The 113,507-nt window shown below is 68.9% G+C and carries 109 protein-coding genes, 2 tRNA genes and 3 pseudogenes (1 of these 114 running past the window's edge); 44 read left to right on the top strand and 70 right to left on the bottom strand.

Features of this window, described 5'->3' with window-relative positions; translation table 11 throughout:
• The 5 genes from FXF51_RS05675 to FXF51_RS05660 form a co-directional block, all read right to left on the bottom strand.
• On the bottom strand, positions 1-176 hold the 5' portion of the coding sequence (locus tag FXF51_RS05675; RefSeq protein WP_148433183.1) for a hypothetical protein. The gene continues 235 nt to the left of window position 1, outside the view; only the first 176 of its 411 coding nucleotides appear in the window; it begins with the start codon at positions 174-176; its stop codon lies off the left edge, out of view.
• A complete protein-coding gene (locus FXF51_RS60540) occupies positions 173-310 on the bottom strand; it encodes a hypothetical protein (RefSeq protein ID WP_187414200.1) in 138 nt (45 codons plus the stop codon). Before FXF51_RS60540 ends, FXF51_RS05675 begins: the two co-directional genes overlap by 4 nt.
• Positions 307-834, bottom strand: coding sequence for a hypothetical protein (locus FXF51_RS05670; protein WP_148433182.1), 528 nt, complete (start codon positions 832-834; stop codon positions 307-309). Before FXF51_RS05670 ends, FXF51_RS60540 begins: the two co-directional genes overlap by 4 nt.
• 203 nt (positions 835-1,037) lie before the next feature.
• The gene (locus FXF51_RS05665; protein WP_148433181.1) at positions 1,038-1,385 is read right to left on the bottom strand and encodes a hypothetical protein; all 348 of its coding nucleotides are present in this window, start codon (positions 1,383-1,385) and stop codon (positions 1,038-1,040) included.
• Positions 1,382-1,636, bottom strand: coding sequence for a helix-turn-helix domain-containing protein (locus FXF51_RS05660; RefSeq protein WP_148433180.1), 255 nt, complete (start codon positions 1,634-1,636; stop codon positions 1,382-1,384). The genes FXF51_RS05665 and FXF51_RS05660 overlap by 4 nt, the downstream gene beginning before the upstream one ends.
• 119 nt (positions 1,637-1,755) lie before the next feature.
• Here FXF51_RS05660 and FXF51_RS05655 point away from each other — a divergent pair, with 119 nt between their 5' ends.
• Together FXF51_RS05655 and FXF51_RS05650 are read left to right on the top strand one after the other, a co-directional pair.
• The gene (locus tag FXF51_RS05655) at positions 1,756-2,304 is read left to right on the top strand and encodes a helix-turn-helix domain-containing protein (RefSeq protein ID WP_148433179.1); all 549 of its coding nucleotides are present in this window, start codon (positions 1,756-1,758) and stop codon (positions 2,302-2,304) included.
• 1,393 nt (positions 2,305-3,697) lie between these two features.
• Positions 3,698-5,449, top strand: coding sequence for a tyrosine-type recombinase/integrase (locus FXF51_RS05650; protein ID WP_148433178.1), 1,752 nt, complete (start codon positions 3,698-3,700; stop codon positions 5,447-5,449).
• Between the two features lie 99 nt (positions 5,450-5,548).
• Here the strand turns inward: FXF51_RS05650 and FXF51_RS05645 are convergent.
• The 5 genes from FXF51_RS05645 to FXF51_RS05625 form a co-directional block, all read right to left on the bottom strand.
• Positions 5,549-5,621 (bottom strand) — tRNA-Thr (locus FXF51_RS05645).
• A 39-nt stretch (positions 5,622-5,660) separates the two neighbouring features.
• Positions 5,661-5,891 (bottom strand): transposase, encoded by a 231-nt coding sequence (locus FXF51_RS05640; protein WP_148433177.1) that lies wholly within the window; start codon positions 5,889-5,891, stop codon positions 5,661-5,663.
• 84 nt (positions 5,892-5,975) lie between these two features.
• On the bottom strand, positions 5,976-6,497 hold the full coding sequence (locus FXF51_RS05635; RefSeq protein WP_148433176.1) for a C40 family peptidase: 522 nt from the start codon (positions 6,495-6,497) through the stop codon (positions 5,976-5,978).
• 43 nt (positions 6,498-6,540) lie between these two features.
• Complete coding sequence (locus FXF51_RS05630) at positions 6,541-7,503, bottom strand: lysozyme (RefSeq protein ID WP_262379307.1); 963 nt, start codon at positions 7,501-7,503, stop codon at positions 6,541-6,543.
• 50 nt (positions 7,504-7,553) lie between these two features.
• Positions 7,554-8,096, bottom strand: coding sequence for an AAA family ATPase (locus tag FXF51_RS05625; protein ID WP_148433174.1), 543 nt, complete (start codon positions 8,094-8,096; stop codon positions 7,554-7,556).
• Between the two features lie 218 nt (positions 8,097-8,314).
• Here FXF51_RS05625 and FXF51_RS05620 point away from each other — a divergent pair, with 218 nt between their 5' ends.
• From FXF51_RS05620 to FXF51_RS05595, 6 genes are all read left to right on the top strand, one after another.
• A complete protein-coding gene (locus FXF51_RS05620) occupies positions 8,315-9,256 on the top strand; it encodes an ATP-binding cassette domain-containing protein (RefSeq protein WP_148433173.1) in 942 nt (313 codons plus the stop codon).
• Positions 9,237-9,980, top strand: a complete 744-nt coding sequence (locus tag FXF51_RS05615; protein ID WP_148433172.1) for an ABC transporter permease — start codon at positions 9,237-9,239, stop codon at positions 9,978-9,980. Before FXF51_RS05620 ends, FXF51_RS05615 begins: the two co-directional genes overlap by 20 nt.
• 42 nt (positions 9,981-10,022) lie before the next feature.
• On the top strand, positions 10,023-10,526 hold the full coding sequence (locus FXF51_RS05610; protein ID WP_222871137.1) for an NUDIX domain-containing protein: 504 nt from the start codon (positions 10,023-10,025) through the stop codon (positions 10,524-10,526).
• On the top strand, positions 10,523-10,765 hold the full coding sequence (locus FXF51_RS60535) for a hypothetical protein (RefSeq protein WP_187414198.1): 243 nt from the start codon (positions 10,523-10,525) through the stop codon (positions 10,763-10,765). The genes FXF51_RS05610 and FXF51_RS60535 overlap by 4 nt, the downstream gene beginning before the upstream one ends.
• A 93-nt stretch (positions 10,766-10,858) precedes the next feature.
• Entirely contained in the window at positions 10,859-13,003 is a 2,145-nt protein-coding gene (gene helR, locus FXF51_RS05600) for an RNA polymerase recycling motor ATPase HelR (RefSeq protein ID WP_148433171.1), read from the top strand.
• Between the two features lie 3 nt (positions 13,004-13,006).
• The gene (locus FXF51_RS05595; RefSeq protein WP_148433170.1) at positions 13,007-13,300 is read left to right on the top strand and encodes an SCO4225 family membrane protein; all 294 of its coding nucleotides are present in this window, start codon (positions 13,007-13,009) and stop codon (positions 13,298-13,300) included.
• Here the strand turns inward: FXF51_RS05595 and FXF51_RS05590 are convergent.
• The 3 genes from FXF51_RS05590 to FXF51_RS05575 all read right to left on the bottom strand — a co-directional run bounded on the left by FXF51_RS05590 (position 13,239) and on the right by FXF51_RS05575 (position 18,151).
• Entirely contained in the window at positions 13,239-14,300 is a 1,062-nt protein-coding gene (locus FXF51_RS05590; RefSeq protein ID WP_148433169.1) for a methyltransferase, read from the bottom strand. The genes FXF51_RS05595 and FXF51_RS05590 overlap by 62 nt on opposite strands.
• A 512-nt stretch (positions 14,301-14,812) precedes the next feature.
• Positions 14,813-15,241 (bottom strand): HIT family protein, encoded by a 429-nt coding sequence (locus FXF51_RS05585; RefSeq protein ID WP_148433168.1) that lies wholly within the window; start codon positions 15,239-15,241, stop codon positions 14,813-14,815.
• A 393-nt stretch (positions 15,242-15,634) separates the two neighbouring features.
• On the bottom strand, positions 15,635-18,151 hold the full coding sequence (locus FXF51_RS05575; RefSeq protein WP_148433167.1) for an FG-GAP-like repeat-containing protein: 2,517 nt from the start codon (positions 18,149-18,151) through the stop codon (positions 15,635-15,637).
• An 896-nt stretch (positions 18,152-19,047) separates the two neighbouring features.
• Here FXF51_RS05575 and FXF51_RS63660 point away from each other — a divergent pair.
• Together FXF51_RS63660 and FXF51_RS05565 are read left to right on the top strand one after the other, a co-directional pair.
• Positions 19,048-19,326, top strand: a complete 279-nt coding sequence (locus FXF51_RS63660) for a WD40 repeat domain-containing protein (RefSeq protein ID WP_148433517.1) — start codon at positions 19,048-19,050, stop codon at positions 19,324-19,326.
• A 663-nt stretch (positions 19,327-19,989) separates the two neighbouring features.
• The gene (locus FXF51_RS05565; protein ID WP_148433166.1) at positions 19,990-21,282 is read left to right on the top strand and encodes a 5'-nucleotidase; all 1,293 of its coding nucleotides are present in this window, start codon (positions 19,990-19,992) and stop codon (positions 21,280-21,282) included.
• 106 nt (positions 21,283-21,388) lie between these two features.
• Here FXF51_RS05565 and FXF51_RS62405 read toward each other — a convergent pair.
• Positions 21,389-21,529, bottom strand: a pseudogene (locus tag FXF51_RS62405) (IS481 family transposase); the annotation flags it as partial.
• A gap of 158 nt (positions 21,530-21,687) precedes the next feature.
• Here FXF51_RS62405 and FXF51_RS05560 point away from each other — a divergent pair.
• From FXF51_RS05560 to FXF51_RS05530, 6 genes are all read left to right on the top strand, one after another.
• A complete protein-coding gene (locus FXF51_RS05560) occupies positions 21,688-22,266 on the top strand; it encodes a hypothetical protein (RefSeq protein ID WP_148433165.1) in 579 nt (192 codons plus the stop codon).
• 547 nt (positions 22,267-22,813) lie between these two features.
• Positions 22,814-23,032, top strand: coding sequence for a hypothetical protein (locus FXF51_RS05550; protein ID WP_148433164.1), 219 nt, complete (start codon positions 22,814-22,816; stop codon positions 23,030-23,032).
• Between the two features lie 44 nt (positions 23,033-23,076).
• Complete coding sequence (locus tag FXF51_RS05545; protein ID WP_148433163.1) at positions 23,077-23,973, top strand: bifunctional DNA primase/polymerase; 897 nt, start codon at positions 23,077-23,079, stop codon at positions 23,971-23,973.
• On the top strand, positions 23,970-25,532 hold the full coding sequence (locus FXF51_RS05540; protein WP_148433162.1) for a YfjI family protein: 1,563 nt from the start codon (positions 23,970-23,972) through the stop codon (positions 25,530-25,532). The genes FXF51_RS05545 and FXF51_RS05540 overlap by 4 nt, the downstream gene beginning before the upstream one ends.
• Before the next feature lie 12 nt (positions 25,533-25,544).
• Positions 25,545-25,742: a helix-turn-helix transcriptional regulator gene (locus FXF51_RS05535; RefSeq protein ID WP_148433161.1), complete on the top strand. Its 198-nt coding sequence runs from the start codon at positions 25,545-25,547 to the stop codon at positions 25,740-25,742.
• On the top strand, positions 25,742-27,133 hold the full coding sequence (locus FXF51_RS05530) for a tyrosine-type recombinase/integrase (protein ID WP_148433160.1): 1,392 nt from the start codon (positions 25,742-25,744) through the stop codon (positions 27,131-27,133). The genes FXF51_RS05535 and FXF51_RS05530 overlap by 1 nt, the downstream gene beginning before the upstream one ends.
• Positions 27,134-27,274: 141 nt before the next feature.
• On the opposite strand, the gene FXF51_RS60530 is transcribed toward FXF51_RS05530, so the two are convergent.
• From FXF51_RS60530 to FXF51_RS05515, 3 genes are all read right to left on the bottom strand, one after another.
• Entirely contained in the window at positions 27,275-28,690 is a 1,416-nt protein-coding gene (locus FXF51_RS60530) for a S8 family peptidase (RefSeq protein ID WP_187414196.1), read from the bottom strand.
• 839 nt (positions 28,691-29,529) lie between these two features.
• The gene (locus FXF51_RS05520; protein ID WP_222871136.1) at positions 29,530-30,645 is read right to left on the bottom strand and encodes an AAA family ATPase; all 1,116 of its coding nucleotides are present in this window, start codon (positions 30,643-30,645) and stop codon (positions 29,530-29,532) included.
• A 755-nt stretch (positions 30,646-31,400) separates the two neighbouring features.
• A tRNA-Tyr gene (locus FXF51_RS05515) sits at positions 31,401-31,482 on the bottom strand.
• Positions 31,483-31,765: 283 nt separating this feature from the next.
• Between FXF51_RS05515 and FXF51_RS05510 the strand changes: the two genes are divergently transcribed.
• Both FXF51_RS05510 and FXF51_RS05505 read left to right on the top strand, forming a co-directional pair.
• Positions 31,766-32,266 (top strand): YajQ family cyclic di-GMP-binding protein, encoded by a 501-nt coding sequence (locus FXF51_RS05510; RefSeq protein ID WP_148433516.1) that lies wholly within the window; start codon positions 31,766-31,768, stop codon positions 32,264-32,266.
• A 142-nt stretch (positions 32,267-32,408) separates the two neighbouring features.
• Positions 32,409-32,873 (top strand): NUDIX hydrolase, encoded by a 465-nt coding sequence (locus FXF51_RS05505; protein WP_187414194.1) that lies wholly within the window; start codon positions 32,409-32,411, stop codon positions 32,871-32,873.
• Here the strand turns inward: FXF51_RS05505 and htpX are convergent.
• From htpX to FXF51_RS62400, 7 genes and pseudogenes are all read right to left on the bottom strand, one after another.
• Entirely contained in the window at positions 32,870-33,721 is an 852-nt protein-coding gene (gene htpX / locus FXF51_RS05500; protein ID WP_148433156.1) for a zinc metalloprotease HtpX, read from the bottom strand. The two genes, FXF51_RS05505 and htpX, sit on opposite strands and share 4 nt — an antisense overlap.
• Positions 33,722-33,846: 125 nt before the next feature.
• Positions 33,847-35,352 carry an NADH-quinone oxidoreductase subunit N gene (locus FXF51_RS05495; protein WP_148433155.1) on the bottom strand — a complete coding sequence of 502 codons (1,506 nt, stop codon included), beginning with the start codon at positions 35,350-35,352 and terminating at the stop codon, positions 33,847-33,849.
• Positions 35,349-36,935 (bottom strand): NuoM family protein, encoded by a 1,587-nt coding sequence (locus tag FXF51_RS05490; protein WP_148433515.1) that lies wholly within the window; start codon positions 36,933-36,935, stop codon positions 35,349-35,351. The genes FXF51_RS05495 and FXF51_RS05490 overlap by 4 nt, the downstream gene beginning before the upstream one ends.
• A gap of 37 nt (positions 36,936-36,972) precedes the next feature.
• The gene (locus FXF51_RS05485) at positions 36,973-38,862 is read right to left on the bottom strand and encodes an NADH-quinone oxidoreductase subunit L (protein ID WP_148433154.1); all 1,890 of its coding nucleotides are present in this window, start codon (positions 38,860-38,862) and stop codon (positions 36,973-36,975) included.
• A 176-nt stretch (positions 38,863-39,038) separates the two neighbouring features.
• Positions 39,039-39,320, bottom strand: a pseudogene (gene nuoK / locus FXF51_RS63655) (NADH-quinone oxidoreductase subunit NuoK); the annotation flags it as partial.
• The gene (locus FXF51_RS05475; RefSeq protein WP_262379306.1) at positions 39,320-40,060 is read right to left on the bottom strand and encodes an NADH-quinone oxidoreductase subunit J; all 741 of its coding nucleotides are present in this window, start codon (positions 40,058-40,060) and stop codon (positions 39,320-39,322) included. The gene FXF51_RS05475 and the pseudogene nuoK (FXF51_RS63655), both read right to left, overlap by 1 nt.
• The gene (locus FXF51_RS62400) at positions 40,057-41,319 is read right to left on the bottom strand and encodes a 4Fe-4S binding protein (protein ID WP_262379338.1); all 1,263 of its coding nucleotides are present in this window, start codon (positions 41,317-41,319) and stop codon (positions 40,057-40,059) included. Before FXF51_RS62400 ends, FXF51_RS05475 begins: the two co-directional genes overlap by 4 nt.
• A 182-nt stretch (positions 41,320-41,501) precedes the next feature.
• Here FXF51_RS62400 and FXF51_RS05465 point away from each other — a divergent pair, with 182 nt between their 5' ends.
• Positions 41,502-42,803 carry a serine/threonine-protein kinase gene (locus FXF51_RS05465; protein WP_187414193.1) on the top strand — a complete coding sequence of 434 codons (1,302 nt, stop codon included), beginning with the start codon at positions 41,502-41,504 and terminating at the stop codon, positions 42,801-42,803.
• Positions 42,804-42,857: 54 nt separating this feature from the next.
• On the opposite strand, the gene FXF51_RS05460 is transcribed toward FXF51_RS05465, so the two are convergent.
• From FXF51_RS05460 to FXF51_RS05435, 6 genes are all read right to left on the bottom strand, one after another.
• Complete coding sequence (locus FXF51_RS05460; protein WP_148433152.1) at positions 42,858-43,814, bottom strand: hypothetical protein; 957 nt, start codon at positions 43,812-43,814, stop codon at positions 42,858-42,860.
• Positions 43,815-44,016: 202 nt separating this feature from the next.
• A complete protein-coding gene (gene nuoH, locus FXF51_RS05455; protein ID WP_148433151.1) occupies positions 44,017-44,958 on the bottom strand; it encodes an NADH-quinone oxidoreductase subunit NuoH in 942 nt (313 codons plus the stop codon).
• Positions 44,951-45,547 (bottom strand): NADH-quinone oxidoreductase subunit C, encoded by a 597-nt coding sequence (locus FXF51_RS61770; RefSeq protein WP_262379304.1) that lies wholly within the window; start codon positions 45,545-45,547, stop codon positions 44,951-44,953. The genes nuoH and FXF51_RS61770 overlap by 8 nt, the downstream gene beginning before the upstream one ends.
• A 329-nt stretch (positions 45,548-45,876) precedes the next feature.
• A complete protein-coding gene (locus tag FXF51_RS05445; protein ID WP_316247604.1) occupies positions 45,877-46,425 on the bottom strand; it encodes an NADH-quinone oxidoreductase subunit B family protein in 549 nt (182 codons plus the stop codon).
• 296 nt (positions 46,426-46,721) lie between these two features.
• On the bottom strand, positions 46,722-47,477 hold the full coding sequence (locus tag FXF51_RS05440; RefSeq protein ID WP_222871135.1) for a M48 family metalloprotease: 756 nt from the start codon (positions 47,475-47,477) through the stop codon (positions 46,722-46,724).
• A gap of 815 nt (positions 47,478-48,292) precedes the next feature.
• Positions 48,293-48,664 carry an NADH-quinone oxidoreductase subunit A gene (locus FXF51_RS05435; protein WP_148433149.1) on the bottom strand — a complete coding sequence of 124 codons (372 nt, stop codon included), beginning with the start codon at positions 48,662-48,664 and terminating at the stop codon, positions 48,293-48,295.
• Between the two features lie 576 nt (positions 48,665-49,240).
• Here FXF51_RS05435 and FXF51_RS05430 point away from each other — a divergent pair.
• From FXF51_RS05430 to FXF51_RS05385, 11 genes are all read left to right on the top strand, one after another.
• Positions 49,241-50,740 carry a polysaccharide deacetylase family protein gene (locus FXF51_RS05430; RefSeq protein ID WP_148433148.1) on the top strand — a complete coding sequence of 500 codons (1,500 nt, stop codon included), beginning with the start codon at positions 49,241-49,243 and terminating at the stop codon, positions 50,738-50,740.
• Positions 50,741-50,773: 33 nt separating this feature from the next.
• Entirely contained in the window at positions 50,774-50,863 is a 90-nt protein-coding gene (locus tag FXF51_RS63650) for a putative leader peptide (protein ID WP_311132193.1), read from the top strand.
• A gap of 126 nt (positions 50,864-50,989) precedes the next feature.
• Positions 50,990-52,834, top strand: coding sequence for a 2-oxoacid:acceptor oxidoreductase subunit alpha (locus tag FXF51_RS05425; protein WP_148433147.1), 1,845 nt, complete (start codon positions 50,990-50,992; stop codon positions 52,832-52,834).
• The gene (locus FXF51_RS05420; protein ID WP_148433146.1) at positions 52,827-53,873 is read left to right on the top strand and encodes a 2-oxoacid:ferredoxin oxidoreductase subunit beta; all 1,047 of its coding nucleotides are present in this window, start codon (positions 52,827-52,829) and stop codon (positions 53,871-53,873) included. The genes FXF51_RS05425 and FXF51_RS05420 overlap by 8 nt, the downstream gene beginning before the upstream one ends.
• Positions 53,874-53,893: 20 nt before the next feature.
• Positions 53,894-54,835, top strand: coding sequence for a hypothetical protein (locus tag FXF51_RS05415; RefSeq protein WP_148433145.1), 942 nt, complete (start codon positions 53,894-53,896; stop codon positions 54,833-54,835).
• 12 nt (positions 54,836-54,847) lie between these two features.
• Positions 54,848-55,729 carry an NAD-dependent epimerase/dehydratase family protein gene (locus FXF51_RS05410; RefSeq protein WP_148433144.1) on the top strand — a complete coding sequence of 294 codons (882 nt, stop codon included), beginning with the start codon at positions 54,848-54,850 and terminating at the stop codon, positions 55,727-55,729.
• A 55-nt stretch (positions 55,730-55,784) separates the two neighbouring features.
• On the top strand, positions 55,785-56,444 hold the full coding sequence (locus tag FXF51_RS05405) for a polysaccharide deacetylase family protein (protein WP_148433143.1): 660 nt from the start codon (positions 55,785-55,787) through the stop codon (positions 56,442-56,444).
• Positions 56,444-57,346 carry a glycosyltransferase family 2 protein gene (locus tag FXF51_RS05400; protein ID WP_148433142.1) on the top strand — a complete coding sequence of 301 codons (903 nt, stop codon included), beginning with the start codon at positions 56,444-56,446 and terminating at the stop codon, positions 57,344-57,346. The genes FXF51_RS05405 and FXF51_RS05400 overlap by 1 nt, the downstream gene beginning before the upstream one ends.
• Positions 57,343-58,338, top strand: coding sequence for a GNAT family N-acetyltransferase (locus FXF51_RS05395; RefSeq protein ID WP_148433141.1), 996 nt, complete (start codon positions 57,343-57,345; stop codon positions 58,336-58,338). Before FXF51_RS05400 ends, FXF51_RS05395 begins: the two co-directional genes overlap by 4 nt.
• A 104-nt stretch (positions 58,339-58,442) precedes the next feature.
• Entirely contained in the window at positions 58,443-59,750 is a 1,308-nt protein-coding gene (locus FXF51_RS05390; RefSeq protein ID WP_148433140.1) for a nucleotide sugar dehydrogenase, read from the top strand.
• Positions 59,740-60,924: a glycosyltransferase family 4 protein gene (locus FXF51_RS05385; protein ID WP_148433139.1), complete on the top strand. Its 1,185-nt coding sequence runs from the start codon at positions 59,740-59,742 to the stop codon at positions 60,922-60,924. Before FXF51_RS05390 ends, FXF51_RS05385 begins: the two co-directional genes overlap by 11 nt.
• Before the next feature lie 16 nt (positions 60,925-60,940).
• Here the strand turns inward: FXF51_RS05385 and FXF51_RS05380 are convergent, their stop codons facing one another.
• Positions 60,941-61,786, bottom strand: a complete 846-nt coding sequence (locus tag FXF51_RS05380) for a glycosyltransferase (RefSeq protein ID WP_148433138.1) — start codon at positions 61,784-61,786, stop codon at positions 60,941-60,943.
• A gap of 26 nt (positions 61,787-61,812) precedes the next feature.
• On the opposite strand from FXF51_RS05380, the gene FXF51_RS05375 reads away from it, so the two are divergent.
• Positions 61,813-62,361, top strand: a complete 549-nt coding sequence (locus FXF51_RS05375) for a dTDP-4-dehydrorhamnose 3,5-epimerase family protein (RefSeq protein WP_148433137.1) — start codon at positions 61,813-61,815, stop codon at positions 62,359-62,361.
• Positions 62,362-62,373: 12 nt separating this feature from the next.
• Positions 62,374-63,273, top strand: coding sequence for a hypothetical protein (locus FXF51_RS05370; RefSeq protein WP_148433136.1), 900 nt, complete (start codon positions 62,374-62,376; stop codon positions 63,271-63,273).
• Here FXF51_RS05370 and FXF51_RS05365 read toward each other — a convergent pair.
• Together FXF51_RS05365 and FXF51_RS05360 are read right to left on the bottom strand one after the other, a co-directional pair.
• Positions 63,222-64,580, bottom strand: coding sequence for an O-antigen ligase family protein (locus FXF51_RS05365; protein WP_148433135.1), 1,359 nt, complete (start codon positions 64,578-64,580; stop codon positions 63,222-63,224). The genes FXF51_RS05370 and FXF51_RS05365 overlap by 52 nt on opposite strands.
• Positions 64,581-64,584: 4 nt before the next feature.
• On the bottom strand, positions 64,585-65,301 hold the full coding sequence (locus tag FXF51_RS05360; protein ID WP_148433134.1) for a hypothetical protein: 717 nt from the start codon (positions 65,299-65,301) through the stop codon (positions 64,585-64,587).
• A gap of 144 nt (positions 65,302-65,445) precedes the next feature.
• Here FXF51_RS05360 and FXF51_RS05355 point away from each other — a divergent pair, with 144 nt between their 5' ends.
• Both FXF51_RS05355 and FXF51_RS05350 read left to right on the top strand, forming a co-directional pair.
• Positions 65,446-66,330 (top strand): DUF6492 family protein, encoded by an 885-nt coding sequence (locus tag FXF51_RS05355; RefSeq protein ID WP_148433133.1) that lies wholly within the window; start codon positions 65,446-65,448, stop codon positions 66,328-66,330.
• Positions 66,327-67,199, top strand: a complete 873-nt coding sequence (locus FXF51_RS05350; protein ID WP_148433132.1) for a DUF6492 family protein — start codon at positions 66,327-66,329, stop codon at positions 67,197-67,199. Before FXF51_RS05355 ends, FXF51_RS05350 begins: the two co-directional genes overlap by 4 nt.
• On the opposite strand, the gene FXF51_RS05345 is transcribed toward FXF51_RS05350, so the two are convergent.
• The 9 genes from FXF51_RS05345 to FXF51_RS05305 form a co-directional block, all read right to left on the bottom strand.
• A complete protein-coding gene (locus FXF51_RS05345; protein ID WP_148433131.1) occupies positions 67,178-68,104 on the bottom strand; it encodes a hypothetical protein in 927 nt (308 codons plus the stop codon). The two genes, FXF51_RS05350 and FXF51_RS05345, sit on opposite strands and share 22 nt — an antisense overlap.
• 64 nt (positions 68,105-68,168) lie before the next feature.
• Positions 68,169-69,044 carry a glycosyltransferase family 2 protein gene (locus tag FXF51_RS05340; RefSeq protein ID WP_148433130.1) on the bottom strand — a complete coding sequence of 292 codons (876 nt, stop codon included), beginning with the start codon at positions 69,042-69,044 and terminating at the stop codon, positions 68,169-68,171.
• Positions 69,031-70,479 carry an oligosaccharide flippase family protein gene (locus FXF51_RS05335; protein ID WP_262379303.1) on the bottom strand — a complete coding sequence of 483 codons (1,449 nt, stop codon included), beginning with the start codon at positions 70,477-70,479 and terminating at the stop codon, positions 69,031-69,033. The genes FXF51_RS05340 and FXF51_RS05335 overlap by 14 nt, the downstream gene beginning before the upstream one ends.
• A complete protein-coding gene (locus FXF51_RS05330) occupies positions 70,476-71,429 on the bottom strand; it encodes a hypothetical protein (RefSeq protein WP_148433129.1) in 954 nt (317 codons plus the stop codon). Before FXF51_RS05330 ends, FXF51_RS05335 begins: the two co-directional genes overlap by 4 nt.
• Complete coding sequence (locus FXF51_RS05325; RefSeq protein ID WP_262379302.1) at positions 71,426-72,697, bottom strand: DUF4910 domain-containing protein; 1,272 nt, start codon at positions 72,695-72,697, stop codon at positions 71,426-71,428. Before FXF51_RS05325 ends, FXF51_RS05330 begins: the two co-directional genes overlap by 4 nt.
• Positions 72,694-73,713, bottom strand: a complete 1,020-nt coding sequence (locus tag FXF51_RS05320; protein ID WP_148433128.1) for an NAD-dependent epimerase/dehydratase family protein — start codon at positions 73,711-73,713, stop codon at positions 72,694-72,696. The genes FXF51_RS05325 and FXF51_RS05320 overlap by 4 nt, the downstream gene beginning before the upstream one ends.
• A 5-nt stretch (positions 73,714-73,718) precedes the next feature.
• Positions 73,719-74,369 carry a PIG-L deacetylase family protein gene (locus tag FXF51_RS05315; RefSeq protein ID WP_262379301.1) on the bottom strand — a complete coding sequence of 217 codons (651 nt, stop codon included), beginning with the start codon at positions 74,367-74,369 and terminating at the stop codon, positions 73,719-73,721.
• Entirely contained in the window at positions 74,366-75,142 is a 777-nt protein-coding gene (locus tag FXF51_RS05310; RefSeq protein WP_148433126.1) for a sugar phosphate nucleotidyltransferase, read from the bottom strand. Before FXF51_RS05310 ends, FXF51_RS05315 begins: the two co-directional genes overlap by 4 nt.
• Entirely contained in the window at positions 75,139-76,341 is a 1,203-nt protein-coding gene (locus FXF51_RS05305; RefSeq protein WP_148433511.1) for a class I SAM-dependent methyltransferase, read from the bottom strand. The genes FXF51_RS05310 and FXF51_RS05305 overlap by 4 nt, the downstream gene beginning before the upstream one ends.
• Before the next feature lie 59 nt (positions 76,342-76,400).
• On the opposite strand from FXF51_RS05305, the gene FXF51_RS05300 reads away from it, so the two are divergent.
• Positions 76,401-76,982: a dTDP-4-dehydrorhamnose 3,5-epimerase family protein gene (locus tag FXF51_RS05300; protein ID WP_148433125.1), complete on the top strand. Its 582-nt coding sequence runs from the start codon at positions 76,401-76,403 to the stop codon at positions 76,980-76,982.
• A 23-nt stretch (positions 76,983-77,005) separates the two neighbouring features.
• On the opposite strand, the gene rfbD is transcribed toward FXF51_RS05300, so the two are convergent.
• The 10 genes from rfbD to FXF51_RS05250 form a co-directional block, all read right to left on the bottom strand.
• Positions 77,006-77,857 (bottom strand): dTDP-4-dehydrorhamnose reductase, encoded by an 852-nt coding sequence (gene rfbD / locus FXF51_RS05295; RefSeq protein WP_148433124.1) that lies wholly within the window; start codon positions 77,855-77,857, stop codon positions 77,006-77,008.
• 25 nt (positions 77,858-77,882) lie between these two features.
• Positions 77,883-78,809 carry a dTDP-glucose 4,6-dehydratase gene (gene rfbB, locus FXF51_RS05290; protein WP_148433123.1) on the bottom strand — a complete coding sequence of 309 codons (927 nt, stop codon included), beginning with the start codon at positions 78,807-78,809 and terminating at the stop codon, positions 77,883-77,885.
• Positions 78,806-79,873: a glucose-1-phosphate thymidylyltransferase gene (locus tag FXF51_RS05285; RefSeq protein ID WP_148433122.1), complete on the bottom strand. Its 1,068-nt coding sequence runs from the start codon at positions 79,871-79,873 to the stop codon at positions 78,806-78,808. Before FXF51_RS05285 ends, rfbB begins: the two co-directional genes overlap by 4 nt.
• Positions 79,874-79,875: 2 nt before the next feature.
• Entirely contained in the window at positions 79,876-81,330 is a 1,455-nt protein-coding gene (locus FXF51_RS05280; protein ID WP_148433121.1) for a sugar transferase, read from the bottom strand.
• Positions 81,331-81,599: 269 nt separating this feature from the next.
• A complete protein-coding gene (locus FXF51_RS05275) occupies positions 81,600-81,950 on the bottom strand; it encodes a hypothetical protein (protein ID WP_148433120.1) in 351 nt (116 codons plus the stop codon).
• 232 nt (positions 81,951-82,182) lie between these two features.
• On the bottom strand, positions 82,183-82,827 hold the full coding sequence (locus FXF51_RS05270) for a GntR family transcriptional regulator (RefSeq protein ID WP_148433119.1): 645 nt from the start codon (positions 82,825-82,827) through the stop codon (positions 82,183-82,185).
• Positions 82,824-83,798, bottom strand: coding sequence for a DMT family transporter (locus FXF51_RS05265; RefSeq protein ID WP_148433118.1), 975 nt, complete (start codon positions 83,796-83,798; stop codon positions 82,824-82,826). Before FXF51_RS05265 ends, FXF51_RS05270 begins: the two co-directional genes overlap by 4 nt.
• Positions 83,799-83,838: 40 nt before the next feature.
• The gene (locus FXF51_RS05260) at positions 83,839-84,216 is read right to left on the bottom strand and encodes a hypothetical protein (RefSeq protein ID WP_148433117.1); all 378 of its coding nucleotides are present in this window, start codon (positions 84,214-84,216) and stop codon (positions 83,839-83,841) included.
• A gap of 107 nt (positions 84,217-84,323) precedes the next feature.
• Positions 84,324-84,815, bottom strand: a complete 492-nt coding sequence (locus tag FXF51_RS05255) for a GNAT family N-acetyltransferase (RefSeq protein ID WP_262379300.1) — start codon at positions 84,813-84,815, stop codon at positions 84,324-84,326.
• 11 nt (positions 84,816-84,826) lie between these two features.
• Positions 84,827-85,141 carry an MmcQ/YjbR family DNA-binding protein gene (locus tag FXF51_RS05250; RefSeq protein WP_411268348.1) on the bottom strand — a complete coding sequence of 105 codons (315 nt, stop codon included), beginning with the start codon at positions 85,139-85,141 and terminating at the stop codon, positions 84,827-84,829.
• A 163-nt stretch (positions 85,142-85,304) separates the two neighbouring features.
• Between FXF51_RS05250 and FXF51_RS05245 the strand changes: the two genes are divergently transcribed.
• The 3 genes from FXF51_RS05245 to FXF51_RS05235 all read left to right on the top strand — a co-directional run bounded on the left by FXF51_RS05245 (position 85,305) and on the right by FXF51_RS05235 (position 87,366).
• Positions 85,305-85,928, top strand: coding sequence for a hypothetical protein (locus tag FXF51_RS05245; protein ID WP_148433115.1), 624 nt, complete (start codon positions 85,305-85,307; stop codon positions 85,926-85,928).
• 90 nt (positions 85,929-86,018) lie between these two features.
• Positions 86,019-86,687, top strand: a complete 669-nt coding sequence (locus FXF51_RS05240; protein ID WP_148433114.1) for a DUF4166 domain-containing protein — start codon at positions 86,019-86,021, stop codon at positions 86,685-86,687.
• Between the two features lie 16 nt (positions 86,688-86,703).
• Positions 86,704-87,366, top strand: coding sequence for a TetR/AcrR family transcriptional regulator (locus tag FXF51_RS05235; RefSeq protein ID WP_148433113.1), 663 nt, complete (start codon positions 86,704-86,706; stop codon positions 87,364-87,366).
• Here the strand turns inward: FXF51_RS05235 and FXF51_RS05230 are convergent.
• The 3 genes from FXF51_RS05230 to FXF51_RS05215 form a co-directional block, all read right to left on the bottom strand.
• Positions 87,311-87,730 carry a VOC family protein gene (locus FXF51_RS05230; protein WP_148433112.1) on the bottom strand — a complete coding sequence of 140 codons (420 nt, stop codon included), beginning with the start codon at positions 87,728-87,730 and terminating at the stop codon, positions 87,311-87,313. The two genes, FXF51_RS05235 and FXF51_RS05230, sit on opposite strands and share 56 nt — an antisense overlap.
• Positions 87,731-87,848: 118 nt before the next feature.
• Positions 87,849-90,746, bottom strand: a complete 2,898-nt coding sequence (locus tag FXF51_RS60525) for a WD40 repeat domain-containing protein (protein WP_187414192.1) — start codon at positions 90,744-90,746, stop codon at positions 87,849-87,851.
• A 100-nt stretch (positions 90,747-90,846) separates the two neighbouring features.
• Positions 90,847-91,422 (bottom strand): TetR/AcrR family transcriptional regulator, encoded by a 576-nt coding sequence (locus FXF51_RS05215; protein WP_148433111.1) that lies wholly within the window; start codon positions 91,420-91,422, stop codon positions 90,847-90,849.
• Positions 91,423-91,545: 123 nt separating this feature from the next.
• Here FXF51_RS05215 and FXF51_RS05210 point away from each other — a divergent pair, with 123 nt between their 5' ends.
• Positions 91,546-93,093 carry a carboxylesterase/lipase family protein gene (locus tag FXF51_RS05210; RefSeq protein WP_148433110.1) on the top strand — a complete coding sequence of 516 codons (1,548 nt, stop codon included), beginning with the start codon at positions 91,546-91,548 and terminating at the stop codon, positions 93,091-93,093.
• A gap of 209 nt (positions 93,094-93,302) precedes the next feature.
• Here FXF51_RS05210 and FXF51_RS63645 read toward each other — a convergent pair whose 3' ends face one another.
• Positions 93,303-93,737, bottom strand: coding sequence for a DUF6980 family protein (locus tag FXF51_RS63645; protein WP_411268345.1), 435 nt, complete (start codon positions 93,735-93,737; stop codon positions 93,303-93,305).
• Between FXF51_RS63645 and FXF51_RS05195 the strand changes: the two genes are divergently transcribed.
• Positions 93,715-94,314, top strand: coding sequence for a dihydrofolate reductase family protein (locus FXF51_RS05195; protein ID WP_148433108.1), 600 nt, complete (start codon positions 93,715-93,717; stop codon positions 94,312-94,314). The genes FXF51_RS63645 and FXF51_RS05195 overlap by 23 nt on opposite strands.
• A 164-nt stretch (positions 94,315-94,478) precedes the next feature.
• Here the strand turns inward: FXF51_RS05195 and FXF51_RS05190 are convergent, their stop codons facing one another.
• Positions 94,479-95,156, bottom strand: coding sequence for a response regulator (locus tag FXF51_RS05190; protein ID WP_262379336.1), 678 nt, complete (start codon positions 95,154-95,156; stop codon positions 94,479-94,481).
• Positions 95,157-95,455: 299 nt separating this feature from the next.
• On the bottom strand, positions 95,456-96,661 hold the full coding sequence (locus FXF51_RS05185) for a sensor histidine kinase (RefSeq protein ID WP_222871134.1): 1,206 nt from the start codon (positions 96,659-96,661) through the stop codon (positions 95,456-95,458).
• A gap of 648 nt (positions 96,662-97,309) precedes the next feature.
• On the opposite strand from FXF51_RS05185, the gene FXF51_RS05175 reads away from it, so the two are divergent.
• Positions 97,310-98,107 carry a hypothetical protein gene (locus tag FXF51_RS05175; protein WP_148433107.1) on the top strand — a complete coding sequence of 266 codons (798 nt, stop codon included), beginning with the start codon at positions 97,310-97,312 and terminating at the stop codon, positions 98,105-98,107.
• Between the two features lie 56 nt (positions 98,108-98,163).
• On the opposite strand, the gene FXF51_RS05170 is transcribed toward FXF51_RS05175, so the two are convergent.
• Complete coding sequence (locus FXF51_RS05170) at positions 98,164-99,594, bottom strand: MFS transporter (protein WP_148433106.1); 1,431 nt, start codon at positions 99,592-99,594, stop codon at positions 98,164-98,166.
• Between the two features lie 79 nt (positions 99,595-99,673).
• Between FXF51_RS05170 and FXF51_RS05165 the strand changes: the two genes are divergently transcribed.
• Entirely contained in the window at positions 99,674-100,570 is an 897-nt protein-coding gene (locus FXF51_RS05165; RefSeq protein ID WP_148433105.1) for a helix-turn-helix domain-containing protein, read from the top strand.
• The gene (locus FXF51_RS05160) at positions 100,567-101,247 is read left to right on the top strand and encodes an NADPH-dependent F420 reductase (RefSeq protein ID WP_148433104.1); all 681 of its coding nucleotides are present in this window, start codon (positions 100,567-100,569) and stop codon (positions 101,245-101,247) included. Before FXF51_RS05165 ends, FXF51_RS05160 begins: the two co-directional genes overlap by 4 nt.
• A 50-nt stretch (positions 101,248-101,297) precedes the next feature.
• Here the strand turns inward: FXF51_RS05160 and FXF51_RS05155 are convergent, their stop codons facing one another.
• The 4 genes and pseudogenes from FXF51_RS05155 to FXF51_RS05140 all read right to left on the bottom strand — a co-directional run.
• Positions 101,298-102,233 carry a GNAT family N-acetyltransferase gene (locus FXF51_RS05155; RefSeq protein ID WP_148433103.1) on the bottom strand — a complete coding sequence of 312 codons (936 nt, stop codon included), beginning with the start codon at positions 102,231-102,233 and terminating at the stop codon, positions 101,298-101,300.
• A gap of 467 nt (positions 102,234-102,700) precedes the next feature.
• The gene (locus tag FXF51_RS05150) at positions 102,701-103,057 is read right to left on the bottom strand and encodes a hypothetical protein (RefSeq protein WP_148433102.1); all 357 of its coding nucleotides are present in this window, start codon (positions 103,055-103,057) and stop codon (positions 102,701-102,703) included.
• A complete protein-coding gene (locus tag FXF51_RS05145; RefSeq protein WP_148433101.1) occupies positions 103,054-104,145 on the bottom strand; it encodes a helix-turn-helix domain-containing protein in 1,092 nt (363 codons plus the stop codon). The genes FXF51_RS05150 and FXF51_RS05145 overlap by 4 nt, the downstream gene beginning before the upstream one ends.
• 377 nt (positions 104,146-104,522) lie before the next feature.
• A pseudogene (locus FXF51_RS05140) lies at positions 104,523-104,693 on the bottom strand (peptide-methionine (S)-S-oxide reductase); the annotation flags it as partial.
• A gap of 100 nt (positions 104,694-104,793) precedes the next feature.
• Here FXF51_RS05140 and rarD point away from each other — a divergent pair.
• Entirely contained in the window at positions 104,794-105,726 is a 933-nt protein-coding gene (gene rarD / locus FXF51_RS05135) for an EamA family transporter RarD (RefSeq protein ID WP_148433100.1), read from the top strand.
• Here rarD and FXF51_RS05130 read toward each other — a convergent pair.
• The 7 genes from FXF51_RS05130 to nuoI all read right to left on the bottom strand — a co-directional run bounded on the left by FXF51_RS05130 (position 105,702) and on the right by nuoI (position 113,365).
• Positions 105,702-106,691 (bottom strand): polyprenyl synthetase family protein, encoded by a 990-nt coding sequence (locus FXF51_RS05130; protein ID WP_148433099.1) that lies wholly within the window; start codon positions 106,689-106,691, stop codon positions 105,702-105,704. The two genes, rarD and FXF51_RS05130, sit on opposite strands and share 25 nt — an antisense overlap.
• Positions 106,692-106,702: 11 nt before the next feature.
• The gene (nuoN, locus tag FXF51_RS05125) at positions 106,703-108,295 is read right to left on the bottom strand and encodes an NADH-quinone oxidoreductase subunit NuoN (RefSeq protein WP_148433098.1); all 1,593 of its coding nucleotides are present in this window, start codon (positions 108,293-108,295) and stop codon (positions 106,703-106,705) included.
• Positions 108,292-109,851 (bottom strand): NADH-quinone oxidoreductase subunit M, encoded by a 1,560-nt coding sequence (locus FXF51_RS05120; protein ID WP_148433097.1) that lies wholly within the window; start codon positions 109,849-109,851, stop codon positions 108,292-108,294. Before FXF51_RS05120 ends, nuoN begins: the two co-directional genes overlap by 4 nt.
• Positions 109,851-111,689 (bottom strand): NADH-quinone oxidoreductase subunit L, encoded by a 1,839-nt coding sequence (gene nuoL, locus FXF51_RS05115; protein ID WP_262379335.1) that lies wholly within the window; start codon positions 111,687-111,689, stop codon positions 109,851-109,853. The genes FXF51_RS05120 and nuoL overlap by 1 nt, the downstream gene beginning before the upstream one ends.
• A gap of 71 nt (positions 111,690-111,760) precedes the next feature.
• Positions 111,761-112,057: an NADH-quinone oxidoreductase subunit NuoK gene (nuoK, locus tag FXF51_RS05110; RefSeq protein WP_148433096.1), complete on the bottom strand. Its 297-nt coding sequence runs from the start codon at positions 112,055-112,057 to the stop codon at positions 111,761-111,763.
• Positions 112,054-112,857, bottom strand: coding sequence for an NADH-quinone oxidoreductase subunit J (locus FXF51_RS05105; RefSeq protein WP_148433095.1), 804 nt, complete (start codon positions 112,855-112,857; stop codon positions 112,054-112,056). The genes nuoK (FXF51_RS05110) and FXF51_RS05105 overlap by 4 nt, the downstream gene beginning before the upstream one ends.
• Complete coding sequence (nuoI, locus tag FXF51_RS05100; protein ID WP_148433094.1) at positions 112,850-113,365, bottom strand: NADH-quinone oxidoreductase subunit NuoI; 516 nt, start codon at positions 113,363-113,365, stop codon at positions 112,850-112,852. The genes FXF51_RS05105 and nuoI overlap by 8 nt, the downstream gene beginning before the upstream one ends.
• Positions 113,366-113,507 lie beyond the last annotated feature (142 nt).

Raw genomic sequence — 113,507 nt, 5'->3', positions numbered from 1 at the left:
AGCACGTCTCGGCTGCCGGGGATCGCCGCGTACTGCTCAACGTCCAGTTGCGGCTCGTAGTCGCGCACCTGGCCGGAGGGGTGCTCCACCACCGCGACCGCGCCGGCGGGCACGCGCAGGACGGCCACCTCCACCACGGACGGGCGGGCGCCGACCAGAAGTCTCGGGGCGCTCACGCGGGCACCTCCCCGCGCTGCTCAGCAACCTTCACTTCCTCCGCGTACAACCACCGCAGCTTCCGCTTGGAGTACTCGTAGTGGTCGATCTGCCGGGCCACGTCCTCGGGCTCAGGGGGCAGCACGTGCGTCACGACGCCACCTCGGCAGGCTCGTCGCCGCTCTCGTCCGCAACGGGATCGACCAGGTCCCACACCTTGACGGTCAAGCCGCAGTAGGTGCCCTCGACCGCGATCTGCACCTTGCCGTGCAGGTGCGGCCTCTCGGTCACCTCGCACCCCAGCAGGACCGCGTACCGCTTGAGCGCCTCACGGGGGTCGTCCTCGCGGACCAGGTGGCCATCGACCTGGTTGGGGTGGGTGGCGCTGAGCGACCAATTAACGTTCGCCAGCCCCTCCCCGATAAGGGACATCAGGATGGTCGCGGTCCGCTGGTAGGCGATGCGGTTGATCGCGTCGTCGGTGATGGCGTCCCACTCGTCGAGGGGGTCGCGGCGCCACACGATGCGTGAGTCCGGGTAGGAGAAGTTCAGTTTGCGGAACGCCTGCTTGGCGTCGTCGGCGTTCCGGCTGGGCTCGGTGCGGCCGATCAGCGTCTCTCCGTCGCGGATCTCGACGGCGAACTCGGCGAGGCCGAACGGGTCGTATACCGTGGTCATCAGTTCTCGCTCTCTTCGATCAGTCAGTGCTCGTGAGCGGGGATCAGCGGGTCCGGCAGGGTGAGATTTGCCGGGCCCGCAGCCTTGTCAGGGCTTGCGGTGGTGCTTGCCGACGTACTCGCAGTCGTCGATGGCGGTGAGTTCCGAGACGCGCACGGACAAGCCGAGCGTCATCAGGAAGGCACCCCAGCACTCGACGGCGGTCATGCCGCGCCCTCGTTCCTGTACAGGCGGCTCACGCTGCGGTCTGCGACCGGGATGTTGGAGTTCGTGGGCGGCGCGGCGGGTCGCTTCTGCGGCGTCTTCCGCCCAGGCCGCTGCGGTTCACGCCGCTGAGTGCGCGTGGGCACCTCGGCCGGCTTGGGCTGCTGCTTCGGCTGCTGAGCGCCGTTGCGGATGATCTCGGCGATCTGTTCGTCGGTCCACCAGACCTGGCCGCCGATCTTCGTACGCGGGATCAGACCCGCAGCCCCCGCCTTGTACATCCAGCTCGCGCTCTTGCCGACCTTCTTGCCGGCCGCTTCGGCGTTGTGCAGGACGGGCGGAGTCATGCCGACTTCCGTTCCTCCAGCTCGACAACCTCGAAGAGGTCGTCGAACGTGAGTCCGTGATCACGTGCGGCGAGAAGCAGATTGCCCTGGAAATAGGGGCCAGGGTCTGCCCTTCCGTTGAGGACTCGGCTGTAGTGCCCCTGGTCCACTCCGATGGACTCGGCGACCTGTGTGTTGGTGGTGCAGTCGAACACACGCTTGAGGCGTTCACCAGCTCCTTGGCGTAGCCGGATAGTGGCTCCTTGGCTCATGTACATAGACGCTACTCATGTACATGGCGCAACGCAAGACATGACCTGGGATTGACCTGGAACGGTCTAGGCCGTAAGAACTGGTGTTATGAGTGTGGCGCAAGAGATATAGCGCTGACATGGGATTATGCACATATGCAAGGTGGACGGAGCATGCGCATGGCCCTATGCTCTTGTACATGGTCAAGTCGCCAAGTTGGCCCGTTGACCGCTTCCGCGAACTGATCGACCAAATCTTGCGGGACACCGGGCTACCTCAAGTCCAACTCGCCGCACTCGTCCCCATGGACCAGTCCCAGCTCAGTCGCTGGAAGTCCGGATCGAGCAAACCCAAGCCCGAGAGCTTGAAGGCTCTCGGGGAGGCGCTCGCCGAGCACTACGCCCACTTGGGCATAGGACCCGACGAACTGATCGACACCGTGTACCCCCGAGATGCGACCGAGGGTGCCGATCGCGACAACATCCAAGAGGTGCACTCACCCGAGGCTCCGATAGACATCGCCAACATCACGGACCCCTCGCCGCGAGAGTCGATGATCCTTGCGGCGATGGCTGCCGTACATCGCGATCTCCGCCTCCTGCATGAGAAGGTCGACGCCCTCGCGGCCGAACGTCGCGCCGACCGGGAGGAAATCGACCGCGACACGGAAGATCGAAAGGGCGCTTAGGGGCTCCTAAGTTATAACAAAGTCGGACATCTCTGCAGCGGATTGTCACAGAATGAATACGATCCGCCAGGGGATATGGACCCCATAACGTGAATAGGCGTCATATAAGGGTCCCGACAGCTCATAACGGCGAGGGATAAAAACACCAGCACATCTTGGGGAGGTGCGGGCGTTTTGGCGTCCCCACGGAAGAACGAAGTGTCATCGAACGGAGAATCGTCGTACGACAGTTTGATCAGAAGGGCGTTGCGGCTACTTCGCCGGCAGTCCACAGCACGCGAGGAAGTACTCGCTGCGGAATTGGCGCGAGCGTTCCTTGAACGCGACCGCCTCGAACAGCAAGTCATCGCCGCCGAGAACGACGCCCACGCCCAGGCCGAGATCAGCAGAGTGATGCGATCTGGCGAAGGGGAACGACTCCTGGTCGTCCAGTATGACGGCATGACCCTGCGGGCCATCTTGCACGCGTCAGGCAGGCGGGCACCTGCAAGGGAAGCCGCCGTCTGGAGGTGCCTACGCGATACCGCAATCAGGGCGCGGGAGTCCCGTCGTGAACGATGATCCCGAAAACGTTCAGGAGTACCGACGGCAGCGATTAGAGCCTGAGATCGCCGCCATGTCGGTCGAACTCGACGAAGATCAGCTCATTCTGATCGTTAACCTCGATGACCCAACCGCCAGAAAGTCGATCAAAAGGCTCATCGTGTGGCTCGGTACCATCACCCTTGGCTCACTTCTCGAATGGGTGCGGCGATCCTCAAAACGAAATGTGGTCCTGCTCGTAGCAGGATCCGCGACAGTCGCTTCCGCTGCCACCGCCGCAGTAACGGACATGACAAAAGACAGGTCTCCGCACCCGCCGATAGTCGCCCAGCGCACCGTCACCCTCCCTCCCCGACCTGCAGTCACCGTGACAGCGGCGCCCAAGGAACCCCCGGCCAAGCAGACGCCGGCGGCACGCTCCACGAGGTCGCCCGACAGCCTGCCGCCCCGGGGTGCCCTCTCCTCGTCTGCCCTGCCGCCCTCAACGGCCCCTTCGTCCAGCGGACAACCACCTCCGCCACGGTCATCCCCAGCCAGCGCACCGCCGTCCTCCTCTCCCGCCCCGACACGAACCACCGAATCTCCACGGCCAGCCGCGTCGAGCGAGCCGAGCGAGAGGGAGCAAGCGCGCCCGAACCGCACGTCTTCCTCTCCCATGCCTGAGCCGACAACGCCACCCCCCTCACGGCCGACAAAAGAAGCGACCTCGCAAGCGCCAGAGCCCCCGCCTACGCAACCCTCTCCGGGCAGGGACTGCCTCGTCCGCGTGGATCTCGACCCTCTCGTGGACGTCTGTGTGCTGGGCTAGACCCTGCACCCCCGGACAACCCCTCACCTCGCAAGGAACATCATGGCGTTCCACCAAGTACGCAAGGACGGCGTGATCGTCGCACGCTGGAAGCGGGCGGACGGGACGATCGGCACCAAGTCCCGCCACCCAGACACAAACGAGTACTGGAAAGACGGCGACGAGGCCGACGCCTGGGGCGAATGGATGGAAGACCTCGAACAACGAGGCCTCGCCCCCGACTACCGGCGCAAGCCTAAGAAGCAACCCGAGCCTCCCCCCGAACCGGAAGAGGCGGACGAAGCCGGCGTCACCGTCAACGAGTGGTTCGCCCGCTGGTGGACCGGGCTCGATGTCGGTCTACGGTCCCGGGGCAACTACGCCTACCTGTTCCGAGCCCACGTACTGCCCGAGTGGGGCGAGACGGCACTCAGCGACATCAAGGCCAGTGACGTCAACACCTGGGAACAGCGCATGATCCGAGCTGGGTACGCGCGTGACGGAGTCGCCTCCGGCGCCCGCACCCGGCTCGCGACGCTGCTGGGCGACGCCGTCACTGAAGGACTCATTGGCAGCAACCCCGCGCTGCGGCAGCGCCACCGAGGCCGCCGCTCCGGTGTCGGTACAGCCGGCCGCGGCAGGGAGAAGACCGCCATCACGCCGTTCGAGGCCATGTGCCTGTGCGAGCGGATGGGTGTCCTGTCCGGGCGGGACGACGAGTTCATCTTCGGCGTCACCCTCGCCTTCGGCGCGCTGCGGTACGGCGAGGGGATCGGCTTGCAGCGCGAGTACGTGAAGCTCGGCAGGCTTCGCGTCGACTGGCAGCTCATCGAGGACGGCGGCAAGTTCTACCTCGGTCCACCGAAGGACGACTCCAACCGGGACGTGGATCTGCCTCCGTTTCTACAGGAATTGCTGAACCGGCAGATCGCCGCCCATCCGGATCAGCGGTGCCGCTGCAAGCCGGTCACGATCGAGGGCCAGGACGAGCAGCCGTGCCAGGGCGGTGGCGCGTTCGTCTTCCTGGGTGAGCGTGCCGGTCATCACCGCAACAGCAACTTCGCCCGCCGCGTGTTCGACCCAGCGGCCGACGGCTGGTACCCGACGTCGAAGGGCAGACGTGGTACGAAGAAGCACCGCGAGGAGGACCGGAAGATCGGCGTGGCCTACAAGCCGGTCCTGGTCGAACTGGACACGCCGTGGCCGGGATCCCCGCTTCCGGCGTGGCCGGCCGCCGTACCTGGACATCCGTACGATGCTCCGCGGGTACTTGGCTACCAGCGTCGCCCGCTCGGGCTCGGCGTGAACGCGGCATCGTCGAAGGCGGACCTGGTGGCGTTCGCCATCCGGCAGGGCATTCCCGTGGAGCAGGCGCGGGACCTGACGCGGGAGGCCATCCTGGATCTGTTCGTCCGTTCGCAGTACGTCTCCGAGAAGGCTCCAGTGGCGTCGTGGGCGCCCATCACGGAAGGGTTGAGGCCTCACGATCTCCGGCATGCGCACAGCACGTGGCTGATGGATCTAGGGACGCCTCTGCAGCTTCGCGACGACCGGATGGGGCACGCCTCGCCGGAGATGCGAGGAATGCGCGGAACCTACACGCACGTGTCGCGGGAGTCGCGGGCGTGGCTGCGGGAGCAACTGGAGCGGCTGTGGCAGGACGCGCTTGCGCGGCGAGCGTGGTTCGGTCTCCACTCGCCCGTCAAGATCTTGGATGAGTTGCTGGCTCCGTTCCGTGACGGGAAGCGGGAGCCGATCGCTCCGTACGAGGCTCGCGGAGAGGTGCTCCAATTCCCTACCTCGCGTGCGGGTTAATGGCCTCTTTTCGCGAATCCATCGCGAAAACGTCCTAACGATCAGAAACGCCCGGCTCCGAGTGATCTCGGACCGGGCGTTTTGCCTGTTCAGACTGCGAGCCCCCAAACGGAATCGAACCGTTGACCTTCTCCTTACCATGGAGACGCTCTGCCGACTGAGCTATAGGGGCCTGTCCGGCGCTGCGGACAGGTGTAACCATACACGGCACTCAGCGATGATGCGAACTCGTTCGGGCCGCCGGCGATCTCTCCGCACGCCGCCGCGCGGGCATCTCGATGACCTCGCACAGGTCGGCCAGATCAACGTGCCTGGCCACCTCGGCCACGGAGGTGCAGTCGGCGACCAGCCACCCGTTCCTGCGCACCCGGAGCACCTGCCGCCCCGCCCGTACCGCGCCGACGACCTCGTACCCGTCGAGCCCGACCCATCGCCTGTCCATAGCGGCACACACTAGCCGTGGGGTCTCTCATTTTTTGCCGTGCCACAGGCGTTACAGGCATACCGATTCGGCACAGGTCCCCGTTCAGTACCGGAAGAACCCGGCGAAGTCCTTCTTGCGGCCGATCTCGTCGACGCGCACCACGGCTCCGGTCTCGGGCGCGTTCATCATCTTCCCGCCGCCCAGGTAGATGCCGACGTGATGGGTCTTCACCGACCGTTTGGTGATCTTGCCGAAGAAGACGAGATCCCCGGGCTTGGGCGAGGAGACGCGGCGCATCCTGCGTACGTGGTCGTCGGTGTTCCCCGGCCCGAGCACGTCCTCTCCGTGCGCCAGCGCGTACACCCACCGCGCGAACCCCGAGCAGTCGAGCCCGCGCGTCCTGGCCGCCGGGCAGGGCTTGATCCGCCCCTTGTATCCCCTGCACGTGCCCTTGGACGGCCCTGGGGACGCGGCGTGGCCGCCGCCCCACGAGTAGGCGATCCCGCGCTGTTCGATCTCGTACGAGAGCCGCACGATCAGCGGCGGCATGGACAGCCCGAGGGGCACGGAGGCCGTCGCGGTCAGCAGGAGCAGCGTCGCTGCCAGCGCTGACCGCCGCCTCATCCTCTGCCCTCCCAAAAGCCCTGCTCTTGGGATTTATCCTGCCCTATCGAGACTTAAGAGTGAGTTTCACCGAACCAACCGTCACGTACATGCCAACGGTGCCCTTCGACTTCCTCGGCTTGGTGGTGAACGTGAAGGTCTTGTTCTGCCCGCGCGGCAACTCGCCGACCGTGCAGCGCACCGCCGTGCCGCTGAAGTCGCAGCCCGGCGCCCGGACCACGGTCTGCCCGCCGAACGCCCTGCCCGACAGCTTGATGTCCTTGACCGGGTGCGGCCCCGTGTTCTTGATGGTGACCGTGTAGGTCTTCCTGCTCCTGGCCTGGCCCGACACGCTCACCGACGCGGGCGGGTTGGCCAGCGTGGCGAGCTGCGACTCCGTGCCGTTGAACGTGTTCCCGCCGCCGACCAGCGGCCCCTTGTCGGCCGACTGCCAGAACGTCCACCTCTTCCAGCTCTTCGGCAGCTCACCGGGGTCGCTGCCCCAGCGGGCCAGCCAGAGGGGGTTGGACTTGAACTTGGTCGAGTTCCCCGTGCACGTCTGCCACCAGCTCGTGGTGGTGTAGATGATCGCGTGCCGGCCGGTGGCGTCGTGGTACTTCTTCGTGAAGTCCTTGAGCCAGGTGACCATGTCCTCGACGGACAGCCCGTAACAGTTGTTCTTGCCGTTCGTGTCCTTGTACGGATTGTCCTCGATATCGAGCACTCCCGGCAGGGTCCGGCCGTCGCTGACCCAGTTGCCGCCGTGCTGCAGGAAATAGTCGGCCTGCGTTGTCCCATCGGTTTCGTGCGGTTGCGCGAAGTGATAGGCGCCCCTGATGAGCCCGGCCGCGGCGGCCCCGTCGTACTGGGCGCCGAAACGCGGGTTGGTGTAGTCGGCTCCCTCGCTGGCCTGCACGAACGCGAACTTTCCGCCTCCGGCGGCAACGCTCGCCCAGTCGATGTCGCCCGTCCAGTTGCTGACGTCCACACCGGGCACTCCGTCGGCCGCGTGCGCGACGCCGGTCATGCCGACCGTAGCAATTGCCGCTAATAACAAGAGACGTTTCACGCGGGAGATCATTGCGGAGCCACGCACAATTCCGCAAGTCCGGGAATATCAATTACCTCCGAGGTGCGGACCCGATAGACGGGGCCGAGCCCCAGGGGCCGCGCCCCGGCCGTCCATTCCCGCCACCGTTCGTCCCCGGCCTCGGCGTCGAAGTGGATGGCGTGCCGTACGCGCCGCTCGTACCGGAGCCTGGCCAGCTCGGGCGGCACGTCGCACCAGACCTCGCGCACGCGCGGGCCCGGCTCCAGGCCCGCCCGTTCCAGCCCGGCGAGCACCACCGGCCGCAGCGGCGCCAGCCAGGGGCTCTCCAGTACGGCGCCGCGCCCGGCCGCGGCCAGCAGCGTCCACATGCTCTCCCCCGCGGCCATTCCCAACCGTCTGCTCCACACGCGCGGCGGCACGGACTCGGGCCGTTCCAGCACGTCGGCCAGCGTCTCCTTGAGGTCGTCCTTGCTGATGACCTGCCAGCCGAGCGCCCGCCCGAGCGCTCTGGCCACCGTGGTCTTGCCGGAGCCCGGCAGTCCGTTGACGAGCACGACACATTCGCACATGTGCGAAATATTTGCAGAATGCGATGAAACCGCACTTCGGGGCCTCGAAATCGGCCACGTCAGAGACACCGCTCCCGACGGTGTTCGTGCAGGTCAGAGCCGTTTATGAATGTCACATTCGCGTTTGCCAAATCAGCTTAAGGCTGCACAAACTGGGTTCGATCCTTGAAGCACGCCCCGACCAGGGGTTTCTTCGCCATGCCCGGAGGAAGGCGACCATGATCCATACCCGGGGGCTCACCCGAGTGTTCACCGTCAAGAAGGAGAGCGTGGCGGCCGTCCGCGGCATCGACCTCGACGTGGAGGCCGGCCAGCTCGTCGCGTTCCTGGGGCCGAACGGCGCCGGCAAGTCCACCACGCTGCGCATGCTCACCACCCTCCTGCCGCCCACCTCCGGCACCGCCACCGTCGCCGGCCACGACGTGGCCGGGGACCCGGCGGGGGTGCGGGCCCGCATCGGGTACGTGGGGCAGCGCAACAGCGCGGGCGAGGATTACCTCGTCCGTGACGAGCTCGTCTCCCAGGGCCGCTGCTACGGCCTGCGCCCGAGGGAGGCCGCCGCCCGCGCCGGCGAGCTGCTCGACCTGCTGGACCTGACGCCGCTGGCCAAGCGCCTGCCCGGCACCCTGTCGGGCGGCCAGCGCCGCCGTCTCGACATCGCCCTCGGCCTGATCCACCGCCCCGACCTGCTGTTCCTCGACGAGCCCTCGACGGGCCTCGATCCCAAGAGCCGCGCGGAGATCTGGGAGCACATCCTGCGCCTGCGCGAGACGTACGGAACCACCCTGTTCCTGACCACCCACTACCTGGAGGAGGCCGACAGCATGGCCGAGCGGGTGGTGATCATCGACGGCGGCCGGATCATCGCGGACGGCACCGCGGAGCAGCTCAAGAACGACCTGGCCGGCGACCACATCGTGATCACCACCGGCACCGGGCACGAGGCGGAGACGGCCGCGCAGATCGGCGGCGGCGCCGCCGACGGCCTCACCGTGCGGCTGCGGGTGGCCCAGGCCACCGCCGCGCTGCCCGGCTACCTGCGGACCCTGGACGCCGCCGGCATCAAGGTCGTCACCGCCGAGACCATCCGCCCGACCCTCGACGACGTGTTCCTCACCCTGACCGGGAGAAGCCTCACCGATGACGACGTTCCTGCGTGACACCACCACCGTTTTCTCCCGCGAGATCAAGCCAAGCCTGCGCAACCCGGCCGGCCTGCTGTTCGACATGGGGCAGCCGCTGCTGTTCCTGTTCCTGTTCGGGTCGCTGCTGGACGGGGCCGTCGGCGCGTCGTGGCAGTGGTTCGTGCCGGGGATCCTGGTCATGATGTGCCTGACCGGCCCGATGAGCGCCGGCTACACGCTGCTGGTCGAGCTGATCGGCGGCGCGATGGAGCGCCTGATGGTCACGCCGCTGAACCGGACGGCGATGCTGGTCGGCAAGAGCGTGAAGGCCGTGCTCACCCTGCTCGTGCAGGCGGTGCTGATCATCGCGCTGGCGATTCCGCTGGGCTTCGAGCTGCACCTGACGGGCGTCCTGGCGGCGCTGCTGCAACTCGTGATCTTCAGCGTGGGGCTGGGGGCGCTGTCGTTCGTGCTGGCCATCAAGTCGGCCCCGGGCGGCACCCTGTTCTACGTGGTCAGTCAGTCGATCATGTTCCCGCTGCTGCTGCTCTCGGGGGTGCTGCTCCCGCTGGAGACCGCGCCTGCCTGGCTGCGGACGCTCGGTCAGCTCAACCCGGTCACCTACCTCGTGGACGCCCAGCGCGCCCTGTTCGCGGGCGACCTGGCCGACCCCGCCGTCCTGTACGGCACCGCCGCCGCCTGCGCCATCGCCGCGATCGGCCTCTACCTGGGCAACCGGGCGCTGCGCCGAGGTCTTTGAACCGTTTTGACATCCGTTTCCCGTCGCCACCAGAGTGAGCTGGTGACTTCTGTGGTGGCGACGCGGACGGTGCCCTGGATCCCGGTGGCGCACCGCCTCGACGTGATCCTTACCGAGACCCTTCCCCCGGCCGAGCGGACCACGTCGGCGTTCGCGTTCGTGTCGGACTCCGGCGGCCGGACGCTGATGACGTACGTGGACAGGGCGGGCCGCGGCTGGGACATCCCGGGCGGCCACCTGGAACCGGGCGAGAGCCTGGCGCAGGCGGCGGCCAGAGAGCTGTACGAGGAGACCGGCCTGCGCCTGCCGCCGTCCGACCTGTCGATCTTCGCCTGGCAGCGCATCGAGCTGCTGGAACCGCCGCCGGCCGGCTACCGGTACCCGTCGCTGGCGTACATGGCGATGTTCCGCGCGGTGCTGCCGGAGCCGGGCGCGCCGACGCGGCCCCCGGCGGGCTCGGAGAGCACCCGCGCCGACTGGCTGCCGCGCGGGGAGATCGAGCGCGTCTGCCCCGAACGCACCTGGCTGCCCCTCCTGAGGGGGTGACCCGCACGATCCGCAACACCGGCGACACCGCGCTCACCGCCCGCCAGACGGTCACCGTCTCCGGCGTCCGCGCCGATCGCATCGACGACTCGCCCCAGCTCGTCGAGGCCACCGCCACCGCCTGGGCCGTGCCGTGGTGGCCCATCGTCGCCGTAGTCTGCGGGTGCGTGGCCGTGCTACTGCTCAGAAACAAAAAACGGCAAGCGGAACGTACGCCGCTTGCCACTCTTAACGTATAGCGCACCGGGGGGCTTGCGGCAAGACCCCGGTCATGGCGCAGAATCAACGGCCGTGGCCACCGCCACGTACCACCGAGATCGGAGCCGCCAACCGTGCCACCGCTGCCCACCAGCGCGTTCAACCTGCCCGGACACCTCGCCCCCAAGGCCGACCCCGCCCTGATCGCCCGCGACGAGCGGCACTTCGCGGCCATCGCGGAGAGCCTCGACCAGGCCATCGCCGAGCTGTCGCAGCGACTCGACGCCGAGCGGAAGGCCCCTGGCGGCGCGGGCCGCCAGGCGCTCGACCGGGACCTGGAGATCCACCGGCTGACCTCCCGGCTGCGCGCGCTGCGCCGCTTCGGGCTGGACCTGTGCCTCGGGCACATGGTGGGCGAGGACGACCCAGAGCCCGTCTACGTCGGGCGCCTCGGCCTCACCGACAGCGAGGGCCGCCGCCTGCTGCTCGACTGGCGCTCCCCCGCCGCCGAGCCGTTCTTCGGCGCCACCCACGGCAACCCCATGGGCCTGGCCAGCCGCCGCCGCTACCGCTGGACCCGCGGGCTGATCAGCGACTACTGGGACGAGGTGTTCACCGCGGACGGCGTCGAGGGGCACGCCGCGCTCGACGACCAGTCCGCGTTCATCGCCAGCCTGGGCAGCAGCCGCTCGCCGCGGATGCGCGACGTGCTCGCCACCATCCAGGCCGACCAGGACGCCATCATCCGCGCCGGATCGCGCGGCGCCCTCGTCGTGGACGGCGGCCCCGGCACCGGCAAGACCGTCGTCGCCCTGCACCGCTCCGCCTACCTCCTCTACTCCGACCCTCGCCTCGGTCACCGCCGCGGCGGCGTGCTGTTCGTCGGCCCGCACCAGCCGTACCTGGCCTACGTCGCCGACGTCCTGCCCAGCCTGGGCGAGGAGGGCGTGCAGACGTGCACCCTGCGCGACCTCGTCACCGAGGGAGCCGCGGCCACGCCCGAGACCGACCCGGAGGTGGCGCGTCTGAAGGCCTCCGCGGACCTGGTCAAGGCGATCGAACCGGCCGTGAGGTTCTACGAGAACCCGCCGGCCAAGGGCATGACCGTCACCACTCACTTCTCCGACATCTGGCTGAGCGCCGAAGACTGGGCCGAGGCGTTCGCCGCGCCCGACCCCGGCACCCCGCACAACGAGGCACGCGACCAGATCTGGGAGGAACTGATCACGATCCTCACCGACAAGCACGACGACGAGGACATCTCCCCCGACCTGCTCCGCAAGTCCCTCCTGCGGAACAGGGAGCTGCTGACCACGTTCAACCGCGCCTGGCCGATCATCGAGGCCGCCGACCTCGTCGGAGACCTCTGGTCCGTGCCCGCCTACCTGCGCATGTGCGCCCCCTGGCTCGCCCCCGACGAGATCCGGCGCCTCCAGCGCGCGGACCCCGCCGCCTGGACCGTCTCCGACCTGCCCCTCCTGGACGCCGCCCGCCAGCGGCTCGGCGACCCGGAGACGTCCCGGCGCAGGCGCCGTCAGGAGGCCTCCGTCGCCGCCGAACGCGAACGCATGTCACACGTCGTCGACAACCTCCTCGAAGCCGACGACGACGGCGAGGGCCTGGTGACCATGCTGCGCGGCGAGGACCTGCGCGACAGCCTGGTGGACGAGAACGCCCTGCCCGCCGCCGACCCGGACCTGCTCGCCGGTCCGTTCGCGCACGTCGTCGTGGACGAGGCGCAGGAGCTCACCGACGCGGAATGGCAGATGCTGCTGCAACGCTGCCCGTCCAGGAGCTTCACCATCGTCGGGGACCGCGCGCAGGCCAGGCACGGCTTCACCGAGTCGTGGGAGGACCGCCTCAAGCGGATCGGCCTCGACCAGGTCACCCTCGCCTCGCTCACCGTCAACTACCGCACCCCCGAGGAGATCATGGCGGAGGCCGAGCCCGTCATCAGGGCCGCACTCCCGGACGCCAACGTCCCGACCTCCATCCGCGGCACCGGCGTCCCCGTCACCCGCGGCTCCGCCTCGGACCTGACCTCGATCCTCGACACCTGGCTCGCCGCCCACACCGACGGGACCGCCTGCGTCATCGGCGATCCCACGTTCGAGGAGACGGCGCGCGTACGCTCGCTGACGCCGGCCCTGTCGAAGGGGCTCGAGTTCGACCTGGTCGTGCTCGTCGATCCGGAGTCCTTCGGCGAGGGCATCGAAGGCGCCGTCGACCGGTACGTCGCGATGACGCGCGCCACCCAGCGACTCGTCATCCTCACCTGAGCCATGGCCGGCCACCGGAACGGGCGGGTCGCGGCGGCCCTCGCCGGCGCGTACGCCGCCCTGGTGCTGCTCCTCGGCGCCGTCTCAGCGATCACCCTGCTCACCGTGCAGGACCCGATCCTGCTGTCCGGCGTCGCCCTCATGGTGGTCACCTTCCCCCTCGGGACGCTCATCTGGTGGGGGTGGGACGTGGTCCCGCCCCCGCTCGACGATCCCGTCCTGCTCGTCGGGCTGCTCACGGGGGCGGGGCTGCTGCAGTCGTACGTGCTGTGGCGCGTCCTGCGCGGGCCTCGATGATCACGTGCCCGAGCGGGGTACGGCGAACCCCGGCCACCCCCAGCCCCGCCTCCTCGACCAGCGCCCGATAGCCGTCCACGCTCCGCTCCCGCCCGCCGCTCAGCACCAGCATCCGCAAGCTCATCTCGGCGACCATCGCCGGATCGTCGCCCGTCTCGATCACGACCACCCGCCCGTCCGGCCCGGCCGCCTCACCACATCGACGCAGGATCCTGCGTGCCTCGTCATCTCCCCAGTCGTGCACGACCCGCTTGAGCACGTACACGTCGCCGCCGGCGGGCAGCGGCTCGAAGAAGCTCTGCCCGGCGAACGAGCACCGACCCTCCAGCCCCAGCCCGGCCAGATACCGCCGCCCCCGCTCCACCGTCCCGGGCAGATCCACCAGCGTGGCCCTGACCTCCGGATGGGCACGCAGCACCTCGGCCACAAAGACGCCGCTGCCGCCGCCGACGTCCACCACGTGCCGCGCCCGCGACCAGTCGTACCCCTCGACCAGGTCGGCGACGTAGTCCGCGCCGGTGGCCATCATCGCGTCGAACGACGCGCTCAGCTCCGGGTTCGCGGCCAGATGATCCCAGTACGGCGCACCGAACACCGTCTCCCACGCCGGCCCACCGGTGCGCACGGTGTGCAGCAGCCCGGTGAACGCCAGATCCATCTGCCCGCCGAACCCGTCCAGGTCCAGCCGCGCCCGCATCCCGGACGGATGGTCGGACGCGAGCAGCGCGGCGGCCTCGTTGACGGCGAACCTCCCTGGCTCCTTTTCTGCGTACACCCCGCGGCAGACCAGCAAACTCAGCAACCGCCCCAGCGCGTCCGCATCCGCCCCTGCCCGCCGCGCCAGTTCCTCCACGGACACCGCGTCAGCGGCCATCAGATCGGTCAGCCGCAACGTGGCCGCCACCCGTACCGCCATGGGCGTGACCAGGTCCGTCACCGGCTCCAGCACCTTCCAGGCCTTGACCCATGCGGAGGCCTGGCTCTGCTCGTCGTGGGTCATGGCTCCGGCCCTCCCTGGCTCGTCTGGCCGGAAGCTACCACGCGCCCTGTCCGCGGGGTCTTGGACAAATCTGACCCCTGGCTGTCACCATCGTCCCCATGTCTTCGATCAGAAAGGGCCATGCCGCGTAGGCGCCCTTCCGAGGTCCGTACGCGCGGCTCGGCGTGCGGGGCCCACAGAGCCGTGATCCATCAGGTGCCGGGGCTCGGCCGCCGGCCCATGACGGCGGTGATCAGGCTCGAACACACCCGCATGTGGCCGGGCGCGGTGGCCTCGGCCCTGGTGGCCTGGCAGGAGGCAGCCCTCGTCGGGACGGCCGAGCGGCTGCTTCGCCGGTGTGAGTGCGATGAGTGCAGCGGTGGTGCCCCGCGCCGGCGACTCCAGCAGGCTCTCACCGGCCTGGCGCCCTGGGCCCGGCCGCACCTGTACGCCCTGATCCGGCCCATCGACCTGTACTACCTCCAGCGGAGCTCACCATCGGCGCCCATGTCTCCCGGACAAGGCCCACCCCCTCAAAGATGAGGGCTGAGGCGCTTGGCGATTCCATCGGTCTCCGCAACGTCGAGACAAGGAACCTCACCCGACCGCGTGCCACCGCCGGGCAGAGTACCGGCGACATGAAAGTGCACATGAGGCACGGTCTGATGCGCGGCCACCCCGTTGTTCTGCCAGACGGCGATGCCCCCGGGGTCATAGGCGGCCTCGATGGCCCGCGCCGCCCGCCGCACCGCGTTCATCAACCGCTGCTCCTCCTCCGCCACCACGTCCATGACCGTCGGACGGTGCGCGACCGGGATCACCAGCACGTGCCCCTGCCCGCGCTGCCATCGCGTGACCAGGATGGCGACGTGCTCCCCCTGCTCCAGGATGGTGACGGGGTGCAGGCCGGCGAGGTAGTCGCAGAAGGGGCACTGGTCCGTGGACGGCATCGATATCGGCATGTTCCCGATCTTCCCGCACCTCTCACGGACGCACGCCACATGGCCACCCGGCGCCGCATACCCGACTCGTGGAGCTTCCCACCGGCACACCGTCCACGAAAAGGACCCGGCCGGGTTCTCCACGGTTGTCCGGAGCTTCCTGCGTGCGCTGATCGAAGTCACCTTCGAGGAGCCCGAACCCGTGGACCCATCCGTTCGGCGTCCGCATCGAGGCGGTGGACCCGGACGGCAACCGGATCTCGCCCCGCCGGCAGCGCACGCCGCGCAAGCCCTGACCACCCAGCCGATCCGGCCCTCTCGCCTCGGCCTGAGCCGGTGTCGTCCGGGTCGGCCCGCGGATGACACGCCATCCCGGGCCGACCAGGCGTCATCGCCCCGTGCCACCTCTCCGGGTCAGCCGATGGCGTTGACCGTCCACCCGGCCCCGATCTGGAACCGGCTGCCGAAGCGACCGCTGCCGTTGCCGGGATAGACCCACAGATCGCCACTCCCGTCGAGAGCGACCAGGTCGGTCCTGCCATCACCGCTCAGATCCATGGCCGCGACCTTGTAACTGCTCCAGCCGGTGCCGGACTGCGTACGAGCGGCGAGAGCGACCCCGTTCTGGCTGGTGTTGGCGTAGAACCAGAGCTGACCGGAGGTGTCGATCGCCATGACGTCCGCGCGGTCGTCACCGCTGAAATCGGCGGGGAAGACGCGGAAGCCGGTCCAGCCGCTGTTGCCGATCGTCGTCTTGCCGCCCCCGTCGGGGTAGTAGTACAGCGCGCCGTTGGCGTTGTTGACGCCGAACAGATCAGCGGCCGCCTTGTCGTTGGCGTTCCCGGCGGCGTGGACGTAGTTGCCCCATCCGGTGCCGACCCGCTCCCTGGCCCCGGAGACGAGTTGCCCGTTCCGGTTGGGATACGTCCACAGCTCGCCTTCGGAGTCCTTCATGACGACGTCGGCCAGGCCGTCGGCGTCCCAGTCGGTGACGATCCACTTCAGCGACCCCCACCCGCTGCCGATTTTCACCCGGTTGGCGCCGCTGACGGTGGACAGGCCCGTGCCGCCCTGGCTCGGATACATCCACAGGTCACCGGCCGCGTCGGTGATGACGACGTCGTTACGCCCGTCCCCGTCGAAGTCGTGATCGTTCGGCGCGGGCGTGACCGACAGCCGGTTCCAGGTCTGGAGAGTGGACAGGACACCCTTGAAGTGGCCGCCGAGGCCGGCGGCGCCGGTCTTGTGCGCGCCCGCGCGCAGCGCGCCTGCGGCCTTCCACTTCACTGTGTGGCGGACGCTGGCGACGTTGCGCCCGTTGACCCAGAGGATCGCGACGCCGGTGGCGGCCTTGTAGGTCACGCCGACCTGCGACCAGGCGCCTGCCGGAGCGCTGCCCGCGGGTGCGGTGGCGGTGTCCCAGACGGGGCTGGCGACGTCGGATCGGCTCATGGCGAAGCGCCAGACTCCGTTCTCGGCCCAGAGTTTGAACCCGGCGGTGTTGACGCCGTCCTGCGACAGGACGGTGCCGCCGGCGGCGGGTTTGGCCCAGGCGCTGAGGCTGAAGTCGGCGTCGGTGACGACGGCGGGGCCGCCGGCGGAGAGGGTCGCGGTGGTGCCGTTGAGCTCGACGGCCGGGCTGCGGGTGTCGCCGGTCTTCCAGGTCGCGCCGGCGGTGGCGGTCAGCGGGAGGCCGGTCCCGGTGAAGGCGCTGTCGGCAGTGGTGCCGACGGCTGCTCCCAGGGCGGCGTCGGCCAGGGTCCAGGTGTGGTCCGCAGTGCTGCTGGTGATGGCATTGACCCAGATCGCGAGGTCGTCGGCGCGGGCGGCGGTGACGGCGCCGCCGTTCCCGGTGGTGCCGGGGCAGCCGGCCTGGCCTGCCTGGCTGAGTACGGCGGCGAGCTTGCCGCCGTTGAGCACGGGCGCGCCGGCCATCCCGCTGCACACCAGCGGGCCGGCCTCGGCGGTCAGCGTCGTGGCGGTGGCTGCCGTGAACGTGATCCGCGCGCTCTGCTGCAGGTCGGTGGTCCAGTCGGTGTCCGTCACGGCGGTGCGGCTGTGGCCGACGGCGACCAGCTCGACCCCGGTGGGAGCGGTGGCGGCCGGTGTGAGCGGGGTGATCCCGTCGATCGGGGCGGCCAGCCGGGCGAGGACGACGTCGCGGCCGGGACGCGGGCTCAGCCAGTCGACCTTGACGGCGGACTTGCCGGGGAACGCGACATGGGTCGCGGCGGACGGCGGGCCCTCGGCCAGCAGGGGCTGGTTCGGGTCGGCGGCCAGGCAGCTCGCGGCGCTGAGCGCCCAGCGTGGGGCGACGAGCGTCGCGGTGCATTCACGGCCGGCGGTGCCGAGCTTGCCGACCGCCGCGTGCTCGCCGGTGCCCGGCGCGAGGCCGGTGCCGGCGCGTAGCCGCAGCAGCATGGTCGGGGACGCTTCCGGGTCCGCGCCGAGGCCCACTTGCGTGCTGCCGTCCGGGTCCACCTCGACGGTGTGCTGCTCGCCGTCGTCGTCGCGCAGCTTGGCGGTCACCTGGTGACCGGTGCCCTCACGCTGGCCGTCGCCGCGGATCTCGAACACGCCGGGGACTTCGAGGTTCAGTACGCCGCCGGACGCGGTGACCTTGAAGCAGACCCGGCCGATCCCGTCAGCGCCGATGGCCTCGTCCGTCGTCCAGATCTTCAGCAGTCCGATGTCGCCCTGCGCCGGCGTGGCGCAGTCGGCCAGCAAGATGTGGCCGTCGCCGGAGATCAGCCTGACGTTCTGCGCCGCCAGGATCTCCGCCGCGCCGGGGTAGGGATGGACGCCGTCGTCCACCAGCGACGGCGGCGAGATCGCGGACGCGCCGGCCGGCGTCGTCCCGGCGGCTACGGATAAGGACGCTGCCAGCGCCGCGACGACGCCGAGCGTCATCCGGCGTGGTGCGGAAATCATGATCACAAACCTCCGGTGACTCCCCAGGCCCGTGCGATCCGCGGGTACGAGGCGAGGCTAGAGAGACGCGGTATGCGGGCGGTATATCTGCCTGTTTCTGGGATTGCCCGGTATTTGAGCGTCGTGTGACCCTCCGCCCGTGCTGAATGGATGGCGATCTTCAGCGCTCCCCGAGATGCTCGAAGGGTGACGGAGGCTGAACGTGCGTGCACGGACACCGGTCACGAAGGGACGAACGCGCCCAGGTGCGATGCGCCGCCAGGCGGTGATCGCGGCACTCGTGGCCCTGACGCTGGTGGCAGGTCGGCTGCGAATGGGGTCCGAACAGCTCGGTGATGACGTCGCGAAGCCGGCGCCATGGGACGATGACAACAGTCTCGTGAAAAGGGCATGAAATCAGGTGTCCCATGCCTATGCCAGTGCAGCCTCCGGCGAGGTCAGAGTGGTGCGTCAAAACGGATGGCGTGTCGGCGACCACGGAACGCGACGCCCATTTCGCCAATTCGAACGTCACCCGGGTGGTCGCGCTCATGGTGACCTCGGCGACAGAATGGGTGCATAGAGTGCTCCCGGCAGCGGACTGCAGTAAATTCCGCGCAGGGAGCTGGTCGGCTGGATTGTCGGTTCGGCTCGCGTGAGAAGCGTTGATTCCCGGCGGGCACATCACCGGGATCCGCTGTCTTGAGTCGCACGGAACGAGTGAGTACGAGACGACCGTGCTGGCGCCCGATCCCGTTCGCGGGATCGGGCCCGAACTGTGCACCTGCGCGGCCTCGGAAGGCTGTGGTGGTCCGGTACCGGCTCCGCCGCGGCCGACGTTGACCGGCGCTGGCAGACCTTGACGTGTATGCGCGACCTGCGACGAATGGCCACGCAGGGCGGCCCCCTGAAACGTAATGGAGGCCCGGAAGGGCCTCTACGATAGGCCGCCCTTGCGAGGCCAAACTGCCGAGGTGCTCGCCGTTCGCATCGGAAGGCAGAGCGATGGAACGCGAGTGGTCATGTCGGGAAGCAGCGACGGGACCGTCCGTGTATGGGATCTCGACTCCGGCACGCTGATCGGAAAGCCACTGAGGGGTCACAAGGATCTCGTCATGTCGGTAGCGGTTGGACGCAGTTGTGACGGGACACGCGTGATCGTGTCGTCGAGCGGGGACAAGACCATACGCGTGTGAAATCTGGACGCCGGCAGGCTGCTCCGCGTCCTGCGTGGTCACACCGATTCAGTGTGGACGGTGGCCGTCGGCCGGCGCCGCGACGACGCCGAAGCCGTTCTTTCCAGTGGCTTCGACGCTTCCGTGAGGTCGTGGGGGCTCGGCCCGTACTGGATGACCCGCGAACGCGGCCCTTCCCACGGACGCGGCATCCCATCGGCGTACGCCTGCGACATGCGTACGTCACCGCGACAAGACCCTGACGATCAGTCCGCTGGAGTCTGGGGCCTCAGTCATCCCTGACGAGGGCGCCATGCGTGTGCGCGACTTGTGATGCCGAGGCGTCGTATCGGGTCCAGACGGAGGGGACGGGACTGCCGAAGCGAGTTCTCCGACACCCGTGACACGCCGCCACGGGTCCCATTACGGAAGCGCCCATTTCCCATTCACGGCGCACCCCATTGTTATTTTGCGGTGATAAAGCTCTGCCAGGATTCTTCAGCCATGATCATTGAGAGGAATCCTGTGAGACTGTTAACTAGGGCCGGGCACCGGATCGGTGCACTGGTAACCGTTGTGGCCTTGGCTTCCGGTGCGTTCACCTCGGGTGCACAGGCCGCCCCGAAATCGATAGTTTTCGGGGCCGCTGCCGCGTCGCCGAAAACACATACGGGCACCTGCCCGGTGACCGTGACGCTGTCCACCACGGTGAAGGTGGAGGCGCCGGTCGCGCTGAAGTACCAGTGGACCTTCAGCGACGGCGACAAGAGCAAGATCAGGACGTACCGGATCGGCGGCAAGGGCGTCAAGACCATCCGGCTGTCCACGTCACTCAAGGTCAGTGGCGACGCCAAGGGCTGGGGTGCCGTCCGGGTGGTCGGCCCGGCGCAGAAGACCTCCAAGAAGGCCTCGTTCACCGTCACCTGCGACAGCGGCGACGAGAACAGCGGCGACGTCTGGGACAGCGTGAACACCTCCCTCGACTACGTCGACGCCGACTCCACGCCGACGCCGACGCCCACCTCGAGCCCGAGCCCGACCTCGAGCCCGTCGCCGACTCCGACCGGGACCGAGACCCCGCTTCCGAACCTGGTACAGAAGGCCCGTATCGCCTTCGAGCGCACCACCACGTCGAAGTGCCCGCTGACCTTCAAGCTCCATGGCCGCCTGGAAGGGATCCCCGCGGGTGCGCAGTCGATCCAGTACCGCCTCGTCGGCGCCCAGGACTGGAAGACGCTCAACGTCCCGGCCGACCACGGCCCCGTCCACAACGCCGTGCTGGAAACGCTGAGCTGGGACCAGGAGTCGACCACGTATTCGGTGCAAATCGAGTTCAACCAGGCGAGCAAGCTCAAGACGAACATCATCTACTACTTCGAGTGCGCGGGCCCGAAGGGCAGCACGCAGATCGGCGTCGCCGCTGACGACATCAAGCGCGACGCCGGGGGCAGCGGCCCCATCGCCGAACTGGTGGCCGACGCCATGCTGGAATCGGTCCAGCCCGTGTCCGGCGCGCAGATCGCGCTGGTCAGCAAGTACGCGGTCCGCGCGCCAAAGGCCGAGATCAAGAAGGGCCCCGTCAGGTACGAGCAGCTGTATCTCACGCAGCCGGCCGGGCTCCACGTCGACACCTGGTCCATGAACGGCTCCCAGCTCAAGTGGCTGCTGGGGCACGCCACCAAGGAGAAGGGCGTGCTGACGCCGTCCGCCGGGCTGCGCTACACGCTGACGGACGGCAAGGTCACGGAGATCACGCTGAACGGCGCGCCGGTGGCCGACACGCAGGTCATCAAGGTCGCCGCGAACTACATCCTGGCCGGCGGCTGGGAGGGATTCCCGCAGTGGAAGTGGCCCAACAACAGCGTGGCCCACAACGGGCCCGATGACCGGGGTGCGCTGGCGTCGTACTTCGGCGACCACTCGCCGGTCAGCGCTCCCAAGGGAGACCGCGTCACGGTCCGGAGTTGGGCTCCTTAGCGAGCGCGCCGCTTCCGGGCGAAGGGCGTTCAGTCCGGTGAGACGGCGAGTGCACTGCTCCTGACCCCGTCGCCTCACTGGCACCTGGTTTTCTGTCCCGTGAAGTTGGGACGCGGCTGGCGGGTGGCTGGCTGCCCGGGGTGGTGTGTCCGCAGTGACGGTGGTGCAGCTGCAGCCAGGCCTGCAGGACGGCGCGGCGTTCGGCTTCTGAGGCATACAGCCGGGCGTAGGCCCACTCATCGGTCAGGGCGCCGCGCCCCAGGCGGGGGGGCGGTAGCAGCAACTACCGTCGAAAGCCGACCCAGCGGATCACCCCCACCTGCGTGGGGGTGATCCTGCAACGCGGACATCACCGGCACGCCCTCCCACCCGGTCCTCACCCCGTCCTGGCGTTAAAGTGACCCCGTGATGATCGACAGACCGCCCGGCTGGAGGTTCCTCACTACGGTCTCGGTCGTGGCATTGATCAGCTTCTACGGCGCCAGCGTGTCCAAGTGGTACTCCGAGGCCATCATGTTCATGTTTCTCGCCTGGAGTGTGCTGATCCTGATCTGGCTCACCCGCCTGGGGACGGCGGGGTGGCAGGCCAGGCATGTGCTGACGACAGCGCGATTACGCCGATGGCTGCCGGCGCCGCTGATCTTCTTCGCCGTCGTGGCCGCGCTTGCCATGGACGGCCCCCTGTGGGTGCGATTCTCACTCTCCCAACCCAGTCTCGAGAGATACGCGAAGGAGATCGCCGCTGGCGTCGATCCCAGCCCGGGATGCCGATGGGTGGGGCTGTATCGCATCTGCGGTGACTACACGAGCGGGGGTGAAGCCATCCCTGGTGGCTCCCGGTTCCTCGTATCAGACTGGCCGCTCATGGCGTCGAGGGGATTCGTCTGGTTGCCCAGCGGTCAGCTCCCGACCGACAACATGGATGACCAGTACAGACACCTCACTGGCCCTTGGTACGGATGGAAGGGATGGGATGGCGTATGAACGGCGCTGCCTATCGCTTCATGGCTCGGTAGCGCTTGAGGAGGGCCGTGACTCTGTCGTAGTCACGCGCACCGTTCAGCTCGTCGAGCAAATCGTCGGGACACAATTCGTAGGGGTCGCCCCACCAGCGACGCGTCTTGTTGTCCCAGATCCGGTAGCCACCGGAACGCCTCTGGCTACGTAACGCCTCCTGCCCATTCTTCGTCACCCTGCAATCCGCTGGTTCAGAGGTCGACTCGGCTCAGTGAGCCAGGGTGAGGAACGAACCCTGGATTGTCGATCGCCCCCATGCACGTACGGTGGCCGGCCACGCTAGACGATCGTAAGGGCTGTATTTGTGCGGCGGCGTGGCACGGGACGATATCACCACCGCAGTCACTCACCGCGACATGGGCAAGGCCTCCTAGCTCCGCCGATTGCCTCTAGGTCTAGAGGCTTGCCCCTCTAGACCTAGAGGCCCTCCTAGACCCCAAAACCGTGCCCTAGCAGTGATCTAGCGCCTAGAGCTCGACCTGCGGAAACGTCGAAACCGGCCTCGGAGGCCCTCATGGCTGACGCCATCACCCTTCTCGTCTTCTGCCTACCGATCGTCACTCTCTGTTACAGCATGTTCTGCCTGGCCTCGCCCTGGGGAACCTGCGTCCGCTGCCGCCCCGCAGGCAAGAACCGCACCTGCCGCGCCTGCAACGGCACCGGCAAGCGACCCCGCCTCGGCTGGCAGCTCTACGTCTACGCCCGCCGCCTCTACCGCGACGGCGACCACTGATGCCACCCAGCGCCCGCACGGCATCACCTGCTGAGGAGATCCACATGCACGACCTCACCCGCTACGCCCTGGCCGCCGCCGCCCGCGGCTGGCACGTCCCCCCGCTCGCACCGCACGACAAGCGCCCGCTGCCCGGCTTCACCGCCTGGGAGCAGCACGCCACCACCGACACCACACTCATCCGCCACATGTGGGCACGCGCCCCGTTCAACATCGGCATCGCCTGCGGCCCATCCGGCCTCCTCGTGCTCGACCTGGACGTGCCCAAGCCCGACGAGCACCCGCCGACCGACTGGGCGCTGCCCGGCATCAACGACGGCGCAGACGTCCTGGCCTCGCTCTGCGAACAGGCCGGCCAGCCGGTACCGCTGGAGACCTTCATGGTCCGCACCCGGCGCCGCGGCACTCACCTCTACTTCACCGCCCCGGCCGACATCGACCTGCGCAACAGCGCGGGCAAGCTCGGCTGGAAGATCGATACCCGAGCGCACGGCGGCTACGTCGTCGCCCCGGGCAGCCACGTCGCCCTTCCGGACGGCAGCGGCTCCTACGACGTCCTGCACGACCCGACACCGGCCACGCTCCCGGCCTGGCTGACCGAGCAGCTCAACTCTCCCCCACCGTCCACGTCCAGCACGTCTGCGGGGGCAGTGCTGGCCGCCTGCGGTGGGGACCGAGCAGCCGGATACGCGCTGGCCGCGCTGCGCGGGGAGGTCGAACGGGTCCTGGACGCCGTGCCCGGCACCCGCAACGACACGCTCAACCTCGCCGCGTTCGCCCTCGGCCAGCTCATCGCGACCAGCCTGCTCCCGCGCAACCTCGCCGAGGCGTGTCTCCACAACGCCGCAGAAGGGATCGGGCTCGACTTCCGCGAGGCGTTCAACACCATCCGCTCGGGACTCGACAGCGGCCTACGACGTCCCCGGAGGGCAGTTGCATGACTACCCTCGGACGCCCTACCGCCGAGACCATCCTGAGCAACCTCGGGGCCGAACAGCAGCTCACGGACCTGCACAACGCGCCACCTGCCTGGGACGTGCCCGCGCCGCTCGGCCAGCGCGGAGAACTGCCGCCCTTCCCCGTGCACGTGCTCCCGGCCTGGGTCGCCGACCACGTCAGCGCCGTGGCCGAGGAGACACAGACGCCGCTCGATCTGGCGGGCTGCGTCGCCCTGGCCGCGTTGTCCACCGCCGCCGGCGGGCGCGCGGTGGTCAACGTCCGCGGTTCCTGGGTCGAGCCGGTGAACCTGTTCGTCCTGGTCGCCATGCCGCCCGGTTCACGCAAGTCCGCCGTCTTCCGCGCCATGACCACACCGCTGCTCCATGCCGAAAGCGCCCTGCTCAGCCGGATCGGACCGCAGATCACCGAGGCCGAAGTCTCCCGACGGCTGGCCGAGGACCTTGCTGAGAAGGCTGCCCGCGCGGCCAGCTCGGCACGCGGCGAAGCCGCCCCGGACGCCATCGCCGAGGCTCAGAGCGCGGCCCTGGCCGTCGAAGACATCAAGGTCCCGGTCAAGCCCCGGCTCATGGCCGACGACGTCACACCCGAAACCGCCTCCACCATCCTGGTTGAGCAGGGTGGCCGCCTGGCCGTGCTGTCCGCCGAGGGCGGCATCTTCGCCACCCTCGCCGGCCGCTACTCCGGCACTCCGAATCTGGACCTGTTCCTGAAGGGCCATGCCGGAGACCCGCTCATCATCGACCGCCGAGGCCGCAGCGAACGCGTCGATCAGGCCATCTTGACCATGGGCCTGGCCGTCCAGCCCGAGATCGTTTCTGACATCGCCACCATGCCCGGCTTCCGCGGCAAGGGCCTGCTCGGCCGCATCCTCTACAGCCTGCCGAAAAGCAACGTCGGCTACCGCAACGTGGACGCCCCCACCGTCCCGGACCACATCGCCGCCCGCTACGACGCCAACCTGCAACGCCTCACCATCGACATGCACGACTGGGACGACCCCGCCCGCCTGGTCCTATCGCCTGAAGCCGCCGCCATCTTCACCGAACACCGCCGCACCACCGAACGCCGCCTACGCCCGGACTCCGGCGACCTCGGCCACATCACCGACTGGGCAGGCAAGTTCGACGGCGCCGTCATGCGCATCGCCGGCCTCATCCACCTCGCCGCCCGCGTCGAAGACGGCTGGCGCCACCCCATCACCGCCGACACCGTCAACGCCGCCATCACCCTCGGCCAATACTTCATCGCCCACGCGCTGGCCACCTTCGACGCCATGGGCGCCGACCCCGACCTCGAAGCCGCCCGCACTGTCCACGCCTGGCTGCACCGCACCGCCACCACCCGCTTCACCGTCCGCGAAGCCTTCACCGCCCTCCCGCGCAACCGCTTCCGCAAGGTCGCCGAGCTGGAGACACCGCTCGACCTCCTGGAGCAGCTCGGCTGGATCCGCCGTGAACCCGAGCCACCTCGCACCGGCCCCGGCCGCCGCCCGTCGCCGGCCTACGCCGTCCACCCGAGCCTCCACCAACACACCGCCTGAGAAGGACCGCGCATGAAGACAGCAACCCGCACCGACGAAAAGCTCACAGTCGCCGAAGTCTGCGCCGAACTCAAGATCGCCCGCTCCACCTTCTACGACTGGCGCGCCAAGAAGCAGGGGCCACGCTGCATCACCCTGGCCAACCGCGAACTCCGCATCCGCCGCTCCGAACTCGACCGGTGGCTCGACGCGCGAGAGGACGCCGCCTGATGGGAAAGATCACATACAGCGTCCGCTTCTGGGCGATCAAGACGTACAAGGGCAGCAGGGTCACCACCTACACCGTGCGCTGGATCGTGGAAGGCCGCGAATGGAAGGAGCCGTTCCGCACGCTGGCTCACGCCGAAAGCTTCCGCGCCCAGCTCATGACGGCCGCCCGGCAAGGTGAGGCGTTCAGCGTTGCCACGGGCCGCCCGATCTCCTGGCAGCGCGAGGAGACCGTCCTCACATGGTTCACCTTCACGCTGTCCTACGTCGAAGCCAAGTGGCGATACGCCGCGCCCAACCACCGGCGCGGTATCGCAGAGGCCCTCACCGATGCCGCAGAAGCCCTGCTGGCCAAGGAGAACGGCGGACCAGACGCTGACACCCAACGCGCTGCCCTCCGCTGGGCATACAGCGAGCGTGTACGGAACCCAGCAGAACCGCCGGCCGAACTCGCGACGGCCCTGCGGTGGCTGGAAACGAACACCGTCGCCATGACGGCTTTCGAAGAACCCGGCAAGGGAGCCCTCCTCACACGCGGCATGCTCGACCGCATCAGCCGCACCAAGGACGGCAGGACTGCCGCCGCGAACACGGCGAACCGCAAGCGCATGAGCCTCAACAACGCCATGGAATACGCCGTAGAGATCGGCGCCCTGGCCTCCAACCCCCTCAAGGCAGTGAAGTGGACCAAGCCACGCACGCTCACCAGCGTTGACCCACGTGTCGTGATCAACGTCGATCAGGCACGACGTTTCCTCGCTGCCGTGCAACGACAGGGCACCCGAGGTCCGCGTATGAAGGCGTTCTTCGGCTGCATGTACTTCGCCGCCCTTCGGCCGGAGGAGGTAGTCGACCTACGGCAGGAGCACCTTGTCAGCCTTCCAGAGAACGGTTGGGGCGAGCTGCGGCTCACCCATGCCGAACCTCGCGCCGGCAGCCGATGGACCAACAGCGGAAAGGTACGTGAGCGACGCGCGCTCAAACATCGGGCCGACGGCGAGACCCGCGACGTACCCATTCACCCAGAACTCGGCGCGATGCTCCGAGAACATATCCAAGAGTTTGGCACGGGCCCCGACAAACGTATCTTCATCGGCCCGCGGGGCGGCCTCATGACAGATCGCGCCTACCTGAAGGTATTTCACGAAGCCCGCACAGAGGCGTTCACCTCAACAGAGGCCCGATCACCCTTGATGCTCGTCCCCTACGACCTACGTCATGCATGCGTGTCCACATGGCTCAACGCCGGTGTTTCCGCACCCCAGGTGGCCGAGTGGGCAGGTCACAGTGTCAACGTTCTGCTACGTGTCTACGCCAAGTGCATACATGGCCAGCACGACGAGGCCATGCGGCGAATTTGGGAAGCCACTAAAAAAGGATCTCCTAGGATATAATTGTCACCGGTACACCTCTCCTACCAATGCCCGGGCCAGGAGTGCTCACGGTTAGGCGACGGGCAGCCCGACACGACCCGAGCTATATACGCGCCGCTGCGCAAGAACGGCCAGTTCCTTGACATGCGCAGCATGCCCGACCTAGGTGCCAACCTGAACAGGAATTTCGACGATAGGCCGTAAGGCTTCGAGTCTCCCTGCATACTTCGTAAGGACACGATCATACAGGTCTGCGGTGCGAAGAGACGTTACCGTAACCACTAGGGCGTATCGGATCTTATCCGCTTCTTTCGCTGGCCCGCCGGAAGTCCTAGCCGTGTAGTGAATATCAAACATCGGCGACTGCAACGACGAACCACGGAAACTATGTTGTTCGTTAAGCGTGGTTTCCCATTTCTGCGCTCCCTCACGGAGGACACGTTCGTTATCTCGAAGGGTCTTCCGAAAGAAACTCTTCGGTGCGGGGTCTGCGGCGCTTGAATCCTTGAACTTAGCCGAGTGAGGCCTGAATGTAATGTCTAGTCCACTACGCGTATAGCTAACAGGGTCTTCAGGGTCAGTCTGGCACGCGTAGCAGAAGGTAGCAGCGATGGCGACGTTTCCACGCAATTGCTCGTCCGGGAGGGGGATAAGCGCCCGAATACGCGTACTTGGAGTCAGATCCCCCTGATACACTATTCGAACCTTCCCTTCCGGACACACAACAAGCGGCTCGATATCCTGTGGAAGTCTACCCCAGCCAACTTCGGCACGATCGTACCCGCCGGGGTCCGCGCAGTGAATGAGGAGCGCCTTCAACCCGAGAGGGCTAATTCGTTCGCCGAAGTGCGCTCGGACTCCTAAAGCCAGACGAAGCGCAGCGGGCGAAGCGAATGATGTACCAGCCGTCGCAGCGACAGCTGGAGCAGCATTCTGATCGTAGACCATGAAGGGCTCCCGCTGATCACCTCCGAAATGCAATACGTCAGGCTTTATCCTTCCCGGTGTCCTCCCCGGCCCTATCGCACTGTATCGTGCGCGGTTCCATCCCGCACGTGCACTATCGGCTGCACCAACACCTAGTGCGTTAACGCAGTCGGAAGGGACCTGCACACGCGCTTCTCCTAACGCATGATTCTCTAGACCGTTGTTGCCAACCGCGATGGCCGCCAGAGCGTGACCGTCAGAGAGATGAGAGTCGAGCAGCGCAGTCCAGGAGTGAACTTCATCATCTTCGATGGGCAGATCGGGCCCCATGCTCAAGTTGAAGAAGTTGTATTGCCTCTGGCGCAGCACCTCATCAACTCTGCGCAGTACATCGAATAGCTCGAAGGGGTCGCTCTTACACTTATCGTCTAAGACGCGGTAATGATCCACTGTGGCGTAGGGCTGAGGGGCAGCTTCCCCGGGGTGCAGCGTCCCGAAGAGAACCGCAGATGTGACGGAATAGCCGTGCTCAAGCAGGGCCGGCACTTCACTTCCCACTCCCTGCCCGTCAAAGGATGACGCCCATCGCGCCAGATCCGTTCCTTGCTGTAACCCTCCGTCGAATACCGCTACACGCAGGTCGGGATTCACCGGAGGATTATTCGGGAAAGGGGAAGGCTGCACTGTGCTGACTGGAGTTACACGTTCTATCTGGTACACATCTCGGAGACCTGGCATCGGTCGAGCCACACGCAGGTAGGAGAAGTGAGCCAACTGTCTAATGACCCCCAAGGGTGCCTCGACCGGCAAGAAGCATAAGCCTCCTGCATAGAGACGTCGGTCTAGGTCAGGAACCGCGCCTAGGGATCGGGCGTATGCCTCGAAACCGGATACGATGTACGCCGCAGTAGGATCAGCACTTGCGTGTAGGGCAACCTCTAGAAGAATCTCATCCCCCGCATTCTCGAGGACATCGTCAGGAAAAGACCCACGGAGACGTTCGTGCACACTGGGCGCTCTCACTGTTTCTATGCGTCGGATGTCATCGGGGACGTCAGGCGACCGATCACGAAAAAGCGTCGCCCATCTGTCGAACGCCGCGCGCTTACCGGCAACGAGTATCTCCGTACTGCGACTCCGCACGGGCTCTTCTTGCCGCGTCCACTTTTCCGGCCTGACTTCTGCCGGCCTGCTTCCGACATGCCTTAGAGATAGTTCAGTTAGTAATCGGCTAGGGTAATAAGATTTCGCTATCCCTTGCGGATGCATGGTGATTACGGCTACCGCTTCGTCCCGAGGGCATGCGTCTCGAGAAAGGCTGTTCAAACTCGTGGCTGTAGACGCCGCCATCGGAGTAAGCCGCAAAAATGCCTCGTCCTTGGTGTAGGGCGGTTCTGGCCCTGGTGAACCAGTGGGAGAAGGCAGTGCGCCAGTCAGGCGCTCTCCATAACCTAGAAGGAAACGGATGTTCTCCGGCATGTTCTACATCCTTATTGCCCGGTTGACTTACCTTCTACTTTCGCATACTTCCTGAGAGTGTCACGGCTTACACCGGTGATTTCATGTGTGCGGCGCTGAGAAATGCCTATTTCCTGCATCAACGCAGTGGCGAGCTTGCCGCGCTCCTGCGGAGCGAGACTTCGGATCTTGTCTCGGACACGAAGTAGAAACGCATCTTGCAGGTCGAGCTTCCGAAGTGCAGCCATCCTGCGCGCACGCATCACCTCTCGCTCCACGTCGCTGAACGATGACCCCCGGTATATGCGAGCGAAGGCTCTGATCAGCTCCCAGCTAAGGCTCTCACCCTCCAGATACTGCTCAATAGCACGCGCGAGCCCATCATCGTCAGGAAGAGGGAATTCAACCGTCACTTCAAAGCGGCGCCACACCGCAGGGTCAAGCAGTTCAGCGTGGTTGGTTGCCGCGAGGAGCAGCGACCCTTCTGGCCAATTATCAACTTCCTGCAGAAGGACAGTAACGAGGCGTTTAAGCTCACCAATTTCTGTCGAATCATCCCGCCGCTTTGCGACCGCGTCCAGCTCATCGAGAAGAAGCAGACACCGCTTGGTCTTGGCATACTCTAGGACGCGCTTCACGTTTGAGCCGGTCCGGCCTAGGAAGCTACTCATCACGGTCGCCAGATCGAGGATTATTAGAGGCACGTCCAGGGATCGAGCGAGCCAGCGCGCGGCAAGTGTTTTACCAACCCCGGGCGGCCCAATGAAGAGAGCGGTACGGGTTGGAATAAGTCCAGATTTCAGAAGATCGAGTGCATTGTCATGCTCCTGAATTAGCTGCGTGAGCGTCCCATCGATCTCTTCGGACAAAATCGGCGCCATAGAGACACTGACCGGGTACTCCTCCCGAACGAGTGGGAGACGTGAGTCGCTATCAAGAGGTTGCGATAGGGATGTCCCATAGGCTTCGCCTCGAAGAGGACTGTCCCGCAACAGACCGATCAAATCAGCGGCCAGTCTCGGCCTCCGATTTCTGTAACGACGAGCGAGTCGCCGTACCGCGACCTGGATCTCGGATCCTGGGCTGGCCGCAAGCGCTGCGCGCGCGAACTGGACTAGATCATCGTCCAAGGACAGATCGTCGTCCACTGCTGAGGATCCTTCTTGCCTTGTCACTGGCTGATCGTAACAGGCGTTGGGAGACTCGAATAGATGATTCACAAAACTAGTCCACCCGTCCCGACCTTGCTGCTGATTGGCATCGAGCCCAAGCTGGGGGAGCATCCACTCCTCCCTGCACAAGCACCTACGGAAGGTTCCTTTGATCGCGGTTCGATCTCTCGCTGTCACCAGGCGAGAAGAGCGCGAGCGGCCAAGCGGAAAGCGGTAGGAGGTCATTGGCGAGTTGTGAGCAATGCTTGAGCCTCTGCTGCCCCAGTGTCAGCATCGCTTCCGCCAATCCGAGCGAAAGCGGCTGGATGACCAACTGGCCGGCGCCCGTGCATTCGCTGAGAGATGCGCGCCGACAGCGCCGACCCACTACCGAGACAGGGCTTGAGCGAGACCGGTGCTGTTCTCTTAGAAGCCACAGCCCAAGCTCCCTTCCCTGGCTGCCAACACGGGCCTCGCACGAAGCATGAGCAACACCCAGGCAGTCGGTGTGCACTCACGAGCGGCGTCGGACGCGCAAGGATCGAGGTTGGGTCCTGATCATCGCTGCGGTCAGCAACAGTGGCGGAGAGCGCAATCTCTGGGGCATCCACGTGCAGCCATGCACCGAGAAACTTGGCCGCGTATTGGCCGTGAGAGGCCGTAGGACGCCGGTGATCGCCGTAGACCACCGGACACAATGAGAGAGGCCCGTCACCGCGTTTCCGCTGGTGACGGGCCTCTTCCCGCTGGTGTGGCAGGTGCAAGGTTCGAACTTGCGTAGGCTGAGCCGACGGTTTTACAGACCGCTCCCTTTGGCCACTCGGGCAACCTGCCGTGCCATCCGCTCTCGCGGCGACAGACAGAAGAATAGCGGACTTCGGAGGTACACGTGACACCGGTTTGTCCCGAGGCGAGTCCGACGTCACTCCCACCACCCCCGAGTGCCACCGTAGGGGCGGTGAAGGGTACGGAAGAGGGAGGAGATGGGCGAAGGGGATGGCGGGCGTACGACGCGAGCAAGGGGACGGGGTCCTGCACGGAGGCCCGATGCTGGCTAGGCTCGTTCGCTGGGTCCGGGCGTTTCGTGGGCCGGACGGATTTCGCCGCAGCTGAGAGGATGGGTGCTTTGGCCGATTCATCTTTCGACATCGTGAGCAAGATCGACCGCCAGGAGGTCGACAACGCTCTCAATCAGACGGTCAAGGAGATCGGGCACCGCTTCGACTTCAAGGGCACCGGGGCGAGCATCAGCTGGTCCGGGCAGAACAACATCGAGATCAAGGCGAACAGCGAGGAGCGGGCGGGTGCCGCGCTCGACGTGTTCAAGGAGAAGGTCGTCAAGCGGGGCCTGTCTCTGAAGATTCTCGACGCTGGCGAGCCCAAGTTGTCGGGTAAGGAGTACCGGATGCTGGTCAGCCTGAAGGAGGGCATCGACCAAGAGAACGCGAAGAAGATCTCCAAGCTGATCCGCGATGAGGGGCCGAAGGGGATCAAGGCGCAGATTCAGGGCGAGGAGCTGCGGGTCAGCTCCAAGAAGAAGGACGACCTTCAGGACGTCATCTCCCTGCTCAAGGGCAAGGATCTGGACATCGCCCTGCAGTTCGTGAACTACCGCTAGCCCGAGGCATGCTGTACGGCTCCGAGCTGGCACAAGACGATCGCGGAGAGCGTATCCGGGACACAGCACACCCTTGTGTCCCGGGCCGCTCCTTGATCTGAGGGCGGCGCTGCAGGCGGCCTTGACCTTATGCTCGGTTAGCGTGACGAAGATCCCCCTGCGCCGGTTCACGGCACGTGTCCTGCCCATCGACGAGCAAGGCCGCGTGCTCCTGCTCCATGGCTTCGATCCGGCCCGGCCGGAGTCGCAATTCTGGTTCACGATCGGCGGGGCCGTGGAAGACGGGGAGACGCTGCAGGAGGCGGCGGCGCGGGAGCTGTTCGAGGAGGTCGGGATCCGGGCCGGGGTGGAGGAGTTCACCGGGCCGCATGCCGAGGCGCTGATCGAGTTCGAGTGGGGTGAGTACGCGTTCACCCAGGACCAGTCGTTCTACGCGATCCGGGTGGGCGACGCGGTCGTGTCGTTCGAGCACATGGAGCAGATCGAGAAGGACACGACGACCGAGTATCGGTGGTGGAGCCCTGAGGAGCTCGAAAGCACCGCTGAGGTCGTGCATCCCCCGGATCTGGCGACCATTCTGCGGAAGATCACCGAAGGCGGGCGTTAGCGGCGGTAGCCGGCCATACGCTCGAGGCGGGCGACGCGCTCCGAGGTGGGCGGGTGGGTCGAGAAGAGGCGGCCGAATCCGGAGCCGCTGAACGGGTTCGCGATCATCATGTGCGAGGCCGACGTGAGGCGGCTGTTCTCCGGGAGGGGCAGCCTGCGGGCGCCCATCTCGATCTTGCGGAGGGCTGAGGCCAGGGCCAGCGGGTCGCCGGTGAGCCTGGCGCCCGCCTCGTCCGCCTGGAACTCCCGCGTACGGGAGATCGCCATCTGCACCATCGTGGCCGCCACCGGGCCGAGCACCATCATCAGCAGCGCGCCCACGAAGCCGGGGCCCTCGTCGTCGTCCGAGCCGCCGAAGAACACGGCCACGTAGCTGAGCCACGTGATCATCGTGGCGAACGCGCCGGCCACGGAGGAGATGAGGATGTCCCGGTTGTAGACGTGGGACAGCTCGTGACCGATCACGCCGCGCAGCTCGTCCTCGTTGAGCAGCTTGGTCAGCCCGTACGTCACGCACACCGCCGCCTGCCTGGGGCTCCGGCCCGTCGCGAAGGCGTTCGGCTGCACCGTCGGGGAGATGTACAGGCGCGGCATCGGCTGCCTGGCCTGCGTGGACAGCTCGCGGACGATCCGGTAGAGGGTGGGCTGTTCGACCTCGCTGACCGGTCTGGCCCGCATGGCGGACAGCGCGATGCGGTCGGAGAAGAAGTAGGCGACGCCGTTGCTCACCAGGGCGAGCACGAACGCGATCCGTGCACCGGTGCCGCCGCCCAACCACGCGCCCACCGCGATGATCAGCGCTGACAGCCCGCCGAGCAGGATGGCGGTGCGCAGACCGTTGTGGTGCAAGGTTCCCCCCTCTCGTGGTCTGGGTTCATCACGTCCAACGACCAAGACCCGGTGCATCGTTCCCCGGTGTGCTCAGCTGAGGGCGGAGCGCGACTTGCCGGGGTGTCGTGAGGACGGCTCGGGTCTCAGCCCGAAGCGGACAGGGAGGTCATGTCCAGGACGAGCTGGGGCGCGATCGAGAAGAGCACGGCCGCGGCCAGGGCGAGGCCGACGGCGACCCAGGCCGTCGCGGGCGGCCGGTGAAGGGACGGCTCCGCCCTGCCGGCCGGGGTGAACAGGCGGCCCGTCCAGACGGCGTAGTAGTACAGGCCGATCACGGTGTTGACGGCCATGACCACCGCCAGCCACCCGGCCCCGCCCTCGACGATCTCCCGGAACACGAAGACCTTGGCGAACAGCCCGGCCAGCCCCGGCGGCAGCCCCGCCAGGCAGACCAGGCAGAACGCCAGCGTGATGCCCGCCGCCGGGCGGCGCAGCGCCAGGCCGCGGTAGTCGTCGAGCTCGTTGCGGGCCGTCGTCCGCGACACGAGCATGACGACGGCGAACGCGCCGAGGTTCATGGCCGCGTAGATCACCAGATAGGCCGTGGACGTGCCGACCGCCCCCGGGGTCGTGGCCGCCACGGCGAGCGGCGCCAGGATGTAGCCGGACTGCGCCACCGACGACCAGGCCAGCAGGCGTACGGCGGAGCGCTGGCGCATCGCGAGCAGGTTGCCCGCGGTCATGGTGAGCGCCGACACGATCGCCAGGATCGGGGTCCACGTGCCGGCCTGCCCGAACAGGGCGGTCACCAGGACGAGGATCAGCCCGGCGAACCCGGCCGCCTTCGAGATGACCGAGAGCAGTGCCGCCACGGGGATGGGCGCGCCCTGGTAGACGTCGGCCGCCCACGAGTGGAACGGCACGGCGGCGATCTTGAAGGCGAAACCGGCCGCCACGAGGACCACGCCCACCGTGACGACCGCGGGCAGGTCGCTTCCCGGCGCCCCGAAGACCTGCCCCAGCCGTGACAGGTAGACCGAGCCCGCGATGCCGTACAGGAGGGACACGCCGAACAGCATGATCGCCGTGGACACCACCGACACGACGAAGAGCTTCACGGCCGCCTCGGACGAGCGTCCGTCGTAGCGTTTGAGCGCGGTGAGGGCGAACACCGGGAGCGAGACCAGCTCCAGCGCCACCACCAACATGATCAGATCGCGGGACGCGGGCAGGGTGACCGCGCCGACGAGGGTGCACAGGAGCAGGAAGTACCACTCGCCGACGGGGATGGCGCCGCCCGCCAATTCGGTCATCGACATCAGGACGATCACCACGGCGGCCGCCAGCACCATGCCCGCGAACACCAGCGTGAACCCGTCCACGACGAACGAGCACAGCGCCGCGGACTGGGCCTGTCCGCCGGCGAGCGTGGGCGGGACGCAGAACGTCGACCGCGGCGAACCTCCCCCGGACGCCTGGGCGATCACGAACCCCAGGGAGATCAGGATGCCCGCGAGCGTGGCGAGCCCCAGCCCCGTCCTCGTGCGCGGGCGGGCCGGGAGGAACGCGTCGAGCAGCAGCACCAGCGCCGCCGCCAGGGCGAGCACCAGGGGCGGCGCGATCAGGAAGTAGTCGATCTGCTGGATCATGAGATGGCTCCCAGCAGGGTCTGCACGGGCGGCGTGGTCAGCGAGAGCAGGAGGCCGGGCCACAGGCCGAACAGCAGGATCAGGATCACCAGGGGCGTCCACGCGGCCAGCTCGTACCGTCTGACGTCGTCGAGAACGGCCGCGCGGGTGGCGACGACGGGGCGTTCGTCGGGGGGCTCATGGATCAGGTGGTCGTCCAGCGGCACGAGGTCGTCGGGCGTGCGGGCCACGGCGGCGGGGGCCCGCCGGCCGTGGGTGACGCGCGACAGCATGACCAGGAAGTACGCGGCGGTCAGGACCGCGCCCAGTCCCCCGATCACCATGTACGTCAGGAACAGGCCGCGCGGCAGCCCGTCCGCCGGCTGGAACGCCCCGAACAGCGCCAGCATCTCCCCCCAGAACCCGGCCAGCCCCGGCAGGCCCAGCGACGCGATCGACGCGAACGTGAGCAGCGAGCCCAGCCGCGGCATCGTCGCCAGCATGCCGCCGCCCAGCGCCGGCATCTCCGCGGTGTGGTGGCGGTCCTTGATCGCTCCTGCCAGGAAGAACAGCAGGCCGGTGATGAGGCCGTGGGCGACGTTGGCGAACAGGGCGCCGTTGATGCCGACGGGGGTCAGCGTGGCGAAGCCGAGCAGGACGAAGCCCATGTGGCCCACCGAGGAGTAGGCGATCATGCGTTTCAGGTCGCGTTGCGCCAGGCAGGCGAGGGCGCCGTAGACGATGCCGACCACGGCGAACGCCCCCAGCCACGGCGCAACCGCCGCCGCGCCCTCGGGCAGGACGGGGATGGCGATCCTGGCGAAGCCGTACGTGCCCATCTTGAGCAGCACCCCCGCCAGCAGCACCGAGCCGACCGTGGGGGCTTCCGTGTGCGCGTCCGGCAGCCAGGTGTGCAGCGGCCACATGGGGGTTTTGACGGCCAGACCGATGCCGATCGCGACAAACGCCAGGATCTGAACGGATCGCGGCATACCGGCGCCGTGGGCCGCGCTCAGCGCCTCGATGTCGAGCGTGCCCGTCTGGGCCCACACCAGGAGCAGGCCGAGCAGCATGACGACCGAGCCGAGCAACGTGTACAGGATGAACTTGATCGACGCCGCCCTGCGCCCCTCGCCGCCCCAGATGCCGATCAGGAAGTACATCGGGATGAGCACGATCTCGAAGAACACGAAGAAGAGCAGCAGGTCGAGGGCGAGGAACGTGCCGATCATGCCGACTTCGAGCACCAGCATCGTGAACACGAGCGCTCTCGGCCTTGCGCCCATGCCGCCCCACCGCAGGTAGACGAAGCACAGGAACGTGAGCAGCGCCGTCAGCACGATCAGCGGCAGGGAGACGCCGTCGATGCCCAGATGGAATCGGAGCCCCAGGCCGGGGATCCACGGCTGATCGAGCTCGTACTGGATCCCGGCGGGCGCGCCGTAGTCGAACGTCGCCAGGAGCGCGAGGCTCAGTGCCAGCGTGACGCCTGAGAAGATCAGCCCGTACGAGCGGAGCACGTCGCGCAGCGCTCGCGGCGGCAGGAGCAGCAGGAGGGCGCCCAGGAGGGGTACGGCGAGGAGCGCGACCGGGATCCAGCCCATCATGCGACTCCCCTCGGTTCGGTGCCGTGCCGGGCCGTCACGTGAACACCACCGCCCCCACCGCGATCAGCAGGACACCGGCCAGCACGCCGCTCACGTAGAGCTGGACGTTGCCGTTCTGCGCCAGGCGCAGCAGCCCCGACAGGCCGCGGGCCGACTTGCCCGAGCCGCGCACCGCGCCGTCCACGACCACGTCGTCCGTCCTGACGATCAGCCTGGCCAGGGCGAGCACGGGGCGGACGAACAGGGCTGCGTACAGGGTGTCGACGTAGAACGCGCGCTCGCACGGCGCCCGCAGCGGGCCCAGCAGGCGGGCCGGGTCGGCGATGGGGTCGATGCGCCAGAACGCGTACACCGCGCCCGCGCCCAGCGCCGCAAGCACGACGCTGACGGCCGCCACGCCGACGTCGAGATGCGGCTCGCCGGCGAAGCCCAGCAGCAGGGCCGGGGCCGCGAGCAGGACGACGGGGACCAGCATCGTGCGCGGGGCCTCCCTGACGTCCACGACGTGCGCGGTGCCGGGCTCGGGCTCCGGGAGCGCCACGGCTCTCGCCTCGCCGAAGAAGGTGCGCAGCCAGGCCCTGGTGGCGTACGCGCCGGTGACGGCCACCGTCGCGAGCGCGGATCCGTACAGCAGGAGGGCGGCTGCGTCCGTGAGGCCCGCGCCCGACAGCGCGCCGTCCATGGCCAGCAGGACGCCGTCCTTGCTGAAGAAGCCGCTGGCCGGCGGGATGCCCATGAGGGCGGCGAACCCGATCGTCATCGTGACGAACGTGATCGGCAGCTCGCGGCGCAGCCCGCCCATCTGGGTCATCAGGTTGGAGCCGACGTGGTGGATCACCGCGCCGGCGCAGAGGAACAGCAGCGCCTTGAACGCGCCGTGGGTGACCAGGTGGAAGACGGCCGCGGTATCGGAGCCCGCGGCCAGGCCGCCCGCCATGTAGGCGAGCTGGCTGACCGTGGAGTAGGCGAGAACGCGTTTCAGGTCGTCCTGGGCGAGCGCGGCCAGCGCGGCGCCCAGCATGCCCAGCGCAGCGACCACGGCCAGCACGTCGAGCGTGGGACGGGCGCCGAGGAACGCGGGGAACAGCCTGGCCACGATGAAGATGCCGGCGGCGACCATGGTGGCGGCGTGGATCAGGGCGCTGATCGGCGTCGGGCCCGCCATGGCGTCCGGGAGCCAGGTGTGCAGCGGCACCTGGGCGCTCTTCCCCGCCACGCCGGCCAGCAGCAGCATCGTGGCCGTCACCAGGGTGGCCGCGGACATGTCGGGCACCTTCGCCAGCACGTCGGCGATGCGGAAGCTGCCCGCCGCCATGCCGAGCACGAAGATGCCGAACAGGAAGCCGACGTCGCCGAGGCGGGTGACGAGGAACGCCTTCACCGCGGAGCGTGAATTGCCCCGGTCCTCCCACCAGTGGCCGATGAGGAGGTAGGAGCACAGGCCCATGATCTCCCAGCCGACGTAGAGGAGCAGGAGGTCGCCCGCGTACACGACCAGGAGCATCGCACTGGTGAACAGGCTGATGAAGGCGCTGTAGGAGGGGTAGCGGGGGTCGTCCTTGAGGTAGCCGACCGAATAGACCTGTACGGCGAGGGCCACGAGGGTCACCAGGACGCCGATGACGCTCGACAGGGCGTCGGCCTGGAGGGTGAGCGAGATCGGGATGCCGCCGGTGACGATCGTGCCGTAGGTCTGGCCGGTGGGTGGGGTGGTGGTTTCTGCGAAGTAGGCCAGGCCTGGCGTCCAGGCCAGTGCGATCGTCAGGATCGCCGCGGCGGCCGTGGGGAGGATCGCGATCCAGGCGGCTCTGGCGTTCGGCGTGCCTTGCCGGGTGTTTCGGCGAATGTTCCGTCGGGAGAGCAGGAGGCCCGCGAAGGCGGCGATGAAGGGCAGGAGGACGGCCAGCAGCGGGAACGTCGTCATGGCGTGCCGCCTCCTCGCCTGGCGTGGGCTTCCTGCGGGTCGTGGTGGTCGTTGGGGTGGGACGCGGGGGTGGCGATGTCGGGCATGTCGGGCATGTCGGGCTGGAGTCGTACGGGGGCCGGTTGGGGCGGGGTTTCCGCGTCGTCGTCGTCCGGTTCCGCCAGGTCCCGGAGGTGGTCGAGGTCCACCGTGCGGCGGTTCCTGTAGAGGGCCAGCACGATCGCGAGGCCCAGGCCGACTTCCGCGGCCGCGATGACGATGACGAAGAGGGTGAGCACCTGGCCGCTGTGCAGGCGGTCTCCTAGCCAGACGTCGAAGGCCACCAGGTTGAGGTTGACGGCGTTGAGCATGAGCTCCACCGACATCAGGACGAGGATCGTGTTGCGGCGGGCGAGCACGCCGTAGACGCCGATGGAGAACAGGAGCGCGGAGACGACCGCCGGGTAGACGATGTGCACTAATGGCCCCCGCTCTGGTCGGGTGGTGGGTCGCCCACTGGCCGGTCGGGTGGTGCGGTGTTCTTCAGCCGGTCGGGTGGTGAAGTGCTCTGCGGCTGGGTGGGTGGTGTGGCGCTCTGCGGCTGGGTGGGTGGTGAGGCGCCGTTCGGGCGGGGTGAGGCTTGCGGCGGGCCTGCCGGTGGCGTGGGGTCCGGTTGGGGTGGTGCGCCGCCTGGGATGTCCGTACGGGACAGGACGATGGCGCCGATCAAGGCGGCCAGCAGCAGCACGGACAGCGCCTCGAACGGCAGCACCCAGGTGGCGAACACACTGCCGCCGAGCTCTCTCGCGGATCCCGGGCCGGGGGTGAGCGGGGCGTAGGCCGTACGGAAGCCGTCGATCACGACCGTGACCAGGATCGCCGCCGTCGCCACCGCCACCAGGGCAGAGACCAGCCTGTTGCCGCTGTCGAGGTCGGCGGAGCGGCCGATGGGGGCGCGCGTGAGCATGATGCCGAACAGCAGCAGCACCACCACCGCGCCCACGTAGATGAGCACCTGCACCCACGCCACGAACTCGGCGGTCAGCACCAGATAACCGCCCGCCAGGGCGCCGAAGCAGACCACGAGCCAGAGGGCGGCGTGGACGAGTTGCCTCGTCGTGACGACAAGCAGCGCCGATCCGACCGCTACCGCTCCCAGCAGCAAGAAGACGATCTCTTGCCCGGTGGGTGACAGGTAGGAGGGCACCGCCTCGGTCACGACTCCTCCTCTGACTCCTTCGAATCGTCTGGACCGAGCCGCCCAGGCGGTCGGATGGACCGTGGATCGGCCATCCTGCGTCTGCGGGGGCTCGCGGCAGAAGTCTGCTCCTTGTTTCCGGGCTCCGATCGCGTTTCGCCCGCGCCTGTGGACAACTTGTCTTCAGGTGGCTGTCCTGTGGATGACGCTTGGTCTCCCGGCTCGTCCGAGGGATGGGAGCGTTCAGGGGGCTGGCGCTCCGAGGGCTCTTGGGGGTGCCTGGTGGACGAGGGCGTGCCTGGCTGGTCCGCGGGCGGGGCCGCTTCCTTGGTGCCGGGTTGCGTGCTTGCCGCTTCTGTGGCGTTGGGCGGCGTGCTTGCCGCTTCTGTGGCGTTGGGCGGCGTGCTTGCCGCTTCGGGCGTGTCCGGCGGTGTGCTTGGGGTTTCCGACTGGGCGGGCGTGGAGGGGAGGGCGCCTGGAGGGCGGATGCCTCGTACGTTCGTCATCGGGCGGCGGGAGCGGCGCGCCGGGGGCGTCTGAGGGGCGGATGTGCCGGTCGCCGTCTCGGCCGAGGATTCGCCGGTCGTCTGCTCGGCGGAGTCGTCGCCCGTCGTCGTGCGTGGAGTGGTCTCGGCGCTGATCGAGGGGACTTGGGGCCCCGTGGAGGGGGCCTGGGATTCCGTGGAAGGGGTTTGGGCCGCCGTGGCGGGCGGAGGCGCTGGGGTAGCAGCGCTGGGGCCCTCGCCTGCTGGAGTGCGTGCGGGACGGTCGCCGCCAGGACGGTCGCTAGTCGAACGGTCGCCGCTCGCCCGGCCGCTACCAGGTCGGTCCGCGCCAAGACGGTCGGCACTTGAACGGCCAGTACTCGGACGGTCGGCACTCGGACGGCCAGTGCTCGGGCGGTCGGCGCTCGGACGGCCAGTGCTCGGGCGATCGGCGGCCGGGCGGCGGGGGGCGGCCGTCAGTTCCTTCGGAGGCTCGGCGCCGGCGTCGTGGGCCGGAGGCGGAGGAACGGCCTGAGCCCAGGTGGCCAGCTTGTCCTTCTCGTGGAGAAGGTTGCGGATGTCACCTTCCGCATACTCGAACTCCGGAGCCCAGAAGAGCGCGTCGAAGGGGCAGACCTCGATGCAGATCCCGCAGTACATGCACAGGGCGAAGTCGATGGCGAAGCGGTCGAGGACGTTGCGCTGGCGGGCGCGGCCGCCCTCGGGGGCCGGGATCGTCTCCTTGTGCGAGTCGATGTAGATGCACCAGTCGGGGCACTCTCGGGCACAAAGCATGCAAGAAGTGCAGTTTTCCTCAACCAGCGCGATAACGCCTCGACTGCGGGGCGGCAGATCAGGCTTGACCTCGGGATACTGCTGCGTGACCGATTTGCGCAGCATGTGGCGAAGGGTGATGGACAGCCCCTTTGCCAGTCCGACTCCCGGTATCCGCGCCATGGTTCAACATCATGACGCACTTGGCCGCAGACGTGAATGAGCCAGCGCGTTGTCCCCAGGTTTTCCACAGCTATCCACAGGCTGACGGGAGGTTATCCACAACCTGTGTGCATGCCCGATATGAACTACGGCATGGCGATAGTCTCTCCGCCATGCACCAAAGCCATCCCGTCCGCCCCAGCAGCTTGAGGTGGACGGCCGCCGTCGCATGGGCCTGCTTGCCCTTGTTCACGTGCGGCCTGGCGACCCCGCTGGCGATCGGGATCGCGGCTTTCTGGCTGCGCAACATCTGGCACGGTGTCGCTGCGGCGGTCTACGGAGTGAGCATCGGCTCGTTCCTGATCGCTGTGATGGCGTACGACACTTATGAGGATATCCCCGAGGCGCTGTCCTTGATCACCACGGTCGGCCTCTTCGTCAGCTGGCTCGGCGGGGTCATCCACGCGGGCATCCTGGTGCCGTTCATGGCGCGCGCCCGGCTCACCACGCCCGCGTACCACCCAACCGACCTGCGGCAGCGCACCACCGCGCCCAGCCACCAGCGCAGGCCGGGCGATCCTGAGTGGGTGGGCCACTATCGCGTGCTGCAACAGCTCGGGCGCGGCGGCCAGGGGTCGGTCTACCTCGCCATGGCGCCCAACGGGGTGCGGGTCGCCGTCAAGGTGCTGCACGACCTGGTGAACGAGACGGCGCGCGCGAGGTTCGCCCGGGAGGTGGAGGCGGCGCGGCGGGTGGCGACGTTTTCCACAGCCCGCGTGCTCGATGTGAACATCTCGGGTCAGCACGCGTACATCGTCAGCGAATACGTGGAGGGGCCGTCACTGGAGCAACTCGTCAAGAAGTACGGCCCGCGTGACGAGGACGGCCTGACCAGGCTGGCGCTGTCCACGGCGGGGGCGCTGGCGGCCATTCACAAGGCGGGGGTCGTCCATCGCGACTTCAAGCCGAGCAACGTGCTGATCGGGCATGACGGGCCCCGGGTGATCGACTTCGGGATCGCGCGCGCGCTCGATCAGGTCACGATGACGTCGGGGAAGATGGTGGGGACGCCGCCGTACATGTCGCCTGAGCAACTGACGGGGGCGGCGGTGGGGCCGGCCTCTGACGTGTTCAGCTGGGCCGTGACGATGATGTACGCGGCTACGGGGCGGCCGGTATTCGGGGAGGACACAGTGCCGGCGGTGTTCCATCGCGTGCTCACCTTCCATCCCGACTTATCGCCGCTGCCGCCCGCGTTACGCGGGATCGTGAAGGCCTGCCTGAACAAGCAACCCGAGGAACGGCCATCGGCTTCGGACGTGATGCTGGCCATCGTCCGCTGAGCCGAACCGAGGTCCGCCGGGCCGCTATGCCACTGAGGGCTCTGACGGCGCGGGTCAGGGGGTCGCTTCTTTGGCGCCCTTCGCGTAGGCGAGGTACTCCTCCCGGGTCACCTTGTGCACGGCAAGGGCGAGGTCCTGACGTTTCGCGAACCGTTCCACGTCCTGCGGAGACCAGGGGCCGGGGAGGTGATGCAGGGCGTGGCCGAATCGGTCCAGGACGAGCAGGCCGCTCAGGTCCTCATACCGGTAGAGGAGGAGGCTGAAGGCCCAGCCGGGGTTCTCGCCCAGGCGGAGCTTGGCCACGACGTTGTTGCCCTGCGTTACATGGAGCTTGGTCAAGGAGCCTCTCGTCAGGTACGGGCCGCCGTACGGGCCGAGGATCGTGCCCCGTGCGACGCGCCAGCGATGAGTTCTCGCCAGTGCGGGCCGAAGGAGGAGCAACGCCGGGCTGAAGGTCACCAACAGCCATTTGGCTTCGAGGAGATCGACAAGCACTCTGCCGATCGTGGAAAGCCCCCGCCAGGCGGCCCACATCCCTGAGGACGCGAGGTAGGCCATCGATAACGCACCTGCGATGGCCAGACAAATGACGACCGGTTTGCGCCATTTCGCAGCGGAAGGGGGTGGAAGGCCGCGTACACGCCGCCAGCCCGGAGCTCGGGATGCCAGAACCGCGCGGACCTTGTTGGAGCGAGCATTACGGGCGTCCTCCACCGGGATTCCGGCCTGGCGCGCGAATTCGGTGAGGTCGGGTGCGTGCCAGTCACCCGGTAAGTCGACGAGGACCAGGCCGTCAGGGTCAAGGGCTGCCAGGCCTTGCATGGTTGACGGCTTCTGGCCGGAGGTTTGCTCCTGGTCGTATTTGTAGTGGTAGAGGCGAGCTGGTGTCAGAGTGACTGAATCGCCGCTGAAGGTGTCGGTGACGGTCAGTTTCTGGTGGTCAGAGGTCAGCGTTGTTTGCGGGCAGTAGCTGTTCTTTGTGGCGCCGGCGCGTGGTCGGAGTTGATTCACTCGTCATTCCCCCCAAAGGGCCCCCTTGTTTCAGTACGACGAATAAGGCGGGCATAAGGGTTCCGGCGTCGCAGCGCGGTGTCAGGGCGTTGTTTGGGCGGTAGTTGTGCCACCTGGAGGGGTTGTGCCTGGCGGGATTAGTGCGATGAGGACCTTGAGGATGCCGGTGATGTCAGGTGAGCACCATGACGAGCCCGTGATGTCAGGTGAGCACCTTGACGATGCCCGTGAGGGCCAGTTGGGCGAGGGAGAGGGGCACCAAGACTGCCCAGGCCAGTTTCTGGAGCTGGTCCTCGCGCAGGCGAGGGAACGTGACGCGGATCCAGATGACGAGGAAGGCCAGGAAGAAGACCTTGAGGAGCGTCCACAGCCAGCCCGGGAGGAAGGGCCCCTGCCAGCCGCCCAGGAACAGCACGGTGGTCAGGAACGACAGGACGACGATGCCGGCGTACTCGGAGAGCATGAAGAGGGCGAAGCGCATGCCGGTGTACTCGGTCATCGGGCCCATGATGATCTCGGATTCGGCGATGGGCATGTCGAACGGGGGGCGGCGGAGTTCGGCGAGACCGGCCAGGAAGAAGACGATGGCGCCGATCGCCTGCCAGGGAAGCCACCACCACTGCCAGGCTTCGACGATCCCCGGGATCGACAGGGTGCCCGCAGCCATGGCGATCGATGACGCGGCCAGAACCAGAGGCAACTCGTACGACATGAGCTGGGCGGCGGAGCGCATGCCGCCGAGGACGGAGTACTTGTTGGCCGAGGCCCAGCCGGCCATGATCGAGCCCAGGACGCCGATGCCCATGACGGCAAGGACGAAGAAGAGTCCGAGGTCGAGGTGCACGGCGACGCGATCGCGGTCGATGGGGATGGCGATCAGGACGACCAGGTACGGCACCAGGGCCACGCCTGGCGCGATCATGAAGATGCGGCGGTCGGCCGCGGCCGGGATGACGTCCTCCTTCTGGGCGAACTTCACCCCGTCGGCGATGAGCTGCGCCCAGCCGTGGAAGCCTCCCGCGTACATGGGGCCGAGCCTTGACTGCATGTGGGCCATGACCTTGTGCTCGGTCTGGCCGATGATCAAGGGCAGGACCAGGAACACGATGAGAATGACGACAAAGCTCAGCACCACTTCAAGCATCAGGTGGCCCCCAGTCGGCTGGAACTCCTGGCGGAAGGGTCTTGCGGCGGCTCGGGGCGCCGTGGCCTGACTCCCCCGGCTCCTTGGCGCCCGGCCAGGGCTTGGCGACGCGGGCGGCCAGGATGAAGTCCTTGCGGAGCGGGTGGCCCTCGAAGCCGTCAGGGAGGAGGAGCGGGACGAGGTTGGGGTGACCGTCGAAGATCACGCCGAACATTTCGAACGTTTCGCGTTCGTGCCAGTTCGCGCCCCGGTAGATGTCCACGGCGGTGGGGAGGTGGGGGTTGTTTCGGGGGACGTGGGTGCGCAGGAGGAGACGGCGGCCCGCGGTCGGGTTGTAGACGTGGGCGACGATGGCGAACGTGTGGGGTGGGGCGTCTACGGCGGTCAGCCAGTCGAAGAAGGTGAAGTTCAGGGCGTCGCGGACGTGGGTCAGCAGGGCGAGCCAGTCGGTGGGGGCGACGTCGATCGTGGTGTCGCCGAAGGAATCCGAGATTTGGGCTCGGTCGCCGAAGTGTGTGGTTATGGCCGCGGTGTGGGTGGTGGGGGCACTGTGGGTGGCTGGGGCGGCGTTGGTGGCCTCTGCGCTCACGGCTTCCGAATGGGCGGCGTCTGCGCTGGTGGCCTCCGGGCGAGGGGCCTCTGAACTGGAGTCCTGTGCACTGGTGACCTCTACGCTCGTGGCCTCCAGATGGGTGGCCTCTGCGCTCGTGGCCTCCAGATGGGTGGCCTCTGCGCTGGTGGCCTCTGGGCGCCGGGCCTCTGCCCTGGGAGCCTGTGCGCTGGTCCCTCGCCTGTCGGATGCGGGCGTGTCCGGGGCGGGCGTGCCCGAGGCCGACATATCCGGGGTGGGCTGGTCCGGGGTGGGCTTGTCCGGGGTGGGCTTGTCGGGGGTCGGGGCGTCGCCGGTGTTGTCGGGGGTCACCGCTGCGACTCCTGGTCCGTGTTCGGGGTGGGGTCTTGGGGCTGGTCTGTGTGGGAGCGGGACCAGACGTAGCGGTCGCTGAGCCGTTCGGCGGCGATCTTCTCCTGGAGCTTGGTGATGCCGTACAGGAGGGCTTCCGGTCGGGGCGGGCAGCCGGGGACGTAGACGTCGACGGGGATGATCTGGTCCACGCCGTTAGTGACGCAGTACGAGTCCCAGTACGGGCCGCCGGAGTTGGAGCAGGCGCCGAACGAGATGACGTATTTGGGGTCGGGCATCTGCTCGTACAGGCGCTTCACGGCCGGGGCCATCTTGTCGGTGACCGTGCCTGAGACGATCATGAGGTCGGCCTGTCTGGGGCCGTTCGCGAATGGGATGACGCCGAAGCGGATGAAGTCGTGGCGGCTTGTGGAGGCCGCGATGAATTCGATGGCGCAGCAGGCCAGCCCGAAGTTGAAGACCCAGAGCGAGTAGCGGCGGCCCCAGTTGAGGACGAAGCGCATGGGTTTGGGCGCCAGCCGTGAGATGGGGCCCACGGTGGGCATCGGGAGATCCGTTGCTGCCATATGGCCATTCTTGCGCGGATCACAGGGCTGGCAAAGGAAGGGAGTAATCGGGGAGGTGGAGGTGCCGCGGGTTGAGGGCTGGGGCTGAGGGCTGGGGCTGAGGGCTGGGGGCCGAGAAGGGGGCTGCGGGAGCGGGCCCGAAGGAACGGCGGACCGAAGGAACGGCGGACCGCGGGACGGGTCTCAGGCGAGGGCTCAGTAGTTGTGGTTGAGGCTGGAAGCGCAGGTGGTGAGGGATGACGGGGTGGGACGGGAGGCGAGTGGTGGTGGAGTGGCTAGGAGTAGAGGGCTGATTGGGCGTTTTCTCTGATCGATTGGGCTACTCGGAGGACGACCGTTTCGAGTTCCTTGTCGATTGCGGACATGTCGCTATTTGGGATGCGGCCCTTTGTGTACGGCAGCGCCTTCACCGCCTCGATTCGCAGGTACGTGGGCGGGTGGGTGATGTCGACGCGGAGTTCCTCAAGGCGGGCGGCGCGGCGGCGGCGTTCCCGTTCTGAGGGCGGGACAGTGGTGGTGGCGGAGCGGAGGGCCGTCCACAGGTCTTCGGGTGTGACGGTGAGTGCGCTCGCTTCCAGGAATCTGATGGCGGAGGGTGCCGTCGTGGTCGTGGTGTCGAAGAGGGCGGTCATGGCGGGGGTGCCTGCTACGTGGGCGGCCAGTTCGTCCGCGCGGTACTCGGCGCGTTGGGACGAGCGGAACAGCAGGAGGCCCATGGCCAGCGTGAGGCCTCGGATGGGGAGGCCGAGTACCGCAAGCAGGGATTCGGCGACCGGACGGGCCAGGCCGTCGCCCTCTCTCCAGTCGAAGGCGGTTACGTCGATCAGCACGGTGAGGGAGTGGAGTGCGCTGCCCACGATGAAGCTGTGGCGGGCGTCGCCGTTGCTGGCGTGGGCCAGTTCGTGGGCGAGGAGGACGATGCGTTCCTGCGGGGTGAGGATGAGCCACATCGGGTAGCCGATTTCGAGCACTGGGCGGCGGCGCCAACCGTAGGTGCGGAGGGAGGCGTTCGTTTCGCCGCTGATCGCCACTATGTCGATGCGTGGGGCGCCTGTCTCGGTGGCGATGTGGTCGAGGAGAGTGAACAGGTGGGGGGGCTGTTTCTCGGGTGAGGGGCTGCGTGTTGGGCGGGAACGGGGCGGGGCGGGGGCGGAGGAGCCAGGCCAGGTCTAGCGCTACCAGGGACGGGAGGATGGCGAAGAGGCTGCCGAGGGTTAGGAGGTAGATGCCTAAGAGGAGGAAGGCTGGAGTGAGGAGGTGGGTCAGGAGGGCGAGGGCGATGACGACGGTGCCGGCGATACCTGGTGAGGCGGTTGGGTTGTGGAGGGTGACGCTACTGGTGCTGTGGTTGGTGTGAAGGACGGCGTCGCGCCCTGGGGCAGAGGTGGCTTGGCTGGCGGCGGGAGCGGCAGGGGGATCCGCAAGGGCGGGATCGGGGCCGGTGGCGGAAGCGAGTGGGGCCGCAGGAGCGGTGTGACGGTCGCCGGCGGAGGTGGGCGGGGCTGCTGGGGTGATATCGGGGCCGGTAGCGGAAGCGCGGGCAGCCGCAAGGGCGGGGTCAGGGCCGGTGGTGGAGGCGAGTGGGGTCGCAGGGGCGGTGTTGGGAGCGGGTCTTGTGCCGGTGGGGGGCGTGCCGCGTTGAGAGGTACGGGAGCGGATCACGTCCTCGTGGAGTCCTCGCACCAACCAGCCCTGTAGTCGCCCGAACGGGACCGCTCCACGCCTCTCCCGCCGGACCACGTTCCAGTCACAAGCCGCACACCACTGAGGGAAATGGGGTTCGCCCTCAAGCGGTTGACCACATTCAGGACAGGCAGACATGGCACAGCAAGATAAGCCACCCTGCCTAGGTCCAAGTGAGAACCCGCTTGCGCCACGCGTACAAGATCCCCAACGCGATGAAGCCCAGGAAGACGAACATCTCCACCAAGGTGGCCACTCCGTACCCCGGCGCGTCGAAGACGGTGGCCCAGGGGAACAGGAAGACCGCGTCCACGGCGAAGACGACGTACAGGTAGGTGAAGACGTAATAGCGGACCTGTGACTGGGCCCAGCCTTCGCCTACCGGATCTACCCCGCATTCGTATGTGGTCAGCTTTTCCGGGGTGGGACGAGTGGGGCGGAGGAGGCGGTTGGCGAGGAGGGCGCCGGCCACGATGGCGACGCCGAGGGCGAGGAGCGCGGCGACGAGTATGTAAGACCCGTAGTAGCCGTCCATGAGGCGATGGTAACTCCGGCGGGCCGCCGCACCCAGGGCGATCAAGCCACTGAACTGCGAACGGCTCAACTGCGCTGGCTTGACTGCACAGGGTGGGGCCCGATTGCTTCGGGCGCGGCCCGATCGCCGTGGGCGCGGCTCGACCGGACTGACCGCGGCTCGATCGCTCTGAGTGCGGCTCGACCGGACTGACCGCGGCTCGATCGCTCTGAGTGCGGCTCGACCGGACTGACTGCGGCTCGATCGCATCGAGTGCGACTTGATCGCACCGAGTGTCAAGTCATTCGCCATGTGATCAAGCCGTTCTCAGTGCGGTCGGGAGGTACGCAATGCAGTCAAGCGCCCAACGCGATCAAGGCATACCAGACACGACGGTCCCACCGGATGACGGGCGTCCGCGAAGGCCGGGGGCAGCGCGGCGAGGTCGTACACGTGCGACCCCACCACTCGTCGGCGCCGTCCCCGACGTAGGCCGCATCTGGTTCGCGTCAAGGGGTACCCACCGCGGTCAAAGTGTCCGGAGCTATCACCCAAAATCGGAGTAAATCGTAAGATCAGCCCCATACCCTGACAAGCATGCACAAATCGCGATTCTTCTCCGGAATCGCTCTGCTGGCCCTCTCGGCCTCAGGGTGCGGTCTGGCCGTCGCCTCCCCCGAGAGGGACGTCGTGGTCCCGGCAGAGCCGACGCTGATCGACTTCGTCGACCCGGCGACCGTCATCGGCCTGTCCACCAGGACCCTGACGGAAGGCGACTCCGAGGGCAGCAGGTACGTGCACATCAACTACCCCGAGTTCGCCGGCGCGGACAAGCTCAACCGCGAGCTGCGCGACCAGGCCGAGCGGCAGCTTCAGAGGTTCAGGACGCGCACCCGCGACGCCGAGCCCGTCAGCCCCCGTCCCGAGCTGAACGTGGACTGGCAGCTCGCCGCCGCCTCCCCCGACGCCGTCGCGGTGCGGTTGCGCACCGGGGAGTTCCAGGGGGAGAGCTGGGCGAACTCCACGCGGACGTTCTGGTTCGACCCGCACACGCGCGAGGCGACCGGCTCGACCGGGCTGCTGGCTGGGCGGGCGGCGCTCGTGCGGCTGGCGACGCTGGTCAAGGAGCGGCTCAAGGAGCGCGGGGACGAGGTGGAGCCCGGGGACGAGGTGGAGCGCGGGGACGAGGTGGAGCGCGACGGGGGCGACGAGTTCGACTCGATGGCGTTCAACCGGCGCGGCGATCTCGTGGTGGAGTTCGACGACTGCCAGGTCGGGCCGTGCTCGCTCGGCCGGGTGGCGGTGGCGGTGCCGGCCGAGCAGGTCGAGCCGCTGTTGTCGGAGCTGGGACGGCAGGCGCAGCGGAGCGTACGGGAGAACCGCGCGCAGGGCGGGGACAAGCCGAGCTTCACCCCCACGACCGATCCGGACGCCGTCAGCAACCGGGCGGGGAGCGTGGACTGCGCGAAGGTCAAGTGCGTGGCGCTGACGTTCGACGACGGGCCTGGGCCGTACACGGGCAGGCTGCTCGACCTGCTGCGGCGGGAGCGGGCGCGGGCCACGTTCTTCGTCGTGGGCAGCAACGCCACCGCGCAGCCGGCGCTGGTGCGGCGGATGAGCACGGAGGGCCACCTCGTCGGGAACCACACGTGGGCGCACAGGGACCTGTCGAAACAGGGCAGCAGCAAGATCACCGACACACTCGGCAAGACGGGAGACGTGGTGTCGGGCATCATCGGGCAGATGCCGAAGCTGGTGCGGCCGCCGTACGGGGCGGTGAGCCAGCAGGTGGGCAACGTCGCCCGCGAGATGGGGTTGTCGCTGGTCACCTGGGACGTCGATACGGACGACCAGAACGGGGGCAAGGCCGGGGACATCGCGGAGCGGGCCGTGCGCGAGGCTCATCCAGGTGCGATCATTCTCATGCACGACATTCATCGGGAAACCGTTGATGCGGTTCCGGACATCCTCAAAAGGTTGCGTGGGAAGGGTTACAGCTTCGTGACCGTTCCTGAGTTGTACGGCTCTGCGGGGATGCAGGCCGGACGCCTGTACAGGTCAGGGAACGAGCTGCCACGCAAGCAGCCCCTGACATAGCGCATGTGTTGGGGGGACGTATAGTTGGCGCTCGTGACCCGAACCGTCCTGTTCGCCCGCCTGCATGTAGACCTCTGCAGGCTCGCGTCCGGGCTGTGTCGTCGTTCTCCCACCTCACCCTGACTGAACTCCGACCGCGTTTACCCGCTTTGCGCGGCATGCAAACGCGTGACCTTCCGAGGATCTAGCATGGAAACAGAGAACGCGCCCGAAGCAACCGCGCATTGGCGCGTCGAGGAGGACTGAGCTGTGACGAAGCAGGTCCAGCAACTCGACCGCGTGATCATCAGATTCGCTGGGGACTCCGGCGACGGCATGCAGCTGACCGGTGACCGTTTCACCGCCGGCACGGCGGAGTTCGGCAACGACCTGTCGACGCTCCCCAACTTCCCAGCGGAGATCCGCGCGCCCGCAGGCACCCTGCCCGGCGTGTCGAGTTTCCAGTTGCACTTCGCCGACCACGACATCCTCACGCCCGGCGACGCGCCGAACGTGCTCGTGGCCATGAACCCCGCCGCGCTCAAGGCCAACCTGGGCGACCTGCCCAGGGGCGCGGACATCATCGCCAACACCGATGAGTTCACCAAGCGCAACCTGCAGAAGGTCGGTTACGCCGCCAACCCGCTTGAGGACGACTCGCTGAGCGAGTGGCGGGTGCACGCGGTGCCGCTGACCTCGCTGACGGTCAAGGCGCTCGAGGGCTTCGACCTGTCCAAGAAGGACGCCGAGCGCTCGAAGAACATGTTCGCCCTGGGCCTGCTGTCGTGGCTGTACCACCGGCCGACCGAGGCGACGATCAAGTTCCTTGAGCAGAAGTTCGCCAAGAAGCCGGACATCGCCAAGTCCAACATCGCGGCCTTCCAGGCAGGGTGGAACTACGGGGAGACGACCGAGTCGTTCTCGGTCTCGTACGAGGTCAAGCCGGCGCAGCTCGCGCCCGGCGTCTATCGCAACATCTCCGGCAACCAGGCGCTCGCCTACGGCCTGATCGCCGCGAGCGTGCAGTCGAAGCTGCCGCTGTTCCTCGGCTCCTACCCGATCACCCCGGCCAGCGACATCCTGCACGAGCTGTCGAAGCACAAGCGGTTCGGCATTCGCACGTTCCAGGCCGAGGACGAGATCGCGGGCGTCGGGGCGGCGCTGGGGGCCGCGTTCGGCGGCGCGCTCGGCGTGACGACGACGAGCGGCCCCGGTGTGGCGCTGAAGGGTGAGACGGTCGGCCTGGCGGTCATGACCGAGCTGCCGTTGATCGTCGTGGACGTGCAGCGGGCCGGTCCGAGCACGGGCATGCCGACCAAGACCGAGCAGACCGACCTGCTGATGGCCATGTTCGGGCGCAACGGCGAGTCGCCGGTGCCGATCGTGGCGCCGATGTCGCCGAGCGACTGCTTCGACGCGGCGGTCGAGGCGGCCAGGATCGCGATCAAGTACCGCACGCCGGTCATGCTGCTCTCGGACGGCTACCTGGCCAACGGCTCCGAGCCGTGGCGCCTGCCGGAGGTGTCGGATCTGCCCGACATCTCGCAGGAGTTCACCGTCGAGCCGAACGGCGCCGACGGCGAGTACCTGCCGTACAAGCGTGACACCGAGACGCTCGCCCGCCCGTGGGCCATCCCCGGCACCGCCGGGCTCGAGCACCGCATCGGCGGCATCGAGAAGGCCGACGGCACCGGCAACATCTCCTACGACCCGAACAACCACGACCTGATGGTGCGCACGCGGGCCGCGAAGATCGCCGGCATCGACGTGCCCGACCTGGACGTCGACGACCCCGACGGCGACGCGAGCGTGCTCGTGCTCGGCTGGGGCTCGACGTACGGGCCGATCGCCGCGGCCGTGCGGCGGATCAGGCGCAACGGCGGCAAGGTCGCGCAGGCTCACCTGCGCCACCTCAACCCGCTGCCCGCCAACACCGGCGAGGTGCTCAAGCGCTACGACAAGGTGCTGCTGCCGGAGATCAACCTCGGCCAGCTCGCCCTGCTGCTGCGGGCCAGGTACCTCGTGGACATCATCAGCTACAACCGTGTGCGCGGGCTCCCGTTCAAGGCCGAGGAGCTGGCCGGAGTCATCCAGGACGTGATCGACAGTGACTGAGCTGGTAAACGGGAGAGGTCTGTCACTCGTCCCGAAGACCGACGTGAAGCAGGGCCTGAAGGACTTCAAGTCCGACCAGGAGGTGCGCTGGTGCCCGGGTTGCGGTGACTACGCGATCCTGGCCGCGGTGCAGAGCTTCCTGCCCGAGCTGGGGCTCAAGCGCGAGAACATCGTGTTCGTCTCCGGCATCGGCTGCTCCTCGCGCTTCCCGTACTACCTCAACACCTACGGCTTCCACTCCATTCACGGCCGGGCGCCGGCGATCGCCACCGGGCTGGCGGCGAGCAGGCCCGACCTGAGCGTGTGGGTGATCACGGGTGACGGTGACGCGCTGTCGATCGGCGGCAACCACCTGATCCACGCGCTGCGCCGCAACGTCAACCTGAACATCCTGCTGTTCAACAACAGGATCTACGGGCTGACGAAGGGCCAGTACTCGCCCACCTCCGAGGTCGGCAAGATCACCAAGTCGACGCCGATGGGCTCGCTGGACAAGCCGTTCAACCCGATCTCGCTGGCCATCGGCGCCGAGGCGTCGTTCGTGGCCAGGACCATCGACTCCGACCGCAAGCACCTGCAGTCGGTGCTGCGCGAGGCCACCGCCCACCGCGGCACGTCGCTGGTCGAGATCTACCAGAACTGCAACATCTTCAACGACAACGCCTTCGAGCAGCTCAAGGACCCCGAGGTCCGCGACGACATCACGCTGCGGCTGGAGCACGGCCAGCCGATCGTGAGCGCCTCGAAGGCCGTCGTGCGCGGCCGGAACGGCGGCGTCGAGGTGGTGGCCCGCGAGGGCGTGAGCGAGGACCAGATCCTCGTGCACGACGCGCACAACCCCGACCCGTCGGTGGCCTTCGCGCTCAGCAGGCTCGACGAGCCGGCGTTCGAGCACGTGCCGATCGGCATCTTCCGCAGTGTCGACCGGCCGTCGTACGAGTCGCTGATGACCGACCAGCTTGAGGAGTCCGTGGCGCAGAAGGGCCCCGGCGATCTGAGTGAGCTGCTGCTGGGTGGCGACACCTGGCGCATCGGCTGATTTTTCGCGACTATGCCGGGGTGGCGAAGACGTGGTGGTATGTCGTAGCCGCGGTCGCCGCCCTGGCACTGGTCGTGGCCGCCGCGCAGGAGCTGGGCACCGCGCACCGGCAGGCGGCGGAAACGGCGATCACGCCGTCCGCGCGCACGCCTGAAGCGTCCGACGCGACTCAAGGCATCCCGCCCGGCTTTCCCGACGGTGACACGACCGGGGTGCCGCCCGGCACCCCGCTCACGGAGGTCGTCGGCGACCAGACCTTCGCCGAGGACGGCGAAATTGTCGAGGGCAGGGTCTTCTACGGCTTCGTCGTGGTGACGGCCACGAACGTCACCTTCAGGAAGTGCGTCTTCCGCGGCGGCCCCACCCAGGACGTACGCCCGCTGCTCGACACCGAGCACGCACGCGACACCGTGGTGGAGGACTCGGAGTTCCACCCCACCCACCCTTCCCCTTCGATCGACGGCATCTGGGCCGCCCACACGAAGATCTACCGCTCGGAGTTCCGCGGCACGGTGGACGGCGTCAAGGCCCACACGAACACCCTCGTGCAGGATTCCTGGATCCACGACCTGAGCTGGTTCGCCAGCGACCCCGACCAGGGCGGGGAGGCCACGCACAACGACGGCGTCCAGGCCTTCGCCGAGCAGACCGGCGTCACGCTGCGGCACAACACGATCGACCTGTCCACCACACGGGACCCGAACGCGGCCGTGCAGTCCTCGGCCGACGAGCTGCGCGTGGAGGGCAACTACCTGGACGGCGGCGCCTGCGTCGTCAACCTCGACCACACGCCGCTGGGCCGCCCACTGACCGGCCAGCGCGTCACGGGCAACCGGTTCGGGCGCAACTCGGCGCACGACTGCCCGATCCTGCTGAGCACCCAGTCGCGGCTCCGGGCCGCGGAGGGAAACGTCTGGCACGACACGGGCGATCCCCTACCGGCACCCGAACGACACGACTGAAAGAGGCCCCCTATGTGGCAGGGGATCCGGGCCCTGGTGACGGGCGCGACCGGTTTCATCGGAGCTCATCTCGTCCGGCGGCTGGACGAGCTCGGCGCGGAGACGCACGCGGTCAGCCGCAGGAGCACGGAGCGGGAGCGGTGGCATCAGGTGGACCTGAGCGACGCCGCCGCCACCGCCGAGCTGGTCGCGAAGGTCCGCCCCGAGATGGTCTTCCACCTGGCCAGCGAGGTGACCGGGGTCCGCGAGCCGACAACGGTGGCCCCGACGCTGGCCGCCAACCTGAACGCCGCGGTGAACCTGCTGACCGCGGTGACCGGCACCGGCGTCCGCAGTGTGGTGCTGGCCGGCTCGGTGGAGGAGCCACGCGACGGTGAGGCGCCCGGCTCGCCGTACGCGGCGGCCAAGGCCGCCGCGACCGGCTACGCCCGCATGTTCCACGCGCTGTGGCAGGTCCCGGTGTCGGTGCTGCGCGTGGCCATGGTGTACGGCCCCGAGGAGCCGAACCCACGCAGGCTGGTCCCGTACGTGACGACGTCCCTGCTGCGCGGCGAGTCGCCCGAGCTGACCTCCGGCACGAGGCTCGTGACCTGGGTGTACGTCGAGGACGTGGTGGACGCGTTCGTCCGGGCGGGGGCGGACGGCCGGGCGGCCGGGCACGTGCTCGACATCGGCACCCCCGAGCCCGTCTCCATCCGCCACACCGCCGACCTGATCGCCGGGATCGTCGGCGGCCCTGGCCGTCCGGTGTACGGCGCCGTGGCGGCCAGGCCGCTGGACCGCACGCAGCGCTCGGACATCGAGCCGGCCGCGCGGGTGCTGGGCTGGCGGCCCGTCACGTCGTTGACGGCGGGTCTCACAAAAACTGTCGAATGGCATTCAAAGCGCATGTAACGGTCCATCCCCGGTCGCGATAACACTCTCGGCGGCACTCTGATCAGGGGGCGGGATGCGTGCGGTGACGAACCTGACCGTGCACGGCATCGGAGAGACGACCCGGGAGCTCGAACCGGGCGAGGACGCGACGTGGGTGTCGGTCGAGCAGTTCGAGCAGGTGATGGACGCGGTGGCCGACCGGCCCGACGTGCGCATCACGTTCGACGACGGCAACGACTCGGACGTTCGGATCGCGCTGCCCAGGCTGCTGGAGCGCGGGCTGAAGGCGGAGTTCTTCGTGCTGGCCGGGCTGCTCGGCGAGCCGGGCAGACTGGACGCCGACGGCGTGCGCGAGCTGCTCGGCAAGGGCATGCGGGTCGGCTCGCACGGCTGGCGGCACCGCGACTGGCGCACGCTCACCACCGCACAGGCGGCCGAGGAGCTGGAGCAGGCGCACGAGGTGCTCGGCGAGCTGACCGGCTCGCCGGTGTCGCGGGTGGCGATCCCGTTCGGCTCGTACGACAGGCGGGTGCTGCGCCGCTTACGGCACGCGGGCGTGACCAGGGCCTACACCAGCGACGGCGGCCGGGCCAGGCCGGGCTCGTGGCTGCAGGCGCGTAACAGCCTCAGGCACGACCTCGACGACTCCTGGATCGGCGGGGTGCTGGCCGGGCCGTCGTTCGGGCGGCGGGCGGGCAAGCTGGGCATGCGGCTGTACAAGCGGGTGCGTTGATGCGCAGGGCCGCGGTCGTCATCGTCACCTACAACAGCGCCGACGTGCTGCCCGGCTGCCTCGAATCGCTGCCAGGGGGCGCGTCGGGCGTGGAGCTGGCCGGCGTGGTGGTGGCCGACAACGCCTCCAAGGACGACTCCGTCGCCATCGCGGAGAAGGCCGGAGCCACCGTGGTGCAGGTGGGCAGGAACGCCGGGTACGCGGCCGCGATCAACGCCGGGATCGCCGCGCTCGACCTGGACCGCCTCGACGGCGTCTACGTGCTCAACCCGGACTGCCGGCTGCGGCCCGGCGCGATCGTGCCGCTGCTGGACGCGCTGGAGGCGCCGGGGCGGGGCATCGCGGTGCCGTACATGGTCAACCCCGACGGCACGTTGCAGCCGTCGCTGCGCCGGATGCCGACCGTGGGCCGGGCGGTGGTCGAGGCCGTGGTCGGCGGCGGGCTGGCCGGGCGCATCGGCAAGCTGGGCGAGCTGGTGACCGATCCGCGCGACTACGCCGAGCCGGGCGCGTTCGCCTGGGCGACGGGGGCGGCCATGCTGCTGTCGCCGCGGGTCATCCGCGAGGTGGGGCCGTGGGACGAGTCGTTCCTGCTCTACAGCGAGGAGACGGATTTCTGCCTGCGGGCCGCCGACCTGGGCTACGCCACCTGGTACGAGCCCGCCTCGGTGATCGAGCACATCGGCGGCGACTCGGGGGTGAACCCGATGCTGGCCGCCATGCTGGTGGTGAACAAGGTCCGCCTGTACCGGCGGCGGCACGGGCCGCTGTCGGGGACGGCGTACTACCTGGCCGTGCTCGCCGGGGAGTCGGTGCGGGCGCTGGCCGGGCGGCGCACGTCGCGGGCCAGCGTGGCGGCGCTGGTGCGGCCCTCGCTACGGCTCACGGTGCTTCCGCAATGAACGTCAAGGGTTTCGACGCGCTCACCAGGGCGGACCTGGACGAGTGGGAGGCGGTGCGGGCCGCCAACCCGGCGCTGGACAGCCCGTACTTCCACCCGGGCTTCTCGGCGGCCGTGCACGCGAGCGGCGCGACCGTGCACGTGGCGGTGGGCGACGGCGTGTTCGTGCCGCATCACAGGGACGGGCGCACGCTGCGGCCGGTGGGCTGGCCCGGCGCTGACTTCCAGGGGCCGATCCTGGCCCCCGGCACCCCGTTCCGGCCGCTGGACCTGCTGGGGAACGGGGCGGGCGGGTACGCGTTCGACCATCTGGTGGAGCAGGCGCCTGGCTTCGAGCGGTGGGTGGTCACGCGCAGGCCGTCGCCGTTCCTGGACGTCACCGGCGGGCTGGCGGGCTATCTGGGCCGGGCCTCGAAGAGCGGCAAGGACAACATGGGCCAGGCCAGGCGGCGGGCCGCCAAGGCGGGGCGGGAGCACGGCGCGATGCGGTTCGAGGCCGACTCGACCGACGTGGACGCGCTGGCGCGGGTGATCGAGCTGAAGCGGGCCCAGTACGCCGCGACCGGCGCCAAGGACTACTTCGCCGATCCGGCGCGCGTCCGGCTGATGGAGAGCCTGCTGAAGACCCGCGACCCTGGGTTCGGCGGCGTGCTGTCCACGGTGCACGCGGGTTCGCGCCTGCTGGCGGCGCACTTCGGGCTCAGGTCCGGCGGGGTGCTGCACTGGTGGTTCCCCGTGTACGACCCGGAGTTCGCGCGGCTGTCGCCCGGCTGGATCCTGCTGCGCGAGCTGACGGACGCCGCCCCGGCGATGGGGATCTCCCGGATCGATCTGGGACGTGGCGAGGACGAGTACAAGCGGCGGGCCAAGACCGGCGAGAGCGTGGTCTGCCAGGGCGTCGTGACGCGCAATCCGCTGCGCCGGGCGGCGGTGACGGCCCTCGCCAAGGCCAGGGAGATGGCCAGGAACGGACGTTTACCGAGAAGTCGGTAACGTTCCAATACGCATGCCCGACATATCCCTTGGAGGCGGGGGGAATCACGCGCTGCCCTCCACAAAGACGGTCCACGGTAGACGGTCCAATGCGGAGGGCGGCTATGCGGATCAGTGTCTTCGGGCTCGGTTACGTGGGGTGCGTCTCGGCGGCCTGCCTGGCCTCCATGGGTCACGAGGTGACCGGCGTGGACGTGAACCCCGACAAGGTCGAGCTGATCAACCACGGGCGGGCGACGATCGTCGAGGAGCGCATCGGCGAGCTGATCGCCAAGACGACCGCCGAGGGCCTGTTACGGGCCACCACCGACGCGGCGGAGGCGGTCGCGGCCAGCGAGGTGTCGCTGGTGTGCGTCGGCACCCCGTCGGCGCAGAACGGCAGCCTGTCCACAACTTACCTGGAGCGGGTGGCCGAGCAGATCGGCCGGGCGCTGCGGCCGGGGCACGTGGTGGTCTTCCGCAGCACGATGCTGCCCGGCACCTGCGCCGAGCTGCTCGTGCCGATCCTGGAGCTGTCGTCGGGCATGCGGGCGGGGGTGGACTTCGGGGTGGCGGTCAACCCCGAGTTCCTGCGCGAGGGCACCAGCGTGCGCGACTTCTTCGCGCCGCCCAAGACGGTCATCGGCGAGTCCGACGAGAGGTCGGGCAACGTGGTGGCCGCCCTGTACGACGGCCTGCCCGGCGAGGTCTTCCGGGTGCCGATCCCCATCGCCGAGATGACGAAATACGCCGACAACGCCTTCCACGCCGTCAAGATCGGCTTCGCCAACGAGATCGGCGCCATCTGCCAGGCACTCGGGCTCGACTCGCACCGCGTCATGGACGTGTTCCTGGCCGACCGCAAGCTCAACGTCAGCCCCGCCTACCTGCGGCCCGGCTTCGCCTTCGGCGGCTCCTGCCTGCCCAAGGACCTGCGCGGCCTGGTCTACGCGGCCAGGAAGGCCGACGTGTCGATCCCGCTGCTGTCGCACGTGCTGCCCGCCAACGAGGCCCACCTGCAGCGCGCCTTCGAGCTGGTCACCGCGCCGGGGAGACGCAGGATCGGCATGTTCGGCCTGTCGTTCAAGCCCGGCACCGACGACCTGCGCGAGAGCCCGCTGGTCGAGCTGGCGGAACGGCTCCTCGGCAAGGGCTACGACCTGCGCATCCACGACGCGAACGTGTCCCTGTCGCGGCTGGTGGGCGCCAACAGGGCCTACATCGCCGAACGCCTCCCCCACCTCGGCGACCTGCTCGCCGACTCGGTGGAGGAGGTGCTGGAGCACGCCGAGGTGTGTGTGGTCGGTTGCCAGGACCCGGCGGTGCTGGAGGCGCTGGCCCGAGCCGGCGACCGCACGATCGTCGATCTCGTCCGCCTTCCGGACGCGGAAGCCCAACGGAGCAGAAGGGACTACACAGGCATTGGGTGGTAAAGCGCTCATCCTCGTCGAGAATCTGTCCGTACCGCTCGACCGCCGGGTCTGGCAGGAGAGCACCGCCCTGCGCCAGGCCGGGTGGGAGGTGCACGTCATCTGCCCGAAGGGCACGAAGCAGGACAGGGAGGCGGAGGCCGTCATCGACGGCGTCCACATCCACCGCTACCCGCTGCGTGCCGCGACCGGCGGCCCGCTCGGGTTCGTCCAGGAGTACGGCTCCGCGCTGTGGCACACCTTCAGGATCGCCAGGCGGCTCGGCCCGTTCCACGTCGTGCACGGCTGCAACCCGCCCGACCTGTTCTTCCTGGTCGCGCTGGCCATGCGGTGGCGGGGCACCCGGTTCGTCTTCGACCAGCACGACCTGGTGCCCGAGCTGTACCTGTCGCGGTTCGGGCGGGGCAGGGACCTGCTGTACCGGGGGGTGCTGCTGATGGAGCGGCTGACGTACCGGACGGCGCGGGTGGTGATCGCCACCAACGAGAGCTACCGGCAGATCGCGCTGACCAGGGGCGGCAAGCGGCCCGAGGACGTGTTCACGGTACGCAGCGCGCCCGTGGTCGAGCGGTTCCACCAGGTGCCGCCGGACGAGTCGGTGCGGCGCGGCAAGCCGTACCTGCTGTGCTACCTCGGTGTGATGGGCCCGCAGGACGGCGTGGACTACGCGCTGCGCAGCCTGGCCAAGCTGCGGGACGAGCACGGCAGGACGGACTGGCACGCGGTGTTCGTCGGCGGCGGCGACACCTTCGACGCGATGGTGGCGCTCTCGCGCGAGCTGGGACTGGGCGACTGCGTCGAGTTCACCGGCCGCATCCCGGACGAGGACCTCATGCGCTACCTCTCGACGGCCGACGTGTGCCTGTCGCCCGACCCGCTCAACCCGCTCAACGACGTCTCGACCATGAACAAGGTCATGGAGTACATGGCCATGTCCAGGCCCATCGTCTCCTTCGAGTTACGCGAGGCCCGCGTGTCGGCGGGCGAGGCGGCGCTGTACGCGCCCGCCAACGACGAGTCGGAGTTCGCCAAGCTGATCGCGCGGCTGCTGGACGATCCTGAGGAGCGGCGGCGGATGGGCGAGATCGGGCGCGAGCGCGTGGCTGGGCCGCTGTCCTGGGAACACTCCAAGACCGCGCTCCTGGCGGCCTACGAGGCCGCCGTGAGACGGCGATGACTACAGGGGTGGCGGTCTACGGGGCCGCCGTGGGGTCGCGATGACGGCTGCCCGCGTCGGTGCCCCAGCCGGCCGGGCCTCGCCGCAGCCTGGTCAGCATCCGATCCAGCCCGAGCACCCCCAGGTAGCAGGCGGCGTCGAGCGGCCCGACCTCGCGCGCCGCCACCAGCCGCCCGAGCGCCCCGAGCCGCAGCGAGGGGCCGGACCTGCCGAGCGCGGCCAGTTGCCGGTTGCCCTGCCGGACCCGGACCCGCCTGCGCAGGTGGGCCCGGACGGTGAGCGGTGGCCGCACCACGGACCGGGCCTCGGTCACGACGACCCGCTCGGCGCCGGTGAAGCAGCCGTCCACCCAGCCGTCGTCCGAGATCACGTCGGGCAGCGGGAAGGCCCGCTCGTGCCCGCCCTCGTTCAGCACGTACACGCCGACCCCGGCCAGCGCCCGCGTGGGCGCGATGAGCCGGTCGTGCACCTTGTGCACCCGCCGGACCACAGGCCCGGTGCCACGCAGGTCCCACACCGGGACGGGCGCGCAGGCCAGCACGCCGGGCCGGCTCGCCGCCTCGACCAGCAGCCGCACGGACTCCGCGTCGAGGCGCACGTCGGCGTCCAGGTAGACGCGGGGGAAGGCGCGGCAGGCCGCGTCACCCAGGCGCAGCGCGCCCACCTTGCCCGCGGCGGGCGTCTCCAGCACCCGCACGCCCGGCCGGGCGGCGGCCCGCGCGGTGCCGTCGGAGCAGCCGTTGGCCACCACCACGACGTCGAACTCCCCCGGCGCGGCCCCCGCGAGCAGCAGGTCCAGCCCCGCCCGCACGACGCTCTCCTCGTTGTGCGCCGGAATCACGACACTGACCACAGGCTTCATCGCACGCCTTCCAGGAAGGACCGGACATGAAAGTGGAGCAGGGCGAGCTCGACGGGGTGCTGCTGTTCACCCCCGTGCCGCACCGCGACAGCCGCGGCCTGTTCACCAGGACCTTCGACGCGGCCGTGGCCGCGGGCGCGGGCCTGGACCCGTGCGCGTTCATCCAGGACAGCCAGTCCAGGTCCAGGAAGGGCGTGATCCGCGGCATGCACGGACGCTCCGGCAGGGGCGAGGCCAAGCTGGTGCGGTGCGCGCGGGGCGCGATCCTCGACGTGCTGGTGGACGCCAGGCCGCAGTCGTACACGTTCGGCCGCGTCATGACGGCGCGCCTGGACGACGAGGACTTCGTCACGCTCTACGTGCCGCCCGGCCTGCTGCACGGCTTCCAGGCGCTCACCGAGCAGGCCGACACGTGCTACCGCATCGACAGGGAGCACGATCCGGGCGAGGATCTGGCGGTGCGGTACGACGATCCCGAGCTGCGGATAGCCTGGCCGCTTCCGGCGGCGGAGGTCAGCGCCCGCGACCTGGACGCGGGCTCCTGGGCCGATCTGCTGCCCAGGCTGGGCGCCTGAGAGGTGGCGGCAATGCGCGGACGTGCTCTCCTGCTCCTCGTCGCGGCGATGGCGCCGGCGGCCTGCCAGGCCGCTCCCGCCGAGCCGGCGCCGGCCCCCTCCACGCCGCCGCCCGCCATCCTGCGCTCCGACGGCTCCTCCTGCCCCGACCATCCGACGCCCGCCTGCACGGGCGTGCTGCGCGGCACCGAGCTGCTGAAGGTCCCGCTCAACACGGAGGACGTCGCGTTGCGGGTGCGCAGGGAGGGCGCCGTGCTCGACGGCGTGCACGTCCCCGGCCATCTGCTGATCCACGCCGACGGCGTGACGGTCAGGAACAGCGTGATCGACGGCGACGTGATCAACGCCGACGGGCCGCGGTCGTTCAGTTTCACGATCACCGACACGACGGTGGGCACCACGACCAAGTGCGAGCCGCTGCCCGGCATCGGCCACGACAAGTACAAGGCGACCAGGGTGCTGGTGCAGGGGCACAGCGACGGCTTCCGCGTCTCGGGCGACGCCGTGGAGATCCGCGACTCCTACGTCAAGCTCTGCTCGCGGCCGGGCGACCACTCCGACGGCATCCAGGCCTACAACGGCGGCAAGGGCCTGCTGTTCCACCACAACACCGTCGATCAGCGGGAGGCGAAGGACATCACCGCGCCGATCTTCCTGGTGGACGAGAAGTCGCGGGACGTGGTGGTGACCGACAACCTCGTCATGGGCGGCACGTACAGCATCCAGGTGCGCAACGCGCGCGGCGAGCAGGTGGTGCGCGGCAACAAGCTGGTGGACAAGTCGTGGGTGTACGGGCCGGTGGACTCCGAGTGCGCCAGGACGGAGTGGGCCGGCAACGAGCTGGTCACCATCGACGAGAACTATCGGGTCACCTCGATCGTCGGCCCGCTGGCCTGCGCGGGGGAGAGCTGATCGGCCTTCGCCGCCCGCAGCAGCGCGCCCGCCGCGCCGACCAGCACGAACGCCAGGCCGGTCACGGTGTGGAAGGACAGCAGGTCGAAGGTGAACGAGCCGACGAGCGGCACGAGCATGACGGCGGCGATGGTCAGGCCGAGGTCGCGGTCGCCGGGGTCGGCGCTGAGGTGCCTGGCGCGCAGCGCGGCGTAGCAGGCCACCGCGAAGACCGAGCCGAACGCGACGGTGCCGAACAGGCCGGTCTCGACCATGGACAGGATGTACTGGTTGTCGAAGATCTGGTGTTTGGGGGCGTACCAGGTGCCCAGGCCGCGGCCCAGCCAGAAGTGCCGGCCGATCTCCTGCGCGGCGACGGCGTAGTCGTGCGTGCGGTACTGCACGCTCTCGTCGTGGCCGATGTTGGAGAAGAGCCCGGTGATCGCCCCGAGCAGGCCGGGCACCGTGATCCTGATCACGACCAGGAACGCGGCGGCGATCAGCAGCGTGTACCCCCTGCGCCGCCAGGACCAGCCCGCGAACAGCACGGCGCCCACCACGGCCAGGCTCAGCATGGCCGAGCGCGACACGGAGAACATCAGGCCGCACCCGATCAGCCCGGTGCACACCCACCAGCGCAGCGCGGGCTCGGCCCGCAGGCGCGCCTGGGTGGCGTAGTGCGCGGCCAGCGGCAGCAGGATGGCGCAGGTGACGCCGAACTCGATGGGATGGCCGGTGGTCGCGGCGACCCGGCGCAGGTCGGCCCGTTCCAGCACGAACGAGTCGCCCTCGCTGCTGTAACGCAGGATCGGCAGCTCCAGGAACCTGGTCAGGTCGATGGAGAGCAGGAACTGGAAGGCGCCGATCACGGAGATCACCGCGCCGCCGACCACCAGCGTCTGGAGCAGGAAGTCCAGCCGCCGCCGGTCGCGCACCCCGTCGCAGACCGCCAGCGCGATGCCGACCAGCGCGATCACCAGCACGAACGCGTGGTCGCTCAGGTTCAGCTCGTCGGAGTCCATGTAGCCCCAGGTGGAGAACCCGTAGGTGGCCACCATCGCGGTGAAGTAGGCGAACAGCGCCGTCCGCACGGGGTTGCGCCCCTTGGCGGCGCCGAGGGTGAGCGTGAACTGGGCGCACAGCCACAACACCGCCGCGCCGAGGCTGACCACGTTGGCCGGGGTGAGCGAGAGCGGCAGCCCCTTCAGCACCAGCCGGGCGGGCACGATCAGCAGCACCGCCGCGAAGATCGCGGCGACCGTGGCCCCGTCGGCGCGGCCGGGCAGCGGCGACGCACCCGCCCCCGCCCTCGTGCTGGTGGCGGCCACCGGCCTAGACCCCCGTCTTCTCGGAGAGGCGTTCCGCCGGCGGCTGCCCGCGCCGGCGCAGGCGCGCGACGGCTCCGCTCAGCGGCCCTGAGAGGCTCTCCGCGGCGAACGAGGCGCACAGCGAGGCGATCACCCCCAGGCCGAGCGCCGAGGCGGCGGAGCGCAGCTTCCTGCCCTGCTGGGGGGCCGGCGTGGTCGGCGGCACCGCCTCGCTGATCGTGATGTACGTGCCCTTCGGCGCCTGCACCTGCCGCTGCCGCTGGTCCAGCTCCTGCTCGATCCGGTCGATGGCCTTGCGCGCGATCCGCGTGGCCTCGCCGGGCGTCTGGCTCTCCCCCTCGACGAACACCAGCGGCCCGGTGGCCAGCGACTCCAGGTTGTTGGTGCCGTTCGTGACCGCGTACGTGGTGGGCCCGCCGCTCGTGACGCCCATCGCGGCCACCATGTCCGGCGTGCTCATCACGCTGATCAGGATGGAGGCGGCCACGTCGAGCCCGTGGTCGAAGTTGAGCAGCGGGTTGACCCTGGGGATCGGCTGGTCGGGGTCGGGCGGCAGGGTGCCGCCGCTGGTCGGCGCGGTGAGCACGAGCACGGCGGTCGTGGTGTAGGTGACCGGGATCGTGGAGTAGGAGTAGAAGGCGGCTCCGACGGCCGCGAGGAAGGCGGGCAGGGCGACGTACCAGCGCCGCAGCAGGACGAGGATCGTCCCCCAGAAGTCCACGCGCCCTCCCTCGCGAGTTCCGCCTCATGCATGTCGCCCGATGGTGATGGAGCGTTACACAAATCCCTGTAACACCACCCATCGCGGGGCGATATGGAGTACGAGGGGCCGCCACGCACCGGCGGGGGGACGGAGACTTCTTTCATGAGCGCACTGGCCGTCGTCACGCCCACGTACGCCCCTGACGCCGAGCTCTTCGCTCACCTGCACCGTTCCGTGCTCGCCCACACCTCCGACGACACGGTGCACCACGTGATCGTGCCCGACTCCGACCGCCGCCTGTTCGCCCGGTACGCGGGCCCCCGCTGCAGGATCTGGACCTACGCCGAGATCCTGCCCCGCCGGATCTTCCGGATGCCGCTCGCCGGCGTGTGGATCGATCCCAGACGGCCCTGGCCGCCGCTGCGCGGCTGGGTGGCGCAGCAGGCCGTGAAGGTCGCGGTGACGGCGCTGCTCGACGCGAAGGTGGTGCTGGTCGCCGACTCCGACGTGGTGCTGGTCCGCGAGGCGGTGCCGGACCTGTTCATCCAGGACGGCCAGGTGTGCATGTTCCGGATGGACGACGGCGTGCACGAGCTCATGACCGACCACGTCACCTGGCACCGGGTGGCCCGCGAACTGCTGGGCCTGCCGGTGTCCGCGCCGCTGCCCCTGCCCGACTACGTCAGCTCGCTGGCCTGCTGGGACCCGGCGGTCGTCCGCGAGATGCAGCGGCGGATCACCGAGGCGACGGGGCGCGGCTGGCTGTCCGCCTTCACCTCGTATCTGCAGGTCTCGGAGTTCATCGTCTACGGCGTGTTCGTGGACGAGGTGCTCGGGGCCGCCCCTCCGGTCAACCCCGCGATCTGCCACAACCGGTGGGATCGCACCCCACTCGACCCTGCCGGAGCCATCGCCTTCGCCGACCTGCTACCTCCCGACGCGGTGGGAATGATGATCTCGGCCAAGTCGGGGACGCCCATGCCGGCCAGGTCGGCGGCGATCGAGCGATGCTCCCAGATCACCGGACCCGACGGGAGTCATCCGTGAGCAAGCTGGCGGTCATCACGCCCTCCTACACCCAAGACGCCGACCTGTTCGCCCAGTTGCACCGATCCGTCCTCGAGCACACCTCCGAGGACACCATCCACCATGTCTTCGTGCCGCCTGGTGACCGCGCGGCGTTCGCCGGGTTCGAGGGGCCCCGCTGCCACGTGTGGGTGCGCTCGGAGCTGCTGCCCCGCAGGTACCTGCGGATGCCGGGCGCCGACCTGTACGTCAACTACCGCCGCCCGTGGCCGCCGCTGCGCGGCTGGGTGATGCAGCAGACCGTGAAGATCGCCTCGGCGGGCCTGATCGACGCCGACGCCATGCTCATCGTGGACTCCGACGCCGTGCTCGTCCGCCCCACCAGCGCCGAGTCCTTCAGCAGGGACGGCAGGCTGTGCCTGTACCGGCTGGAGAACGGCGTGACGGCCGAGATGAAACGGCACGTCATCTGGCACCAGGTGGCCCGCGACCTGCTCGGCCTGCCTCCCGCGCCGCCACCGCCGCTGCCCGACTACGTGACAGCGCTGACGTTCTGGGACCCGGAGATCGTCAGGGCCATGCAGCGGCGGATCACGCAGGTGACGGGCCGCGACTGGCTCGACGTGTTCAACTCCCAGTTGCACGTCTCGGAGTTCATCCTGTACGGCGTCTTCGTGGACGAGGTGCTGAAGGCCGATCCGCCGATCAACACCTCGATCTGCCACCTGAGCTACAACCACGAGCCGTGGGACGAGGCCCAGGCGGTCGCCTTCGCCGACCGGCTGCCGCAGGAAGCGGTGGGCATGATGATCTCCGCCAAGTCGCACACCCCGATGGCGGCCAGGCAGGCCGCCATCGAGAGGTGCGCTCAGGTCGTCGAGTCGAGCTGACCGTCGCCGTCGTCGCCCTTCCCGGCGTCCGGGGCCGGTTCTTCCTTGATCAGTTGGATCGGTCCCGTCCGCTCCGCCTCCAGCTCGTCCACCGTCATCGGGAAGCCCGAGACCGTCGCGGGGGCGTGCGGCCGTGAACCGTTGAGCTTGTCCCCCGCCTCGCCGTCCGTCCTCGGCTGCTCGGCGACCACCTCGGCCCAGACCTCCGGCTCTTCCTGCTCGGGCACGGGGGCGGGCTCAGGGGCGGCAGGAGCGCGCGACCAGCGCACCCGCTGAACGCCGTACGCCACGCCGATCCCGGCGATCAGGCCGAACACGCCGCCGAAGCCGGCGAACATGAGGCGGTCGCTGACCACGGCCCTGGGGCCCGAGGGCGGCATCACGTCCATGATCCCGATGTGCGTGCTGATCGGCGCGTCCAGCTCCGTCTGCCGCCTGCCCAGCTCCAGCCGCACCCGCTGCTGCGCCTTGCGCATGACCTCCCGCACGGCGGCGGGGTCGTCGCCCTCCACCTCGACGTAGATGAAGGGCCCGTTGGTGCTGATGCTCAGCAGGTCGGGGTTGGTACGGCCGTCGTTGATCGTCACGGTGACCGGCCCGCCGTCCGGCGCGCCGACCTCCTTGTAGACGTCGGCCCTGTTGGTGGCCAGGATCAGGATGCCGGCGGTGGTCCGCAACGCGTCGTTGAACTGCAGCAACGGGTTGGTCAGGCCGGGCTTGCTGGCCGGCTCGGTCTCCAGCGTGCCGCCCGTCGCGGGCACGGTGAGCACCATGGAGGCGGTGGAGACGTAGCTGCTCGGCATCAGGAAGTACGCCGCCAGCGCCAGGCCGATGGCCGCGACGACGACCGGCGGCCCAACGAACTTCTTCCGGGCCAGACCAAGGATGGTCTTCCAGAAGCGCACTATTTCCGCCCCCGTCGACTTTTGTACCGATGCAAACGGGAAATCGCTCTGCTCATCGGAGGTGTTACACCAGGCGGACCAGAGCCAGCAGCTTGCGGCTGCGGTGCGCGAGCGTGCGCCGCTGGCGCCGCGCGTACATGCGCATCACCTCGGTGCGCGCCCGCCGCCGCTGGTCCTCGGTCAGGTCCGCGTCGCGCACCCATCGCAGCAGCTCCCTGCACTGAAGTGTGTTGGCCAGGTGGGACTGCCAGGCGGGCACGTCGAGGCGGCGGGCGATGCGGCCGATCCGCTCCATCCGCCAGTTGCGGTGCGAGAGCACCTGGGGAATGTGCGCCCACGGCCCCGCCAGCGCCAGTTTGGCCGCGAACACCTCGTCCTCGCGCAGCATGTTGCGCCGCGGGATGGCGGTCGCGGGCCCGCGCCGCAGCAGGCCGTAGAGCGGGTCGATCAGGTACGGGCTCTCGTTGAGCAGCCTGAGCATCTCGGCGAAGCGCTCGACAGGATCGTCGGAGCCCAGCTCCGTGCCCGTGTAGGACACCGTGCTGGCCGTGCCGTCCGAGCCGGTGTAGGAGACCTGGTTGGTCACCAGGACGAGCCGCTCGTCCGCGGCGAAGGCGGCCAGGGCCGTCGAGACGCAGGCGGGCTCCAGCCGGTCGTCGTCGCCGATCCAGCGCACGTACGCGCCCTTGGAGATGCGGGCCGCGTGCTGGAAGTTGCCGAGCAGGCCGACGTTCTCCGCGTGCCGGTGATAGACGATCCTGGGGTCGTCCGCCGCCAGGTCACGGCACAGCTCCTCGGTGCCGTCCGTGGAGGCGTTGTCGGAGATGACCAGCTCGATGTGCTGGTGGTCCTGTGCCAGCACCGAGCGGACCACGGCCGCCAGGCGATCGGCCCCGTTGCGCACCGGCAGCGCGATCGAAACCAGCTCACGGTCGTGCATGCGCCCTCCCTTGGCGTACGAGTCGCTTCAGCACCGCGCGCGGCACCACGATCAGCACGAACAGCAGCAGCCCCGCGCCGCCCGCCACGCAGAGCTCGATGAAGGCGCCGTCGATCACCGAGGCCAGCCCGGCCATGACCAGTCCCGCCGCCGCCGCGCCCAGCAGCGGCCTGGCCAGCCCTGCGCCGACCAGCCCCACGGGCATCCCTGAGCGGTGCAGGGCCACGCCCAGCAGCGGCAGCGCCACCACGACGGCGACGAGCGCGTGCGCCACGGCGGCGCCCTGGATGCCGTCGAGGCGGGCACCCACCAGGAGCGCGGGGATCAGCGCGACGGCCCAGCAGAGGTTCACCCACATGGTCGCCTTCGTCCTGCCGAGTGCGGCCAGGATGTCGGTGATGAGCAGCGTCAGCATGCGCACCGCCATCACGACCGCCAGGAAGCGCAGCACCTGGGCGGCGGGCAGCCAGTTGGCGCCGTACAGGAACTCCACGACCGAGGGGGCGAGCGTGCCCATCAGCACCGCGATCGGCAGCACCATGCCGGCCAGCAGCGGGACGGCCTGCCGCACGCCCTCCCGCATGGCCTGGCCGCCCTCCTCGGCCAGGCGCGAGAAGCTGGGCAGCGCGACGTAGCGGATGGCGGTGCCGATCAGCCCAGGCACCCAGCTCGAGATGTTGAAGGCCAGCAGGTAGAAGCCGAGCCAGACAGGGCCGAGCACGTCGCCGACGATGACGGAGTCCACGTTGAGCAGCAGGCCCTCGATGCCGAGGCTGACACACAGCGGCAGGCCGAAGCGCAGCAGCCGCGCGGCCTGCGCGCGGTCGAAGCCGAGCCGGACCCTGATCCGCGCCAGCAGCACCACCAGCACGCCCGTGACCACGCCGCCGGCGAGCTGCCCCCAGGCGAAGCTGTAGGCCCCGGCGGCGTTCGCGGCCAGGGTGATGGAGACCGAGGCGTTGACGACGAACCCCGCCAGGTTGGCCCAGGCCAGCTTGTCCTGCTCGAACCGGCGCATGAGCGCGGCGCTGCGCACCGCGGTCAGCCCGTAGACGACGTTGGTGGCCATCAGGATGCGGATCACCCAGGTGGCGTCCTCGCTCCCGGCCAGCCGCGCGTAGAACGGCGCGATCACCCAGAACAGCGCGTACAGGGCGAAGCTCGACAGGATGGCCACGACGGTCGCCGTGGGCGCGATCTCCTCCAGCCTGCCCCGCCACTGCACGGTCGCCGCGATCACCCCGGCGTCGTTGATGTAGATGACGAACTGGGTGGCCGCCAGCGCGATCGCGAACACGCCGAAGTCCTCCGGCACCAGCAGCCTGGCCAGGACGAGGCTCATCACGAACGAGCCCGCCTTCATCACCAGGTTGCCCAGCAGGCTCCAGCGCAGTCCGCGACCGGCCTTGCGGCCGATGTCGCCGACCTCACTCACGAAGTCTCGACCCTCTCCAGCCAGATCTCCCGCCAGAACGGCACGAACTCGCGCGGGCAGTTGGCGTTGTAGACGCCTTCGCAGACGAGGTCGTCGAGGATGATGCACGGGCTCTTCATGGTCAGCATCCGCCCGGTCTTCTCATCCAGGCAGCGATCGACCCTGGCCCGTACGCGCGCGGTCCTGCCGCAGTAGCGGGCCATCTCCTCCTCGAAGCCCATCCCGCGGTTGAGCAGGTCGTCGTTGAGCGTGTCGAGGATCTCCTCCTTGGACTTGATCCTGACCAGCTCGCCCACCTCGAGGTCCAGCGTGGCCGTCGGCGTCTTCTTGCCGGCCCGGCCCTCGATGAAGCCCCAGCGCAGCCCGCGCTTGATCCACAGGCGGCGCGGCAGCACCTTCCTACTGACGCCCTGGAAGCGGTTGAACAGCCCGACCAGGAAGGTGCGCACGCTCTGGCCGGCGCTCACGTTGCCGCTGCGCACGTCCGTGACGTACTGGCTCAGGTCGCGGAAGGGCAGGCAGGTCGGCGCGGCCCGCAGCAGTTCGGTGGCCTGGCAGGAGTAGCCGTCGGGGCCCTTGCGGGTGTTGGCGTCGAGCAGCTTGAGCAACCGCTCCTCCGGGATCTGGGGGGCCGGCGGCACACCGGGTTCGACCCGTTTGAGCCAGGCCTCCTTCCAGTAGAGCGAGCAGGCCGTCTGGCAGCCGCCGTGCCCGCCGCCGTCGCACCGCGCGCCGGTCAGGTGCACCGCGCTGTCCATCCGCCGCATGCCGCTGCGGCTGATGGTGTCGCACAGCTTGTGCGCGACCTTGTGCACGGTCAGCCGCTGACCGCAGTAGGCCAGCATCTCCGGCATGAACGGCAGGCTCTCCAGCTCGCCCCGCTCGTCCAGCGTGGCCAGGATCTCCGCCGCGCTCCGCACCTCGACGAGGTCCCCCACCCGCAGGTTCATGCGCCCTCTCCCACCCGTTTGAGCAGACCCGCGCCCTCCAGGGCGGCGGCCGCCTCGGCGACCGCGCGGAAGGGCAGGCCCGATCGGCCGGCCACGTCCAGCAGGCTGTGCTCACCGTCCGACAGGTTCAACACCCATAACATCGCCATTTGCGCTTGTTTCGTGTCACTCCGGCCCCCGAGAGATCCGTACAGGCCGCGCCTGCCGAGCTGCGGCTCGCCGTACGGGCTCAGGTTCTCGTAGCGGCCGTCGCGCTCCAGCACCTCCACCGCCGACCACAGCGTCTCCAGCGTGTCGGCCATGGCCTGCGGGGAGACGAAGTCCAGGTCGTCTCCTGAGGTGTGGTACTCGGGGTAGCCCGCGTACGGGGTCCTGGTCAGGCTGCCGACCGGCAGGTCGAAGCCCGGCGAGCAGTACTGCCGCTCGTCGTACCCGTACGGGGAGAAGTCCAGGATCGTGTGCGGCCGGTCGCGCAGCACGATCGCCATCGCCCGGTCGATGGGCGCGTCGCCGCGCCTGCTGCGCTTGTACGTCAGCGCGCCCTGGTCGCCGGCGCAGGCCAGCGTGAGCCCGTGCTTGATCCGCCCGGTGCGCTCGCGGTTGCGCGCCAGCCAGGTGATCGCGCCGATCGTGCCCGGCGCGAACACGAACCGGTAGGTGTGGCGCGGCTCCTTCAGCCTGCGGGCCAGCGCCGTGGCCACCGCGATGCCGGCCAGGTTGTCGTTGGCCAGCGACGGGTGGCAGACGTGGCAGGAGATGAGCACCTCGTCCTCGCCGCTGCCCGGCACGACGTGCTCGGCGTACGTCAGGTGCCCGTCGGCCAGCGTCGAGTCGATCACCACCTCGAACGGCCCCTCGCCCATCGCGTCGAGGGTGTCCTGGCTCAGGCAGAACCCCCACGTCTCGGCGTAGTACGAGGTCCGGTAGGGCACCAGGCCCGGCTGGTCCGGCAGCGTGTGCAGGTGCGGCCGCAGCTCGTCCAGGGTCATGGTCGCCGACACCGGCACGCTGTAGCCCACGACGTGCAGGTTCGACCGCCGGAAGTCCACCACCCGCTCGCCGGCCGGGTTCTTGATCCAGGCGTCGCGGATGTTCCACTCCCTGGGGATCGTCCAGTCGAGCACCTGGGTCCCCGTCGGCACCTCGTGCACCGCCAGGTCCAGCAGCTCGCCGACGACGCCCAGCGTGGCGCGCACGCCGTCGCCGGTGATGGAGCGGCACAGCGGGTAGAGCCGCTCCACCAGGGCGTGCATCTCCTCCCCGGTCACGTGCGCAGCTCCTCGGAGACGGTCCCGGCGGTGCGGCGGTCGGCCAGCCACGCCAGCCGGGTGAACCGCTGGCGGAAGTCCTCGCCGGTCAGGCCGTGGTAGCGGTAGGCGTCGGCCAGCTCGACGGCGCCCGCCTTCACCGTCCAGCGGGCGTGGTAGCCGGGCAGCGCCTCGCGGATGCGCGAGAAGGAGACCCGGTAGGAGCGCGGGTCGGCGCCGGTCTCGCCGGTGATCAGCAGCTCCGAACCGGGCACCGCCTCCACCACGTGCTCGGCGATCTCGGCCACGGTCAGGTTGTTCATCTCGCCGCCCACGTTGAACGCCCTGGCGTGCACGGCCTCGCGCGGCGCGGTCAGCGCGGCCAGGAACGCGTCGGCGATGTCGGCCACGTGCACCAGGGGCCGCCACGGGGTGCCGTCCGAAAGCACGCGAACCTGGCCGGTCAGGTGGGCGTGGCCGACCAGGTTGTTCAGCACGATGTCGGCCCTCAGCCGGGGCGAGAACCCGAACGCGGTCGCGTTGCGCAGGAACACCGGGGTGAAGCCGTCGCCGGCCAGCTCGACCAGCTCGTCCTCGACGCGCACCTTCGACTCGGCGTACGGGGTGACGGGCCGCAGCGGGGCGTCCTCGTCGAGCAGGTCGTCGCCGCCCGACGCGCCGTAGACCGAGCAGGTGGAGGCGTACAGGAAGCGGCGCACGCCCGCCTCCCTGGCCAGCCTGGCCAGCCGTACGGAGGCGTGGTGGTTGATGTCGTAGGTCAGCTCGGGCGCGAGCGCGCCGAGCGGGTCGTTGGAGAGCGCGGCCAGGTGGATCACCGCATCGAAGCCTTCGAGCAGGCCCGCCGGCACGTCGCGCAGGTCCACGCGGTGCCCCGGCGGGTCGTCCGGCATCGGGCCGAGCACGCACTCGGCGAACAGCCCCGAGTCCAGGCCCACCACCTCGTGGCCGGCCTCGGCGAGCACGGGTGCCATGACCGTGCCCAGATAGCCCTGGTGCCCCGTGAGCAAGACACGCATGTCGATCAGCCTCCAGCTAGATCTAGAGCGAGTTTGTGCAGGTAGAAGGCCTCCGCGTAGCGTGCGTGACACTCGATGCCGCGGATCCTGGCCAGCCCGAGGAACGCCTCCCTGTCGAACCAGGGGCGGTGCCGCTGGGAGGGGTAGTGCTCCCAGAGCAGGGAGACCTTGCGCTCGGCCAGCGCCAGGTCGAGCGGCTGGTACGCGTTGGGCCGGCCGAGGTCGCCGTCCCACTTGAGGATCTCGTAGCCGAGCGTGAGGTGGTCGCGGAACGCGGTGGGCACCATCCGCGCCAGCCCCCGGTGGTCCTGGTGCGCGTCTCCGGCCTGCGGCGCCAGGATCAGGTCGGGCTCGGTGCGCATCCGCAGCTCCTCGACCGCGTTCTTGGCCTCGTCCCAGTGGGCGGGCAGCCTGCCGTCGGGCACCTTGGCCACGGTCACCCGCAGGTCCGCGCCCGGGCAGAAGGCGGCCAGCGCGTTGCGCTCCTCCTCCTCGCGCACGGTCCCGCCGCCTGACAGCACCAGCGCGTCCACCTGGAGGCCCGGGTGCGCGGTGCACATCACCAGGAGGGCGCCGCCCGCGCCGATCGCCAGGTCGTCGCAGTGCGCGGCGAGCAGGGCGACGCGGCTCAGGCTGCTGGGGTAGAGCCTGTTCACCCGCGCTCCCATAGAGCCCAGGGGCGGTCGCCGCGGGAGTAGGCCCGATCGAGGTCCATGCGCTGGTTGACGGTGTCGGTGGGCCGCCAGTAGCCGCGGTAGGGGTAGGCCATCAGCCGCCCGCGTTTGGCCAGCTCCTTGCAGCCGTCCACGAGGAGGTCGCCGTTCTCCGGAATGTGATCGAAGATCTCCTGACGTAAGACGAAATATCCCCCGTTCACCCACAGCGGCATCTCGGTGACGGCGGTGATCTGGCCGACCAGGCCGTCCTCGGCGATCTCGACGCAGTGGAAGGTCCCCGGCGGCGGCACGGCCATCAGCGCGCCGCCGGCCTCCGACTTCTCGAACCTGCCGATGATCTCCGGCAGCGGCGCGTCCGTGAGCACGTCCGCGTAGTTCGCCAGGAACATCTCCTCACCCTGGAGGTGGTCGCGCACCCGGCGCAGCCGCTCCCCGATCGACGACTCGACGCCGGTGTGGATGAACGAGATCGTCCAGTCGGAGATGTCGGTGGCCAGCAGCTCGACGTCGCCGCCGCGCAGCACGAAGTCGTTGGAGGCGGTCTCCTCGTAACGCAGGAAGAAGTCCTTGATCTGCTCGGCCCCGTAGCCGAGGCAGAGCACGAACTCCTTGTGCCCGAAGTGCGCGTAGTAGCGCATGACATGCCAGATCAGCGGCCTGGGGCCGACGAGCTGCATCGGCTTCGGCGCGTCGCCGGCGGCGCCCGAACGCATGCGGGTGCCGTAACCCCCGCAGAACAGGACGACCTTCACACGACCTCCAGGGAAGGAATGGGGAAGACCAGCCGGCCGCCCCAGTCGCGGATGTAGGAGAGCTGGTCGATCAGCTCGTCGCGCAGGTTCCACGGCAGCACCAGCACGTAGTCCGGCTTGTCGGCGGCGATGCGCTCGGGCGCGAAGATCGGGATCCGCGCGCCGGGGGTGAACTTGCCGTGCTTGTACGGGTTGCGATCCACCGTGTACGGCAGCAGATCGGGCCGGACGCCACAGTGGTTGAGCAGCGTGTTGCCCTTGCCGGGCGCCCCGTACCCGACCACCGTGCTGCCCTCCTCGGCCGCGTTGATCAGGAAGCTCAGCAGGTCGCGGCGGACCTTGGCCACCCGCTCCGTGAAGTCGATGTAGCCGGAGATCTCGTGCAGCCCGGCCGCCTTCTCCATCGCCAGCACGTCCGACACCCGCTGCGACGGGACGCCGGACGGCGCCGCCCAGAGCCGGATCGAGCCGCCGTGCGTGGTCAGCAGCTCCACGTCCACCAGCGTCAGCCCGCCGCTCGCCAGCGCCCGCTGCGCGGAGGCGACGGTGTAGTACTGGAAGTGCTCGTGGTAGATCGTGTCGTACTGGTTGAGCTGCATCAGCGTGAGCAGGTGCTGCACCTCGATCGAGACCAGCCCGTGGTCGGCGACCAGCGTGCGCAGCCCCTGCGTGAAGCCGATGACGTCGGGGATGTGCGCGTAGACGTTGTTGGCCACCACGTAGTCGGCCTTGCCGTGCTCCGCCACGACCGCCTGCGCGCTCTGCGGCGTCAGGAACGCCGTCACCGTGGGCACGCCGCGCTCCCTGGCGGCCTGGCCGACGTTCACCGACGGCTCGATGCCCAGGCAGCGCACCCCGCGCTCCACCACGTGCCGCAACAGGTAGCCGTCGTTGCTGGCCACCTCCACCACGAACGACTCCGGCCGCAGGTCGAGCTCCGCCACGAACGCGCGGGCGTGCTCCACCCAGGAGGCCGAGTAGGAGGAGAAGTAGGCGTAGTCCGTGAACGTCTCCTCCGGAGTGATCAACGGCGGGATCTGCGCGAGCCAGCACGACGTGCACACGCGCAGGTGCAGCGGATAGGTCACCTCGGGTTCGTCGAGCTGCCCGGCCGTGAGGATCCGCTCGCAGGGCGGCGTCGCCCCCAGGTCCACCACGCCGGTGAGATCGCCCGAACCGCATAACCGGCAAGTCATCATTCGCACGCTCCAAGAGATTGATATTTCGCGAAGGCCGGTGATCTCGTTACTGTCAGCCCATGGATCCCCTCGGCATCGATGGCGTCTGGCGCCACACGCCGCCTGTCCACTCCGATCCCCGCGGCTCGTTCTACGAGGCCTTCCGCGCCGCCGACCTGCCCGGCCGGCGCTTCGACCTGGCGCAGGTCAACTGCTCCGTCTCGGCCCGCGGCGTGCTGCGCGGCGTGCACTTCGCCGACGTGCCGCCCGGGCAGGCCAAGTACGTGATGTGCCTGTCCGGCAGCGTCATGGACGTCGTCGTCGACCTGCGCACCGGCTCGCCCACCTTCGGCCGGTCGCAGAGCGTGGTCCTGGACGACGTGACCAGGAGCGCCGTGCTGGTCGCCGAGGGGCTCGGGCACGGGTTCATGGCGCTCAGCGAGCACGCCACCGTGATGTACCTGTGCTCCGAGCCGTACACGCCGGCTCGCGAGCACGGGGTGCATCCGCTCGATCCGGCGCTCGGGATCGGCTGGCCGGCCGGGATCGAGCCCCTGCTGTCGGAGAAGGACGCCAAGGCGCCCACCCTGGACGAGGCGCTGAGGGCTGGATTGCTGCCCGACTACCGGAGGTGCCAGGAGTTCTACGAGACGCGGCGCTGACGGCTCCTCGCCAGGACGGCGCTTCACGCGACGCTGCATTGACGGCTCCTCGCCAGGACGGGCCAGGCCGCGTGCAGCGCCGTGCGCCAGTGCCGGATCGGCTCCCACCGGGTGTGCGCCAGCACGCTGTTGACCGGCCGCCGGGCCGGGCGCGGGAAGGCCGAGGTCGGCACCGGCCGCACCCGCTCCGGGTCCTGGCCGAGCAGCGCGAAGATCTCCCTGGCGAACCCGCACCAGGTCGTCTCACCCGCGCTCGTGCCGTGGTAGACCCCCGGCGGCAGGTCCGACTGCGCCAGCCGGACGAGGTAGTCGGCCAGGTCGGCGCTCCAGGTGGGCTGGCCGTGCTGGTCGTCCACCACGTCGAGCGTGGGCCGCTCACCCGCCAGCCTGATCATGGTGGTGGCGAAGTTCGCGCCGTGCGCGCCGTACAGCCAGGCGGTGCGCACCACGTAGTGGCCGTGCTCCAGCACCGCCAGCTCGCCCGCCAGCTTGGTCCGCCCGTAGGCGTTCACCGGCCCGGTCGGCGCGTCCTCGGTGTGGGGCGGGCCCGCCGCCCCGTCGAAGACGTAGTCGGTGGAGACGTGCACCAGCCGCGCGCCCACGCGGTCGCACGCCTCCGCCAGCCAGCGCGCCGCGTGCCCGTTGACCGCCAGCGCCTCGGCCTCGTGCGCCTCGGCGTCGTCCACGGCGGTCCAGGCCGCGCAGTTCAGCACGGCCCTGGGCCGGTAGGCGGCGACGAAGTCGTGCACCGCCCGCCTGTCGCACACGTCCAGCTCGGCCCGGCCGAGCGCGAGCACCGGCTCGCCCGTCAGCGCGGTCCTGTCGAGGACGTCGGCGGCCAGCATGCCGCCCGCCCCCGTGATGAGCCACCTCATGCGGCCTCCCGGCCTAAGTGCGCGATCAACGACTCCACCAGTCACGATGCGCGGCGTACCAGCGGACGGTGTCCTTGAGCCCCTGCTCGAACGGCACCTCCGGCCGGTAGCCGAGCGCCCGCAGCTTCGAGTCGTCCAGCGAGTACCTGCGGTCGTGGCCCTTGCGGTCGGCCACGTACACGACGCTGTCCCAGTCCCTGCCGCAGGCTTCGAGCAGGCGCGTGGTGAGCTCCTTGTTGGTCAGCTCGGCCGTGCCCGCGATGTGGTAGATCTCCCCCGGCTCGCCCTTCTCGGCGACCAGGCGGATGCCCGCGCAGTGGTCCTCGACGTGGATCCAGTCGCGCACGTTGCCGCCGTCCCCGTAGAGCGGCACCTTCCTGCCGCGCAGCAGGTTGGTGACGAACAGCGGGATGAGCTTCTCGGGGTACTGGCGGGGCCCGTAGTTGTTGCCGCAGCGGGTGATCGACACGTTCAGCCCGTACGTGATCGCGTAGGCGCGGGCGATCAGGTCGCCGCTCGCCTTCGACGCCGCGTACGGCGAGCGCGGCCGCACCGGCGCCGACTCGTCCCACGAGCCGATGTCGATCGAGCCGTACACCTCGTCGGTCGAGACCTGCACCACCTTCGGCACCCCGGCGTCCAGGCACGCCTGCAGCAGCGTCTGGGTGCCCAGCGCGTTGCTGCGCATGAACTCGGCGGCGCCCGCGATCGACCGGTCCACGTGGGACTCGGCGGCGAAGTTGACCACCAGGTCGTGACCGGGGACGACCCGCGCGAGCAGCTCGGCGTCGCAGATGTCCCCGTGCACGAACTCGTGCCGTGTCCCGTCCAGGTTGGCGCGGTCGCCGGCGTAGGTCAGCTTGTCGAGGACGGTCACGTACCCGTCATGGAGGTTCCGGACGAAGTGGGAGCCGATGAATCCCGCACCACCCGTCACCAGGATTCTTGTCATGAACTGATCTGTACCTTGCTGTGATCGCCCAGCACGAGACGGTGGGCTTTGGGCGTGTTGGGTGCCGAGGTGACCTCGACGTCGTGGCCGATGAGCGACGATTCGATGCGGCCCACTCCGGCGATGGAGGCCCGGGGCAGCACGATCGAGTACTCGATCTCGCTGCCGGTGACGGCGCAGGAGGCGCCGATGGAGGTGTACGGGCCGACGTAGCTGTCCTGGATGCGGGCGCCGGCGCCGATGATCGCCGGGCCGACCACGCGCGAGCGTTCGACGACCGCGCCGGGCTCGATCGCGACCCGGCCGATCAGCTCGCTGGCCGCGTCCACCCGCCCGTCGGTCCTGGGCTCGACCGACTCCAGCACGAGCCGGTTGACCTCCAGCATGTCGGTGACGTTGCCGGTGTCCTTCCAGTAGCCGGAGATCACCGAGGACTCGACGCGCTGCCCCGACTCGATCAGCCACTGGATCGCGTCGGTGATCTCCAGCTCGCCCCGCCACGACGGTTTCAGCTCCGCGACCGCCGCGTGGATGGCCGGGCTGAACAGGTAGACCCCGACCAGCGCCAGGTCGCTCTTGGGCCGCTCGGGTTTCTCCTCCAGGCCGATCACGCGGCCCCCCGCGTCCAGCTCGGCCACGCCGAACTGGCGCGGGTCGCCGACCCTGGTCAGCATGATCTGGGCGGCCGGTCGTTCCCTGGCGAACCGGTCGACCAGGCCGTTGATGCCGCCCACGACGAAGTTGTCGCCCAGGTACATGACGAAGTCGTCTTCGGCCAGGTAGTCGCGGGCGATCAGCACGCCGTGGGCCAGCCCGAGCGGCGCTCGCTGGCGCAGGTACGTCACCTGCAACCCGAATGCCGAGCCGTCGCCCACTGCCGCCTCGATCTCCGCGTGCGTGTCCCCCACCACCAGGCCGAGCTCCTGGATCCCCGCCTGTGCGATGGCCTCCAGGCCGTAGAACAGCACCGGCTTGTTGGCGACGGGGACCAGTTGCTTGGCCGAGGTGTGCGTGATGGGACGCAATCGGGTGCCCGACCCTCCGGCGAGCACGAGTGCCTTCACCGCTAGTACGCCCCTTCTCCACGGGTGACGACGGACCAGGTCTTCCACAGGATCTGCAGGTCGAGGATGAGCGACCAGTTCTCCACGTACCGCAGGTCCAGGCGTACGGACTCCTCCCACGTCAGGTCGGAGCGCCCGCTGACCTGCCACAGGCCGGTCATGCCCGGTTTGACCACCAGGCGGCGCCGGACGTCGGTGCCGTACTCGGCGACCTCCTCCGGCAGCGGCGGGCGCGGGCCGACGAGGGACATCTCGCCGCGCAGGACATTCAGCAGCTGGGGGAGCTCGTCGAGCGAGTATTTCCGCAGGAAAGCGCCTACCCTGGTGATCCTTGGATCGTTCCTAATCTTGAAGAGCACTCCGTCGAACTCGTTCGATTCGAGCAGCGCGCCCTTGAGCCGTTCGGCACCGACCACCATGGTTCGGAATTTCACCAGACGGAACTCACCGCCGCCTTTGCCGACCCTGGTCTGGTAGAAGAACGCCGGCCCCCGGCTGCTCAGCCGGATCAGCAGCGCGATGCCCAGCAGCGGCAGCGCCAGCCCCAGCAGCGCGAGCCCGGCCACCAGGCGGTCGAAGACGGTCTTCACGAACTGCCGCATGCCGTCGAACTCGGGGTGCTCCACGTGCAGCAGCGGCATGCCCGCGACCGGCCTGATGCTGATGCGCGGCCCCGCCACGTCCAGGAGCGCGGGCGCCACGAACAGGTCGGTGCGCGCGGTCTCCAGGCTCCACGCCAGCCGGCGCAGCGCCGCGCCGTCCAGCTCGGGACAGGCCAGCACGGCCACCGCGTCCGCCCGCTCGCGCTCGACCACCATGGCCACGTCGCCGAACGAGCCGAGCACCGGGATGCCGTCGAGGTCGACGTCCATGGCGTTGCCGGGAAGGCAGGCTCCCACCACCCGCATTCCGTGGTACGGCTGGCGCCTGAACTGCATCACGAGGTCGAGGATCGACTCCCGGTGCCCGACGGCGATCACCTGGCGCATGTAGTCGCCCACCGCTCTGCGCCGGTGCAGTCGTTTTCGCATGCGATAGCGGAAGTAGAGCGCCGCCAGCAGAGCCAGCGGCAGCATCGCCATCACGAAACTGCGCGCGATGACGGTCTGCGTGGCGTAGGCCATGATGGCGACGGCTGCCATCAGTCCTATGCCACCGTTGAGCACGGCCTTGAACTCCTCCGTTCCCTCGCCGTTGGCGCGCTGGCGGTACGCGCCCCCCATCCACAGCGCGATGGGCCAGGCGATGACGAGGCCGAATCCCAGCAGGAACTCGGCCAGCGGAATGTACGCGCCGGCGATCAGCCGGATGCCCAACACGCATACGCATGCGAGCAGCGCGCACACCGTGTCTCCGGATAACAGGAGCCGTAAGTACGCACGCGTCCAGATGCTCGACGCGCGGCGCGGTACGGCCTCGAGGAGCACGACAGCGGACTCCCCAGTCCCCACCCTCATAGCTACCACCCTGACAACTCTGTGCACCGCGATAACTGGACGTTCCTTGAACCACGTAGGTTGACAAGTCCCACGCACAATCAAGGGCGGCGGCCCCCACTAAAGAGTAAAGATCCATTCCGGCATGAGGAATACCGGCAAATGTCCACAATCGGACGATTGTCAGACCCTCCGGGGGCTTGACGGAACGGTCCACAAGTGGCAGCAGTTGACGAAGGAAATGTGAGGTTTACTGCGATATTTCGGCAGGTTGCCGAATGGTGAAGCGCTTAGTCGTACTCAAGGTCCGGCAGCGCGGAAGGGGGGTCTGGACTGCGCCACACCACCACGACGCCGTCGTGCGCGGAGTCAGCCGCCAGCGTCAGCCGGTCAAGGTCGAAATCCGGCAGATAACGCAGGCGGGCGAGAAACGTGGCATCCGTTGCCGAACGCGGCACGACACAGCCCTCGCCGTCGCGGTCGAGCAGGATATAGAGGACGTCTTCCCCGGATTCCGTGACGACACGGACCTCCACCACGTCCTCCCAGGCGAGGGCCTCGACGCTACCGTCCGCATAGTGACGAGTGACGCCCTCTTCCGTGACATACACGTAGGAGTCCGGCATCGGATTGCCGTGCATGGCCGCGATTCTTGCGAGTTACGGGCCGGTCCCGCAAGGGTTCGCACTCAAAGGTGCCGATGTACTGGCGAGCCACTGCCCTGCGACCGGCCCCAAGGCGCCGATATGCGGGCGAGCCACCACCCTGCGAGCGGCCCGAAGGCGCTTGTCACCGCCCCCGCGAGCGGCTCAAAGGCGCTTGTCGCCGCTCCGCGAGCGGCCCAAAGGCGCTTGTCACCACCCCAGGAGCGGCTCAAGGGTGCCGATGCTCCGACGAGTCGCCGCCCCATGAGTGGCTCAGATGCGCCGCGACCGCCGCCCGCGCGGCCTCCTCCGGCCCGTTCGCGATGGCGTCGAGCAACTCGCGATGCTCGGCGACCAGCACGTCCCTGTCCTTGTACACCTCACGCAACCGCACCAGCCCCAGCCGTGTCTCCGCCGCCAGCACCCCGTACAGCCGCTCCAGCCGCGGGCTGCCGACGGCCTCGATGAGCGCCTGGTGCAGCGCCATGTGCTCGGCCACGGTCTCCGACCACGGCACCTCCCCCGGCAACGCGGCCATCCGGTGCAGCGCCGCCTCCGCCCCCGGCACCCTCCGGCCCGTCACGGCCCGCGCCATGAGGTCCTCCAGGGGGCGGCGGACGTACATGAGATCCTCAAGGTCCGAAAGCGTTACTTCCGGGACATAAGCACTGCGGTTCCGCTCACGTCTGAGCAGCCCTTCGTGGACCAGGCTCGCCAGCGCCTCCCGCACGGTCGGCCTGGCCACGCCGTACGACGCCGCGATCTCCTGCTCGGGCAGGGCGGTGCCGGGCGCGATCTCACCGGACAGCACCCTGCTGCGCAGGGCGTCGGCGAGCGCACCGACGGTGGAGACGGGTCTGAGGGGCAACGTCACGGCTGCGACTCTAGCTCCCTTTCCAGCGTACGCCCCTCTTCTACCGTCCGCCCCCGTTCCGGCGTGCGCTCCCGCCCTTGCCGCCTCTCAGGTACGGCCACCGCCACCAGGCTCAGCCCCAGCAGCACCAGCCCGGCGATCGACACCGGCGCCAGCCGCTCACCCAGCACCACCAGCCCGAGCAGCGCGGCAACGGCCGGCTCGGCCAGCGACAGCGTGGCGGCCGTGGCCACGGGCGTGGTGCGCAGGCCCCGGCCGTACAGGAAGTAGGACAGAGCCGTGGTGCCGAGCCCCAGGTAGAGCACGGCGAGCAGGGCCCGCGGCTCGCCGATCCAGCCGACCCCGCTGACGGCCAGCACCGGCACCATGATCAGCGCAGCGCCGCCGAACATCACACCCATCACCGCGTTCGACTGACCGCCCTGACCGATCGCCCGGGCCGCCATGACGGCGTAGAAGGCGTACAGCAGCCCGCCCAGCAGCGCCAGCCCGACCCCGACCACCATCTGCGCGCCCGCCTGTACACCCGCCTCCGTGCCCGCCTGTGCACCCGCCCCCGCGCCCGCCTCCGCCCCGCCGCCCACAATCAGCGCCGCACACCCGAAGATGGCCGCCGCGGTGGCCGCGCTCCACCGCCTCGTCGGCCTGCGCCCATGCAGCACCCAGGACAGCAGCCCGGTGAACACCGGCCCGCTCCCGATCGCGACCACCGTGCCGACGGCCACGCCCGTGCGACTGACGGCCGCGAAGAAGCAGAGCTGGTACGCCGCCACCGCCACCGCGCCCAGCAACAACCCGGGCTTGACGGCGCTCTTCAACCCGGCCCCGGCCACCAGCGCCAGCGCCGCGCCGCCGATCACCAGGCGGGCCGCGGCCAGCGCCACGGAATCGGCCGACACCAGCAACCCGGCCGTGCCTGCGGTGCCCCAGAGCACGGAAGCGGCCACGACGGCAAGGGGTCCATTCCTCATGGACCCATTGTCAGACAACCAGACAGTGCTCGTCTAGTTGTCAGACAATTTCTTCCAGCAGCTGCTCGATCAACCGCTGCGCCGGCGCCGCCACCTCCCCCACGTAGTCCTCGAACGCCGCCAGCCCCGCCTCGATACCGGGCACGCTCTTACGAGGCAGCTCCAGCAGCGCCTCCTCCTCCGCCTGAATCCCGCCCTCCACATGGAAGGCCCTTCCGGACGCGGCGATGGAGACCTCGAACCTGACCTCCCGGCCGTCGGGCAGCACGAACGTGATGCCGACGCGGGCACCCGCTGGGGGAAAGAAATAGGAGAAGTGCTCGCTTCTCAGGAACGGATGGCGTAACTCGGCGAGAATCTCCGAGGCCCGGCTCAGAGCCTCCAACAGCCCGACCGCGGCCAGACTCTCGCTGTCCACCCGCCACAGGGTAGTTCAGCGTACGCGTGGAACGCCAGGTGACCGGCCCTCCCGATCAGCCACCCGACCCCGCACCCCCGCCCTTCACCCCCGATCCGCGGGCACGTTCAGTCGGTCGCCAGGCGCGCGTGCCGCTCCACGTCGTACCGGACACCCTCGTAACAGAGCTTGCCCCGCTCGATCCCCTCCGACAGAAACCCGGCCTTCGTAGCGACCCGACACGAAGCCGGGTTGTTCGTCCGATGCCCCAACTCCAGCCGATAAAGCCCAAGCTCATCAAACGCCCACCGCGCCAGCAACTCGGTCGCACCCACCGCGACCCCCCGCCCCCGAGCCTCAGGCACCACCCAGTAGGACACCCACCCATTGCCGTGCGTGTCGAGCTTGGTCACCGCCACGTTCCCGACAACCCGCTCCCCCCGCAGCACGGCGAAGGCATGCCCCACCCCGGCCCACGACGCGATCCACCCGGACGCGTCCTTGAGCGTGACGACGGGCCAGGGGGCCTGCGTACGCAAGTCAGGGGCCTGGAAGGCGCGCAGCACAACGGGAGCGTCGTCCTCACGCCACTCCCGCAGCCGGACGTTCAGAGCGGTCACAATGTCGGAGATTACCCGGATTGCACCTTCTTCCCGATCGGGTGGGTCGCCTCGAAGTCGTCCACGAGCTGCCTGGGCGCGGTCAGAGACCACGCCTCGGCCATCAGCTCGAACAGCTCCTCGGCGTCGATCTTGTCGAGATGCACCACCACCCATCCGAACCGCCCGGCCGTGAACTGCACCTCGAACACCTCGGGCCGCTCATTGACCAGCGCGATCTGCTCCTCGATCGTCGCCTTGAGCCCGACGGTCTCGGTGGCCTCCCACAGGTAGCCGAAGCCCTTGTCGTGCACCTTGAGGCCGACCCACTCGCCGCCGTGGCTCATGCGCACGTCGGGCAGCTCGTCCAGCAGCTTCAGGAACTCATCGACGCTGACACCCATGCCGCCTGTGTACCAGAACCGACCGACACTTCCGAGCGTCTTGAGCGAGCGCTCAAATGCGCCTATAGTCCTTTTAAGCGATCGCTCAAAAAGGGGGTGAGGGGTCATGCGGCTGTACATCGAGATCCTGATCAGGGCCGACATGGAGGCGCTGTGGCAGGCCACCCAGGACCCGGCCCGGCACCAGCGCTGGGACCTGCGATTCGGCCGCATCGAACGTGTCACCGCCCAGCGGTTCCGCTACTCGACGCTCGGCGTCAGCGGCATCGGCGTCCACACCGGCGACCGGCACGCCGCCGACGGCTCGTGCACCTCAGCACTCCGCTTCGGCTCCGCCCACCCGCTCTCCCCGATCCGCGCGGGCGCCGGCTACTGGCGCTACCTCCCGGCAGCGGCCGGCGTCCGCTTCCTCACCTCCTACGACTACCGCCCCCACGTGCTGCCGCCCCGGCTCATGTGGTGGGTCACCGCCTGGTCGTTCGACCGGCTACGCCTGTGGCTGGAGACCGGCAGGCCACCCGCGCGCACCCTCCTCCAGGCACTGGCGGAGGCAGCCGGCAGGACGGCCGCCGCCGCCCTCACCGCCTGGCTGTTCGGACTGCTGCCCGCCCTGGCGGTGGCGACGCTCGCCGTCGCCCTCCCGCCCCTGCCCGGCACCCCCGCGGCCCGCCGCTGCCTGCGCCATCCCCCTGCAGCATCCCCAGCGCCACCGCACCAAGCATCCCCTTGAGCATCCCCAGCGCCACACCACCGAGCACCCCTTGCGCCACCCCATCGAGCACCCCTTGCGCCACCCCATCGAGCACCCACGGGAGCGACCATGCCCTCGATCTTCCAGCGCGCGCTCGGCCCCGACTTCGGCCGCCTCCACCCCCAGCTCCAGCGCCGCTTCGGCGTCGGCCTCGACAGCGGCGAAGCCTGCATAGGTCAGGGGGTCATGCGCCGCGTCTGGAACGCCGGCCTCGTCGTGCGCCCGTTCCTGGCACTCGGCACCCTCAGGAACATCCTCGTCACGGACACCGGCCGCGACATCCCGTTCCTGATCGAGAACTACCCGTACGCCGACTCGTACGGCCGCGAGACCGTCACCTTCGCGCGCACCTTCCCCCTCAGCCGCTTCGACGCGACCATGATCTACGACGAGGCCGGCGCCCGCGTCATCGACTACCTGGGCACCCACCAGCACATCGCCACCCCGCTGCACCTCTCCGTGGACGACCGCGGCGGCCTGGTCATCCGCTCAGGCCCGCAACGCCTCCTGGAGGGCCCGCTGGCCGTCCGCATCCCGGCCGCCGCCACCGGCACGGCCGTGGTCACCGAGCAGTACGACGACAGGGCCGGCCGCTTCACCATCGCGGTGACCGTGTCGAACCCGCTGCTCGGCCGGATCTTCGGCTACTGGGGCAGTTTCACCGTCTCCTACGTGGACGTCGCGGAGCACGGCGTTCCCGCTAGCGTGAGGCCCAGGCGGGAGGTGGCCCGCCTGTGATCGACGAGGGAGCCCGGTGGCCGACACCCGCACGAAGCTGCTCGACGCGGCGCTCGAGACGCTCAAGACGCAGGGCATGGCCGGCGCCTCCGCCCGTACGATCGCCGCGACCGCAGGCGTCAACCAGGCTCTCGTCTTCTACCACTTCGGCAGCGTCGACCAGCTCCTGGCCGCCGCCTGCGAGCACGGCTCGCGGCAGCGCGTCCCCCTCTACCGCGAGCGCTTCGCCGCCGTGACGTCCCTGCGCGAGCTGCTCGACCTCGGCCGCGAGCTGCACGCGCAGGAGCGTACGGAGGGCAGCGTCGCGGCGCTCGCCCAGCTCCTGGCCGGCGGCCAGACCGACGCAAAGCTGGCCGAGGCCGTCGTGAAGGGCCTCAACCTGTGGACGGCCGAGGTGGAGCAGACGCTGGGCCGGGTGCTGGCCGCCTCGCCGCTGGCGGAGTTCGTGGACGTGAGCGGGCTGGCCAAGGCGACCGCGGCGGCCTTCGTGGGGCTGGAGCTGTACGAGGGCGTGGACGCCGACGGCGCGGCCCAGGCCCTGGACGCGCTGGAGGAGCTGGCCACGCTGGTGACCGTCCTGGACGACCTGGGCCCCGTGCTGCGCAGGACCGTCAGGGCCAGGCTCACTCGTAGTATCGGACCTCGATCACGTTCCCGTCAGGATCCGGAAAGAACATAGTCTCGGGCGCGATGCCCTGGGCGCCGAAGGAGTTCGCGCCGTTGCCGGTGATCTCCACGCCGTGCTGCTTCAGCCGCATCTGCAGCGCGTCGAAGTCCTCCTTGCCGACCGCCAGGCACAGGTGGTTGATCGGGTGCCCGGCGCTGCCCCGCACCCCGGTGCCCTCGTCCACGCCGCGCATCGCCTCGAACGACATCAGGTCGAGAATGGTCTCGGGCGAGACCCGTACGCTCGGGAAGGGCGCCATCCCGTCGCGGAACTCCGCCGCCCGGACCCCGGGCAGGCCGACGACCTGCTCATAGAAGTCCACGGACGCGCCAGGGTCGGAGACCCAGCAGACGAGATGGTCAAGGCGTGCGTGCATACAACACCTCCGCTTTGCCTCCAATATCTGATGGTCGAATCCCTGTTGTCCACCTCATGATTCATCGCCCGGCAAATGGCCACTTGCCGGAAAGGGTCGATTCACACTCCGTTCCGGGTCACCACGGCTCCACGTCCAGGCCGGTGGCGGCGATCCACAAGGCGCGGAACGCGTGCGACGCCCGGCCGTTGAAGTCGTCCCGCGGCAGGCGCTCGATCAGGCTCAGCGCCGCTCCGAGGTGGCCGCACTCGGCCGCCTGCACGGCCAGGAGCTGCGTCGGATGCTCGCGCTGCGTCCGCGGCGTCTTCCGCAGCGTGGCGTACGCGTCGGTGAGCGCCGCCAGCTCCCCCTCACTCGGCCGGGCGTGCGCCGGATCGCGCCGGGCGTTCGTCTCCGCCTGCGCGAGGTGGTCCTCGTACGCGTAACCGTCGCCGTACACCTGCGCCCACTCGCGCAGCAGATCGGGACGGCCCAGCCGCGCGAACACCTCCACCGCCTCCCACCCGTCGAACCACCCCTGCGGCTGCCACTCCTCCGCCGCCGCGTCCCTCAGCGGGATCAGCTCGCGGGCGATGTGGTCCCGCCGGGTGAGGATCAGGTAGGCCAGCAGCGGCACGGAAGAGAAGGTGGAGGGCGCCCCGTCGGCCTCCCGCAGCAGGGCCCGGCCCTCCTGCTCCCATCTGCACTCGATCATCGCCCACGCGACGGCCAGGCGGTGCTCGCCCGGGTTCGTCTCGGGCTCGATCGCCGCCCGCGCGCGCTCGAACCACGCCTCGGCACGCGGATCCCCCATCGCCGCGTACGCGCCGGCCGCCGACGAGGCCACGAACGCCACGTTGTACTCGTCGAGCACCTCTTCCACCTGGGCTTCGTCGCCGTCGAAGAACGTCCGCGCGTCCTGCCTACGGCCTGCGGCTGCCAGGATCATCGCCACCTCGGCCCGGCCCCGCACCTGCTCGTCCGGGCTGGGGATCGCGTCCAGCAGCGGACGCGCGCCGTCCGGCTGGCCGAGGCGTGCCCTGAGCCTGGCCGCGTGGCGCAGGTTCTGGCTCACGTGGTGGTCCCAGCCGTTGTGGAGAGATGCCACCGAGGTGAGTGCTGTCCGGAAGAGGTCGTCCAGGGTGAAGGTGTTGGGTGGGGGCCAGGGCTCGTCCGCCGTGGGGGTGTGGTCGCGGAACGGTGCCAGGTACTCGTTCAGTGGCGGGCCGAAGCGGTCGGCGGCGGTGGCGGCGTCCGGCGCGATCTCCAGGCCCGCGACACCCGGCACGACGGCGCCCGGTGCGGCGGCTCCAGGCGCGGCGGCTCCGGGTGCGGTGGCTCCGGGTGCGGTGGCTCCAGGCGCGGCGGCTCCGGGTGCGGTGGCTCCAGGCGCGGTGGCGAGGCCGCCCCAGCGCACCGGCCAGCCGAACCGTCGCTCCACCGTCCACGCCAGCGCGCCGTCCAGGGCGTGCACGCGGTCGGGCGGAACGATCACCTGCCCGGTCTCGAAGGCGACGGCCCACGTCTCGTCGTCCAGCGCGAACGTCGGATCGATGCTCGCCCCCTCCTCGTCACGCACCTCCTCCCCGACGTCCACCCCGTCATCCAGCTCCAGCGGACGCGGCCCGGGCGGCGTGCGCAGAAACACGAAGTCCCCGGTGACCCGCCCGGTGGCCGCCTGCAAGAAGCGCAACCCGGCGGAACCCACGACCACGATCACCCCGTCGGCGCCCCACAGCACGCCATCGGCACCCGCCGGCGCCTCAACCGTCCCGATCAGGCCCGGCACGTCCCCGAGGTTCCACACCTCCACCTGGCCCCGCGCCGTCAGCGCCGCCGCGTGGAGCCCGTCCGGCGACCACGCCCACGCGACGCCGTCCGCGTCGGGGGCGAGCTGCAGGAGCGCCAGATCGAGGTCGTAGCGGTGCCTGCCCTGGTCGTAGACGGTGACATGCGGACGAGCGTTCGCGTCGTTGCCCTCCGGCACCACGACGGCCAGCCTCGTGACGGCCCCGTACGCGCCCCACGACAGCTCGGACGCGCCCGGATGCCCCGGCAGCGTCGCCACCGTCCAGCCCGTCATGGCGTCGCCCACCAGCAACTGGCCGTGGAGCTGGTGGGCGAAGTACTTCTCGTCCCTGCTCCAGGTGGGCGCGTCCCTGCCGACGCCCGCCTGGGTGAACCACAGGACCCGGCCGTCGGCGACGTCGAGGGCGCAGGCCCAGCCGCGGGCGTGCCCGTAGAGCCGCCGGCCGTCGCGTGACCAGTGCGCCTCCCGCACGAAGAGCCCGTCGCCGCCCAGCAGCGCCTTGACCGCTTCCGGCAGCGGCGCGGTGAACGGCGACGCGACCCTCTCACGATCCTCGCCGTCCTCGCCGTCCTCGCCGTCCTCGCCCGCGATCTCGTACACCTCGCCCTCGTCCAGCGGCGCGACACACCCCATCACCTCGTACGAAGTCCCCGTCGCGATGTAGGCGCGCATGCCATCGGGCGCGAAGGCGAACCCGGGCGGACGCGAACCGCCGTCCGTCACATAAGCCTCAGCACACGGCTCCGAGTCCTCACCGAACGGATCCCACACCCCCACCCCGTTCGTGTTGTACGCCAGCGCCAGCCGCTCCCCATCGGCCGACCACTGAACCGTCCGCGTGTACCCGGGCCAGCCCACCCCGCCCATGATCTGGCCGAGCACGTTCACGCACCGGGCGCCGGCCAGCTCCCAGACCTGCAGCACACCGCCCCGGTCGTAGTCGTCGCCGCACCAGCTCCCGATCGCGAGGTAACGCCCGCACGGGCTCAACGCGTGCCCGTGAATCTGGGCGGGATGCCCGTCGGGATGCCGCAGCACCGCGCCCAGTTCCCTGACTCGCTCGGTCGCGAACCGGTGCGCCTCGGTGATCCCGTGCGTCTGCTCCAGCTGGGCGAGCGCGGCACGCAGGGGTGGGAGGTCGCGGGCCGGCTCGAACGCCGCCCAGTCCGTCGCTCGCAGTGTCGTCAGGAACGCACCCGGATCGGCCGATGGGTTCGTGATCGCCATAGCGGGCGACCTTACTGAACTATCTTCAGATTGTCCGGAGATCCGGTGGATAGCCTGACCCCGAGCCCTTCGGCCCACGAACCAACCGGGCCCCTCAAGCTCACGCCCCCGCCAGCTTCGCCAACGCCCGCACCCCCTCCAGCACCTCAGCCGCGGTAGGCGCATTCGCCGGATTCCCCAGACTCTGAATCATCACCCCCGACATCAACGCCGTCTGCACCATCCCCAGCGTCCGGGCGGACCGCTCGGACACGCTCTCCTCCGGCACGCTCTGCAGGATCGCCCCCATCCCCCGCCAGCCTTCCGCCATCCCTTCAGCCACCCGCGCGGCCAACTCGGGCTGCCGCCGACCTTGCAGGAACAGCTCCACCGTCGCGAGCCAGAGATCCGGATGCTCGGCGAACTGCCGGACGAGCCCCTCCCACATCCGCTCGAACGCCCGCACCGCGTCATCACCCGGCTCAGGCGCCAGCGCACGGCCAAGACTGTCGCCCCACTCGTCGAGCAGCCCGAACAGCGCCTGAGTGAGCAGCGCCTCCCGCGACCCGAAGTGATAGCCGATCGCGGCGGTGCTCACACCGGCCGCCGTGGCGATGTCGCGGACGCTGGTGCGGTCGTAACCCTTCTCGCGCAGGCACCGCTTGGCGCTCGCGAGCAGGTCTTCACGGTTTCCCATGCGACACACCGTACCAACAGATTAGCACGACCGTTTGATGCGCTCGTTTTGCACGTTCGCTTTGCGCGATCGCGCAAATCCGCGCTATGGTCCTGCCATCGCTTGATCGACACGGAGACGAACATGAACAAGACGACGAAGCTCGCATCGGCCGGCCTCGGCCTGGCCCTCCTCACCGCGTACGCACCGGCCGCTCAGGCAGCCACCACCCCCACCGTGGTCACCACGACCACCGGAGCCGTCCGCGGCACATCCGGCCCCCAGGCCCGCACCTTCCAGGGCATCCCGTACGCCACCGCCACCCGCTTCGCCGCCCCCACCCCCATCACCCCGTGGCAGGGCACCCGGGACGCCACCAAGCCCGGCAACGTGTGCGCACAACCAGCCGGCTACCCCATCGGCAAGCCCAGCCCCCACGAGGACTGCCTCAACCTCAACGTCACCACCCCCACCCCCACCCAGCCCGGCAAGCGCGACAAACTACCGGTCATCGTCTGGATCCACGGCGGCAGCCTCATGTACGGCATGGGCGACCTCTACCGCGCCGAACGCCTGGCCGCAGGCGGCGCCGTGGTGGTGTCCATGAACTACCGCCTGGGCGTCACCAGCTTCCTGACCCACCCGTCACTGCCCGACTCCGGCAGTCTGGCCCTCGACGACCAGCGCGCGGCACTGCGCTGGGTACGCGGCAACATCGCGGCGTTCGGCGGCGACCCCGGGAACGTGACGATCATGGGTCAGTCCGGCGGCGGCTTCGCCGTCTGCGGCCACCTCGCCTCCCCCGCCTCCGCGGGGCTGTTCCAGCGAGCGATCATCCAGAGCGCCCCCTGCGGGGACGCCTCCCGCACCAAGGCGGCAGCCCTCGCCGAAAGCACCGACGTCATCAAGAAGACCGGCTGCGCCGACGCCTCCGACGTGGCGAGCTGCCTGCGCGACCTCCCCATCTCCAAGCTGCTGGACGCCTACGGCACCAACCGCGAGCCCCGCCCGTACAGCGGCAGCCCCTCCCTCCCGCTCCCGGTCGAGCAGTCACTGCGCACGGGCCGCTTCAACCGCGTCCCCGTCCTCGTCGGCGTCAACCACGACGAGGAGAACGGCATGATCCTCGGCCTGGAGCTGGCCACCGGCAAGCCCATGCCCGCCGAGGACTACCGCCCTGCCATCAAGCAGGCGTACGGCCGCAACGCCGCCGCCGTCCTCCGCCGCTACCCGCCCGGCAGCTCCGCCGGCCGGACCCTGGCGGCCGTGAAGACCGACTCGACCTGGTCCACACCGACCCTCGACACCGCCCGCGCTCTGTCCCGCTGGACCACCACCCGCATGTTCGAGTTCGCCGAGCAGCAGACCCCCTGGTACGCGGGCTACCCGAAGCCCAGCTTCCCCGCCGCCGCCCAGCACATGGCCGAGCTGCCGTACCTCTTCGACCTGTCCCTGTTCGAGAAGCTGTCACCCCAGCAGTCCGCCTTCGCCGACCGGCTCATCGCCACCTGGACCCGCTTCGCCCGCACCGGCGACCCCAACGGCGGCGTCGGCGAGCAGGCGTGGCCCCGTCTGCGTGACGATCGCGGCCAGGCGGGGTGGTACGTGCAGTCGCTGAGTGGTGGAGCTTGGCAGCGGGCCGACTTCGTCAAGGATCACCAGTACCGCTTCTGGACCACCGTCATGAACTGACACCCCAGCCACGCCCCGCCCCTACGCCACCTCTGCTCCCCGAGTGCCCAAACGGCTCACGAAGACCCCGACGCCCTGCACGATCCCGACGCTTTGCACGACCCCGACGCCCTGCACGACCCCGACGCCCTGCACGACCCCGACGCCCTGCACGACCCTGACGCTCACGCAAGCTGACGCCATGACGAACTGCTGCCTTCGTGCCCCGGCTACTCCCCTCCGCTTGGCGACGGCAGCCTCACCCCGCACCACGGGCAGTACCGGATGGCGATGAAGCTGCTCCCACCGTCGTGCACCGGCAGCACGTAGCTGCGAGACTCGGCGACGTACACCACCACCGCGTTCGGGCAGTCAAAGGGATCCGCATGCGTCTCACAACGATGCTCCAGATGCCCCGCCATGTCCGCGCAACAATGCCCCGCCAAACGTCCGATGCGCCCTCTCACCCGCGCTCCTCGCCCTTCCTCCGCCGTCCAGCGGCGCCAATCCAGACCACCCTGGCTCCCGGCAAATTTCGCGACCACAAATTTCCACCGGCATGTAGAAGACGGCCGTCCGGCTCCGACCACACGGTGAAGGCGGCGCCAGACGGGCGGCGCCGACACCACAGGAGGTAGCGAGATGAACAAGGTCACCTGCGACATGGCGATGTCCCTCGACGGCTTCGTGGCCGGCCCCAACCAGACCCTCGACAAGCCCTTCGGCGACGGCGTGGACGACCGTCTGCACCAGTGGATGTTCGACGAGCCCGAGCAGCACGCCACCGTGATCGAGAACATCACCGCAGCCGGCGCGTTCATCATGGGCCGCAACATGTTCACCCCCGGCCGCGGCGACTGGGACCTGACCTGGAACGGCTACTGGGGCGAGGAGCCGCCATACCACGCGCCGGTCTTCGTCCTCACCCACCACCCGCGCGAGCCGTTGCCGATGAAGGGCGGCACGACGTTCACTTTCGTCACCGACGGCATCGAGTCGGCGATGGCTCAGGCTCGCGAGGCGGCGGGCGACCGCGACGTCGCCATCGCGGGCGGCGCAACCACCGTCAACCAGTACCTGGCGGCGGGCCTGATCGACGAGCTGCGGCTCCACGTCGCACCGGTGATCCTCGGCAGGGGCGAGCGGCTGCTCCACAACGTCGGCGACATCACCCTCGAACCCCTCGGCACCCCCACCGGCACCAGCCTCGTCACCCACCTGACGTACCGAGTGGTCCGGTGAGCCGGGTGTCACCGGATCCTGCCGCGAAGGTCGTCACCGGCGACCGTCCCGGCAGGGCTGGTGACCAGCTCCGCTTCATACACCGAGAACACGAGCTACACCCGATCACAAGCCCCGACCACCCCAAGCACAGCTCGCGACCAACTCCGCTTCATACACCGAGATCAGGAGCCTCGACCGTCCCGGGCAGGGCTCGTGACCAGCTCTGCCTCATACGCGGCGATCACGAGCTGGGCCCGATCACGAGCCTGCAGCTTCGCCAGCAGATGACCGATGTGGGTTTTCACCGTGCCGACCGTGAGGTGGAGGTGCTCTGCGATGTCGCGATTGGACAACCCCTTGGCGATCAACATCAGCACCTCGCGCTCGCGGGGCGTGACCCCATCGAGCGGTCGGGCCGCTGCCGGGACGCGCTCGGACCGCTGCAGGAACTCCCCGATGAGCCGGCGCGTGACGGTCGGCGCGAGCAGCGCCTCCCCACCGGCCACCACCCGGATCGCGCCGAGCAGCTCGGCGGCCGTGCTGTTCTTGATCAGGAAACCGCTGGCACCGGCCCGCAGCGAGGCGTACACGTATTCGTCGAGGTCGAAGGTGGTGAGGATCAGCACGCGGGTGCCGGCGCCCTGCGCAGAACCGCAGATGCGCCTGGTCGCCTCGATGCCGTCCATCTCGGGCATGCGCACGTCCATGAGGACGACGTCGGGGCGTAATTGGCCGGCCAGCCGCACCGCTTCGCTGCCGGTGCCTGCCTCGCCCACGGTCACCATTCCCGGTGTGCTGTCGATGAGCATCTTGAAGCTGTCACGCAACAGCACCTGGTCCTCGGCGAGCAGCACCCTGATGGACGAGCCCTCACCCGGCTGAGCCTCCGTCTCCAAGCGATTCACCTTTCACCCACATCCACGCTTCACGCATCCGACTGCCCGTTCGGCCCGGCTCCGCATCACACACCAGCAGAACCCTGACCGATCATCACAGCCCTGCCGCAACTGATCACACCAGCCCAGTCGACCGACGCGTCCGGTGCCGGAGAACCGATCGATACGTCCAGGCCCGCGGCCTGAAGCTGTGGCCTGGATCGATACATCCAAACCCGCGGCCTCAAGCTGTGGCTTGGATCGATATATCCAGGCCAGCGGCTTCAGGCTGCGGCCTCCGCCCGGTCGTAGGGCAGGCGGGCCACCACGTGGAAGCCGCCTTCGGCGTGGGGGCCGGCGGTGAGTGTGCCGCCGAACATCGAGGCCCGCTCCCGCATCCCGATGAGACCGTGGCCGCCCAAGGACGCCGATCGTGGCTCGCGTTGTGCCCGAGGGCCGCTGTCGAGCACTTCGATCACCGCTTGGCCGCCGTCGAGAGCCACGGTGACCGAGCATCGGGTGGGGGCTGCATGTTTGACGACGTTGGTGAGGGCCTCCTGCACGATCCGGTACGCCGACAGGGCCACCGCGGAAGGCAGCGCCGCGTCCCCGGGCACCTTGAGCTCCACGTCGACCCCGGCCGACGTCGCCTGATCCGCCAGCTCGGACAGGTCGGCCAGGCCGGGCACGGGGGCCAAGGTGTCGCGCGGGTCGCCGTCGGAGCGGAGCAGGCCGAGCACACGGCGGATCTCGGTGAGCGTGCTCTGGCTGGTCTGCTCGATGACGGTCATCGCGGCGCGCACCTCCTGGGGGTGAAGGTCGGCGACGTAGTTGGCCACGGTGGCCTTGACCGCGATCACGCTCATGCTGTGCCCGATGATGTCGTGGAGCTCTCTGGCGATGCGTCGGCGTTCGTCGGCCACCGCGGCTTCGGCGCGATGGTGGGCGAGGCGCGCGACCAGGTGCCGCTGGCGACGGACCATCACGCCGACGCCCCACGCGGCGCTCATGAAGACGCCGATCGTGCCGCCCTCCACCGGCCAGTACGGGGGTAACTCGGTGCGTTCGAGGGCGGGTGGCAGGGACGGGAGCACTTGCGTGTAGAAGACGGACACGGCGATCGCCGCGCCGGTCAGGCATCCGGCCAGGGAAGCCACTGATCGGGTGAGGGAGGCGGTGGAGGCGACCAGGTAGAGCGCGAGTGCGGTGGGGATGAACGACACCCAGATGGCGCCGGCGGCCACGGTGCCGGCGGCGGTCGCCAGCACGGCTGCCGTGCCCGCGACGATGAGCATGGCCTGGGGCCATCGCCGGCGGAAGGCGACCGGCAGGCTCATGACCGCCGCGATCGGCCAGGCCGCCCACGTCGGCAGCCAGGAGGACGGGCCCGGCGGGTCAACGAGCGCGTAGCCGAGGAGCAGGGTCAACGCTGTTGCCGCCCCGGCTTCGGCGATCACTCGCCGCGCCTGTCGTTGGGCTGGGGTCGTCATGCGGAGAAAGGTATCGCGGGGGTGTTGGGAGGGGCATCTGACCAGGGTTGGAGATTTGGTGTCCGACCGTGGTCGTAGCTGGGGGCTTTCTCGCTCTGGAGATCTGACCTTGGTTGGATGCGCCTTCTGTGGTCCGCCCGGCACGATGGCTGCCCAGTACGACGACTACCCCGGCGCCTCGCCGTGACGACACCGATGTGACGGCACCCGAGCCGCAGGCGACGCCCAGGCCGACGGCGACACCCAGACCAACGGCGGCGCCAGACCGATGGCGGCGCCCAGACCGATGGCGGCGCCCAGACCGATGGCGATGCCCAGGCCAACGGCGGCGCCCAGGCCGACGGCCGATGGCGGGACGCACAAGCGGGCGGCGACGCACAGCGGATGGCACCACACACAAGCCGGACAGAACCACACAGAGTAGGCAAAACCACACAAGTTACATAACGCCGCACGAGCCGGACCGCGCCACACAAGCAGGACCGCACCGCACGAGCAGGATGGCGCCACATGAGCCGGACGGCACCACACGAGCCGGACGGCACCAGACCCAACCCGACGGGCAGCGCCGAAAGACCAACGCCCAGCAGCCGGGCCGCCCCACATACCGGCCCGCACCTCTAACCCCCACCAGCAACGGAGCGAAAGATGATCAAGGACAGATTCCGACGGTGGCGCCGAGCGGACAGCGCCCGGCAGGCCGCCAACGCAGCGGCCTACCACCAGCAGAACCACCCGTTCCCCGGCCGCTGGATCAGCGGGATCTCCCTGGTGTGCGCCCCCGTCCTGCTCCTGACCGGCATCCTCCTCCGCATCCGCTTCCACTTCTTCTACCCCGACCAGCTCGCCGCGTACGACAGCCACCCCACCCTCATCACCACCGCCTACGCCTGTTTCGCGTTCGGCGTCGTCCTGTTGTGGCCGGGCGTCATGGCCCTGGCCCAGCGGATCGCCGCCACCCACCCGTCATGGGCCCTGTGGGGCGGCGGCCTGGTGATGTTCGGGCTGTTCACCCGCACGTTCCAGTTCGGCACCGACCACCTCTCCTTCCACCTGACCGACAGCCTGGGGACGCAGACGATGGTCGAGGCCATCGGCGACTACTACCAGTCGTGGCGGGACACGCCGTGGCACCCGTTCAAGACCCTGTCCGCACCGGCCTTCCTGGGCTGGGTGGTGCTGGCGGTGGCCGCCTACCGTTCAGGCGCCCTGGGGGTGGGCCGGGCGGTCGCCCTCGGCCTCATGTCCATGCTGGCGCTGGGCACCCTCAAGGGCACAGAGGTCCCCCAGTCGATCATCGCCGCGGCCGGGCTATGCGTGGCGCTCGTACCGTTCGGGATCCAGACGCTACGCGCGGGGCCTCGCCCCACCAACCGCGCCCTGGGCTGGATCGCCGTCTGCGTCGTCACGACCGCGCTGGCCGCGGCGTACGGTCCACGCGGATAGCGCCTCAGCCGCGGGACAGACCCAGCGGACGGGCGCGGCCCCCCGCGCGACCGCCCTCACCGCGACACAGGCACCCGTCGCGGAATCGCCATCCCCGCCAGCACCCCCAGCACCGCGATCCCCGCCGCCACGAGGAACGCCGTCCGCAGACCCTCCACCATGGCCACTCGCAACGCCTCCCCGGCCAACTCACCGCCGGTCCCCCGGTCGGCGACCGCCACCAGCACGGCCAGCCCCACCCCGCTCCCGGCCTGCAACACCGTGGACGAAAGCCCGGACACAGCCCCCTGCTCATGCCCGTCCACCCCCGTCGAGGCAAGGATGAACATGGTGGTGAACGACAGCCCGGAGCCCAGCCCGAAGCCGACGGCCCCGGCGAGCAGCCCCAGGTACGTACCGTCCGCGGACAGGCTGAACGCCAGCACCACCGTGCCGGCCACCCCCACCAGCACGCTGAGGAGCAACGTGCCGCGCAGCCCGAGCAGCGGGATCAGCCGCTCGCCGGCCAGGTTCCCCAGGGCGATGCCGATGGTCGGCCCGAGGAAGGCCAGGCCGGCCTGCATGGCGTCGTAGCCGAGGACGTCCTGGAAGTGCAGGGTCAGGAAGTAGGGCACGCACTGCAGCGTCATCCCGTACACCAGGATGGCCCCGGCGGCGGCGCTCGTGTGGCGGTTGGCGAGCAGCCGCAGCGGCATGAGCGGGCTGCGGCTGCGCGCCTCGATCACGACGAACGCGACGAGCAGCCCCACCGCCACCACCAGCGGCACCAGGACCCCGGCGGAGCTCCACCCCCACTCGGCGCCGCGTGAGATCGCGAACACCAGCCCGGTCACCCCGGCGGTCCCGGTCAACGCCCCAGGAAGGTCAAACCCACCCAGATCGGACCCGCGACCACCCGCGCCGGACGCCATCACACCACCACGCCCCGCCACCCCATCCGGCGCCAACACCCCGAATGCCCCCACAACGGCGACCACAGCCAACGGCACATTGACGAAGAAGACCGCCTCCCACCCGAACGCCCCAGTCAGCACACCCCCGAGCAACGCCCCCAGACTCATCCCACTGGCCCCGCAGACCGCCCACACGGTCATGGCCCGATTACGCGCCCGCCCCTCCTCGAACATGGTCACCACCAACGACAAGGTGGCCGGCATCAACACCGCACCCCCCACCCCCTGCAACGCCCGAGCCCCGATCAACACCCCAGCCCCATCGGCCAGCCCTCCGAGCAACGAGGCGGCCCCGTACAGAATCATCCCGAGCACGAACATCCGCCGCCTGCCGAGCAGATCCGACAAACGCCCACCGAGCAGCAGGAATCCCCCGAACGGCACGGCATACGCACTGACCACCCACTGCAGATCACGGGACGAGAACCCCACCTCACGGCCGATCTCCGGCAAGGCCACGTACACGATGGTGAAGTCGAGGGCAGTGATCATGCTGCCCAGCCCCAGCAGGACAAGAGGAATGACGAATCGCATGCCGGACAGCCTGCGGGAGCCCCCACCCGGCAACCAGCCCCGCGTCTTGGCTAGTCAATTCTTGCCTAGGCTGGGCGGGATGTCGGATCGAAGCGTTGAGCTGAGCGAGTTCCTGAAGTCCCGCCGGGCTCGGCTGCGCCCGGAGGACGTCGGCGTGCCGTTCCCGAGCAGCAACACCCGCCGGGTGCGCGGCCTGCGCCGCGAGGAGCTGGCGCTGCTGGCCGGCGTGAGCGTCACCCACTACACCCGCCTTGAGCAGGGACGCAGTCAGAACGTCTCCTCCGAGGTCCTGGACGCCATCGCCGACGTGCTGCGCCTGACCGTGGACGAGCGGGCGTACCTGCACGCGCTGGCCCACCCGGCGCACCGCTGCCGCGACGTCCCGCAGACGGCGGTGCGACCGGGGTTGCAACGGCTGCTCGACTCACTCGTGCTCACCCCGGCCTTCGTCCTGGGCCGCCACGCCAACATCGTGGCCTGGAACAAGCTCGCCGCCGCGGTCTTCGCCGACTTCGCCGCGATCCCCGACGAACGCAGGACGATCGCCCACCTGATCTTCATGGACGACGGGATCAAACGCCTGCACGGCGAACGCTGGCCGCGCCTGGCCGGCGAACACGTGGCGCAGCTACGCGTCCTGACCTCCCGCTACCCGGCGAACCCGCACGTCAAGGCACACGTAGACGCCCTGCTCCAGGAAAGCGCCGAGTTCCGCGAGCTGTGGCGGGAACACCACGTGGCCGCCGCGACGCACCGCGACTACGTCCTCGACCACCCCGACGTGGGCGAGCTGCGGCTGTCGGCGGAACTCGTCGCCCTGCCAGGTGACCCGGAGCTGCAGGGCATGGACCTGTTCGCCGCCGAGGCGGGCTCAGAATCGGAGGCCAGGCTGCGCCACCTGGCCGCCACGACCACACGGCGCCCGTCGGTTCCGGCGGGAATGCCGCACCCTCCTCCGCAGTTGGGGCGGTCATGACGACAATCGCCTTCATCGGCAGCGGACATATCGGCGGCACCGTCGCCCGGCTCTCCGCCGCGGCCGGCTATGACGTCGTGCTCAGCAACTCCCGGGGGCCCGAGACGCTCCAGGACCTGGTGGCCGAGCTGGGGCCCAAGGCCCGCGCGGCGACCCCTGCCGAAGCCGCGGCGGCCGGAGACCTGGTCGTCGTCAGTATTCCGCTGCGGGCCTACCGTGACGTGCCGGCGGAGCCGCTCGCCGGCAAGACCGTCCTCGACACGAACAACTACTACTCGCAGCGCGACGGGGACTTCGCGCAGCTCGAAGACGGCTCGACCACGTCGAGCGAGCTGCTGCAGCAGCACCTTCCCGCGTCGGCGGTCGTCAAGGTGTTCAACAACATCTACTTCGAGCATCTGAAGGCGCTACCCCGCCCCTCCGGCGCGTCCGACCGCAGCGCCCTTCCGATCGCCGGTGACGACGCCGCCGCCAAGCAGGAGGCGAGCGCGTTCCTGGACGCGATCGGCTACGACGCCGTGGACGCGGGCCCGCTGGCGGAGGGGTGGCGGTTCCAGCCGGGAACGCCGGTGTACGGCGGCTCGTACGCGGGCGACAGCGCGAACTTCTGGGAGTCGCCGGGCGTCCCGGCCGGCGCCGAGCGAATCCGGGCCAACCTGGACGCCGCCAAGCGCTGACGACCGTCAGCGGGTCCTCCACGAGGCCCCCGCGCAGCCACGCCTCAAGATCAAGCGGCGAACTCGTTGGACAGATTGATCCGAATCTCCGTATTGCGATACCCGGCACGCCGGAACGCCGCCGCCATCGGCCCATTCCCCACGTCGGTGGTGGCGGTGATCCGCGCCGCTCCGTTCGTCACGTGAATCCGGGTGATCTCGCCGAGCAGCTCGTCCACGAGCCCCCGCCCGCGCAGCTCCGGCACCACGCCGAGATACCCCACATTCACGCTGTACGGCGTCGCCGACGGAATCGCCATCCCGGCCACGTCCCCCTCGGGCGTACGGGCGATCCGCCACCACTCCCGCTTGCCCGGCGCCCCCAGGTAGAAGTCCATCTCCGCCCGCGCGGTCGCCTCCACCCCCTTCGTGGTCAGGCTCGCCCGCGTCTGAGCGTCCAGGCTTCCCTCGGCGATCCTCGCGAACACCGCCAGAAACTCCTCATCGGACGCCTGCTCGAACCGCAACCCCCCGGCCACCGCCGTTGGCACCCCGTCGCCCGGCGTCCACTCGAACTGCAGTCGTTCCACCTCCTGCGTGAGCCCCGCCGCATGCCCCGCCGCCCGCCGCCACTCCACAGCCGCCGACACCACCGGATCGTCCCGCCAGCCGCCGGCCGCCTTGATCGCGTACTGCACCGGCTTCGGAAACCCGGCCAGCGCCGCCCTGATCAGCTCAGCAGCGACCTCCGCACGCTTTTCCAAGCCTGGATCCACGTCCAGGCAGTCGAGTGCCACCGGGTGGGCGCTGTCCTTCGGCCCCCACCACAACGCCCGCCCGACCATCCGGCCGCCGGTTTCGGCGATCCAGGTCCATTCGGGGCGGTACATGTGGTCGGCCAGCTCTGCGAGATAACGGTCGGCGGGGATCCAGCCGACGGGCTCGCTGACGACCCAGGCGGTTACTCGGTCGAGTTCCGTGGGGGCGACGGCGCGGTAGGAAATCATCCCGAATGCTATCGATTCGCCCAACGGGTGAGCGATTCCCACCCTCTCAATCCCGCCAGGCTCCCTCTGACCAGATCACCCGAACGGGTACCTGCCGCCGAGCCTCGGCATCGTCAAGCACCTCACGTATCGCCCGATCGATCAGCACGACGGTCTCTTCCGGTAAGCCCGATGCCCGGAGACGGCGACGCGAACCATGATCTCTCCCTGAACCAACCGGCTCAGCTCCACCTGCCCCCGAAGCCTGAAGCCGCATCCAGGCCGAGCCATCGCTCAAGACAGCGGCCCGAAATGGCGGCGGACATAAGAATCGAAGTTGGAGCCAGTACAAGGCAGGCGCATGCCGGTTGCGACGAGGGAGTCCACGATGTTGCCGGCCGCAACCCCGTTGAGCTTCCCTTGATCACACGCTCGGGAGAGCAGCCAAATGGTGCCGTGGACTTCCAGGCCATGCGCCCGCCCCACGGCTACGGCTTCTCGGTCATCCGTGACGGCGACTCCGGGTGCCAGTTCGGCAGCAGAAATACACTGGCTTCGCCGAGGTTCCGCTCGGAAGAGCCGATGCGCCTGGTCCACTTGACGAAACACTTGATCTCATCCATCGAGTCCAGCCGCGCCACGGCAAGCCACTCCGCGTTCAGAACCGCATGAAGAGCCGGATACGTCCGAGTGCCGGTCCGCACTTCCTCCCTCACCACATGCGTGGTCAGGCACGTGTCATCCACGAGGAGGTCTCGCAACACGTCCAGACGTTCCGCGCGAGCGAAGTGATTGAGGCACATCGCATCGAAGACGAGGACACGGCCGGGGCCCGAGTCGCTCAAGGCTGCAGCTCCGCTTCATCCCGTACGGGCAGATCGGCGGCGACAAGTTGCCCACGCATGAGCTCGACCGCGCGAGGCGCTGTTATGAGGGCCTTTTTGTACGCCTCCACCACCGCATGCGCGTAACTCGGCGGCACACGAACGTGTTCAAGGTCGGGCTGGGGCGCCCAGCCGACCGCTTCCATCAACTCCGCCCTCGTGGGAGTACGTTGCCGCATCCCTCTAGCAGTGGCCTTGTCGATGGCACCCGCCTCCACTGCTTGCCGGATCGTCAAAGTCCATGAAGTCCGGTATCGGGCAGCGAGAACGACCAGGTCCTCCCTGTGCAGCGCCCCGCCACCCACTGCTGTAACCGCTCGCGTCGGAAGGAGAAGTTCCGCCGCGAAAGCATCGACGATCGCTTCTCGCCCGTCACGGGAAACGTGGACGCCCATATCAGTGGAGTACTCGTCGCCAATGATCAGGTGCCCCAGTTCGTGAGCGGCTGTGGCCCGGCGACGGCCGGGATTGCCCCGCTTGCTCACGACAGCGACGGCAAGCTCGTCTTCGATGAGTGATGCTCCTTCGCCTGGCACATCCACAACCGCGATCAGTTGCCCCAGACGCTCGCACACCCTCATCAGGGAGTCGATCGGCTCATTGTCCAAACCGACTTGCGTCCTCACCCACCAAGCCGCCCGACGGGCGTCCGACACGTCCTGAACAGGACCCTCGTAGCGCTCGATGGCAGGTGCGGTAAGTGTTCCGCTCTCGATGAGCTGCCTGACGTCGTTCAGCCATGCGGTCAGCGCCACTTCCAAGGAGTAGGACTGCCGGGCTGCCTCGGTCTCTCCGTCGTCCACCATTTCGGTACGCCTGGACACGATAAGAGGCGGCGGACTGAGAAAATAGGCCAGCGGAACATCCAGCACTGCCGACAGTTTCGACAGTTCCAGGGCATCCACCCGGCGAATGCCACGCTCGATCTTCGCGATCATCGTCCGATCAAGATTCAGGGCCGCAGCGAGCTGCTCCTGCGACATATCGGCCGCAATGCGACACTCGCGTACCCGCTCGCCGACGTCTGCCCACTCCGCGCGGTCACTCATGTTGCGATATTCGCACACGTCAGTAGTGAACGCGAGGCGGTACGACCAACGTCCGGTAATTGTTACCCCCACTAGCCTTTTGCGGTATGTGTCCCCAGTGTCGGTGAGGAGTGGTGGGCGTGGTTCCGGGCGCGCCGGCACGGCCGGGAAGACCTCGGTGACAGGTGACACCCATACCGCCGATCACGCAGTACCCGTTCGCTCGAACCCCGCCGCTCCCGGCTTCTTGCCGTTGTGACGATGAGTCGCGAGGTCACCACTTAAGCGATGCCGCCTGTCGTGACTGCGCGAGGAAGGCGTGACGACACAACCACCGCGCTTCGGACTCACGCGGAGACCCGGACCGGTCCGAAAGTCACCGTTCGTAGCCTTATGAGCCTCGGCATAGTGCACAGGGTGTTCCCCTGCCGCATCCCCTGGGTCGGATCGTGCGCCTCCCAGAAGACCTTCAACAGCTCCTCGCAGGACACCTCGGCCGGATCGAAGACGACCCTGACGGCCTCCGTGTGCCCCATGAGGCCGTACTCGGCCCCCCAGAAGCAGCCGAGCCACAGTCGGCGACCTGCCCCAACACTTAAGAACCTCTACACATTTCCGCTTAGTGAGACAAATTTGTGTTTAAGGTGGTAAGGCCCGACAATCGGGTACATGCCTGACCTCCGGCGTGGCGTCTTGTACGGGATCGCCGCCTACATCATGTGGGGCCTGTTCCCCCTGTACTGGCCGCTGCTAAAACCTTCCGGGGCCATCGAGATCCTCGCCCACCGCATGGTGTGGTCGCTGGTGACGGTTCTGGTGGTGCTGGCCGTGCGCAGGCACTGGGCGTGGGTGAAGGAGATCGCACGGCAGCCGCGCAAGCTGGGCCTGCTGGCGATCGCCGCGCTGTTCGTGACCGTGAACTGGGGTGTCTACATCTACGCGGTCAACTCGGGGCACATCGTCGAAGGCTCGCTGGGGTACTTCATCAATCCGCTGGTCAACGTGCTGTTCGGGGTGGTGTTGCTGCGGGAGCGGCTGAGGCCGCTGCAGTGGGTGGCGGTCGGGTTCGGGGCGCTGGCGGTGGTGGTGCTGACGTTCGACTACGGGCGGCTGCCGTGGGTGGCGCTCACGCTGGCGTTCAGTTTCGGCATCTACGGGCTGGTCAAGAAGCGGGCCGGGGTGGCGGGGACCGAGAGCCTGGCCGTCGAAAATCTGATCATGTTGCTGCCCGCCCTGGGATACCTGGGGTTTCTGCAGGTGGGCGGGGAGGCGACGTTCGGGCAGGAGGGCGCCGGGCATGTGCTGCTGATGGTCGGGACGGGGCTGCTGACGGCGGTGCCGCTGATCTGCTTCGGGGCGGCGGCCATCAGCGTGCCGCTGAGCACGATCGGGCTGCTGCAGTACATCGCGCCGATCCTGCAGTTCGCGTGCGGGGTGCTGGTCGCCAAGGAAGTCATGCCGTCGAGCCGGTGGATCGGGTTCTCGATCGTGTGGCTGGCGCTGGCCGTGTTCACCTACGACAGCCTGCGGGCGGCACGGAAGACCCGTACCGCCCGCAGAATCCAAGCAGCGCAGCTTCAGCCGGAGCGCTCGACCACGTAGTCGCAGAGCGACAGGAACGCGTCCTTGGCCGGGATGTCGGGCAGGCCCGAGATGTCGGCCCTGGCGCGGTTCACCCACGCCTCCAGCTCCGCCCGCGCCCGCGCCATGCCGGGGTGGGCGCGCAGCAGAGTCAGGGTCTCCTCGACGTCCTCCTCGGCCACGGGGCCCGACAGCAGGGCCGTCAGGCGCGGGGAGTCGTCGGCGGCCAGCGCGTACAGGACCGGGAGCGTCTTGATGCCCTCCCGCAGGTCCGTGCCCTGCGTCTTGCCCGACTGGGCGCCGGTGGAGGATACGTCCAGCAGGTCGTCGCCGAGCTGCCAGGCCACGCCGATCGCCTCGCAGGCCCGGCTGAGGCGCTCCTCGACGTCCGCGGGCGAGCCGGACAGCAGCGCGCCGAAGCGGCCGGAGGCGGCGATGAGCGAGCCGGTCTTGTCGGCCAGGACACCCAGGTAGTGGGCGATCGGGTCCTCGTCGGCGCGCGGGCCGACGGTCTCGCGGATCTGGCCCTGCACCAGGCGGGAGAACGTCTGGGCCTGGATGCGGATCAGCTCGGGGCCGAGGTCGGCGAGCAGGTCGGAGGCCTGGGCGAACAGGTAGTCGCCGGTGAGGATGGCCACGGTGTTGTCCCACCGGGCGTTGGCGGACGGGGAGCCCCGGCGGACCGGGGCCTCGTCCATGACGTCGTCGTGGTAGAGCGAGCCGAGGTGGGTCAGCTCGATGACCACGGCGCCGGGCACCACGCCCGGCGCCGACGGGTCTCCGAACTGGGCGGCGAGCAGCAGCATCAAGGTGCGGAACCGCTTGCCGCCCGCCTCGATGAGGTGCTTGGACACCTCGGTGACGAAGGCGTCCTCCGTCTCCACCGACGAGCGCAGGAGCTTCTCGACTGCGGCCAGTCCGTTGGCCACGTCCTGCGCCAACCGCTCGTCCGCAATGGGAAGGTCAACCACGGGAGGCGCAGACATACGAGATCCCCTTATCTGATGAACAGGCTGCTAGCAGCGTCGTTGGCAACACCGAGCACGGACTCCGGGTAGAGCCCCACCCCTACGGTAACCAGCAGCGAAACCGCGATGACGGCCACGGTCCCCATACTGGGCACCGCGATCGCCGGGCCGTCCGCCGCCGGCTCGCTGAAGAACATCAGCACGATCACGCGCACGTAGAAGAACGCGGCGACCGCCGAGGCGACCACACCCACCACGACCAGACCGGCCATCCAGCCGCCCATGGAGTCGCCGGGCTGCGTGCCGCTGTTCAGCGCGGCGGCGAACACGGCGTACTTGCCCATGAAACCGCTGGTCAGCGGGATACCGGCGAACGCCAGCAAGAAGAAGGCGAACACCCCGGACAGGACCGGCGCGCGCTTGCCGAGACCGGCCCAGCGCGACAGGTGCCCCGCCTCGCCGCCCGGGTCGCGCACCAGCGTCAGCACGGCGAACGCGCCGACCGTGGTGATCCCGTAGACCGCCAGGTAGAACAGGATCGCCTTGAGCGAGCCCGCGTTCTGCTCACCGCTGCCGTACGTGGCCATCACGCCGACCAGCAGGAAGCCGGCGTGCGCGATGGACGAGTACGCCAGCATGCGCTTGATCTCGGTCTGCGTGATCGCCAGGATCGAGCCGACGATCATCGTGAGCGCGGCGACGGCCCAGATGACCGGCCGCCACTCCCAGTCGAGGTTGCCCAGACCCACCCAGAACACCCGCAGCACGGCGCCGACGGCCGCCACCAGCGTGCCGGAGGCCATCAGGGCGGTGATCGGGGTCGGCGCGCCCTGGTAGACGTCCGGCTTCCAGGCCTGGAACGGCGCCGCGCCGATCTTGAACAGCAGGCCCACGCCGAGCAGCGCGAACCCGACCAGCAGCAGCGGGTCGAGCGTGTTGCCCGCGGCCATGGCCTGGTTGATGCCGGGCAGCGAGACGGTGCCGGCGAAGCCGTACACCATGGCGGTGCCGTACAGGAAGAACGCCGAGGAGAACGCGCCCAGCAGGAAGTACTTCATGGAAGCCTCCTGCGACAGGAGGCGGCGCCTGCGGGCCAGGCCGCACAGCAGGTACAGCGGCAGCGACATGACCTCCAGGGCCACGAACATCATCAGCAGGTCGTGCGCGGCCGGGAAGAGCAGCATGCCGCCCACGGCGAACAGCACCAGCGGGTAGACCTCGGTGTGGCCGGTGCCGTTGTCGTGCGCCTCGGCCTCCTCCTCGTCGGCACTGCCCGGCACGGCCGCGGCGGAGGCCACGAAGTGCCCCTCGTCGTTGATCAGCAGCACACAGACGAACGACAGGACGAGGATGATGCCCCAGATGAACAGGGCGGGCCCGTCCACCGCGACCGCGCCCATGGCGGAGGCCGTGGTGGACACCTGGCCGCGCACGGTCTGCACCAGCACCAGCGCGAACGCGCCGGCCAGGCTCAGCAGCGTGAGCGGCACGTGGATGGACTTGCGCAGGTAGCGCGGCGCGAACGCCTCGACGAGCACGCCGATGCAGGCCGCGCCGAAGATGATCAGCAGCGGCGCCAGCGTGCCGTACTCGATCGTCGGCGCTTCGATGGCGGGGTTCACTGACCTGTCCCCTTCTCAGCGATGGTGGAGGTGGGCACCTTCACGTTGGTCAGCGTCTGTTGCACAGACGGGTTGATCACATCGAGCAGCGGCTTGGGGAAGAAGCCGAAGCCGATGATGAGGGCGACCAGCGGGGCCAGCACCCAGATCTCGCGGGCGTTCAGGTCCTTGAACGCCTTGACCGGCTCGGCCGTCGGCCCGTTGATGGTCCGCTGGACCATCCACAGGATGTAGACGGCCGCGAGGATCACGGCCACCGCGGAGATGATCGCGGCCACCGTCAGCGCGCCCGAGCCGTGGGCGGTGCTGGAGTACGTGCCGATCATCACCATGAACTCGCTGACGAACGACGACAGGCCCGGCAGCGAGAGCCCGGCCAGACCGGCGACCAGGAAGAAGCCCGCGAGCACCGGCGCGACCTTCTGGACGCCTCCGTAGTCGCTGATGAACGGCGACCCGCGCCTGGCGATGAGGAAGCCCGCCGCCAGGAACAGCGCGCCGGTGGCGAAGCCGTGGTTGACCATGTAGAGCGCCGCGCCGGACTGGGCGACGGCCGACATGGCGAACACGCCGAGGACGATGAAGCCGAAGTGCGAGATCGACGTGTAGGCGATGAGCCGCTTCATGTCGGTCTGGCCGATCGCCACGATGGCGCCGTAGATGATGCTGATGACCGCCAGCACGACGATCGGCATCGTGAACGCCTTGGCGGCGTCCGGGAACAGCTCCAGGCAGAAGCGCAGCATGCCGAACGTGCCGACCTTGTCCAGCACGCCCACCAGCAGCACCGCGGCGCCGGCCGGGGCCTGCGCGGCCGCGTCGGGCAGCCAGGTGTGCACCGGCCACAGCGGCGCCTTGATGGCGAAGGCGATGAAGAAGCCGCCGAACAGCCACTTCTGCATCGTCGGGTCCTGGATGGCCCCGACGAGCTCGGGGAACATGAACGTCTGCTTGCCTGCGACGAAGTACAGCCCGATGACCGCGACCAGCATCAGCAGGCCGCCGAAGAGCGAGTACAGCAGGAACTTGACGGCCGCGTAGGACCGCTGGGCGCCGCCGTACGACCCGATCATGAAGTACATCGGGATCAGCATGGCTTCGAAGAAGACGTAGAACAGGAAGATGTCGGTCGCCGCGAAGACGCCGATCATCATCGCTTCCAGGACGAGCAGCAGCGAGAAGTACGTCTTCACCGACCGCTTCGGCGCGATCACCGTGCCGTCGGCCGTCTTGACCCCGTCGGCATCGTGCCACGAGGCCAGGATCACGATCGGCACCAGCACCGCCGACAGGGCGATGAGCACCAGCGCCACGCCGTCCACGCCGACCCCGAACTTCACGCCGAAGCTCGGGATCCAGTTGTACTCGGCGCGGAACTGGAAGCGCTCGCCGGACGGCGAGAACCCGGCCGCCACGATGCCCGTGAGGACCAGCACCAGCAGCGAGACGAGCAGCGCTACCTGCTTGGCCAGCTTGTCACTGCCCTTGGGAAGCAGGGCCACCACGATGGCGCCCACCACGGGCACCGCCATGAGTATCGGAAGCCAGGGTGACATCAGATGTTCCCAACGAGGAGCAGGGCGCCGGTCAGCAGGGCGGCACCGATGAAGATGGACAGCGCGTACGTTCTGGCGAAGCCCGTCTGGACCCGCCGAAGGCGCCCGGAGCTGCCGCCGATGCCCGCCGCCAGGCCGTTGACGATCCCGTCGATGCCGCGGTTGTCGAAGAACACCGCGAGGCGGGTCAGCCACTGGCCGGGACGCATGAAGAGCGACTCGTTGAGCGCGTCACCGTAGAGGTCGCGCCGGGCGAACGTGGTGAGGAAGGAGCCGCGCGGCTGCACCGACGGCACCTCGACCCGGCCGTACCTCATCCAGGCGATGATCACACCGACCGCGACCAGGCCCAGCGTCGCCAGACCGGACGGGGCGAAGGGCGCGAAGTGCGGCAGAACCTCGGGCTGGCCGACGGCCGGGGCCAGGAACAGCAGGAGGCGGTTGCTCAGAACGAGGTAGGCGCCCAGGCCCAGCGCGCCCAGCGAGAGGATCATCAGCGGCACCGTCATGACGAGCGGCGACTCGTGCGGGTGCGCGTCGTCGGCCCACCGCTTCTCCCCGAAGAAGGTCATGAAGACCATCCGCGACATGTAGAAGCCGGTGATCCCGGCGCCCAGCACGGCCAGCCAGCCCAGGATCGGCTGGTGGTGCACCGCGGTCTCGATGATGCCGTCCTTGGTGAAGTAACCGGACAGCAGCGGGAACCCGATGATCGCCAGGTAGCCGATGAAGAACGTGATGAACGTGATCGGCATGAACTTCCGCAGGCCACCGTACTTGCGCATGTTGACTTCGTCGTTCATGCCGTGCATGACCGAACCGGCGCCGAGGAACATGTCGGCCTTGAAGAAGCCGTGCGTGATCAGGTGACCGATCGCGAAGGCGTACCCCGCCGGGCCGAGGCCCGCGCCGAGCATCATGTAGCCGATCTGCGACATCGTCGAGCCGGCCAGGCCCTTCTTGATGTCGTCCTTGGCGCAACCGATGATCGCACCGGCGAGCAGCGTGGCCGCGCCGACGATGGCGACGGCGAGCGCGGCGCCCGAGCCCTCGGGGAAGAAGAACGCCCCGGAGCGGACGACCAGGTAGACGCCCGCGGTGACCATGGTCGCGGCGTGGATGAGGGCCGAGACCGGGGTCGGGCCCTCCATGGCGTCGAGCAGCCAGGACTGCAGCGGGAGCTGCGCCGACTTGCCGCAGGCACCCAGGAGCAGCAGCAGGCCGATGGCGAGCGTGGTGCCGCTCTCGGCGCCGTTGACCGGGATGTCCTTGAACGCGAGCGAGCCGAACGTGGTCCAGATGACGAACATGCCGACCAGCAGGCCGAAGTCACCGACGCGGTTGACGACGAACGCCTTCTTGGCCGCGACCGCCGCCGACGGCTTGAACTGCCAGAAGCCGATCAGCAGGTACGAGGCCAGGCCGACGCCCTCCCAGCCGATGAACAGCCCGACGTAGTTGTCGGCCAGCACCAGCAGGAGCATCGCGGCCACGAACAGGTTCAGGTAGGCGAAGAACCTGCGCCGGTGCTCGTCATGCGACATGTAGCCGATCGAGTAGATGTGGATCAGCGAGCCCACACCGGTGATCAGCAGCGCGAAGCTGATGGACAGGGGGTCGATGAGCAGCCCCATGTCGACCATGCCGGGAATGAACTCGTACAGGTGCACCGCCCGGCGGCGCTCCTCCGCCCCGAACCCGATCAGCTCGAAGAACGCCAGCACCGCCACGACGAACGAGGCGAGGGACATGGCCACGCCCAGCAGATGGCCCCAGCGGTTGGTGAACCGGTTGAACACCAGCAGGATGAACGCCCCGATCAACGGGAGGGCGATCATCAGCCAGGCGTTGCCGATCACTCCACCGGTGTGCGGCGTGATCTCAGCGATATGAGATTCCACCAGTCACCTCAGTACTTCAGCAGGTTCGCGTCGTCGACGGACGCGGACCTGCGGGTTCGGAAGATCGTCACGATGATGGCCAGGCCTACCACGACCTCGGCCGCGGCCACCACCATCACGAAGAACGCGATGATCTGGCCTTCCAGGTTGCCGACCTGCCTGGAGAAGGTGACGAAGGCGAGGTTGCAGGCGTTGAGCATGAGCTCGACGCACATGAACACCACGATCGCGTTGCGCCTGATCAGCACGCCCATGGCGCCGATGGCGAACAGGATGCCGGACAGGACGAGGTAGTGCGTGGTCACTTGGTCACCTCATTGGTCTCGGCGTCCTTCTCCGCCTCGGTCGGGGCCTCGTCGATCTCGGCCGTGTGCTTGATCGCCTCGGCGAGCTTGGGGTCCTCGGGCAGGTGGTCGTGCTCGACGTCGTAGCGCGCGATGTAGCGGTTGACCGAGTCCTCCGCGACGGAGCCGTCGGGCAGCAGCGCCGGCATGTCGATGGCGTTGCTCCTGGCGTACGTGCCGGGACCCGGCAGCGGCGAGGGGCGGTCGCCGAGGAAGCGGGCGCGGGACAGGTCCTTCTGCGTGACCTTCTCGGTGAGCTTCTCGCGGTGCGCGAGCACCATGGCGGCCAGCGCGGCCGTGATGAGCAGCGCGGAGGTGATCTCGAACGCGAACACGTACTTGGTGAACAGCAGCAGCGCGATCGAGCGGATGTAGCCGCCCTGCCCGGTGGCCTGCGCCAGGCCGACCTCCGGAGCGAAGATCGCGTTGCCGACGGCCATCACGATGAGCACCAGGAAGCCGAGGCCCGCGATGATCGCCCAGAAGCGCTGTCCCTTGAGCGTCTCCACGAAGGAGTCGGAGGAGTCGACGCCCACGAGCATGAGCACGAACAGGAAGAGCATCATGATCGCGCCGGTGTAGACGATGATCTGCACCGCGGCCAGGAAGGGCGCGTCCTGCACGGCGTACAGGACGGCCAGGCAGAGCATCACGGTGCCGAGCATCAGCGCGGAGTACACGGCCTTGCGGTTGAAGACCATGCCGAGCGCGGCGCCGACGGAGACGACGGCGAGCACCCAGAAAGTGATGGTCTCACCCATTGGTCCGCCCCAGCCGGTAGTAGTCCTCTTCGGTCTCACCGAGCCGCATGGGGTGCGGCGGCTGCTCCATGCCCTGGGTCAACGGCGCGAGCAGCATCTCCTTGGTGTAGATGAGGCTCTCGCGGTTGGTGTCGGCGAGCTCGTACTCGTTGGTCATGGTGAGCGCGCGAGTCGGGCAGGCCTCGATGCACAGGCCGCACAGGATGCACCGCAGATAGTTGATCTGGTACGTGCGCCCGTAGCGCTCACCGGGCGAGAAGCGCTCCTCCTCGGTGTTGTCCGCGCCTTCGACGTAGATCGCGTCGGCCGGACACGCCCAGGCGCACAGCTCGCACCCGACGCACTTCTCCAGCCCGTCCGGCCAGCGGTTGAGCTGGTGACGCCCGTGGAAGCGAGGAGCCGTGGGCTTCTTCTCCTCCGGGTAGTTCGTCGTGACGGGCTTCTTGAACATCGTGTGGAAGGTGACCCCGAAGCCCTTGACGGGGTTCAGCCAATCAGTTAGTCCCACTGGGAATCTCCTTGTGCTGCACCCCGTGGTAGTGCGGCAGGTCGAGCGGCGGCACAGGGAAGCCACCGGCCGCCGGCTCCTCGGACAGTTCCTCGAACTCGGCCTCCACCTGCGCCTTCTTCGCTTCCTTACGCCGCTGGTT

The sequence above is a fragment of the Nonomuraea sp. PA05 genome, from assembly GCF_008086045.1.
GTDB classification, from domain to species: domain Bacteria; phylum Actinomycetota; class Actinomycetes; order Streptosporangiales; family Streptosporangiaceae; genus Nonomuraea; species Nonomuraea monospora.
The sequence above is the reverse complement of the archived record's forward strand: the minus strand, read 5'-3'. Positions and strand labels throughout refer to the sequence as shown.

Excerpts from the sequence above, each read along its gene's own strand:
- FXF51_RS05250 (WP_411268348.1), bottom strand. The coding sequence starts at position 85,141 with ATGAGCCACGGCGGCGAGTGGGTCGGCCTCAAGGTGCACGACAAGGGC.
- FXF51_RS05490 (WP_148433515.1), bottom strand. The coding sequence starts at position 36,935 with ATGGGCTGGATCCCGGTCGCGCTCCTCGCCGTACCCCTCCTGGGCGCC.
- FXF51_RS05640 (WP_148433177.1), bottom strand. The coding sequence starts at position 5,891 with ATGGACAGGCGATGGGTCGGGCTCGACGGGTACGAGGTCGTCGGCGCG.
- FXF51_RS05535 (WP_148433161.1), top strand. The coding sequence starts at position 25,545 with ATGAAGACAGCAACCCGCACCGACGAAAAGCTCACAGTCGCCGAAGTC.
- FXF51_RS05625 (WP_148433174.1), bottom strand. The coding sequence starts at position 8,096 with ATGTGCGAATGTGTCGTGCTCGTCAACGGACTGCCGGGCTCCGGCAAG.
- FXF51_RS63660 (WP_148433517.1), top strand. The coding sequence starts at position 19,048 with ATGGAGGCCCGGAAGGGCCTCTACGATAGGCCGCCCTTGCGAGGCCAA.
- FXF51_RS05375 (WP_148433137.1), top strand. The coding sequence starts at position 61,813 with ATGAAAGTGGAGCAGGGCGAGCTCGACGGGGTGCTGCTGTTCACCCCC.
- FXF51_RS05540 (WP_148433162.1), top strand. The coding sequence starts at position 23,970 with ATGACTACCCTCGGACGCCCTACCGCCGAGACCATCCTGAGCAACCTC.
- FXF51_RS05575 (WP_148433167.1), bottom strand. The coding sequence starts at position 18,151 with ATGATTTCCGCACCACGCCGGATGACGCTCGGCGTCGTCGCGGCGCTG.
- FXF51_RS05305 (WP_148433511.1), bottom strand. The coding sequence starts at position 76,341 with ATGATGACTTGCCGGTTATGCGGTTCGGGCGATCTCACCGGCGTGGTG.
- FXF51_RS05395 (WP_148433141.1), top strand. The coding sequence starts at position 57,343 with ATGAACGTCAAGGGTTTCGACGCGCTCACCAGGGCGGACCTGGACGAG.
- FXF51_RS05545 (WP_148433163.1), top strand. The coding sequence starts at position 23,077 with ATGCACGACCTCACCCGCTACGCCCTGGCCGCCGCCGCCCGCGGCTGG.
- FXF51_RS05670 (WP_148433182.1), bottom strand. The coding sequence starts at position 834 with ATGACCACGGTATACGACCCGTTCGGCCTCGCCGAGTTCGCCGTCGAG.
- FXF51_RS60525 (WP_187414192.1), bottom strand. The coding sequence starts at position 90,746 with ATGGCGATCACGAACCCATCGGCCGATCCGGGTGCGTTCCTGACGACA.
- FXF51_RS05530 (WP_148433160.1), top strand. The coding sequence starts at position 25,742 with ATGGGAAAGATCACATACAGCGTCCGCTTCTGGGCGATCAAGACGTAC.
- FXF51_RS05635 (WP_148433176.1), bottom strand. The coding sequence starts at position 6,497 with ATGAGGCGGCGGTCAGCGCTGGCAGCGACGCTGCTCCTGCTGACCGCG.
- FXF51_RS05495 (WP_148433155.1), bottom strand. The coding sequence starts at position 35,352 with ATGATCCAGCAGATCGACTACTTCCTGATCGCGCCGCCCCTGGTGCTC.
- FXF51_RS05300 (WP_148433125.1), top strand. The coding sequence starts at position 76,401 with ATGGATCCCCTCGGCATCGATGGCGTCTGGCGCCACACGCCGCCTGTC.
- FXF51_RS05510 (WP_148433516.1), top strand. The coding sequence starts at position 31,766 with ATGGGTGCTTTGGCCGATTCATCTTTCGACATCGTGAGCAAGATCGAC.
- FXF51_RS62400 (WP_262379338.1), bottom strand. The coding sequence starts at position 41,319 with ATGCTTTGTGCCCGAGAGTGCCCCGACTGGTGCATCTACATCGACTCG.
- rfbD (WP_148433124.1), bottom strand. The coding sequence starts at position 77,857 with ATGAGGTGGCTCATCACGGGGGCGGGCGGCATGCTGGCCGCCGACGTC.
- FXF51_RS05390 (WP_148433140.1), top strand. The coding sequence starts at position 58,443 with ATGCGGATCAGTGTCTTCGGGCTCGGTTACGTGGGGTGCGTCTCGGCG.
- FXF51_RS05185 (WP_222871134.1), bottom strand. The coding sequence starts at position 96,661 with ATGACGACCCCAGCCCAACGACAGGCGCGGCGAGTGATCGCCGAAGCC.
- FXF51_RS05215 (WP_148433111.1), bottom strand. The coding sequence starts at position 91,422 with ATGGGAAACCGTGAAGACCTGCTCGCGAGCGCCAAGCGGTGCCTGCGC.
- FXF51_RS05245 (WP_148433115.1), top strand. The coding sequence starts at position 85,305 with ATGCGGCTGTACATCGAGATCCTGATCAGGGCCGACATGGAGGCGCTG.
- FXF51_RS05240 (WP_148433114.1), top strand. The coding sequence starts at position 86,019 with ATGCCCTCGATCTTCCAGCGCGCGCTCGGCCCCGACTTCGGCCGCCTC.
- FXF51_RS05105 (WP_148433095.1), bottom strand. The coding sequence starts at position 112,857 with ATGGGTGAGACCATCACTTTCTGGGTGCTCGCCGTCGTCTCCGTCGGC.
- FXF51_RS05370 (WP_148433136.1), top strand. The coding sequence starts at position 62,374 with ATGCGCGGACGTGCTCTCCTGCTCCTCGTCGCGGCGATGGCGCCGGCG.
- nuoL (WP_262379335.1), bottom strand. The coding sequence starts at position 111,689 with ATGATCGCCCTCCCGTTGATCGGGGCGTTCATCCTGCTGGTGTTCAAC.
- rarD (WP_148433100.1), top strand. The coding sequence starts at position 104,794 with ATGCCTGACCTCCGGCGTGGCGTCTTGTACGGGATCGCCGCCTACATC.
- FXF51_RS05620 (WP_148433173.1), top strand. The coding sequence starts at position 8,315 with ATGATCCATACCCGGGGGCTCACCCGAGTGTTCACCGTCAAGAAGGAG.
- FXF51_RS05485 (WP_148433154.1), bottom strand. The coding sequence starts at position 38,862 with ATGACGACGTTCCCGCTGCTGGCCGTCCTCCTGCCCTTCATCGCCGCC.
- FXF51_RS05265 (WP_148433118.1), bottom strand. The coding sequence starts at position 83,798 with ATGAGGAATGGACCCCTTGCCGTCGTGGCCGCTTCCGTGCTCTGGGGC.
- FXF51_RS05340 (WP_148433130.1), bottom strand. The coding sequence starts at position 69,044 with ATGCACGACCGTGAGCTGGTTTCGATCGCGCTGCCGGTGCGCAACGGG.
- FXF51_RS05275 (WP_148433120.1), bottom strand. The coding sequence starts at position 81,950 with ATGCACGGCAATCCGATGCCGGACTCCTACGTGTATGTCACGGAAGAG.
- FXF51_RS05430 (WP_148433148.1), top strand. The coding sequence starts at position 49,241 with ATGCACAAATCGCGATTCTTCTCCGGAATCGCTCTGCTGGCCCTCTCG.
- FXF51_RS05550 (WP_148433164.1), top strand. The coding sequence starts at position 22,814 with ATGGCTGACGCCATCACCCTTCTCGTCTTCTGCCTACCGATCGTCACT.
- FXF51_RS05590 (WP_148433169.1), bottom strand. The coding sequence starts at position 14,300 with ATGACCCACGACGAGCAGAGCCAGGCCTCCGCATGGGTCAAGGCCTGG.
- FXF51_RS05410 (WP_148433144.1), top strand. The coding sequence starts at position 54,848 with ATGTGGCAGGGGATCCGGGCCCTGGTGACGGGCGCGACCGGTTTCATC.
- FXF51_RS05665 (WP_148433181.1), bottom strand. The coding sequence starts at position 1,385 with ATGACTCCGCCCGTCCTGCACAACGCCGAAGCGGCCGGCAAGAAGGTC.
- FXF51_RS05210 (WP_148433110.1), top strand. The coding sequence starts at position 91,546 with ATGAACAAGACGACGAAGCTCGCATCGGCCGGCCTCGGCCTGGCCCTC.
- FXF51_RS05585 (WP_148433168.1), bottom strand. The coding sequence starts at position 15,241 with ATGCCGATATCGATGCCGTCCACGGACCAGTGCCCCTTCTGCGACTAC.
- FXF51_RS05435 (WP_148433149.1), bottom strand. The coding sequence starts at position 48,664 with ATGGACGGCTACTACGGGTCTTACATACTCGTCGCCGCGCTCCTCGCC.
- FXF51_RS05380 (WP_148433138.1), bottom strand. The coding sequence starts at position 61,786 with ATGAAGCCTGTGGTCAGTGTCGTGATTCCGGCGCACAACGAGGAGAGC.
- rfbB (WP_148433123.1), bottom strand. The coding sequence starts at position 78,809 with ATGACAAGAATCCTGGTGACGGGTGGTGCGGGATTCATCGGCTCCCAC.
- nuoH (WP_148433151.1), bottom strand. The coding sequence starts at position 44,958 with ATGCTTGAAGTGGTGCTGAGCTTTGTCGTCATTCTCATCGTGTTCCTG.
- FXF51_RS05280 (WP_148433121.1), bottom strand. The coding sequence starts at position 81,330 with ATGAGGGTGGGGACTGGGGAGTCCGCTGTCGTGCTCCTCGAGGCCGTA.
- FXF51_RS05160 (WP_148433104.1), top strand. The coding sequence starts at position 100,567 with ATGACGACAATCGCCTTCATCGGCAGCGGACATATCGGCGGCACCGTC.
- FXF51_RS05145 (WP_148433101.1), bottom strand. The coding sequence starts at position 104,145 with ATGAGTGACCGCGCGGAGTGGGCAGACGTCGGCGAGCGGGTACGCGAG.
- FXF51_RS05230 (WP_148433112.1), bottom strand. The coding sequence starts at position 87,730 with ATGCACGCACGCCTTGACCATCTCGTCTGCTGGGTCTCCGACCCTGGC.
- FXF51_RS05630 (WP_262379307.1), bottom strand. The coding sequence starts at position 7,503 with ATGACCGGCGTCGCGCACGCGGCCGACGGAGTGCCCGGTGTGGACGTC.
- FXF51_RS05195 (WP_148433108.1), top strand. The coding sequence starts at position 93,715 with ATGAACAAGGTCACCTGCGACATGGCGATGTCCCTCGACGGCTTCGTG.
- FXF51_RS05120 (WP_148433097.1), bottom strand. The coding sequence starts at position 109,851 with ATGTCACCCTGGCTTCCGATACTCATGGCGGTGCCCGTGGTGGGCGCC.
- FXF51_RS05595 (WP_148433170.1), top strand. The coding sequence starts at position 13,007 with ATGGCCGGCCACCGGAACGGGCGGGTCGCGGCGGCCCTCGCCGGCGCG.
- FXF51_RS05660 (WP_148433180.1), bottom strand. The coding sequence starts at position 1,636 with ATGAGCCAAGGAGCCACTATCCGGCTACGCCAAGGAGCTGGTGAACGC.
- FXF51_RS05650 (WP_148433178.1), top strand. The coding sequence starts at position 3,698 with ATGGCGTTCCACCAAGTACGCAAGGACGGCGTGATCGTCGCACGCTGG.
- FXF51_RS05320 (WP_148433128.1), bottom strand. The coding sequence starts at position 73,713 with ATGCGTGTCTTGCTCACGGGGCACCAGGGCTATCTGGGCACGGTCATG.
- FXF51_RS05130 (WP_148433099.1), bottom strand. The coding sequence starts at position 106,691 with ATGTCTGCGCCTCCCGTGGTTGACCTTCCCATTGCGGACGAGCGGTTG.
- FXF51_RS05170 (WP_148433106.1), bottom strand. The coding sequence starts at position 99,594 with ATGCGATTCGTCATTCCTCTTGTCCTGCTGGGGCTGGGCAGCATGATC.
- FXF51_RS05330 (WP_148433129.1), bottom strand. The coding sequence starts at position 71,429 with ATGAACCTGCGGGTGGGGGACCTCGTCGAGGTGCGGAGCGCGGCGGAG.
- FXF51_RS05615 (WP_148433172.1), top strand. The coding sequence starts at position 9,237 with ATGACGACGTTCCTGCGTGACACCACCACCGTTTTCTCCCGCGAGATC.
- FXF51_RS05355 (WP_148433133.1), top strand. The coding sequence starts at position 65,446 with ATGAGCGCACTGGCCGTCGTCACGCCCACGTACGCCCCTGACGCCGAG.
- FXF51_RS05445 (WP_316247604.1), bottom strand. The coding sequence starts at position 46,425 with ATGCCCACCGTGGGCCCCATCTCACGGCTGGCGCCCAAACCCATGCGC.
- FXF51_RS05400 (WP_148433142.1), top strand. The coding sequence starts at position 56,444 with ATGCGCAGGGCCGCGGTCGTCATCGTCACCTACAACAGCGCCGACGTG.
- FXF51_RS05175 (WP_148433107.1), top strand. The coding sequence starts at position 97,310 with ATGATCAAGGACAGATTCCGACGGTGGCGCCGAGCGGACAGCGCCCGG.
- FXF51_RS63645 (WP_411268345.1), bottom strand. The coding sequence starts at position 93,737 with ATGTCGCAGGTGACCTTGTTCATCTCGCTACCTCCTGTGGTGTCGGCG.
- FXF51_RS05405 (WP_148433143.1), top strand. The coding sequence starts at position 55,785 with ATGCGTGCGGTGACGAACCTGACCGTGCACGGCATCGGAGAGACGACC.
- FXF51_RS05655 (WP_148433179.1), top strand. The coding sequence starts at position 1,756 with ATGGGATTATGCACATATGCAAGGTGGACGGAGCATGCGCATGGCCCT.
- FXF51_RS05165 (WP_148433105.1), top strand. The coding sequence starts at position 99,674 with ATGTCGGATCGAAGCGTTGAGCTGAGCGAGTTCCTGAAGTCCCGCCGG.
- FXF51_RS05155 (WP_148433103.1), bottom strand. The coding sequence starts at position 102,233 with ATGATTTCCTACCGCGCCGTCGCCCCCACGGAACTCGACCGAGTAACC.